Below are 115,343 nucleotides of genomic sequence, written 5' to 3' on the forward strand. Positions count from 1 at the left end.
TGCCATGTTCCGTTGATAGCCTCTGGCGGTGCAGGTACCCCAGAACACTTCCTTGAGGCTTTCCGTGACACAGATGTCGATGGTGCGCTGGCAGCCTCGGTGTTCCATAAACAAATCATTAATATCGGCGAATTGAAAAAGTATTTGTCTGAACAAGGCGTGGAGATAAGAGTGTGTTAAGCGAACAACAAATTGCCCAACTGGATTGGGATAAAGTCGACAATCTGATGCCAGCCATCGTTCAGCATGCCATTTCCGGTGAAGTTCTGATGATGGGGTATATGAATCAGGCAGCACTGACGGTGACACAGCAAACCGGCAAGGTAACCTTTTTCTCTCGCACCAAACAACGTTTGTGGACCAAGGGCGAAAGCTCCGGTAACGTGCTGAATGTAGTTAATATCTATCCCGACTGCGACAATGATACCCTGCTCATTCTGGCTAATCCTATTGGCCCAACCTGTCATTTAGGCAATAACAGTTGCTTCTCCCCGGCGGCCAGCGATTGGGGCTTCTTGTACCAGTTAGAACAGTTATTGGCCTCACGTAAATCAGCCGATCCAGCGAGTTCTTACACCGCCAAGCTATATGCCAGCGGCACTAAGCGTATCGCACAAAAAGTGGGGGAAGAAGGGGTAGAAACCGCCCTCGCCGCAACAGTGAATGACCGTGAAGAGTTGACCAACGAAGCATCGGATTTGATCTATCACCTACTGGTGTTGCTGCAAGACCAAGATTTGAATCTGAGTAAAGTGATTGGACGCCTGCGCGAACGCCACGAGAAGTAATTTTCGAGTTAGCTTTCTTATTGGCATAAAAACGCCCTCGACTTAGCATCGAGGGCGTTTTTATTAGGACAAACTTTTTAAATCAGCGAGCGGGTTACTCCAACCTACCCTACCTAAAGTCACCTCGGCGACTCACTTAATTTAATAACTTATCCACCTGAGGCGTCGCGAGCGAAAGGAGTTTGATTGCAGACAGCGCACAGTCACCGGAGCGTACACTCAGTACGTGAGGATGACGAGCACTGCCCAATATCAAAATACGAACGCGCAGTAGCCGTTAACTTAAAGCCACTCAGTGTGGAACACACCTTCTTTATCAATACGCTTATAGGTATGCGCACCGAAATAGTCGCGCTGTGCCTGAATCAAGTTGGCTGGCAGTACGGCTGAACGGTAGCTATCGTAATAATTAATCGCCGCAGAGAATGTTGGTGTTGGGATACCGTTTTGAACTGCATAAGACACTACATCACGCAGTGCTTGCTGGTATTCATCAGCGATCTGCTTGAAGTAAGGTGCCAACAGCAAATTAGCAATATCTGCATTTTCTGCATATGCATCAGTGATTTTTTGCAGGAACTGTGCACGGATAATACAACCCGCACGGAAAATCTTGGCGATCTCACCGTAATGCAAATCCCAGTTATTTTCGTCAGAAGCGGCTTTCAGTTGAGAGAAGCCCTGAGCATAAGAGACGATTTTACCCAGATACAACGCACGACGGATTTTCTCGATAAATTCAGCTTTATCACCGGCAAAAGGCTGCACTTTAGGGCCAGTCAGTACTTTAGAGGCAGCTACGCGCTGATCTTTCAGAGAAGACAAATAGCGGGCAAACACAGACTCAGTGATCAGTGTTAATGGCTCACCCAAATCCAGAGAACTTTGGCTGGTCCATTTACCGGTGCCTTTGTTCGCCGCTTCATCCAGAATCACATCGACCAGATATTTACCGGCTTCGTCTTTTTTGGTGAAGATATCTTTGGTGATATCAATCAGGTAGCTGTTCAGCTCTCCCTTGTTCCACTCAGCAAAGGTGCTAGCCAGCTCTTCATTGCTTAAACCTAAAGACTGTTTCAACAGGGAATAAGCTTCTGCGATCAATTGCATGTCACCGTATTCAATGCCGTTGTGAACCATTTTAACGTAATGGCCGGCACCATCGGCACCGATATACGCCACACAAGCATCACCGTCATCAGCACGGGCAGCAATCTTCTCAAGGATAGGCGCAACCAGTTCGTAGGCTTCTTTCTGGCCACCTGGCATGATAGATGGGCCTTTCAATGCGCCCTCTTCGCCACCGGAAACACCAGTACCGATAAAGTTGAAGCCTTGTGCAGAAAGTTCGCGGTTACGGCGGATGGTGTCTTTGTAATAAGTATTACCACCATCAATCAGAATGTCACCTTTATCCAGATGTGGAGTCAGTGAAGCGATAGTCTTATCAGTGGCTTCACCCGCTTTCACCATCAGCAGGATGCGACGCGGTTTTTCCAATGAATCAACAAACTCTTCCACGGTATAACTCGGCACCAGATTTTTACCTGGGTTCTCGGCAACCACTTCGTCGGTTTTGTCTGATGAACGGTTAAAGATAGAAACGGAATAGCCACGACTTTCGATGTTGAGCGCCAGGTTACGGCCCATCACCGCCATACCGACAACGCCAATCTGTTGTTTGGACATTAAAAAACTCCTGTCTGAAGGATGACACCTGTTACCGGCCTTGAGGCCAACAGGTTTTTGATGTGGGAAACATGTTAACTCAGGATTATGTCAGCTGGGTAGTGATTGGTGCGATAGATAGCACAACTGACCAGTTGCTGTTCGCAATGGTTAATCAGGTGAAACTATCAGATAATCAGAATGGATAGGTGTATTCAAAATTAGTTACCGCAGCAGGAAAAACTGGAATAAAACCGTTCTAGGATTGTACATCGAGTTATCAATTTTTCTAGATCTACACCTATTAGAACATCTAAAATTAGTTTTACTTTAACCTCAAATACATTAGGACTCTATTTAAAACATGAGAGATTTTATTAATTCAGACTAAATAGAGAATATATTTAGTCTGAGAGTAAAGTGAGAATACATACTATATTTTATGTATGTAATAAGGAATATTTAGTGTAGATGCTCATCTTTTAATAAACGTGTCAGTGCTATTTGGGGTTGATTTTCAACATCGGCTTGGATAAAAGACAGTAATAATTGAACACCTAACATTACTGGTAATGCTGCTAACATTACTGTACCACTAGTGGCTGGTTGACCTGTAGCCAAAGAACTATACCAAGAAACAAGACCATTAATTGCACCAAAAGAAAAAAACATCACACCAAAAAACAGCTCTAATGATGCAATAGAAAAACCTCTTAAAAAATAATTATAGAAAATTCTTTTAAGAAAGTTATTTATGTTACCTTTAAGGAAAGGAAACATTATTTTTTTTATATTTAAATTAGACACTTCATTCCCATAAACTGCATCCATAGGTATGTCAACAACCTTTGCTCTTATTACATTTAGTCTGAAAAGAATATCTGACTCGAAAAAATATCTCTTACTAATTTTATCTAATGGCAAACGTTTTAGTGCAGTTATCGAAATAGCTGTATATCCATTAGTGGGATCAAATAAATTATAATATCCGGATGAGAATTTAGTAAGAAATGAAAGAACTGCGTTCCCAAAAACTCTAACTTTCGGCATTGACTTCAAAGTATCAATATCATAAAAACGATTTCCTTTTGTGTAATCTGCGTCTCCTCTAGATATTGGAGCTATAAAGTATTTAATAAGATGCGGGTCCATTTGACCATCACCATCTACCTTTACAACAATATCTATGCCGTCTTTTATCGCGGCAGCATAACCAGAAAGTACAGCCCCTCCAACTCCCATATTCGCAGAATTATAAATAACTGACACCCGAATATCTTGTGAATTTTCTTCAACATATTGTCCAGACTTTTCTGGGCAACAATCATCAATAACATAGATTTTATCAACTAAATTATCAATTTTATCAAGTACAGAAAGGATATGCTGTTTTACTTTATAACAAGGAAGTACCACCGCCACTTTAGAAGTGTATATCATGTTCACTCCAATTTGAATAAATAGAAAAATAAAATTACCTAATTAAATTTAATCTAATTTCCACTGTTTTGTATTAGGATTATATGAGCATAGATTTTTTACGTTATGATTCTTAGCATATTCATGAATCCTTTCAGGATAGTTAGAAAACTCAGGACTAGCAAAATTCCAATCAGGCATATTAAATGATGCGATACCATTTACAGTAGGCAAATTAACTAATTCAGCAATCATCATTGCAGTAACATTATGTGAATACATGTTATTTACCCAGTCAGGAAATGTCTTGCTGATCTTATCAGGACTCCAGCCAAGGATATAAAAAGCTTGGCAGTCAGAAGGAGGTGCTGTTGCAACAGTAACTTTTTCAATTTCCTCTTGACGATTAAATACAAGATGCTGAGCACTTAATTCTGAGGCTATAGCTAGCATTGCAATTAAAAATAAATAAATGTTTTTAATTTTTAAAACCGATAAGAAATTCACGGCAATTACTACTATTGGGAAAGCTAAAAAAATCTGATAAGTTGATACAGCATTAAAAGCTTTAGCCCCAGGGACTATGGTATATACAAAGAACCAAAGACTGTGACCGAAAAAATTCATTACGGATAACCATGTAATACTTGTTGTTAAAAAAAGAATAAAAATTACTTTTCCAACAACAGATGTTTTTCTATTTTTAAATATATAGGCTGACGAAAATAAAAATAATAGGAATAGTATCGGGCTAACACCAGTATTATAATACTCACTAGATATAGTATATTGTGGATTAATAAACAACAATATTTTATTATAAACACTCCCAAACAAATAATTATTTATCCCAAGCTGCAGAGCATCATAAACTGGTATAGTATTGTTTAGAACCATATCATATGTTCGTAATTTTACTTCTTGAGATTTAGGATAAAAAACATATAAAAAAGGTATAATTGATAAAATAAACGTAACAAAAACAACAAAAATTGATATGAGTTTATTCCTATCAATTTTTATTTTTGATAAACCATAAATTACATCTTTGTAATTAAAAATTACAAAGAGAGATAAAAAAACCAAAACAAAATATGTCCAAAACCAAGCCATATAAAAACAGGTTAAACACCATGCTCCATACATAATCCCAAAAGAGATACCATACCATCTAAATAACTTATTATTATTTATCAATAAGTTATTTATTGTTTTATAAATAAGGTACGAGAGCAGTGGAGCTAAAGCTACAGTAGCTAATTGAAGCCGTGAATTATGACTTACCATAGCATTATTTATAGTAAATAAAATGGATCCAAGCAAAGCCCAGCCAACAGGAATATGAAATATTTTTCTAAGAAAGAAAAATATTGATATAAAACCAACAAACTTCAAAGTAACACTCGATAACTCTGAAGCAAGGAATGGCTCTATCCCAATGAACCTAAATACTGAATAAAAGATGGCCACGATAAAATAAGCATCAGTTTGCGCTATAGTATTTTTATAAGGATAATAGTAATTAGTCTCTGCCCAATGAGATAGCCCTTTAAATACATTATACCAATGTTCAAGTATAGATGAAGAAATCACATAATCATATGAATCTCCAGAAATAAATGTAAAACCATTAAGTATCTGCCCCCGATAAATAACCAACATAGTTGCCACACAACAACTAATAAAAAAAATAATTGAGTTTTTATTTTTTCCATGTATCATAAATCAACCTTTCCTTTCAAATTCAGATGCAATTTCGGATCACTACACATATATCCATCTCTTACTTGTGATATAACCAATGAAAGCGATTATAGGTAAGGAGATTATTTTTCCATATATAACATCACTAAAATAAAAAACTGAAATAAATATAATAAACACTGTTATCCAATAGTTAACGAAAACAACTACAAGGTATTTCAAAATCTTTGAAATAGCCATTGATGTCTTAAAAGTAAAAATGCTATGCAGTATATAGTTAACTATCAAGCCTGATATATAACCAATCAGCGTTGATTCCATTATACCGCTGTAATAATACATAGAAATTTTTAGCATTACTATATCAACCAAGGCCGAAATGACACCAATTGATATATAGATAAAAAATTGCTTGGTAAAAATCATATCGTAATTTTCTTATGTGTAAATTTAATATTTTAATTAAAATATTGCCATAAATAAAAATTTTAATCATCCATCACTACTTAGATAAATTTAACAATACGACTTCAATAGCCAAAATACTTCTTTTGCAGAATATAACTAAATAGATATTTTAACTGATTTATTTCTATATTTTCAACTTCTCAAAGTAACTCAAAGGCTATAAATAATGTCATAAACACCAACCAAATATAAATATTGATTAGTGTCGATAAAAAATATTTTGACTGCAGAAGGTAGCATACTCAAAGATGTTTAAACTAGACAGTTTCCAATGACTACTCGATTATCATTCAATGATACCGAACCTAGCTACCCATAAACTCTTTCAACCAGGTTTTAAATTCTGCACCTTGTTTGGGGTGGCGCAGACCGTAGGCGACATAAGCCTGCATATATCCGAGCTTCTCACCACAGTTATAGGATTGACCGGTTAAAGCGACCGCATCTACCGGTTTCTCGGCGGCTAATGCATCAATAGCATCAGTCAGTTGGATACGGCCCCAGGCACCAGGCTTGGTTTTTTCCAGCATTGGCCAAATATCCGCAGATAAGACATAACGCCCTACTGCCGACAGATTGGATTTGAGGTCAGCCGGACTTTGCGGTTTCTCAACCATCGCGTTAATTCTGCTACTTTCACCCGGTTCCAGATCCGCTTTTTCACAAGAAATGACCGAATAGTTCGATAACGCCTCAGGTTCGACCGAGTGAACCAACACTTGGCTCGAACCGGTCTCTTCGAAACGTCTAACCAACTGAGCCAGATTATCAAGGGTTAAATCCGATTTTGCGTCATCAATCAAGACATCTGGCAACAATACTGCAAAGGGTGAATCACCTACTAGCGGTTTGGCACACAACACCGCATGCCCCAAACCTTCAGGATGCCCTTGACGGATATGCATGATAGTCACACCCGGTGGACAGATAGATTGTACCTCATCCAATAGCTGACGTTTCACACGCGCTTCCAACATGGCTTCCAGCTCATAAGACGTATCGAAATGGTTTTCTACCGCATTTTTCGAAGAATGGGTTATCAGAATGATTTCTTTAATACCAGCAGCAACACATTCGTTCACCACATATTGGATCAATGGTTTATCGACAATTGGCAGCATTTCTTTTGGAATGGCTTTAGTCGCGGGAAGCATTCGCATACCTAAACCGGCAACTGGGATCACTGCTTTCAATTTGGTCATAATTAACCTACTGATTTCTTGAAGCGAATTTAAAATCTATTCCTACTCAGCCGCTAAGCTGAAGTTAGTCAATTTGCTGTTTCAGCCAGGCGGTAAAGCTCTCGCCCTCGGTGTTATGGCGCACGCCATAAGTGACGAAGGCTTTCATATAACCCAATTTGTCCCCGCAGTCGTGCGATTTACCGGTCATATGAAAAGCCTCTACATCCTCTTGCTCCATTAACATCGCAATGGCATCAGTAAGCTGAATTTCATCACCCGCCCCGCGTGGCGTTTTCTTCAACAGCGGCCAAATGTCTTTTGACAATACATAACGCCCAACCACGGCAAGATTAGAAGGCGCATCAGCAAGTGAGGGCTTCTCTACCACTGCCGTCATTAGGGTACTTTCACCCGGAGACAAAGCTACATGATCACAATCAGCAATACCGTACTTGGAAACATCAGCTTTAGGCACCGGCTCCACCATGATCTGGCTACGCCCGGTCTCTTCAAAGCGCTTAATCATACTAGCAAGATTTTCTTTAGATAAATCTGCTGTTGAATCATCAAGTAAAACGTCTGGTAGCAGCACAATAAATGGGTTATCACCCACCATCGGTTGGGCACACAATACCGCATGCCCCAAGCCCTTGGCATGGCCTTGGCGCACTTGCATGATAGTGACATCCGGCGGGCAGATATTTTTAATCTCTTGCAATAGCTGCCGCTTAACACGTGATTCCAGTGCAGCTTCCAGCTCAAATGATGTATCAAAATGGTTTTCTATCGCATTTTTAGAGGAATGGCTGACCAGCACTATCTCTTTTACTCCGGCGGCCACACATTCATTAACGATATATTGGATCAGAGGCTTATCCACCACCGGCAGCATTTCCTTTGGGATCGCTTTAGTCGCTGGCAGCATTCGGGTACCAAGCCCGGCAACAGGAATGACCGCTTTTAAACACTTCATTACTATGACCTCTTCAACTTTGGACAGCAAAACTTACAGGATTAACTCTATAATAATTAGTCAAATAATCTATGATTACTCATTATTCCTTTAACTTTGTACAAGCTTACATCAGAACGTCTTTGATTACATTCTTAAATGTAGCAATAATAATTTCAACAAGTTATAGATTAATATCTTAGCCAAATCAAAATAGTAATAATGTCTTAGACTTTCTAGCAATAATGCTTACTTATCGATAATTTCATTATATAAGTCTATATAACTCGAAACCATTTTCTCGGAGGTAAAATTTTCTAAATAGCGATTTCGGGCATTTCGGCCAAACTTTTCTGATAACTCAATATCATCCCATAACTGATCCATCGCAGTTCTCAACGCGACAGGATCCGATGGGGGAACAACTAATCCAGTCTGTTGATCAATATTTATAAATGTCGTACCTGTACCAATCTCACTCGAAATTAGAGGCTTACCATACATCGCGCCCTCTAATAAGGTGATGCCAAAAGCCTCAGAACGCAAATGTGATGGAAAGACTACGGCATAACAAAGTGATAGTAATGAAGCTTTATCTTCGTCAGATACGGCACCAAGAAAATAGATATTATGCATATCTAATTTTTCCGCCTGTTTTTTTAACTCTGATTCAATTGGGCCAGCTCCGACAATCACAATCGGATAAGATGAATTTTTAGCTGCTTCGATTAGAATGTGAAGACCTTTATAATAACGAAAGGCACCAATAAACAGAAAAAAACGTGTTCCGAATTTATTTTTCCAGAAATCAATGCGTTCAGAGAGTGGCGTTGGATATGAATCCTCATCTAAACCGTAAGGTATCACACTTACTTTTCGAGAGAATTTCTTTAAAGTTACACTTGTGGCAACATAATTTGGCGATGCAGCAACAATCCGGGAAACACTACCAAGAAATAGATTCATCAATGGTGTATATATCTTTAAAATATTTTTTTGCTTAACAATATCAGAATGATAACTAACAACCGTTGGTTTATTAATACCAGATATAAAGTGAACCATATCCATAAAAGGAAACGGAAAATGATAATGAATAATGTCAGCCTGCTGCGCCAATTTTTTGAAATCTTTAATCGCTTGAAAAGAAAAAGGAGTTGAGGCCGCTTCAAAATTTACAGGTGAACAATATACGGTATGTGTTCCTATTTTTTTATTTATAATACCACCTCGTTTACTTAAAGAAAGCACTGTAGAATCAATACCTTTACTCGCTCCACCTTCACATAATTGAAAAATAACCTGTTCAATACCGCCGAAAGAATCTGGGTAATATGTTTTATAAAAATGCAGTACTTTTAGCATTATATTATTATACCTGCTTATAGGCTTTAATTGTTTCCTGAGTGCACCGTTTCCAGGAGAATGTACTAGCTCTGGCGAGCCCTGCTGCTATCGCCTTATTTCGCCAACCTTCATCCTGCAGACTTTTAACGATAGCGGTAGTCAGCCCCTCAACATCCAAGGCATCGCACATTAGACCCGACTCACCTATGACCTCAGGCAATGATGCCGCATTTGAACAAACGACAGGGATACCTGATGCCATAGCCTCAAGAACGGGTAAGCCAAACCCCTCATATAATGAAGGAAATAGAAATGTCCTTGCACCAGAAAAAAGCAAAGGAAGATCATCCGAACTTAAATAACCAAGGTATAGTAACCAGCCTTGTTGTGTGGCTAATTCAAAACGGCGATGTAATGACTCACTGTTCCATCCAGAGAAGCCACATATTACCAAGGGATACCGAGAGCGAAGATCCAAAGGCATGCGTTCATAAACATCAAGTAAGGTTGCAATATTTTTTCTTGGTTCGATAGTACCGGTAAATAATGTGTATTGTCCTGCAACCAAGTTCAATCGGGTCATTAAATTTTGCAGAGACACATACTCTCGTGGATAAAATTCACCACTACTGGCTAACGGCGCTGAAACTATTTTTTCAATAGGGTAATCAAAATACTCGGCTAACTCTTTACGAGTAAATTCAGAGTCAGTAATTAAGACTTTCGCCCTTTTTATCGTGAGTAATAATTCTTTTTGCATATATCGTACACGATTTTCTGGATGGCACTGTGGCCATTTAAAAATCGAAAGATCATGAAAAGTTGAGACAGCATTATCAACTCGCGGGGGTAAATAAAAATTGGTGCTATGGTAAATAAAACCCTGGTAAGGTTTTAATGCCAAACTTTTTAGCCACGGGGCAGAAAGCCGATACAACTCACTCGCAATTGCACTATTTTTTACCGCAGTTTTTAACCCTGAAGTAGCACTCGACTCAGCCTTAACAGCAGGCAAATCCCGAGATATTTTTCTACCCTGTAAAAACAACAGATCTGAGATATCGTCATTGTTTTGCAGCTCTCGGGCTAACTCATATGTGTAGCGGCCAATACCCGTCAGTGGGTATTTAATAGAGTCAATAGAAAAAACCACTCTCATTATTTTCTTTCCAGCATCCAACGTAGTGTTTGCTCTAATGGCGGCGTATTCCATCCATCAACAATACTTTGTAATTTGCTCGCATCACCGCATAACGTTTTTACTTCATTAGCACGAATAAAAGCTGGATTAACGCGAATTGATAGACTGTGTGAGGTTATTTCTTCGCATATGCTAATTACTTCACGTAATGAATAGGTTCTACCAGAGCAGACGTTAACAATCTCGCCAATAGGTTTGGCTGTTAGTAGGCCTAAATATGCTTTTACTAATGCTCTAACATCCGTAAAGTCACGCCATACGTCTAAATTGCCTAACTCTATTTCGTCGGCTTTACGTTTGAAGTGAGAAACTATTTTAGGCAATAAGAAATTATTTGATTGCCCAACACCGGTATAGTTAAAGGGACGAACAATGATAATCGGTAATTTTTCAGACCATAATTTAGCCATATATTCCATGGCTAACTTGCTGACGGCATAATCATTAGCAGGATTCACCACAGCTGTTTCACTCAACATACCAGCTTGGGTGTTACCATAAACATTAGCACTGCTGGCAAGCAAAACTGCGTCTATAGTATCGGCAACACTACTCAATGCGGCCAATAAATTCCTGGTACCAACAACATTGACATCATAAAAAGCGCCAGGATCTCCGTGCCCGACAAATGCAATTGCAGCAAGGTGAATAACAAGATCCGGTCTCACCTGCTCAATAATAGAAGTAAGCCCGTTAGCATCAAGTAAATCCACTTGAAAATAATCAGGCTCATTTGAAGGCTGTGAACCTAAACCAAATACCCGGTAGCCGGCAGCGGATAACTCCGCTGCCATATAATGGCCCGTAAATCCCTGAATACCGGTGATCAGGGCACGTTTGCCATTCATTACCATCAGAATGAGAAACCTTGTTGATTACGACGGAGATCTTCTTCCACCATCATCTGGCAAAGTTCTTCTAATGTAGTTTTAGGCTCCCAACCAAGTATATCCTTGGCTTTTTGAGGGTTACCAATTAACAATTCAACTTCAGCAGGGCGGTAGAACTTCGGATTAACTTTAACTAAAGTGTTTCCTGTTTCAATGTCGATCCCAACTTCATTGTCATCTTTACCCTCAAATCGCAAATTGAAACCTGCAGCTTTAAATGCCATAGATACGAAATCACGTACAGTCTCGGTACGGTTGGTCGCCAGAACAAAAGTATCAGGAACATCTGCTTGCAGCATACGCCACATGCCTTCTACATATTCTTTTGCAAAACCCCAGTCACGTTTGGCATCCATATTCCCTAATTCAAGAATATCCAGTTTACCTAATTTAATTTTTGCGACTGAATCTGTAATTTTACGGGTAACAAACTCACGTCCACGCAGAGGAGACTCATGATTAAAGAGAATACCACTACAACCAAAAATACCGTAACTCTCGCGATAGTTGATTGTCATCCAGTGCGCGTATAACTTAGCTACACCATAAGGACTACGTGGATAGAATGGAGTCTCTTCGATTTGTGGTATAGCTTGAACTTTTCCGAACATTTCAGAAGTAGATGCCTGATAAAAACGAATTTTAGTATTAACAATACGAATGGCTTCTAATAAGTTCAGTGGACCAATACCTGTAATTTCCGCCGTTGTTACAGGTTGATCGAAAGAAACACCAACAAAACTTTGAGCAGCAAGGTTATAAACTTCCGTTGCTTGTGTTGATTGCAACAAACGGATGCTAGCAGAAAGATCAGTGAGGTCATATTCGACTAAATGGAGATTAGGATGTTTGTCGATACCTAATTCTTCAATACGCCAGAAGTTTACAGAACTGGTACGGCGATAAGTGCCATAAACTTTATAGCCTTTTTCAAGTAACAATTCAGCCAGATATGCACCATCTTGACCTGTAATACCGGTAATTACTGCAGTTTTCATTCTAACCTCTGTTTTATTTATTAATAGCTTTTACTTGTTCAAAAATAGTCTCGGCAGATAAACTCCAAGAGTTAACTTTATAATAATTCCTTATACTGTACTCTTTATCCACAAGTAATTCTTTGTTATAAATATACTTCTTAAGCGCTTCAGTCCAACCAACAACATCCCAAGGAGATATATACTCAATAAAGTCTCCTCCAGCTTCTGGTATAGAGGCTGCATTTGAAGCTAAGCAAAATTTTCCATATGCTAGACTTTCAGATACAGGTAGTCCCCAGCCTTCATACAACGACGGATATACACTGAAGAGGCTGTTTCTATACAAAAGTGAGAGCATGCTATCTTCAATATTATTGAAAATTTTAATTTTATCTTTTACTCTAGGGTCAAGAGCAATATCTTGAAGAAAATCATGAACTCCCCAACCGGGCATACCTACAAATACGAGTATAGGTAAATTCTCACACTTTTCCTCTATTAGATTGATATATGCCTTATATAAAACTTCATGATTTTTTCTTCTTTCAACTGTTGACACAAAAAGAATATATTCACTATGTTTAAGATCAGCTGGTAATTCCACTACTTCATTATTTTTCAAATTAGGGAAATCACATCCCAATTGTATAACATTTAATTCAGGAATTGGTGTACCCATTTCAACTAAAAGTTCACGGAGATCTTTTCTGGAACAGTCTGAGATACATAATATTTTATCAGCACACCACGCCACATTTGAAAAATAATGCCTAAAGGCAGCTGAAACATTACCGACACAAAGGTGAGGCAGTTTCACTGGAATTACGTCATAGCAAAATAATATAACGTTTAAAGAAAACTCTTTTTTAAGAGAATATAAATAGGTTAAGTCTTTCTGATCCCAATCCAGTCCTAAGGATAAATAAATATCATTCGCTGCAAAAGGAGAATCCCTTTCTAATTTATTGGCTTTAGCTTTTACATGAGAAGAATTTTTTTCATGTTTAGCGAAGAGTTCTTTTAGACCAGCCTTCAGGTGCCTTGCACTACCAAGAAAATATCCAAAAGCACTTTTTTTTCTGACAAGAAACGAATGTAAAGAAGATGAAATAGAACGAGGTAGTTTGGAGTTATACTTCAAAAACAAAGTCTTTAGCCTCTGTTCAAATCCTATTTTAGATGCATCGTCAATTAATATTGATTTTTTTTGATATTTAGAAAAATTAGCAAAATAGGAGTTTACAGTATCCCGACTAACTTCATAATACCCGACGAGAGGATCATATACACAGAATTTTATATCATCATCAGTTTGTCCAATAGCATATTTTGCACATTCAGCTTCGACTCTAATTATTCCAACAGCAGGACGATTCCATTTACTAATAGTAGTAACGTCCATCCAGATAGATGACATTTATTTTCCCTCAATTACTTTTTTTACAGTTTGTGGAATAATCTGAAGGCAATGTTCCCAAAGTAAATCATCTAGGTTATTCGGCTCTTCAGTTGTAGTGCATTGCGATTTATCGTTTAAGATAGACCTGATAGATGAAGTAAAATCCTGACTATTATGACAAATTTTTATTTTATCAAGATCTTTATAACGTTCATAGCCTCTTAATGCTGTTTCAGTGGCAATAACATATTTTTTCGAAAAAATTGCTTCTGCAGTTTTGATATTAGATCCACCACCATGTGGAATTGGCAAAAGAAAAGCCGTTGCAAGTTCCTTTACTGCAGCCAAATCTTCATCTGAGAGCATATAAAGTAACTGAAGCCTACTTTTATTTATACTATTGTAATCAGTATCAACTAATTGACCGTAAAGACTTTCGCACACACTGCCAACAACGACAAGTTTGGAGTCTGGAGGTATACAAGCTAAAGAATCACCGATACAGGCTTTAAAACCCGTAAAGTTAGGGGGGTGTCCGCTAGCCACATACAAAATCCAAGGGACCATTGGTAATTGACTTCGCCAATAATCTAGTCGATCCTTTGCCGCTGTCCATTTTGAAATTCCATTTCTGGCAAGAATTACATTCTGTGCACCATAAGTAGATAATACATCTGAATCACTTTCTGTTACAGCACATACAATATCAGCTTGTTGAGCTGCACTAATTTCTAATTCTTTTATTTTTTGGATAATAGATTCAGCTTCGATGATTGAATAACTTTCTAAAATATCTTTTTTAAGTATCCATTCAATATTTTGTGAACCATATATTAATATAGGCCTTCTAACAAAAAATTCACTAATTAATCGCTCAGTCAAAGGCCATAACCAAGGCTGCTCAACATGTATAACATCAATATCTTTAGGTATTATTTTTATCAGTTTATCAAAAAAATCCCTATCTTTAGATACATATTCGCCACATTGAAGGTCAGTAATAAGTGGAACTAATTTTCCATCAAATTTCCTATAAGGTGAATTAAAATCAAAAGGTAGATCATGAGAATCAACATCACTTTTAGGATAGTTTTCAGGCTCGTATAAAGCAAAATTTATTATGTCAAAACCATTACTTTCATATACCTTTTTAATATTAGCTAATCTTATTTGCCCCCCATGCCGTGGTTTGACTAACGGATATGTACTTAACAAAAGCACCTTACTTTTCATATTTACCTTCAAATAATAACTTATTTTAATGAGGATACTCATTTCAAAAAAAAAGAACCATCTTGTTATAGATATATGACTTCATTCCTTTGTTTTTTTACTTCTGACTGAATTAATAAAATATTTTATAGGCTTGACTATCAGTGATATCATATTCTTACAAAATTTTATTATATTAATTTCCTCTCGCGAGCCATCCCTTTTATAGCAATCTAATTCATCCTTAATTTCATTGACTTTATTATTTAGCTCACAAACTTCTTGGTTAAGTTCATTAAGCTTACTAGTGAACTCACTAATTTCCTTTCTAAGTTCATTAAAAAGCATTTTCCTCTCCATAAGTTTTTCTAAATAATAGTTAAGATGAAAATTGCGGATTTCCTTTTCACTAGGATTTGAGAGTCTCCAGTCATAATAATTTTTATCATATAGAAACTCTAATGGAATTAAATAATTTAGAACAGTAAAATCAAGAAATTTACCAGCATATTCTCTATCCGTACATTCACTTAATAACTTGAATGGGGAATCACCTAAGATTATTGTCTTTTTTCCATATAAAATAGCTTCGAGACCAACACTAGAATTTATAGTCACTATATTCCGACATTTATCTATAAAATCTTGGGGAGTTAACACCTCACTATTTGCAGTTATCTCAGAGTAATTTATATATCCAGAAGGATGTTTACGAATCAAAATATCATTTGATAAAGAGCGACAATAATTTATCAACTCAAAATTAGAGAATCCATTTGAAAATGCAATAATATTTGAATCATCTTCTACTTGTAATGGAACACCAATATCATATACTTCTTCAATCAATCTTTCTTTTTCTTGCCCTTCTATTTTAAGTAAATTTAATAAGTAATTTCTATCAAACTGAGTAATCTCAATAAAATCTTTTTCTTTGCTAAAAGAAGTAAACCTTTTACTAGCTTCTGTATTGCCATTCACGCCGCTGAAATCAAAATAGCAAGTTCCTACATAATTAGGTGCTCGCAGAGGCCCCATCTCATTGTGTATAACTTTTATTTTCATCTGCTCAGCAATATAAGCAACACTAGGAATATTACACCACAGCACAATGGCAGAAATTTCATACTTTGATACTAAATCATTAAAAATGTCATTTAGTAAAATCTCAAGAGGTAAATACCGCTCAGTTAATAACTTTCCCCAAACAATATTTTTTGATTTGTATTTTTTCTCCAATTCATCAAATATTTCAGGATTGATTAAAACTTTATCAATCGATGTTAATAAATCTTCTGTGGGGATGTTAGCATCATAAGATGCTAACCAATTATCAGGTATATCAGCAGATGGAGGTTCGAAAATTTTTTTTTGGCCTATATGAATAGCATTTTTGATTGGAAACCTATCTAGTGCTAAATATAAGCTAGTTAAAAAAGTTTTATGCGTATATTTCACATCATAAGGTAACCAAAAGAATATATATTTATTATCTTTTTTGGAATACATATATATTTACCTGGCCTTGAACCTTTTCAACAGGCAACATTGCATTTTCATTCAACAATTGATGTGTATTGATTCCATGCTCATCAAATTGATAAACATCTTGGCCATACCATGTTAGCAATTCTAAACCATCGCTGAATTTAGATAAAAAATCTAAATGAGTGTAATGTCTAAAATGAAATTTATGTGGATTCAGATCTAAACTGTGTTTCTCCTGATTGGGTACAGAAACTATAATCAATCCATCTTTTTTACATGATTTTTTGATTTCGTCAAAAAGTTGTTCATCTTTATCTACGTGCTCAAGTGACTCAAAGCAGGTTATTACATCAAATACATTGACGGGCAATGTGAATGGAAAAAGTTTATTCGCGAAAATATTATTTTCTTTAACGTAATTTTTATTAGCTTCTAAGATCGCTTCAGAAGAACCATCAAGGCCAATAAAATTGGCCTGTTCGAATTCAGAAGATAACATAAAAATACCATATCCATTCCCGCAAAAAATATCTGCCGCATTTATGATGATGTGTTTTTTCTGTCTTATGATCTCTATAGCCAACTCATATCTTGACGTATGATCACGCCGAATACCATCAATTGTATTAGAGGTCTGCCGTTCACCGCTATAAAGGGAATAATCTTTAGTTTCATCTAAGTATTCTTCAACAGATACATTGCTAACTTCACTAGTATTCTGAGAATAATCTACGTTAGTAGTATCTTTATTATTTTTGAAAAATTTCAACATCTGCTGGAACATAAAGTATCCCTCCAAAATTATTTTTTAAAAGATTACTAGGGGTATTCACGGTAAATACCTTTGCACAAAAAACTCTATCATAAAAGTTAGGGGAATACGGGTCCTCTTTTATACCTATATCTACTCTGTAATCTCCCATAAAAAATGGTATTTTAAATCGCCAAGTTATAATAGACACCATACCCTTATTCATTAATGGAAGTCTCTTATTATAGTAATTGGAATTCATGCTGAGTAAAGGGAAACCTGCCTTATCTCCGATTAATAATCCGATAACGGCTCCTTCTGGGGTAGCGTCATTGCAACGAATGACAGCTTTAAATACTACCTCATCCTGGGCATAGAAAGTATTACTTTCAATCTCATCTGAGTTTAGAATATCAAAACTAATAAATTCTAGGCTCTTGGTCCCTGTGTCTATAAGTAATGAATTAGCCCGTAGATTAGGATCGACTTTAATCTCGTTCGCTGCAACCTCAGTATAATTAACCTCAACATTTTTAGAATTTTTATTGCTAGATTTGTTTTCAACAAGATCATTTTGGTAAAAATCACAAACAGTCGCAGCATCACCAATAGATTTAATCTTTCCATCAGCAATATAGATTGCTCTATTACAAAATTGTCTGACTTGCGCTAATGAATGACTTACGAAAAGAATAGTCACTTTATCCGCTAATAAAGAATTCATTCGCTGCATACATTTAGCTTGAAATGCCAAATCCCCGACACTTAATGCCTCATCGACAATTAAAATATCAGGTTTTACGGCTGTAGCAACAGAGAATGCTACTCTTGCCTGCATCCCACTTGAATAAGTTCTTACTGGCTTATCAAAATAATCTCCCACGGCAGCAAAGCTTTCAATCTCCGGCATAATGCCACTGATCTCTTCTTGACTGAAGCCTAAAAGTTGCCCTGCCATATACGCATTCTGCCGTCCTGTGAAATCGGGATGAAAGCCCATACCTAGCTCGAGCAACGCAGCAACTCTTCCCTCAGTGTGTATTGAGCCAGTTGTAGGTGTCGTCGTCCCAGTGATCATCTTTAGTAACGTACTTTTCCCTGCACCATTTACGCCAATAATACCTATAGAATCCCCAGGATTAATAGTAAAGGTTATATCTCTTAATATCCATTTTTCAGTATGTCTTTTTTTAGCCGGAATAGAGATCCACTCGATAAACCTACTAAATTTATTCGGATATTGCTTATAAGCTTTTCCGACATTATTTACTATGATACTACTCATTATAGTTCATCCACCATGTCTGCCGAGTGTTTTTTAAATAGCTTAAATCCTAGATAACAAAAGACAATAGATAATACAATGACTAATTTTAGTGGTCCCACTTGTGGCCATTGACCATGAACAAAAATGTTCTGATAAGAATTAATCAGTCCAGCCATTGGATTCCATCTAATTAATTTTTGCGCCCATTCGGGTAGTGTTCCAACCATATATACTATTGGAGTAAACCAAAACCAAAATTGGAGTAAGATACTAATAAATTGCCCAACATCTCGGAAGAAAACATTGATCACACCTACGGTCATTCCTAGACCTATGGAAAAGACTATCTGTAGTATAAGAAGAGGGACCATTGCTAGAATAACGACTCCAGGAAAATTCCCACTTAGTATTAAAAATATAATAAAGATAGTGAATATTATAATGAAATTAAGTAGTGATGAAATGCTAATAATAATTGGTAAGCATATTCTAGGGAAGTTTAATTTTTTTAATAAATTTGCATTATCGGTAAATACATTTTGACTTCTAGATATAATCTCCGCAAAAAGCCCCCAGGTTAAGATGCCTGAACACAAATATATACTGTATGAAAAGGATCCAGATGTTTGTGGTAACCTAGCTTGCATTAATTGAGAAAAAATGACAGTGTAGACGATAATCATGGATAACGGTTGTAATACTAACCAAGAAATACCTAGCATACTCATCTGATAGCGCGATTGAAAATCACGCTTTACGCTGCCAAAAATAAACCCTCGATAGCGATATATTGCCAATAACATCTCTTTCACTGTTATTCCCTACCTAGTAATTCTAAAATTTCCTGAGTCTTATCATTCATTAGTTCAATATTAGCTAAAGACTCAACATTCAAGCGCACAACCGGCTCTGTATTCGACGTTCTTAAATTAAAGCGCCAGTCGCTGTATTCAATATTGACACCATCGGTTAAATCAATATTGGTCGCATCAGGTTCGTAAATAGCTCTAATTTGAGCAATACGTTTGTGAGCATCAGTGAGTTTACGGTTAATCTCACCAGAGGCCGGGAATGCTTTCATTCGCTCACCCACAAATTGGCTCAAAGACATATTTTTGACGCAAAGCAATTCAGAAACTAACAACCATGGAATCATACCACTATCACAGTATGCAAAATTTCGGAAATAGTGGTGGGCACTCATTTCTCCACCATATATTGCATCTTCTTTACGCATTCTTTCTTTGATAAAGGCATGTCCCGTTTTTGACATAATTGGAATGCCACCAGCTTTTTCTACTATATCTATAGTATTCCAAGTCAAACGCGGATCATGAATAATCTTGGCACCAGGTTCTTTTTTCAAAAAAGCTTCAGCTAATAAACCAACAATATAATAACCTTCAATAAATTGCCCACTCTCATCGAAGAAGAAACAGCGGTCGAAATCGCCATCAAATGCTATGCCCATATCTGCACCAGATTCGGTAACAGCTCTTGCAGTGTCCGCTCGACATTCAGGTAACAGCGGATTAGGGATTCCATTGGGGAAATTACCATCAGGCTGATGGTGAACTGTTACAAATTCTATAGGGAGATGAGCTGCAGTAAAACGTTTTTCAATTTCATCAATAACATGTCCGGCCGCACCATTACCGGAATTTACTACTAACTTCAAAGGCTTGGTAAAGTTTTTAAAGTCAATATAGCCCATCAAATGATCAATATATTCATTAAGGACCGATACCTTCTTATAACTCCCTCTTTTACTTTGAACTGGTACAGTAAAGTTATTTTCTTCAGCAAGTTTTTGGATATCGCATAACCCTGTATCACCGCTAATGGGTTTAGCATTTTCTCTAACTAACTTCATACCGTTATAATTCATCGGATTATGGCTAGCTGTTACTTCGACTCCACCATCAACACCTAAATAAAATGTGGCGAAATAGATTTCTTCTGTTCCACTTAAACCAATATCTAATACATCGCTACCAGCATCCATCAAACCTTCTGCCAATGCCATTTTCAATGATTCACTAGTTAAACGAACATCGCCACCGACAACGATAGTTTTTGGTTTTAGATATTCACCAAAAGCTCGACCAATACGGTAAGCAATATCTTCATTCAACTCTGGACCTAATTGACCACGGATATCATAAGCTTTAAAACAAGTTAAGGTATTCATTGTTTCCTCTAAATCAGCAACGGCCATAATGGTCTTTAACTCGAATAATATCGTCATCGCCTAGATAAGAACCTGACTGTACTTCAATAAGCTCAAGTGGGATCTTACCGGGGTTTTCCAACATATGAAGTGAACCAATAGGGATGAATGTCGATTGATTTTCAGTAATTAAAAATGTTTTGTCGCCAATCGTCACTTTTGCTGTTCCTGATAACACAATCCAGTGCTCTGCCCGATGATGATGCATCTGCATGGAAAACGCGCCACCAGGTTTAACTGTAATCCGGTTAACATTAAAACGCTGTTCATTAACCACAATATCGCAGCGCCCCCAAGGACGATAAGTTTCTCGGTGACGGCGATACTCGCTACGTTTCGTCTGCTTGAGATATTCAACGATCTTTTTAACGTCTTGTACTTTAGATTTATCTACCACTAGCACCGCATCTTTAGTGCTGACAATGACTAAATTATCCACACCAACTGCAGCAACTAATTTCTCATCAGTATTGATATAGCAATTCTGTGTATCATGCAGGAATGTATCACCTGTAGTGGCATTACCTGATTTATCTTTGTTACTCACATCCCAAAGTGCGGACCAAGAACCAACGTCACTCCACCCCGCATCCAGCGGCACCACTACGGCGTTATTTGTTTTCTCCATTACCGCATAATCGATTGACTCATCAGGGCAGGCACTGAACTGATCTTTATCTATAGTGATGAAATCTTTGTCTGAATCAGAATCCTTCATCGCAGCTTTACAAGCATCAAGAATGTCTGGTCTAAATTTCTCTAACTCTTGAATATAACGTTTGGCCCGAAACATAAACATGCCACTATTCCAATAATATTCACCAGAATTGATATATTGTTCAGCAGTTTCTAAATTAGGTTTCTCAACAAACCGCTTGACGCTAAAAGCTTCCAAAGCCTCTTTGACTGTCGATTCTCCACGCTGAATATAACCATAACCCGTTTCTGGGCCGGTCGGAACAATCCCGAATGTTACCAGGCAATCCTTTTTAGCAAAAGGAATCGCACCGATAATAGCCTGGTGGTATGCATTACAGTTATTGATGATATGGTCAGCAGCCAACACCAACATTATCGGGTCGTCGCCTTGAGAGATAGCATTTAATGCGGCTAAAGCAATTGCAGGGGCAGTGTTGCGGCCAACGGGTTCTAATATTATATTATGTGAAAGTTTATTAATTTGTCGCAACTGCTCTGCGACCAGGAAACGGTGTTCTTCGTTACAAATGACAACCGGTTCTCTGACAGAAATCCCTTCTAAACGATTTACAGTTTCCTGCAACATCGAATTCACCCCGTGCAAGCGTAAAAATTGCTTTGGATAGAGTTCTCTTGACATCGGCCACAGGCGGCTGCCCGTACCGCCAGCCATAATCACGGGAAGTAACATCATATATCCTTAATCACCATAAAGTTTGAACTAAAGAGGTACCGCCACAACAAGTGAGAATGAAAACCATTTCACTTTAAATAATATGCTATTAAATAATTAGTTTTTACAATGCTACCGCCCTTGGCTTTTCAGCTACCAATAGCTATTGGGTCACATTTACAGCATAGTTTACGCATATCTTGCATTGCAGAATGCATGATTTTAGCAAGGAAAACACACCCAATTAATCATTTTATTTTATGGTTATTATATAGCATTAACTTTGACTTTAACTAGGAAACATCTGTGATTTTTATATGTTCACCAGAATGCGCATACCATAATAATATATCCACTTCAACCATTTAGATGTAAGTTTACGGCAGTTCTCTAGCATACTTTTTATTTTCAATCTCATCCAATTTTTATATTTAGATTTGAAAATTCCCAAGTATAAGCCCATTATTCACTTTGGCGGCATAAGCCGTAGAAATCAAAGGTGAAATTGGATATATGGAATGGATCGCAGATCCTACTATTTGGGCAGGACTGGCAACGCTGGTAGTGCTCGAAATTGTATTAGGTATTGACAACCTGATATTTATCGCCATTTTGGCAGAAAAGCTTCCACGTCATCAACGAGATAAAGCCAGAGTTACCGGTTTACTGTGCGCACTGTTGATGCGTTTGGTGCTGTTAGCCAGTATTTCATGGCTGGCCACATTAACGGCTCCCTTGGTCACCTTATCTGGCCACCCGTTCAGCGCCCGTGACTTAATCATGCTGGTCGGTGGGGTATTCCTGCTCTTTAAAGCCACCATGGAGTTAAACGAGCGGCTTGAAGGCAAGGACCAGCATCAAGGTCAGCAGCGCAAAGGTGCACGGTTCTGGCCGGTCGTCGCACAAATTGTGGTACTGGATGCCATATTCTCGCTCGATTCGGTTATTACTGCCGTCGGTATGGTAGACCACCTCGCGGTCATGATGGCTGCGGTCTGTATTGCCATAGGTTTGATGCTGTTGGCCAGTAAGCCATTAACCCGTTTTGTCAACGCGCATCCAACCATTGTCATACTCTGTCTGAGCTTCTTACTGATGATCGGTTTCAGCTTAGTGGCTGAAGGCTTTGGTTACCATATTCCAAAAGGATATCTGTACGCTGCGATTGGTTTCTCCGTCATTATTGAATCGCTCAATCAATTCGCACAATTCAATCGCCGTCGCTTTTTGTCAACGGTTAGACCGTTACGTGAAAGAACCGCAGAAGCAGTGTTACGTATGCTAAGTGGCAAACACGAAGAGGCCGAGCTGGATAACCATACTGCTAACCTGATCGCTGATAATACCAGTGTCGGCCAAGAGGTGTTCAATGAGCAGGAACGCCGCATGATTGAACGGGTGTTGGGGCTGGCGCAACGTACCGTGAGCAGCATCATGACATCACGGCATGATGTTGAGTATCTGGATCTTAACGATCCGCCAGAGAAACTGACTCAGTTGCTGACAAAAAATTTGCATACCCGAATTGTGGTTACTGAAGATAGTTCGACAGATGAACCCTTGGGCGTTATTCACGTCATTGATTTATTAAGGCAACAGTTAGCAGATGAAAAGCTCGACTTACGCGCATTGATTCGCCAACCGTTGATTTTCCCCGAGCAGGTTTCGCTGTTGATGGCATTAGAGCAGTTCCGTCAGGCACAGACGCATTTTGCCTTTGTCGTGGATGAATTCGGTTCCATCGAAGGGGTGGTTACCCTGACCGATGTGATGGAAACCATTGCTGGTAATCTGCCCGTGGCCGGTGAAGAGTTGGATGCCCGTCATGATATTCAGCAAACCGAGGATGGTTGCTGGATTGCGAATGGCTATATGCCGCTGGAAGATTTGGTGCTCTATCTGCCGCTACCTATCGATGATAAACGTGAATATCACACCTTGGCCGGGTTAATCATGGAGTATACCCAGCGCATCCCACAGGTCGGTGAACAGATGAAAATTGGTGGCTATCTATTTGAGCCGTTGGAAGTCAGCAGCCATCGTATCTTGAAGGTAAAAATAACACCGCTGAAAGTGCCTGACCCAGATTATGAAGTGTAATAAACCATCGTGATTTGGCGTAAAAGCCGGGTAAACTCGCCCGGCTTTTTTATCGTGATAGATTGTGATTACAAGTGCACAGGCACCAGAATCTCAGTGGCAACAATCACCACCACCAACCCGACTAAAACCGGTACCGAGGTGCGTTTCACCACTTCAAATGGTGAAATTTTTGCCATACCAGCAACAGCAACCACCACGCCTGAAACCGGGGATAAAGTACGCCCCAAATTTGAAGCCTGTAGCATCGGAATAACCAGATAGGCTGGATTTATCCCCATCTGAGCTGCCAGTTTTGGAATCAATTCAACAAACGCATAGAACGGCGCATTGCCTGACCCGGTGGTCATGGCCGCCAGCATCGTAATCACCACCAGTACCAGCATCATAATAATGCCACCGGTACCAAAAGATTGAGCTAGCCCAATCAGACCACTGATAAAACCAACGGTACTCAACCCTTGTGCAAATACCCCGGCGGCAACCAAAAGCATTACTACAGTAGCAAACGCATCGGCCATGCCACGATAAGCCACCTCAAGGCCGGTAAATACCGTTTTAGCACTGAAGCTGCGTAAGAATTCAATGACGGCGGCAATCAGCATACAAATCACCAACACCGTAATAATATGCAGTTCCGGCCCCCATTTACCGTCAAATATCAACACGCCGATAATCGGGGTAAAGGGTAAAATGGCGTAGAAACCCGGCGCATTGGTGGTGATGTCATTAACATCCATCATCTCATGCTTTTCCTGACTTTTATTATCCAGATAGCGCTGCCAGAAGAAGTGAGCGATAGCCATGCAGACAATCGCGGCAATAGAGATAGGTAAGGTGGTTTTAAAAGCAAAATCGACTAATGGCATCTCAGAGGCTTTCGCTGCCAGTACCACATCGCCTGAGGTTGGCGCGAGAATAATTGCCGCCGGTGATGCACAGATTGCAGCTGCGGCACCCCGACTGATACCGACGTTAACCATCACTGGGAACAGGGTCGCCATCAGTAACACGCCCAACCCGGTTGCCGATGATACCGCCAACGACATCAAGCAGGCCACAAGATAAGCCGCAACCATCAGTAAGTATGGGGAATTGATCATTTGCAGTGGTTTAGAGGCAATCTTAACCACGACATCATTGGCACCGATATGGGTCATATAAGCCGCAAAGCCACATAGCATCATGATCATCATGCCAAGATCGCCACCACGGCTCATCAGCAAGATTTTGACATATTCAACAATGTCCGTCGCCCGCCAGCCGGTTGAGGTCGCACTGGCAGGTAATACATTCTTGCCCATTAAGGCACTGATAATTAATAGCAGTAAACCACCGACCATCAGCACACCTGTTGCTGAATAGCCTTTAATAATATAACGGCCTACACCTACGGCCACGACTATCCCAATCAAAAGATCTAACATATACCCTCTCTGAATCTTGCCTGTTGCTGTGTGTTGCTAAATATTGCTTCAGCATTATTATCGTTAAAATACTTAAATGGCTCTGCACTCTGCCCAAAGTCCATCGGCGAGTTTATGACATCTATCAATGATTCGCAGAGATTTTAGAAACAAATAGTAGTTTGTGAGCAAGAGAGAGGATTTTATGTTTTGAATGGCGAGATTGGCGAACAATTACACAACAAATAGATAACAGTATGCCGTCATTATCTCCGATAAACAGCCATGCCTATCGGAGATAATGGGTAATTAAAGCTTATCGATAAGCTTTTTAAGATCTTTGCTAGCACGGTTTTGTTGATTACGCTCAGCCCAGTCATTGAGTGCTTTTTTAGCTCGTTGCTGTAATTCATTACGCAACAACTGTTCGACATTCAATTGATAGCTAAGCTGAGTCCACGGACCATAAATGCGCAGAGGGATATCAGTACCTTGCAACATTTTTACCAGGCTATCTTGCCCGCTCCAGCCTTGCATAACCCGTACCGCCAGATTCATATCACATTGCTGTTCGGGTAAATTAAGTGACCCGTTACCTTTAATGGAAATCAACGCCGAATCGGCACTAAGATTACTGACTTTCATTGATCCTCGGTGCAAAGCCAGGCTCGCTTGTAGCTGTGTAACCTCAGTATAACGCTCATAACGATCCTGACCTTTGACATCACTGGAACTGCGAGTCACCGCCTGTTGAATAAGCTGTTGAATATTCAGCCCTTCCAGCCGCGCATTAGTCATGCCGAACTGCGCATCCCCCTGCCAACGGTGGTTGAATGCCTCAACATTAAGACCATCACCAGACAACTGCGCTTTCATGGAAAATTTGCCCGTCATCATCGGCGGCAAACCGGCGGCCAATAGAACCGGCCCCAATTCCATATGGTTTATCACTGGGTTAACGGTAGCCAGAACCCTCTTGCCCGTCACATCCAGTGAGCCTGGCAACGAAAAATCGCCCTCAACCGCACTACCGGTTAAGCGGCTAATCTCTACATTCCCGCGCTGATTAGAGGCTTGAAGATTGAGTTGACTGATTTTAATCGCCCGATAGACCAGGTTATTCGCCGTTAGCGATATTTGGGCGGTAAAGTCGCGTAATGCTTGCAAGTCCTGCCCGACATCATCCTCAGCCTGAATCGCAATCACCGGCGCTGTCACGGCAAGCTGTTTGGCCGTTTCTTTGCTGACAACCGTACTTTTAGACTCCCAACCAAAAATAGAGTCCAGATTAAGATTGTCGGCAGCCAAATTGATAACATAATCAGGTACCTTCCCCAAGGTGGCCTTGGCGGTCCCCGTCAACTGGTTGTTATTAGCTGAGAAGCTCAGTTGGTTCAGCAATAATTGTTGAATATCGTGTTGATAACTGGCTTGTAGTGTCCCTTCGCCGCTCACGCCGCCAACAGGAATATCCGCACCTTCCAATTTATAACTGAATTGGCTGATATTGGCGCTGTACTGCTGTGGATAATGGCGCATGTCTGCATCCGCGACCATTGAGAAAGTCACATCACGTTGGTTACGGTTAACACGGCTGGAGAGAGAGATATGTACTTGGCGTTGGGCATCTTGTTGAAGTTCAAGATTGATATCACGTACATTGACTTGATCATTGTCTGCCCGCTGCCAAATCAACAGGCTATCAGCGATTTGTACTTTATTAATGTCGAGCTTCCAGGCACGGTGCTCATTAACAGGCACATTACCGGATGGTGCAACAGGAGCGTCAGGCTGTTGTTGGGCTTCACTGTCGGGCGTCAAGCGGATAACCGCCCCTTTCAACATCACCTGTTTTACTTCAAGTTGATGTGATAATAGAGGCCAAAGTTTGACATCCAGGCGCATATTTTCAGCACTGACAACCGGTGCCGCCGCACCGGGGGCAGTCAGCGCGGTCCGGCCAGCAATAATGCTAAGCTGGGGCCAGACATGCCAGCGCAAATCCCCTTCCAGTTGCAACTGATAACCACTTTTTCTCTCTACCTGTTTGACCATGTAGGCGCGAAAGTCATTAGGATTAACCAGCAATACTAATGCGCTCATCCCTGCAACTAACACAACCAGCAGGATAATTAACGTCGTCAGTAATCGTCTCATGACATCCTCTTGTCTAATCAGGCTAAAAAGTCCAAACAGGCTAAACTTTCCGCAAGAAATGGCTAATCTTTATCGATACGACTGGCTACAGCGCCTTGTTGACCGCGATATTTTGCGTCCTGACGGCTATTATAAGGACGCGCTGCCGGGCCGGAGAGTGGTTCAAAACTCAGCGCGCCAATTAACATCCCTGGGCGTAGCGCTAATGGCAGCTTACCTGAATTATAGAACTCCAGCACAATCCTGCCTTGCCAACCCGGATCTATACGGTGTGCGGTAACATGCACCATTAATCCAAGGCGAGCTAATGAGGAACGACCATCAAGCCAGCCGACCAAGTCATCAGGGATTGTCACCGACTCCAGTGTCACTGCCAGCGCCAACTCCCCTGGATGCAGGAAGAATGCCTCCCCTTCCGGCAGATTGATTTCATCGCTCATGACGCGTTCCAGCGCTTCGCTGACTTCATCCTTCGGGCCGCTTAAGTCAATAAATGCCGCCGTGTGACCATTGAATACACGGAATTGGTTGCCTAAGCGAACATCGACTGTGGCACCATTGATACGTTCTACCGGTGGGCGAGGATCAATACCTAATTTACCGCTGTCCAGCCAGGCTTCTATGTCACGATCGCACAGTCTCATTGCTAAAATCTCCATCAAAATTCGCATGTTACAGCTTATCTACTACGCAAGCTGCCATATTAAGAAGCAAAGGTCCAGACGAACATTACTCAAAGAACTGACTGATTTTCGCTTTTAGAATATCGATCGCAATTCGGTTCTTACCACCGCGAGGAACGATAATGTCAGCATATTGTTTGGACGGTTCTATAAATTGCAGAAACATTGGACGCACAGTCTTCTGATATTGCGCCATCACAGAGTCCATCGAACGACCACGCTCATTAACATCACGCTTCATACGGCGCATCAGGCAGATATCCAGCGGGGTATCAACAAAGATCGAGAAATTCATCTCCTGACGCAGACGGATATCGGTCAACAACAAGATCCCTTCCAAAATAATCACTTTTTTGGGTTCTAAATGGACGGTCTCTTTTTTGCGGGTGTGCTCAGTGTAACTGTAAAGCGGCAGTTCAATCGACCGGCCTGCTTTCAACGATTGCAAATGCTCCAGCAATAAGTTGTGATCCATGGCACTGGGATGGTCATAGTTGGTTTTGACCCGCTCTTCCATTGACAGATGACTCTGGTCTTTGTAATAACCATCCTCAGGGATAACGCCGATATGTTGGTCACCTACCTGCTCGCGTAATTCGCGATACAGCGTGCTGGCGATAAGACTTTTTCCGGAGGCTGAGGCACCCGCTATCCCGATAATGACGCACTGGTGTGCTTTGTCAGTCATAAAATTAAAGACCTGATTACGAAGTGTGAGGGGAGACAAAGCACGCTAGGTGCTTCGAGCGCGGCAATTATAAGGAGTTAGCGGGTTTGATGCCAGCACTATACCCTGCGTCTTTGACGCCGCAGGGGTGTTAGCGGCTCTCACGCACCCGAATCACTGACTTATGTCAGCTCATCGGGATTTATTCGTTTGCTGCCTACCTGCAACGCCAATGACTTTGGGTATAATTTTGCGTCTTTGACGCCGCAGGGGGGTTAGCGGCTCTCACGCACCCGAATCACTGACTTATGTCAGCTCATCGGGATTTATTCGTTTGCTGCCTACCTGCAACGCCAATGACTTTGGGTATAATTTTGCGTCTTTGACGCCGCAGGGGTGTTAGCGGCTCTCACGCACCCGAATCACTGACTTATGTCAGCTCATCGGGATTTATTCGTTTGCTGCCTACCTGCAACGCCAATGACTTTGGGCATAATTTTGCGTCTTTGACGCCGCAGGGGTGTTAGCGGTTCTCACGCACCCGAATCACTGACTTATGTCAGCTCATCGGGATTTATTCGTTTGCTGCCTACCTGCAACGCCAATGACTTTGGGCATAATTTTGCGTCTTTGACGCCGCAAGGGTGTTAGCGGCTGTTACACCGCGCGGAATGAGATTTCCGTTGGGATAGCTTCCCCTTGCCAGTACATCTCTGCCGCCACATTTGATGCCAGTTGGCGATAGATATCAGCAAATTCACTGTCAGGGTGGCTAATAACCGTTGGTTCGCCGCGATCAAGATCTTCGCGCAAAGAAATATGCAATGGAATTTGGCCCAACAGTTTGCAATGGTACTTCTGCGCCAGTTTCTCCGCCCCGCCGGTGCCGAAAATAGGCTCCAAATGGCCGCAATTGCTGCAAATATGCATGCTCATATTTTCAATAATACCCAACACTGGCACATGCACTTTCTCAAACATCACAATGCCTTTCATGGCATCGATTAAGGCAATGTCTTGTGGCGTTGTCACCACCAATGCTCCCGTCACCGGAATATTTTGCGACAGCGTCAACTGGATATCACCGGTACCCGGTGGCATATCAATCACCAAATAATCCAAATCCGGCCATAAGGTGTCTTGCAGCATCTGCATCAATGCCTTACTGGCCATTGGGCCGCGCCACACCATAGCGTTCTCATCAGTGACCAGATAACCAATCGAGTTAGTCGCCAGACCGTGAGCCATGATCGGTGCCATATGCTTGCCGTCAGGGGACGTTGGTCGCTGATTTATGGTTCCAAGCATATTGGGAATGGAAGGGCCATAAATATCGGCATCCAGAATGCCGACTTTGGCCCCCTCTTCCGCCAATGCCAGTGCCAGATTAACGGCGGTACTGGATTTCCCCACACCACCTTTACCCGAGCTGACAGCCACAATATTACGCACGCCTTTGATACCCGGCTGATCATTGGCACGTTTGAGCGTGGTGATATTATGTGACAGCTTCCAATCAATAGCTTTAGCACCAGTCACTGCCAGCAATTCCCCGCTGACCGACTCTTTCAATGCATCAAAACCATATTGCCAGGCAAACGGCATCACCAGCTCGATATGCAACACATTGTCCAATAAGGCGCAATGGTGAATAGCACGCAGGGTATGGAGATCCTTTTGCAAGGTTGGGTGAGTAAAGGCCGTAAGAACCTTTGAAATTTGTGATTGCAGCAGGTCAGGGGTGGTCTGCTCGGGGGATTTTGGGCTCATCCCGGCTCCTTGAATTTATCGTTATTAACCAATGATAGTGTACCAGAACTCAGTTGCCCCTGTGTCACCAAAGTAAACCGATTATGACTTAAGGCAAAGTGCAGGTTGCCTTACCCTAGCGGCAAGCCAGCATATCGGTTAACATCAAAGACCCTTTAATCGACATAAAGAAAGCAATTTCCCACTATGGCTCAAGTCGCGAAAAAAATATTGGTGACGTCCGCGCTACCATACGCTAACGGTTCTATACATCTCGGCCACATGCTCGAGCACATCCAGGCAGATATCTGGGTCCGTTTCCAGCGAATGCGCGGCAACCAGGTTCATTTTATCTGTGCAGATGATGCCCACGGCACCCCGATCATGCTGAAAGCTCAGCAACTGGGTATCGAACCAGAGCAGATGATTGCCGAAATGAGCCAGGAACACCAACAGGATTTCGCCGGTTTCGCTATCAGTTATGATAACTATCACTCCACTCACAGTGATGAAAACCGTGAACTGTCGAGCCTGATATACAGCCGTCTGAAAGCAAACGGTTATATCAAGAATCGCACCATTTCTCAGCTCTATGACCCTGAGAAAGGCATGTTCCTGCCCGATCGTTTTGTCAAAGGCACCTGTCCGAAGTGTAAAGCGCCAGATCAATATGGCGATAACTGTGAAGTGTGTGGCGCAACCTACAGCCCGACTGAACTTATCGATCCAAAGTCGGCAGTTTCTGGTGCGACTCCGGTGATGCGCGAATCTGAACATTTCTTCTTCGACCTGCCGGCCTTCAGCGATATGTTGCAAGCCTGGACGCGTTCTGGCGCGCTGCAAGAGCAAGTTGCGAACAAAATGCAGGAATGGTTTGAGTCTGGCCTACAACAGTGGGATATCACCCGTGATGCGCCCTACTTCGGTTTTGAAGTACCGGACGCGCCAGGTAAATATTTCTATGTCTGGCTGGATGCCCCAATCGGCTATATGGGGTCGTTTAAGAATCTGTGCGACAAGCGCGGCGACCTGGACTTTGATGAGTTCTGGCGTGAGGGTTCTGAAACCGATCTTTATCACTTTATTGGTAAAGACATTGTTTACTTCCATAGCCTGTTTTGGCCTGCCATGTTGGAAGGCAGCAATTTCCGCAAACCGACCAATATCTTTGTTCATGGTTATGTCACGGTAAACGGCGCGAAAATGTCGAAATCACGCGGCACATTCATTAAAGCCAGCACCTACCTGCAACACTTTGATGCCGATTGCTTGCGTTATTACTACGCCGCGAAACTCTCTTCGCGCATTGATGATATTGATTTAAATCTGGAAGATTTTGTCCAGCGTGTTAATACCGATATCGTCAATAAAGTTGTGAATCTGGCTTCGCGTAATGCAGGTTTTATCAATAAACGCTTTGGCGGTAAATTAGCCGACCAGTTGGCAGATCCAGTGCTGTATAAAACCTTCACTGATGCGGCTATCAGCATTGCAGATGCCTATAATAGCCGCGAATCAGGCAAAGCTATCCGTGAAATTATGGCACTGGCTGATATTGCCAATCGTTATGTTGATGAACAAGCCCCGTGGGTGATAGCGAAAGAGGAAGGTCGCGATGCCGACCTACAAGCGGTTTGCTCCTTGGGTATCAATCTGTTCCGCGTACTGATGACTTACCTGAAACCGGTATTGCCATCGCTGACTGAACGTACTGAGGCTTTCCTCAATACCGAACTAACGTGGGATAGCATTCAACAACCGCTGTTAGGCCATCAGATCAATACCTTTAAAGCCCTGTTCAATCGTATCGAGTTAGATAAAGTTAACGAAATGGTTACTTCGTCTAAAGCGGATATGGCACCAACAGTGGTAGCCACCGGGCCATTAGCTGACTCTCCGATTCAGGAAACCATCAGTTTTGATGATTTTGCTAAAGTGGATATGCGTATTGCGCTGATTCAGCAGGCAGAATTTGTTGAAGGCTCTGATAAGTTATTGAAACTGACTTTGGATATCGGCGGCCAAACTCGCCAGGTCTTCTCTGGCATCCGTTCTGCATATCCTGACCCGAAAGTATTGGAAGGCCGATTGACCATGATGGTGGCTAACCTGGCACCACGCAAAATGCGCTTCGGTCTTTCAGAAGGTATGGTGATGGCGGCAGGCCCTGGCGGTAAAGATATCTTCCTGCTTAGCCCAGACAGTGGTGCCCAACCCGGCATGCAAGTGAAATGATTTGATGTATGACAGTGTTCTCTGACGAAAGTGGTTGTCAGGGAATAACTAAATTGTCAGGAAATAGCAAAAATGCCGGTCAGGGGAAACCTAACCGGCATTTTTTATCGCACAATGTTGGTAATGGTGGACAACCGCTCCCGTTGCCATGCCTCCAACCAAAACAGCATATTAATAAATAAGCTTAATGAGAAAATAAGAAACAGAATACTGTCCAGCAAAGAAACCTTAATTAGCGCATTAATAATAATATTCTTATGATGTTTCATCTCGACAAAACCTGATGCGAAAAACCAAAATACGCCGATGGCGCCTAATAAATTTAACATCACAACCGGCCAATGCCACCTTGCCAGTAAAAAGAAAATCCACGACAGTAACATCAGGGAAATAATGGCATCATCCAGTTCAAATAATAGAAAGAAACTTATATATAATGCACTAAAGCAAGCAATAGCGAGACCAAACGGATACTCTTCCGTTATAACAGCAGCAAATTGTTTTTTTCGCTCACAATCTGGCAGCTTCACATCATAAATATTTATAAATATCAGATACAGTAAAAATAAATCTGATAAGAATGAGGTAACTGTATTGTGTATAACCATTTCAATAATGGGGAAAAGATGAAAAACCAACCAATAAGGCGTCAGATTTTGGTAGGTTAACCGATTGAAGCAAGGCAGCAATAAGACTAATGAGTAGACTGCGGGGAAAACCTGAATCGATAAAGACAAGACTTCATCTGCTAAATCAGGAAATAGTATTATTATTAAAAAAATGAGTACCGTCAATGCTAATAAATAGCGAATAAATAGAAATAAAAACTCACTGCGTGACAGATAAAAATAGATATTCTTATAGGTAAAACAGCACAAACTCAGTTGTGTTCTATCAGCACTCTCCTGCCTGAATTTATATAGACTGCTAACTTTTTCCATAGTGACTTTAATCCTTTAAATATCATTAACTTTAAAATTGCAAAACCTATCTATATTATGGAATTGAACCTCTATTATTGATTACTACACATTTTCATTAGGGTATCAGTACTGAGCAAACAACGAAATAAAAAATTAATCCTAATAAAAATAAGGGAATACTCAACGCAAGAATAAACCATTGCAATAGAAAGGTTATTAAGCCTATTTCCTCGCAGCATAATAATCCATTAGCCCTATTTTGCTGCTTATTTAAGCCATCCAAACTAAAAGATATAACCCAATCCAAAAATTCATAACAAAGTTAATTCCTAATCAAAATAGTTATGGTTATGATGCTGTACAGCGGCGAATAGACGTCTAGACACAAAGATAGCCATAACAACGACAACACCACTCACTTTGCATAACTTATCGACACCATGACGGAGTTTTGGATGAAAAAAATTGCTTCCCCTTTACTGGCCCTGAGCCTACTGACAGCACTGCCGGTATTCGCAGCGGACACCGCCACGGTAGCCCCGATCCCAGATGCTATCGCCAAACATCCAGGGCAGATTAAAATTGCCGTGATCCGTAACCTGGGATCTGATGACAACACCACTCAATTTTTGTCCGGTGTATTAAAAGAAGGTAAAAAGCTCGGTTTCAAAGTCGATACCTTCTTGAGCAACGGTGACGACGCCCGTTTTCAAGACTTTGTGAATCAGGCCATCAGCCAAAAATATGACGGCATCATTCTCTCTCAGGGGCGTGACCCGTACTCAACCGAACTGGTTAAACGGATTGCAGCCAGCGGCATTGCGGTATCGGTGTTCGATACCGCTATTCAGGGCGAGATTCCCGGCCTGACCGTCACTCAGCAGGATGATGCATCCCTGACCAATGAATCCTTTGGCCAATTGGTCAAAGACTTCAACGGTAAAGCCAATATCATCAAGCTTTGGGTTGCCGGTTTCCCACCGATGGAACGTCGCCAGGCCGCTTATCAGGCACTGCTAAAACAGAATCCGGGTATTCATGAACTGGAGTCTATCGGAGCCGTGTCTTCTGATGTGCAGGGTGATACCGCCAATAAAGTCGGTGCCGTATTGGCAAAATATCCGAAAGGCAAAATCGACGCAATCTGGGGAACTTGGGATGCCTTTACTCAAGGCGCTTATAAAGCCTTACAGGAAAATGGCCGTACCGAGATCAAACTCTACAGCATTGATATATCGAATCAGGATTTACAACTGATGCGTGAAGCCAATAGCCCATGGAAAGTCAGTGTTGCCGTCGATCCTAAACTGATTGGAGCCGTTAACTTACGTTTGGTCGCCAAGAAGATTGCTGGGGAAGAGACGCCTGCCAGTTATGAGTTCCGTGCTGCATCCATTCCACAAGCCTTGCTGGCCAGTCAACCCGGCGCGGTTAACGTGGCAGGCTTGAGTAAAATCATTCCGGGCTGGGGCCAATCCGATGATTTCAACTCACCCTGGTTCGCCACCCTTGCCGCCAAAAACGGCCAGTAAATCTAACCGACTGGGAGTGAAATAGATGGCAACGCAAGCTTCCTTGCCACAACCCGAATACAGCCGCAATATGCGGCTGATTGGCCATAGCAATCAGGGCGGAAAACCCGACGGTGTACAGGTAATGGTGCACCGTGGCTATGCCTATGTCGGCCATATGGTATCGCAAGGGGTATCAATTATTGATGTGCGGGATGCGAAAAATCCGCGCCCGGCAGGTTTTATCGCCGCTCCCCCCAATACTTGGAACGTACACTTACAAGTCCATGATGACCTGCTGCTGGTGATTAACGCACGCGACCTGTTTGCCGACGCCAGTTTTGCGCAAGAGAAAGTCTATTACACCCGCTCCGTGGCACAAACCGTCAGTACCCGGCAGGAAGGTCGCAGTTGGAGTGCCGGTTTACGTATTTTTGATATTTCGATACCGGATAGACCGCGTGAAATTAGCTTCCTGCCGCTTGATGGTATTGGTATTCATCGCATCTGGTATGTTGGCGGCCGCTGGGCTTATGTTTCTGCATTGCTGGATGGCTACAGTGATTATATTTTCCTGGCCATTGATCTGGCTGACCCGCAAAAACCACAGGTGGCGGGGCGTTATGCTTTACCCGGCATGCATACTGCGGCGGGTGAGCAACCAAGCTGGCCAGAAGGCAAACGTTACGCATTGCATCATGCCATTATCAGCGGTGATACAGCCTATGGCAGTTGGCGCGATGGTGGACTGACCCTGCTGGATGTCTCTGACCGGCATGAGCCGAAACTGATCAGCCATCGCAACTGGAGCCCCCCCTTTGGTGGCGGCACCCATACTGCACTTCCATTGCCAGACCGCGACCTATTAGTGGTGCTGGATGAGGCGGTGCTGGATAATCAGGAAGATGGTGAAAAGCATATTTGGCTGTTCGATATTCGTGAGCCAAGCAATCCGGTGAGTATCTCAACTTTTCCGGTACCTGATGAGCGGGATTACGTCACAAAAGGGGCGCATTTCGGCCCGCACAACCTGCATGAGAACCGCCCAGGCAGCTTTATCAGTTCGTCACTGATTTTTGCTACCTATCAAAATGCCGGAGTGCGCGCTTACGACATCAGTAACCCATACCAACCGAAGGAAACCGGTGCATTAGTGCCTGCAGCCCCGGAAAAAATGGTGGATAAACGCCCTGGTCGGCCACAAGTTATTCAGTCATGTGATGTGTTTGTTGATGCACAAGGGATTATCTACAGCACCGATTATAACGCTGGGCTGTCAATCATCGAATATTTAGGTTAATTATCCTCTTCGTCCTTGACGTTACTGCTATGTTAGCGGTAACGCCCATGACCTTGGCGATATCAATTACTGGCAGATCGATTCAGGCCGATCTGCTGCTTACAAAAATTTTTCCTCCCTCCCCCCTCTCTTTATCGCCGCAATAGTCTAATGTAGTTGGTTGAGCCACTGTCGTAGCGCTGTGCGAGTCATTCTTTTTATTAGAAATAATCCGCATAGATATATCTTATTATCCAAATAATTAAAAAAGAAAATGCCATGAAAGGATTTCCATCACGTGTCACCAATTTATTGATTGCTTCGCTGGTCCTGACTATTGGGCGAGCTATCACCCTGCCCTTTATAACTATCTATTTGGCTGAGCATTTTCAGTTGGCTCCCGATAAAGTCGGGCTGGTGTTAGGGGCAAGTTTGACGTTAGGTATTTTCACTAGCCTATATGGTGGCTATCTGGTGGACAAATTCAATAAAAAGCTATTGATTTTGCTCGCAATAAGTCTGTTTTCTGCCACATTTTTTACTTTGCCATGGATTGAGCATCCGGCCTGGATCATTCTGATTTTGGCGCTGCTGCATTCGGCCTACTCGGTTTACAGTATCGCACTCAAAGCCTGTTTTGCTGATTGGCTGCCAGTAAATGAACGTATTAAAGCCTTTTCAGCTAACTACACACTGGTCAATGTCGGCTGGGCGGTGGGGCCGGCGATGGGGGTTTTGGTGGTTGGTTTTGGCTCACAATTGCCTTTTATCATTTCGGGTGTATTGGCGTTGCTGGTCGCGGTGGCGTTGAAATTCAGAATAAGCAGTACCGATATGTTAGCAACAGAACATTCAGCCAGCGAATCAGTACCGGATTTCCGCCAAACATTTACTATCTTACGTTGTGATAAACGGCTGATTTACTTCACCCTGGGCAGTATGCTCAGTGCCATTGTCTTTGGCCAATTCTCGGGTTATTTATCTCAATATCTGATTACGGTGTCAGATGCTAAATTTGCCTATCAGGTGATCGGTGCAGTAATGACCGTTAATGCAACTATTGTGATTACCCTGCAATACTTATTAAGTCGCCGTATGAATCAGCAGAACTTAATGCGCTGGCTGATGTTTGGCACCCTGTTCTTTATCATTGGCCTACTCGGATTTATGGCGGCTCAAGATTCAATTCCACTATGGATGCTGGCAATGGCGATTTTCTCATTGGGCGAAATTATTGTTATCCCAGTCGAATACTTGTTTATCGATTTTATTGCTCCAGCGAATCTCAAAGGCAGTTACTATGGGGTACAAAATCTCGGTCAGTTAGGCGGAGCGATTAATCCGGTACTTTGTGGCTTCTTGCTAGCCTGGGCCGCACCGCAGATGATGTTCTATATGCTGATTATCGCGGCTATTTTGGGGCTGGCATTTTTCTATCGTGGCTATCGATTGGCTAAGACGCAGTCGGCTCAACCCCATCAGGTATCAGAACATACCCAATAGGCGCCCAGATGCAGCAAGGCGGGCTGCGAATAAGTTATGTGTAGTAGCAAATCAACACGCTCACAGTTTGATACATGATGAGTCTATTATTCATAGTGTGACAGCTAGCACATAATCAAACTTAATTGTATGATGAATGCACTCCGTAACTCAGGACCTTTTCTATGCGCAATGTGACTTCACTTTGCTGGCAGTACCTGCGGGCTTTCGCCATTATTTATCTGTGCTTATGGGCGGGTAAAGCACTGGCTTTGCTGCTGCCTATCACCATCCCTGGCAGTATCATTGGGATGCTGATTTTATTTGCTCTGCTGGCATCCCAGATATTGCCTTCAATCTGGGTGAAACCCGGTTGCCACCTACTGATCCGTTATATGGCGCTGTTGTTTGTGCCGATTGGTGTCGGTGTGATGCAGTACTACGACCAACTGACTAAACAGTTTGGTCCCATCGTAGTTTCCTGCTTTGTCAGCACCCTAATTGTCATGTTGGTGGTGGCTTACAGTTCTCATTATGTTCACCGCGAACGCAAAGTCATTGGTTCTCCTACCCATACCGAGGACGACAAATGATCAGCAATTTATGGTGGTCACTGCCACTCACCTTAATCGTATTCTTTGGTGCGCGTCGCTTAGCCCGCTGGCTGAAAATGCCACTGCTTAACCCATTATTGATATCGATGGTTGTTATCATTCCATTGCTGCTGGTCACGCATATGCCCTATGCCAACTATTTTGCTGGCAGCAAAGTATTGAATGATTTACTGCAACCCGCCGTGGTGGCGCTAGCTTTCCCGCTATATGAACAATTGCATCAAATTCGCGCCCGCTGGAAATCCATTATCAGTATCTGTTTTATTGGCAGTATTACCGCCATGGTTAGTGGTACGGCGGTCGCCCTGTGGATGGGAGCAACCCCGGAGATTGCGGCTTCGGTATTGCCTAAATCTGTCACCACACCTATTGCCATGGCCGTCGCTGAGTCTATCCATGGCTTACCCGCCATCAGCGCAGTATGCGTCATTTTTGTCGGTATTTTGGGTGCGGTATTTGGCCATAGCTTGCTAAATTTATTAAAGATAACCACTAAGGCCTCGCGAGGTTTAGCCATGGGTACCGCCTCCCATGCACTGGGCACCGCCCGTTGTGCTGAAATGGACTTTCAGGAAGGTGCATTTAGCTCACTGGCACTGGTAATCTGCGGGATTATCACTTCACTGTTGGCTCCTTTCCTATTCCCGGTGTTACTCCATTTGTTCGGCTAATGGCGTGAGACCCTGACGCGCAAACGCATATCAGGGTCTACAGTAACAAGGTGAAATAGCGCCTGTTTTCAGGTTTAAATTTGAGATACATCTCTCATTTGAGATTTTACTTGCATCGATTTCATTGGTAATGAGATCTTAATCACATCAAGAAGCCCCTAAGCTGCCTAAAATAGTTTCCCGTTACTCTTGGAGAGACTCCCTATGCAAGCACGTTTTCATGCCCCTTGGGCTAAGCTACCCGCTTCACTGCAATCAGCACTTGAACCTATTCTGAGCGCAAACGATTTCCCTGCCATGTTGACAGCGAAGCAAGTGGAAACGGTAAAAAGCATCAGTGGGTTGGATGACAATGCGCTGGCATTCGCGTTGTTGCCGCTGGCTGCCGCGTGTGCGCTGGCGCCAATCTCTCATTTTATGGTTGGTGCTATCGCTCAGGGGAGCAGCGGCAACCTCTATTTTGGCGCCAATATGGAGTTTAGCGGTGTACCGCTACAACAAACCATTCATGCCGAGCAGTGTGCGGTTACTCATGCCTGGTTACGCGGCGAAGCCAGCCTGGTCGCAATTACTGTTAATTACACTCCCTGTGGTCATTGCCGCCAGTTTATGAATGAGCTGAATAGCGGAACCGACCTGCATATCCATTTGCCGGGCCGCCCTGCCGCAACCCTGGGTCACTATTTGCCTGACTCTTTCGGCCCGAAAGATTTGGATATCACCACGCTGCTGATGGATCCGGTGTTTCATGGCTACACCGTAGCTGAAACCGATGCACTGACTCAGGCAGCCCTCGAAGGTGCGAACCACAGTCATGCTCCTTATAGCAATGCTCATAGCGGTGTTGCATTGGAAGCGGCTGATGGTGCTATCTATGTGGGCCGTTATGCAGAAAATGCCGCCTTCAACCCCAGCCTACCACCGCTGCAAGCTGCATTGATCCTGACCAACATTACCGGTGGGGATTGCGCGGCCATTCGCCGTGCGGTGCTGATTGAGGGCAGTAATCCGACACTGACTCAGTGGGATGCCACACTGGCAACACTGGCAGCCTTAGGTTGCGATGATGTAAAACACGTGACATTTTTGCCTAAATAACCCCCAACTAATTGGGGGTTACATGGCTAACCCCCAGTTATCACGCTAATCCTACCGATTCCCCTAAATAGCAGTGAAACTCATTCCCCCGTGTACGGCCTGATAAGTCATCTGGTATTCCAAGCCATAAGCTGGCCTGAGCGATGCCGATCATAGCACCGAGACCTCGCAACGAATGACGCCTGGTTCCAATAAACTGCTCAGCTAAATCTGCAAGTTAACTCGCACTTTTACCGATTACAGACATATTTAACTAACAAAAGCTGTACATATTCTTCTTATCTTTTAGGATCAGGGCAACAATTGCTATCAATACCCATAGTCATATAAGAGTAAAACTCATGGAACTTGAATACGAAAGTAAGCGCACCCTCTATATCCCCTACGCTGGTCCGATCCTGTTAGAATTCCCTCTCCTTAACAAAGGCAGCGCCTTTACTAATGATGAGCGCAACCACTTTAACTTACACGGATTGTTGCCTGAAGCGGTTGAAACTATTGAAGAACAAGCTGAGCGCGCTTACCGCCAGTATCAAGATTTTAAAAATGACGACGACAAGCATATCTATCTGCGCAACATTCAAGACACCAATGAGACTCTGTTTTACCGCCTGCTGGACGCCCATCTCAGCGAGATGATGCCAATTATCTACACGCCTACCGTTGGCGAGGCTTGTGAACACTTCTCTGATATCTATCGTCGTGCGCGTGGGTTATTTATCTCTTACCCAAACCGTGAACACATTGACGATATGTTACAAAACGCCACTAAACAGAACGTGAAAGTTATCGTGGTAACCGACGGTGAGCGAATTCTCGGCCTTGGCGATCAGGGTATTGGCGGCATGGGGATCCCCATTGGTAAATTGTCGCTGTATACCGCGTGCGGTGGTATCAGTCCAGCCTATACATTGCCGGTAGTGTTAGATGTCGGGACCAACAACCCGCAACGCCTGAATGACCCGCTGTATATGGGATGGCGTCATCCGCGTATTTCCGGTGATGAATATTATGCTTTTGTTGACGAATTCATTCAGGCGGTCAAACGCCGCTGGCCAAATGTGTTGTTGCAGTTTGAAGATTTTGCGCAGAACAATGCCACCCCGCTGCTGAACCGCTACCGTGACGAGCTATGTTGTTTCAATGATGATATTCAGGGCACCGCGGCGGTCACGCTGGGTAGCCTGATTGCTGCCAGCCATGCCGCAGGCAGCCAGTTACGCGACCAAACCGTCACCTTCCTCGGCGCCGGATCAGCAGGTTGCGGTATTGCTGAACAGATCATTGCACAGATGATTTCAGAAGGTTTGAGTGAAGATCAGGCACGGGCGAGAGTCTTTATGGTTGACCGTTTTGGTCTGTTGACTGACAAACTACCTAACTTATTGGATTTCCAAAGTAAACTGGTGCAAAAGAGTGATTCGCTACAAAGCTGGAATCTGGCCAGTGACTCAATTTCACTGCTGGATGTGGTGCGCAATGCTAAACCGACCGTGCTGATTGGTGTCTCAGGCCAGCCGGGGTTGTTTACTGAAGAGCTGATCCGCGAGATGCACCAGCACTGTCCACGGCCGATTGTAATGCCATTGTCTAACCCGACATCACGGGTTGAAGCGCGGCCAGAGGACATTATTAACTGGACCGATGGTGCCGCACTGGTTGCCACGGGCAGCCCATTCTCACCGGTTAGTTATAAGGAGAAGCTGTATCCGATTGCACAATGCAATAACTCTTATATCTTCCCAGGGATTGGTTTGGGTGTGCTGGCATCGGGCGCCCGGCGGGTGACCGACGGTATGTTGATGGCAGCCAGTCGTGCATTGGCTGACTGTTCACCACTAGCATCGAACGGTGAAGGGGCATTGCTGCCGCGTATCGACGATATTCAGGCTGTGTCAAAAAGCATTGCAATGCAGGTGGGCAAAGCGGCGCAGTTGCAAGGTGTCGCCATTGTTACCTCAGAAGAAGCGCTGGCAAAAGCCATTGAGCATAACTATTGGCAGCCGCAGTACCGCACTTATAAGCGCACATCGTTCTAGTTATTATTCGGCCTGTACTTCGGTATGGGCCGAATAACGAATTCCCCTGTAGCTTCAAGGTCGAAGATAATACCCAAAGGCATTGGAGTTACAGCTAGCCGACAAGCCAACAACGCTGTAGCTTCAAGGACGAAGGGTATAAGGCTTGCGCCGCATGCGCAGGTAAAGTAGCCTTGCAAATATGACCAGTAGATTGAATGCATCAAAGGCCTGAGAATGTGGAAACGCCTGATTATTAGCTTGATTACCATCGTAGGGTTGCTGATGGTGACTGCTATTGCGCTCGATCGCTGGATTAGCTGGAAAACAGCCCCCTTTATCTATGATGAGCTACAAGACTTGCCCCACCGGCAGGTCGGTGTGGTCTTGGGTACAGCTAAATATTATCGCACTGGTGGTATTAATCAGTTTTATCAATATCGGATCCAAGGGGCGATAAACGCCTATAACAGTGGCAAAGTCAGTTATTTACTGCTTAGCGGCGATAATGCGCTGCAAAGTTATAATGAGCCGATGACCATGCGCCGCGACCTGATCGCCGCCGGTGTCGCCCCCGCTGATATCGTGCTGGATTACGCGGGCTTCCGTACATTGGACTCCATCGTGCGCACCCGTAAGGTATTCGACACCAACGATTTTATTATCATTACCCAGCGCTTCCACTGCGAACGGGCACTGTTTATCGCCCTCCATATGGGGATTCAGGCGCAGTGTTTTGCCGTCCCGTCCCCCAAAGATATGCTCAATGTGCGAGTGCGTGAGATTTTTGCCCGTCTCGGCGCATTGTCGGATCTCTATATTCTGAAACGCGAACCACGTTTTCTTGGGCCATTAATCCCTATCCCTGCGATACATGTGATCCCCGATGACGCACAAGGTTATCCGGCCGTCTCACCGGAACAATTGGTTGAACTGGAACACCGGCTGGCAGAAGAAAAGCAGAAAAATCCTGCACCAGCACCATGATTTTGAATTAGCTTTTGCTATTGGATTGGGTTTATCAAAGGTCAAATGAGCTATGAGGCACTAACAACCGAAATCTAATCCGATCCTGTTTTTAATAATACACCCGTCCGGTTAACCCCTTTGCCCCAAGAATGCCCCTACATCACTCTCAACCTCCCCCATCTGCTGTAACAACTGCAAGGTTTCCAGTGCTTCCTCTTCATCCAGCCTGCTCATGGCAAACCCGACATGCACCAACACCCAATGGCCGATTAATGCCAGACTGGCCTGCGAGTCGGCAGCCACCAGCATAATATTCACCGAACGCCGCACACCGCACACATCCACCCAGGCAGTACCGGGCTGAGTTTCATCCAGTGCGACAATTTGACCGGGGATGCCTATACACATAGCCTAGCCTCTGCGTTATTCAATCGCCCAATTTCAGTTAAAAAAAGTAAACTCATTCCACCTCCAGTCGCTTAAGTATGACGCCATCATCAGATGCGCCGATGCGTAAATGGCTCCCGGCACACAATGGGCAACGTATCACTTTGCTACTCAGCAAATTAACCTGCTGCTGGCAATCAAAGCACCACACCTGTGACGGCTGCTGGCTAAGATGCAGCACACAACCTTCCGCCAGCGTGCCTCGGCATACCAACTCAAAACAGAACTCTAACGCCTGCGGTTCGACGCAGGAAAATGCGCCGGTTTCTAACCACACCCCCGTAATTCGCTGCGCGCCATGTAAGCGAGCCTGCTGTTCCATCATGGCAATAGCATGTTGGCACAAGGTTATTTCATGCATGACCGTGCTGCTCCTGTGGCGTATCCCTGACAATAGTGATGCAAAGAAGATGCCAGCCACGCGCTGATTTTCACTTGTTCGAAAAATCATCTAAACAACTAATAAATAACACTATTATTTAGATATGGCCGCGACCAGATGATTAAGGTGAGCAATCACTGTCGAAGTGTCATTGATGAGCGGCGGTTTCGTCACTAATGTCGACACTTAACCACCGTAATTACGCCATTTTCACTGCCGTTTAAATCTCCGCTATTTACTCCCCCCGCCCCAATGCACAGCAGGCGTGCCTTCACCGCTCTTTTACAGCAGCAGCAGGCGTGCTGGCACAGAATATGCTTTGCAGCTTAGAAATGATTGCTATCAGCCTGACTGTCACCAGATTTTTGTCCCGGAGGGTATGGCTATGAACCGCTTTGTCATTGCGGAGTCGAGGCTTTGTATTGGATGCAATACCTGCATGGCTGCTTGCAGCCAGGTGCATAAAGCCAAGGGTTTACAAGAGCACCCCAGATTGACCGTGATGCGAAATGCCACGGTCACAGCACCGATTCTCTGTCGCCACTGCGAGGATGCATGGTGCGCGCGAGTTTGTCCGGTCAATGCCATCACGTTGACCAATAACGCCGTTGAGTTGGATGAAACCACCTGCATCGGCTGCAAGCTCTGTGGTATCGCCTGCCCGTTTGGCGCAATTACGCCCGCTGGCAGTAAGCCATTAGCCGTGCCGGAGAGCTTTCCTGAATATATTCCGATGACCGAGCTGTCTGATGTGCCATTCAGCCCGGCCAACATGAACCCGTTCCTGGCATGGACGGCCGGTGTTCGTGCCATTGCTGTGAAATGTGACCTATGCAGCTTCCAACCACAGGGACCGGAATGTGTACGGGTCTGCCCCACTAACGCACTGATGTTGGTGGATGAACACAGCATCGAGCAAGCCAATCAGGCTAAACGGCTCGCTGCGGCCCGTGGGTTTGCCAACGACCTGCCCTTTATCACCGGGGACAGCTCGCCCACCCTCTCTCACGAGGAGCAGAAAAGATGATGAACTCTCTGGAGCTACTGTGGCTCTCCTTACTGCTCTATCTGGCCGGTGCACTACTTTCGCTACTCTTGGCTCGCCGGGAAACGCTGGCGATTTATGCCGCAGGGCTGGCCTCATTGCTGGGCGGGGTTGCGGGCCTGCTGGCTGCCGCGCCAACCTTACTGGGGGGCGGTATCATTACCTTTATCACCGCCGGACCCTTCCCCTTCGCGGCCTTCAGTCTGCGCCTTGATCCATTGGCGGCCTTTATGCTGATGGTCATCTCACTGCTAGTGGTCGTCACTTCGCTGTATTCACTGGCTTATGTGCAGGAATACAAAGGGCGTGGGGCATGGGGAATGGGGGTATTTATGAACCTGTTCATCGCCTCGATGGTGGCACTGGTGGTAGTGGATAACGCCTTCTACTTTATTATTTTCTTTGAAATGATGTCATTGGCTTCCTACTTCTTGGTAATTTCCGATCAAGACGACGATGCTATCAGCGCCGGCCTACTCTACTTTCTGATTGCCCACGCCGGTTCCGTGTTAATCATGATTGCCTTCTTCTTATTGTACCGCCAGAGCGGCAGCCTGGAATTTTCCGCCTTCCGGCAGGTGCATCCAGAGCCGGTGATGGCTTCCGTTATCTTCCTGCTGGCTTTCTTCGGTTTTGGTGCCAAAGCTGGGATGCTGCCATTACATGGCTGGCTCCCACGCGCCCATCCCGCAGCCCCATCTCATGCCTCGGCCTTGATGTCCGGCGTGATGGTAAAAATTGGTATCTTCGGCATCATCAAGGTTGGTATCGATTTACTCGGTGCCAGCCAAATATGGTGGGGAGTGGTGGTGCTGGCCTTTGGTGCAGTGTCGTCGGTACTGGGAGTGCTGTATGCATTAGCCGAACACGATATCAAACGGCTGCTGGCTTATCACACAGTTGAAAACATCGGCATTATTCTGATGGGCGTTGGGGTTGGCATGATAGGTATCGCGGGCCACCAGCCTATATTGGCCGCCCTTGGCCTACTGGGTGCACTCTACCATCTGCTTAACCATGCAGTATTCAAAGGGTTATTGTTCCTTGGCGCTGGCGCCGTTATCTACCGGGTGCACACCAAAGATATGGAAAAGATGGGTGGGCTGGCAAGGATGATGCCGTATACCGCACTGGCGTTTCTGGTGGGATGTATGGCAATTTCAGCGCTGCCGCCCTTCAATGGTTTTGTCAGTGAATGGTTCACCTATCAATCGTTATTTACTATGACCAAAGATGGTGGATTTATTATTCGTCTGGCCGGACCGATTGCCATCGTCATGCTGGCAATTACCGGCGCGCTGGCGGCCATGTGCTTCGTTAAAGTCTACGGCATTAGCTTCTGCGGCCTACCGCGCACGGAAAAAGCCGCACAGGCGCGGGAAGTGCCGTGGCCAATGACGGCAGCCATGCTGTTGCTGGCCCTGCTGTGCCTAGCATTGGGGATTGGTGCCACCGAGGTAGCACCGGTGATTGCCCGCATTGCCAGTAGCCTGATAGCGGCCCCTGCGGCACAGACTTTACAGGTTGCACAAGGGCCGCTGTTGTTCCCACAACACAGTTCTCAAGCGATGCTGTCTACCCTCTACATCTTCTTCGGCTTATTAATCCTGCCACTGGTGATTTTACTGATAGCCAGTCTCTACAAAGGCAGCCGTCTGGCATTTCGCCATGGCGGTGACCCATGGGCCTGTGGTTATGCCTACGAACAAGCAATGACCGTCTCCGCCGGTGGTTTTACTCAACCCTTGCGGATGATGTTTGCCCCACTCTATCGAATGCGTAAAACCCTCTCCCCCGCACCGATGATGCAACGTGCTCTTGAGCACTCGATCAGTGGTGCCGGGCGGGTAGAGCCGCTATGGGACGACAAAATTGTGGCCCCGCTTATTCGCCTGATCCAATGGCTCAGCCAGCGTATTCAATGGCTACAACAGGGTGATTTCCGCCTCTACTGTCTGTATGTGGTCGCCGCACTGGTTACCCTGCTGATAATCGCGGCTATTTAAGGAGACGAGCAATGCCAACTACTGATATGCCTGCGGTCTCTATGATTGCCTTCGCCATTGGGCAGGCGCTTTTCATGCTGGCGCTGGCACCATTGATGTCGGGTATTTCGCGCATGGTAAAAGCCCGCATGCACTCACGCCGCGGGCCGGGCGTGCTACAAGACTATCGTGATTTAGCCAAACTGTTAAAACGTCAGGATGTAGCACCGGCGAATGCAGGCATCATCTTCCGTCTGATGCCTTATGTGTTATTAGGCAGCATGTTGCTGATTGCGATGGCGCTGCCCATTTTCACGCTAGCATCGCCATTTGGCGTGGCAGGAGACCTGATAGCCCTGCTTTATCTGTTCGCGCTGTTCCGCTTCTTCTTCTCACTGGCCGGTCTGGATAGCGGCAGCATCTTTGCCGGTATCGGTGCCAGCCGTGAGTTAACCCTTGGTGTGCTGGTGGAACCGACACTGATTCTGTCGCTACTGGTAGTGGGGTTAATCGCCGGTTCGACCAATATCGGCACCATCAGTACTGCACTCTCGACCGGCCACTGGCAATCGCCGACCGCAACCGCGCTGGCGTTACTGGCCTGTGGTTTCGCCGTGTTTATCGAGATGGGCAAAATCCCGTTTGATGTCGCCGAAGCTGAGCAAGAGTTACAAGAAGGGCCGCTAACCGAATACTCAGGTGCCGCGCTGGGTCTGGTCAAATGGGGCATCAGCCTGAAACAAGTGGTGGTGGCACAACTGTTCCTCGCCGTGTTTATCCCGTTCGGCAAGCTGGCAGTACTCACTGGATTTGGCCTGTTGTGGGCGCTACTGGCCTGCATTATCAAGCTGGTGGTGGTGTTTGTACTGGCCTCCATCGTGGAAAACAGTATCGCCCGTGGGCGCTTCCTGTTGACCTCCCGTGTTACCTGGCTGGGGTTTGGTGTTGCTGCCTTGTCCCTGGTTTTCTATCTCACAGGTCTTTAAGGAGCTAATAAACCCATCATGGAGAACATGGCTCTTATGAATATCGCCCTAATGAACATCGCCCTTGCGACCATTCTGGTCCCATTTGCCGGTGCCATCCTCACGGCCTGCTTGCCACAGCAATGGGCAAAATGGTCCTGTACTTTCTTTTCACTACTGGCAACTCTCGGAACCCTGTTGCTGGCCTATATCTACTTAAGTGGCGGGAAGATTGATGTCACGGTTGATCTAATTCACTACGGCGATATGGCGCTGTTTGGCCTGACTATCGACCGCATCAGTACCTTGATTGCTTTCGCCGTCGTCTTTCTTGGGCTGCTGGTCAGTATCTATTCTACCGGTTATCTGACCCTGGGTAATCGCGAGCATCCGCACGAAGGCACTAACCGCTACTACGCCCTGTTGCTGGTATTTATCGGTGCAATGGCCGGGTTGGTATTGTCATCCACTCTGCTGGGTCAGTTGTTCTTCTTTGAAATCACCGGCGGTTGTTCGTGGGGATTAATTGGTTACTACCAGAGTCAGAAGTCACTGCGCTCGGCACTCAAAGCGCTGCTGGTAACCCATGTTGCGGCTATCGGCCTGTATCTGGCGGCCGCGGTGTTACTGGTTAATACCGGCACCTTTGCCCTAACGGCACTGGCGCAATTAGACAACAGCACCAAAATCATAGTGTTCGGCGGCATCCTGTTTGCCGCTTGGGGGAAATCCGCCCAGTTGCCACTGCATATCTGGTTACCGGATGCGATGGAAGCCCCGACGCCGGTCAGTTCATACCTGCACGCCGCCTCGATGGTCAAAGTGGGGGTTTATATCTTTGCCCGCGCTATTTATTCCGCTGGCGATGTACCCCAAATAATTGGCACCTTGGGCATGGTGATGGCAGTGATTACGCTGATCTATGGCTTCTTTATGTATCTGCCACAAAAAGATATGAAGCGGCTGCTGGCCTACTCCACCATTACCCAGTTGTCTTACATCTTCTTCGCTCTGTCGTTGGCTATCTATGGCTCAAAAATGGCCTTTGATGGCGGCATTGCCTACATCTTTAACCATGCGTTTGCCAAGAGTCTGTTCTTCTTAGTGGCAGGTGCGCTGAGCTATAGCTGCGGTACTCGTATGTTACCCAAACTCAAAGGCATCATGGGCAAAATGCCACTACTGGGCGTGGGGTTCTGTGTCGCTGCACTGGCAATCACTGGGGTGCCACCTTTTAATGGCTTCTTCAGCAAATTCCCTATTTTTGCCGCTGGCTTCTCGCTCTCTCACGAACATTGGCTACTGATACCTCTGCTGGTGCTGGCACTACTTGAATCGGTAGCGAGCTTTGGCTGGTTCCTCTACTGGTTCGGGCAAACCGTACCCGGTAAACCATCACCAGAGGTCGCCTGCGCCAAACCGCTGCCACTGGCGATGCAGGGGGTATTGGTGATTCTGGTGATTATGTCGGTGTGCTCAAGCTTTATTGCTGTCGCCTGGCTCGGATAAGGGAGTAGAAAATGACCGGAACACTTCTTGTCAATAATTTGGTCGTAAATAACCTCGCAGGGCTGCTGATCATTACCTCACTACTGGTAATCATCGCCAAGAAACCCGCCACTTCGGCGCTGCTTTATGCCTTGCAGTCACTGGTACTGGTGCTGATTTTTCTGGTACTGGCTGAAACCTTGGGTGCCCACGAGCTGTACCTGTGGTCGCTGAGTGCCTTTGTCACCAAAGTGGTGCTGGTGCCGTGGATTATGTATCGCGCTTTTCGCCAAATGGACGATCCCAAAGCCAATGGCGGCATCATTGGTACCGCCAGCCTGATTTTTATCGCCGCCATCATTATCTTGCTGAGCTACTTCGTGGTTGAACCGGTGCAACTGCCCATGGTCAGCGCACTGAAACCGGCGCTGGCCGTCTCATTGGGGCATTTCCTGATTGGCCTGCTGTGTATCGTCACCCAACGCAATATTCTGAAAAATATCTTTGGCTATTGCCTGATGGAGAACGGGGCTCATCTGATGCTGGCGCTGCTGGCCTTCCGCGCACCGGAATTGGTCGAGATTGGCGTTGCCACCGATGCCATCTTCGCGGTGATTGTGATGACGCTCATGGCGCGCAAGATTTACCGCACGCTGCACACGCTGGATGTTAAACAACTGACGGCGCTAAAGGGGTAATGAAATGAGTAATACTGACCTGCTGTTGCTGCTGCTGGCGATACCTCTAATAGCCTCATTGCTCGCGTTCGCTTGCCGGGCGTTAGGCAGTGCCGCACGGATGGCAACCACTTGGGTGCATTTTACCGGCATCACTGTGTTGCTAGTGGTGGCGCTGACGGTAGTGTGTCGGGTTGCGCTGGGCGGGGAGATTCTGGCGGCGCATAATTGGCTGCATATCGATAGTCTCAGCGCGCTGTTCCTCGCTATTCTGGGCATTATCGGCTTTATCACCGGTCTCTATTCCCTTGGCTATATGCGCCATGAAGTGAATAATGGCGAAATCACAGTTGGCACGCTGTGCAACTACTACGGTTTCTTCCATCTGTTCCTGTTCACCATGCTGTTGGTGGTCACCAGTAATAACCTGATCCTGATGTGGGTTGGTATTGAAGCCACTACCCTCAGCTCAGCCTTTTTGGTGGGATTATACGGGCAGCGCTCCTCACTGGAGGCGGCGTGGAAGTACATTATTATCTGTACCGTCGGTGTGGCATTCGGGTTGTACGGCACAGTGCTGGTATATGCCAATGCCGCGAATGTGCTGGCAGATCCGGGCAGTGCTATCTTCTGGACCGTGGTTTCTGAACACGCTAAAGAGTTGGACCCCAGCCTGATGCATCTGGCGTTTGTCTTTATCCTGATTGGCTTCGGTACCAAAACCGGGCTGTTCCCAATGCATTCGTGGCTACCGGATGCCCACAGTGAAGCTCCTAGCCCCACCAGCGCCCTGTTATCCGCCGTACTGCTTAACTGCGCCCTGCTGGTTATCATCCGTTACTACATCATTATCAGCGCCGCCATCGGGCCACATTTCCCACAAATGCTGCTGTTGGTGTTCGGCATGATGTCGGTTGCGGTATCCGCCTTCTTTATTCTGGCTCAGCGCGATATGAAGCGTTTACTGGCCTATTCCAGCGTCGAGAATATGGGGTTAATTGCGGTTGCGCTGGGCATTGGCGGCCCGCTAGGTGTGCTGGCAGCACTGTTCCACACCTTGAATCACAGCCTGGCTAAGACCTTGCTGTTCTGTGGTTCCGGCAATGTGTTATTGAAATACGGCACGCGGGATATGGGCGCGATTAAAGGCATTATCCGCGTCGCACCGCTGACTGCGGTGTTACTGGCTGGTGGCGCATTAGCGCTGGCCGGGATGCCGCCGTTTAACGTATTTATCAGTGAGTTTATGGTGGTGGCTGCCGCGATTGACGCCGGCCATATTTGGCTGGTTATCGCCCTGCTCTTGCTACTAACACTGGTACTGGCCGGATTGGTACGCATGATAGCCAACACCGTGTTGGGAACACCACCGGCAGCGGTCAGCAAAGGCGAACTGGGTATTCTGACCACCGCGCCGATGGCGATACTGTTGTTGTTGATGCTGTTGCTTGGCGTGCATATTCCGGCTCCAGTGACCCGTTTATTGACCGATGCGGCCCAGATTGTTCTCAATAACGATGGCAGTGAGCCAACCCAGCAACAATTTATGCTGCCGTGGCAGCACCTCTCTCCACCGCAACCCGTAACTCAGCCCATTCCATCCGTTGCACAGAGCCATAGTGCGGTGCAACTAACCCCGAATCGTCAGGAGATGTAACGTGACTCGCGAAACCCCTATTTCAGCTATTCCGGTTTCAGGTCAGCCGGTTTCAGGTCAACCGGTTTCAAGCCATCCACACAGCGGTGAAAAGCTGGGTGCAGCCTATGTAGCCCGCCTGCGTGAACAATTTCCTGCGGCGATTTTAGATGAAGAGTGGCAAACCCCTGATCAACTGACCATTACCATCAAACTAAATAGCCTGCCCGATGTGGTAGAGCACCTTTATTATCAACAAGGTGGCTGGTTGTCGGTGCTGTTTGGTAATGATGAGCGCAGCCTGAATGGCTATTTTGCCATTTACTATGTGCTGTCGATGGAAGGCCGTGAACAATATGGCGAAGAGACCGGTAAGCAGTATGGCGATAAGTGCTGGGTGATTGTCAAAGCACTTATCAGCCCCGAACGACCGGAGTTCCCGTCAGTCACACCTCGGGTACCTGCCGCCGTCTGGGGCGAGCGAGAAGTACGCGATATGTATGGTCTGCAACCGGTTGGTCTGCCTGATGAGCGCCGTTTAGTGCTGCCCGATGATTGGCCAGATGACCTCTATCCGTTGCGTAAAGACACCATGGACTATCGCCAGCGCCCCACGCCCACCAGCGATACAGAAACCTATCAGTTTGAAAACGAAGCAGGCAGCAGTAGCCGGGTGGTGCCTATTGGCCCAATGCATATTACCTCTGACGAACCGGGTCACTTCCGGCTGTTTGTCGACGGCGAAGATATTATTGATGCCGATTACCGCCTATTTTATGTCCATCGTGGCATGGAGAAACTGGCCGAAACTCGCATGGGTTACAACGACGTCACCTTCCTGTCAGATCGCATCTGCGGCATCTGTGGCTTCACCCACAGCGTGGCCTACACCTCTTCCATTGAAAATGCTTTGGGCATTATCGTGCCGCCACGGGCACAGATGATCCGCACCATTTTGCTTGAAGTAGAGCGGCTGCACAGCCATCTGCTCAATATCGGTTTGTCTTGTCACTTTGTTGGTTTCGATACCGGTTTTATGCAGTTCTTCCGCGTGCGTGAAAAAGCGATGACGATTGCTGAGATGCTCACTGGCGCACGTAAAACCTATGGTCTGAATCTGATTGGTGGCGTCCGCCGCGATATCCTGAAAGCGGATCGCATCAAAACGCTGCAATTGGTCTCGGAGATGCGTGCCGATATCGGCCAGTTAGTGGATATGTTGATGAGCACCGCCAATATCGAACAACGTACCGTGGGGGTGGGCCTGCTGGATCGCAAAATCGCCCGCGATTTCAGTCCGGTCGGCCCAATGATCCGCGCCAGTGGCTATGCGCGTGATATGCGCCATGACCACAGCTACGCCAACTATGCCAATGTGCCCAAAGAGTTGTTTACCCTTGATGGCTGCGATGTCCACTCCCGCCTGCTGGTGCGGGTGCGCGAGTTCTTTGACTCTCTGGTGATGATTGAATATGGCCTGAACCATATGCCCGGCGGGCCGCTGCTGGAAGAAAAAGTCAATTACCAACCTTACAAGTTCGCCCTCGGGTTCTCGGAAGCACCACGTGGCGAAGATGTGCATTGGAGCATGACCGGCGACAACCAGAAGCTATTCCGCTGGCGCTGCCGTGCGGCAACTTACGCCAATTGGCCGGTGCTGCGTTATATGTTGCGCGGCAATACCGTCTCTGATGCGCCACTGATTATCGGCAGCCTCGATCCCTGCTACTCCTGTACTGACCGGGTCACGCTGGTGGATGTGCGCAAGCAAAAATCCGTCACTGTGCCGTACAAAGAGATCGAGCGTTATGGCATTGAGCGCACCCATTCGCCGCTCAAATAGAGGGATGAAGAATGTTAAAACTGTTTAAAACCATCCTGAAAGTGGGCGACACCACGGTGAAATACCCGTTTAAGCCGCTTGAGGTCAGCCACGGTTTTCGCGGCAAACCGCAATATGATGCCGAGCAATGCATCGCCTGTGGTGCTTGTACCATGGCCTGCCCTGCCAATGCGCTAACCATGGAAACCGATCTTGCTAGCGGCACTCGTCAGTGGCAGTTATTTCTCGGGCGTTGCATTTTTTGTGGCCGCTGTGAGGAGGTCTGCCCGACCCGCGCCATTGTGTTATCACAAGAGTTTGAACTGGCCGTCTTCAACAAAGCGGATTTGTATCAGCGCGCCAGTTTTACCCTTGCCCATTGCCAGCAATGCCAGCAACCCTTTGCACCGAAAAAAGAAGTGGATTATGTCATGGCACTGCTGATTCATTCCGGGATGGCGGCCGGGGATGTCGAGCAGCAGCGGCCACATTTTGAAACTTGCCCTGAGTGTAAGCGCAAACAGAATATCGTTATTAATAACAACGTCATGCTGGATCAGCATAGCGAAGGGAGGGGCAAGCTATGAGCCAACCACATTCATTAAAACCGGGCTGGGGGCACCATGTTAGCCAGCCGATCGCACTTGATCCCTCGGTTGCCCAGTTAAAAAGTAAATTATTGAAAGATATCAAGCGCTCCGCCTATGTCTATCGGGTGGATTGTGGTGGCTGCAACGGCTGTGAGATTGAGATTTTCTCCTCAATCACCCCACTGTTCGACACCGAGCGCTTTGGTATCAAAGTAGTCGCCTCCCCCCGCCACGCGGATATTTTGCTGTTTACCGGTGCGGTTACTCGCGCCATGCGCACACCGGCACTGCGCGCTTATGAATCGGCACCGGACCCAAAAATCTGCGTCTCTTACGGCGCGTGTGGTTGTGGTGGTGGCATCTTCCATGACCTGTACTGTGTCTGGGGTGGCAGCGATACCATCGTACCGATTGATGTGTACATTCCCGGTTGCCCGCCGACCCCAGCCGCAACCATCTATGGTTTTGCCGTGGCATTGGGTCTGCTGGAGCAAAAACTGAAAGGCGAAGAGCATCAGGAGAGTGCCGATGAACGCGTCGCGCTGATTCACCCCGATGCACCGCTCAATCTGCGAGTGCTGTTGGAGCGTGAAGCGCGCCGTATGGCCGGCTATCGCCAGGGGCGGGAAATCACCGACAGTTTCTTGTCGCTGCTGGTCAATCAGCCATTACCGGAATTTGAACAGCGCTGCCAGAACTACCTGCGCCAACAAGATGATCCGCGTCTGAGCGAGATATTCGCCAACCTGCAACACATTGCCCTGATACAATTGGCGGGAGGCAAAGCTGATGTCCGCTAAGGTTATTTTCTATGCACTGAATCAGAAGTTCCTCGACAGTGATGACGATATGCCCGAGCAAGCACAACAAGTGATGTATTACTCACTGGCTATCGGCCACCATGTGGGGGTGATTGATTGCTTAAAAGCCATCATGGAATGCCCGCTGGCAGAATATGAACAATGGTTTGCTCAGTTGCCCGCCGGCGAGGCTCACCGCAAGATGGCCGGTTTACTGAAGTTTGGTGAAATCACCATCGACAGTACCCATACCCAGTTATTGGCAAAAGCCTTCGCACCACTGGCTGAAAACTCCGCCTCACTCCACCAGCCATGGAGCCAACAACTGCTGCAAACCCTGTACGATATCGAGCAGGAACCTGCCATCTATTTAATGGTGAAACGCCGCCCATGAACATGCCACATCCCCCCGCCACTCACACCACCGCCCTCAATCTGGTGTTAACCGTTGGCAACAGCATGATGGGCGATGACGGCGCAGGCCCACTACTGGCTGAACGCATGACACAACAACCACTGATTGACTGGCAGGTGATTGACGGTGGTTCGGCACCGGAAAATGTGGTGCATCGTATTCGCGCATTGCAACCGACGCGATTAGTTATTGTCGATGCTGCCGATATGGAGCTGCCGCCGGGTGAGATTCGCATCATTGACCCTGAGCGAATTGCCGAAATGTTTATCATGAGCACCCATAATTTACCGCTCAACTTTCTAATTGATCAGTTAAAGGAAGATATTAGCGAAGTCATTTTTGTAGGGATTCAACCCACCTTAGTAGCGTTTTACTTCCCAATGACCGAGCCAGTAAAACAGGCGGTAGAAACGGTGTATCAACAACTGCCACACTGGCAAGGTGACGGTGGTTTCGCGCATTTATAGCGAAATGACGGCATGCCGTCGTCAAATTTGCCGACGTCATGCCAGCCGACAGTTTCCTGTTAACCTCCCCGCCCACATCAGCATCCACTAATCCTTTATAAAACAATCACATTTATTCACTTTTACCTGACCACTTCAAGTTGGCATAAACCATGCAGTATGTAAGGTAATGAGCCAGATTAGCTGTTCTAAACGTGAATCTGCCAGATCTATCAATTTATCCCCAATAGATTTCAAGGTGCAGGAAGGCGGCAAGCGAGTGAGTCCCGATGAGCTTACTCAAGTAAGTGATTCGGGTAAGCAAGTGCAGCCAACACATCTGCAACTTGAAAGATGAAGGGGAAGGAGAGAACACAATGAACCGGTTCATAATCGCAGACCCCAAAAAGTGTATTGGCTGCCGCACCTGTGAGGTGGCCTGCGTGCTGGCACACAACGGTGGCAAGCTGGACACGCTAACTAAAGCCAATTTCGCGCCTCGGCTGAAGGTGGTTAAAGGGCTAAATGTCAGTACCGCCATTATGTGTCGGCACTGTGAAGATGCCCCTTGTGCCAATGTTTGCCCGAACGGCGCAATTGTTCGGGCAGCGGACAGTATTCAAGTGTTGCAGGAAAAATGCATTGGCTGCAAAACCTGTGTCGTTGCCTGCCCGTATGGTGCGATGAGCGTCGTGACCAAACAGGTCGAAGTGATGTTTAACGGCCTCTCACAAGGATTCTGCCTGAAAGCCGAAGCACAGAAATGTGACTTGTGCGAAGGGCAAGCCGCCGGCCCGGCGTGTATCTCCGTTTGCCCAACGCAGGCGCTGCACATGATTGGCCGCGACACCATGCAGGCCATGCTGCGCAAAAAACAGATGCGTGCTGCTTTAGATGAAGCCAACGAAATGAGCTTTTAGTCAATAAGGCTGCGGCTCCAAGAACGAAGGGTAATTATTATGAAAAAAGCATTAACGGTCTGCCCGTACTGTGGCTCCGGCTGCAAAATCAATTTGCTGGTTGAGAATGGCAAAGTGGTTGGCGCTGAAGGCGCAAATGGCGTCACCAATCAGGGTGAGTTGTGTCTGAAAGGCTACTATGGTTGGGACTTTCTCAATGACACCAAATTGCTAACTCCGCGCCTTAAACAGCCGATGATCCGTCGCCAAAAAGGCGGCAAGCTGGAGGCGGTATCCTGGGATGAAGCGATTGAGTTTGCTAGCAGTAAACTGCGGGCAATCAAAGAAAAATATGGCCCGGAAGCCATTATGCATACCGGTTCATCCCGTGGCCCAGGCAATGAAACCAACTATGTGATGCAGAAATTTGCCCGTGCGGTTACCGGCAGCAACAATATTGACTGCTGCGCCCGTGTTTGCCACGGCCCGTCGGTCGCCGGGCTGCAAGTGACATTGGGTAATGGCGCGATGAGTAATTCAATCTGCGAGATTGAAGATACCAAATGTATTTTAGTGTTTGGCTACAACGCCGCTGACTCCCATCCGATCGTGGCCCGCCGTATTCTGAAAGCCAAAGAAAAAGGCGCGAAAGTGATTGTCTGCGATCCACGCCATATCGAAACGGCGCGTATTGCAGATCTCTGGTTACCCCTGAAAAACGGCTCCAATATGGCACTGGTGAATGCCTTTGCCAATGTGTTGATCACTGAAGAGCTGTACGATAAAGATTATGTCTCCCGCTATACCGAGGGCTTCGACGAGTACCGTGAAATCGTCGCCAAATACACCCCGGAATATGTCGAAAGCATTACTGGCCTACCGGCGAAATCAATTCGTGAAGCCATGCGTATCTATGCCGCCGCCCCTTCAGCCACCATCTTGTGGGGGATGGGTGTCACTCAGTGGGGCCAGGGCGTAGATGTCGTGAAAGGGTTGTCAGGACTGGCACTGTTAACCGGTAATCTGGGGCGCCCGAATGTCGGTGTTGGTCCGGTACGCGGGCAAAACAACGTGCAGGGTGCCTGCGATATGGGCGCATTGCCAAATATGTATCCGGGTTATCAATCTGTGGCCGATCCCGCCACACTGGAAAAATTTGCCAAAGCCTGGGGGGTACCATCCCTGTCCGATAAAGTCGGTTACTCGCTGACCGATGTTCCACATAAAGTGAAAGAGGGGAAAATTAAAGCCAACTACGTGATGGGCGAAGATCCACTCCAGACCGAACCGGATTTGTCCATGATGCGTGAAGCCTTCAGCGAATTAGAACTGCTGATTGTGCAAGATATCTTTATGACTAAAACCGCAGCCGAGGCGGATGTTATCTTCCCCGCCACCTCGTGGGGTGAACATGAAGGGGTCTATTCTGCGGCAGACCGTGGTTTCCAGCGGTTTGAAAAAGCGGTTGAACCACAAGGTGATGTAAAACCAGATTGGGAAATTATTAGTCTGATGGCGACCGCACTCGGCTATCCGATGAAATATAACAATACCAAAGAGATTTGGGATGAACTGCGTGAGTTATGCCCGCTGTACTATGGCGCAACCTACGAAAAAATGGCTGGTTTGGGCTATATCCCGTGGCCATGTACCACTGAAGATAGCCCCGGTACACCCTGGTTATATGCCGGTAATAAGTTTGACCGCCCTGGCGGCAAAGGGTTGTTATTTGCCAGTGAATGGCGTGCGCCAATGGAACTGGTGGATGAGCAATATCCGTTGGTGTTGTGTACCGTGCGTGAGGTCGGCCACTACTCCTGCCGTTCGATGACTGGCAACTGTTCCGCACTACAAACGCTGGCCGATGAACCGGGTTATGTACAAATCAGCCCGCAGGATGCAGATAAAATGCGCTTGCAGGATCAACAACTGGTATGGGTTGAATCGCGTCGTGGTAAAGTTATCACGCGGGTCTCAGTCAGTGAACGTATTAATGTCGGCGCGGTATATATGACCTACCAGTGGTGGATTGGCGCCTGTAATGAGCTGACGCTGGACCATCTGGATCCGATTTCCAAAACACCGGAATATAAATATTGCGCGGTGAAGCTGGAAGCCATCCCAGATCAGACGTGGGCAGAAAACTATGTGCAACAGGAATACAGTCAGTTGAAGGCGCGGTTACGTAGAGAAGCCGAAGTGGGGTGATCGGTTAACGGCTACTGCGCTTTGCCATTCTGGGTTTACGCAGTGCTCGCCACCGTCATGTACTTATATGTACACTCCGGTGGCTGTGCGCTGAGCGCGCCCAGACTGGCTTTGCTCGCGACGCCGCGTTCAGGTAGAAGGGTTTGGCACTGCTTGGTTCAACACGGTATTCGGTAAATAGATATTAGTTTTATTCGAAGCAAATAAATGAGTTAATCCATCCCATCTTCATCTTCGATACTTTTTACTGATATTCCTAACCGCTGCATCCGTGATAACAAGGTGGTGCGTTTTAGCCCTAACTTAATGGCAGCCCCTTTTGGCCCAGCAACCACGCCGTTGGTTTCGCGTAATACTCGAATAATTCGCGCGCGCTCAGACTCTGAAGATTCAGGCTCTTCACTTTCGGGTAATAAGGTTTTATGCACAACCCTCTCTGCCACGGGTTTAGTAACCTCTAGCGGCGACAAATGATATTCCAGCTCTTGTAACTGCAAATTCAGCGTAGTGCCACGGCTAAGGATGACCGCCCGCTCAATAACATTTTCCAATTCACGAATATTGCCCGGCCACGGTAAACGGCTGAGCAAACGTAATGTTTCACCAGGAATTGTGTCGATAGTGCGATTCATCCGTTTGGCTATTTTTTGAGTAAAGAATTTTACCAGCAACGGAATATCTTCCGGCCGCTCACGCAGCGGAGGGATCACAATCGGAAAAACATTAAGCCGATAATAGAGGTCACTGCGATATTCGCGATTCACCATCATCAATTTTAAATCACGATTGGTCGCAGCAATTAGGCGAACATCCACCGGAATAATTTTACTGCCGCCAAGGCGTTCTATTTCCCGCTCTTGCAATACACGTAATAATTTAGGCTGTAGTTCCAGAGGAATATCGCCCACTTCATCAAGAAATAGTGTACCGCCGTCAGCCATTTCAAACCGGCCAATACGCTGTGATGATGCACCGGTATAAGCCCCCTTCTCATGACCGAACAGATCACTTTCCATCAAACCCGATGGAATGGCTGCACAGTTCATTTTCACCATGCGTTTATTCTTGCGGGTACTCAAATTATGAATAGCCCGGGCAATCAGCTCTTTGCCGGTGCCGGTTTCCCCCAGGATCAATACGGTACAATCACTGGAAGCCACCATCTCAACTTGTTCCAGTACTGCTTTAATCCCTGCACTATTACCGATTATCTCGCCAAACTCTTCATTATGAATAATCTGGTCCGTTAGATAGAGATTTTCATTTACCAACGAATCTTTTAGGCGGGTAATTTCGTTGTAGGCCAGCGCGTTATCAACCGCAATGGCAATACGCGCTGCAATTTGGCGCAACAGTTTTACATTGCTATCAGTGAAAATATCACTCTGACATTGTGCCAGTTTCAAAACACCTAACATTTTGTGACCGAAAAAAAGCGGCAACAGGCAAACAACTTGTAACCCTTCATCCAGCATATTTGCCAGTTGCTTATCGTCCGGTGCCAAAAGAGATATATCAGCCAAATTAACCAGCAATAACGTTTTACTCTGTAAAACCTGCCCAGCCAAAGTGCCGGTAATATCCACCCATGCCTGCTGATACTGTACAGCCTTGCCACTCTGGTAGCGGGTAGAAAATACATTTAACTTATTTTTATCCTTATGGGTACCACAGAGCGCTAAGCTAATGTAATCAATATTAAAAAATCGATGTATCTCTTTTGATACTTCTGCCGCTAATACATCCAACTCCAGCTTAGAAATAACCGTATTGGTCACATCCACTAAAATCCGATAGTGGTCGCGCTCAAAGCGCAGTTTTTCACGCTCGGAAAATGCCCGATTGATTTCAGCAATATTATCAACGGCGATTGCCACTACATCTGCCAGTAATCCCAGAAAAGTAACTGCTTGTTCATCAAACTCACTGTCATCAGTTTTAATAAATTCGATACAGCCAGACCAGTGATTGTCATGACCCAAGGGGAAATGGCAGCCAGAGTGCAATGCCTGATAGGGAATCAAATCACAAACAGCAGAAAACTCCCTTTGCATACGGCGATGGTCAGTCTGCAAAGGCGTCTGCTGCTGCCAGGCTAAGCCACCGGGGCCTTCGGCAAACAAGATATTTTGCGATCCCTGCACCCTGTTGGTCGCATCGTCATGGGTATAAAGGGTATTTTGGTTATAAAGAGGGTTAAGCAATAATAAATTGACCCGCTGAAAACGCACCACAGAAAAAGAGAGCTTTCTGAGTTCATTCACTAAATCGGTTATATCCCGTAGCAATAATAACTTTTTTGATACCGTGAACAGTGTATCTTGCCAAACTTGAGCCAATGTGGGACGGGGTAGTTTTTTTGCTCTATCCATAAACGTCGTTATTAAGCCCAGAAAAATGATCACTACTTTAAGGTATTAAACTGAACAAATATATATCAACAGACGATAAGCTTGATCTGGGTTAACAAACTATTTCTCCGTAATTTTTCCGTCTTACCAATCAGTTGAAATCACGTCTCATTTACATCGTAAGATAAATAAAAACATTAGGTTACATGTAATACTCACCCTACATGGAACATCAAATTACAACTAGCGCTATATAAATAAATATATATCGAAAACAAAAATAAGTATTAATATCTGACCCAGAAAAAACCAATTCTAGGGAAGATACAAAATGCAACAGTAAAATCGCTCAATGAATCTCTGGTATGAAAAATGCATTACATTTAGGTCAGAAAAATAATTTATTAATATTAGTTTTCATTCCCCTACACCGATAAAATAATAAGTAAGGAGTTATCAATGAGCATTGAAAATCCCTTTGATCTGCGACTTCCGGTTGATATGGCAAAACAGGCAGAGCAAGTCGGTATATATAAAGCCACTAAGAATCCGGCCACCACCTTTTATTTAGCCATGACTGCCGGTGTATTCATCTCTATCGCTTTTGTCTTCTACATTACAGCAACAACCGGCACTGCTGGCGTGGTGGCATTTGGGTTAGCAAAGTTGGTAGGCGGCCTGTGTTTCTCTCTTGGCCTGATTTTAGTGATTATCTGTGGGGCTGATTTATTCACATCCACAGTACTCATTGTGGTGGCTAAAGCCAGTGGCAAAATCAGTTGGCGGCAATTAATCTGTAATTGGGTGAATGTCTATTTCGGTAATCTTATTGGTGCACTGTTCTTTGTGGCATTGATTTGGTTTGCCGGTCAGCATACGGCGGCAAATGGTTTATGGGGCTTGAATGTATTGCAAACTGCCGAACACAAATTGCATCATACGTTTGTAGAAGCGGTGTGTTTGGGGATTCTGGCTAATCTAATGGTGTGTCTGGCAGTATGGATGAGCTATTCCGGCCATACTTTGACGGATAAAATTGTGGTGATGTTACTGCCTATCGGCATGTTTGTCGCCAGCGGTTTTGAACACAGCATTGCCAATATGTTTTTGATCCCATTAGCTATTGTCATCCGCGATTATGCATCACCGGGGTTCTGGCTATCAATTAATGCTACCCCGGATCAATTTTCTGCGCTGACCCTAAATAACTTTATTATCGATAATCTAATCCCGGTGACTATCGGCAATATTATTGGTGGTGGGTTATTGGTTGGCCTGACCTATTGGATTATTTATCTGCGCAATCCAGCTCATTGAGTCAATAGCGCCATTGATATCGACAAATTTGACGAAATGACGTGAATAAAAGTGACACCCATAACGTAACAGCCAGTCGGGTTTACCCCTGACTGGCTGTTACGTTAATTCACAATAACCGATTATTTCTTCTTAGCGTATTTCAGTGAGTCTAATGCGACGGCAAAGATAATGATCGCACCTTTAATAATATACTGCCAATAAGGGTTCACACCGATATAAGTTAATCCGTAGTTAATAACGGTAAAGATAATTACCCCTGTCACTACGCCGATAACGGTACCAACACCACCACTAAAGGACACACCGCCCACCACACAGGCGGCAATCGCATCCAACTCGTACATAAAGCCAAGGTTGTTAGTCGCACTACCGATACGGCCTGCTTCCAACATACCGCCGAAAGCATAGAACACACCGGACAAGGCATAGATCATGATCAAGTTTAGTGGCACATTCACACCAGAAACTTTTGCCGCTTCCGGGTTACCGCCGATGGCAAAAATATTCTTACCAAAGCGAGTTTTATTCCACAGCACCCAGACAAAGCCGATAGCAATCAAAGCATAGAAGGTAATATAAGACAGTTTGAAATCACCAAATCGTAAGAACCCTTGAGCAAAGGTTGAGAATGCCGGATCAAAACCTGCAATCGGTGATGCGCCAACGAAATCGTAATACAGGGAGTTAATCCCGTAGACGATAATCATCGTACCTAATGTGGTAATAAATGGAGTCACATTCAGGTAAGCAATGATAATACCGTTGACCAAACCAATAATCGCACCAATCAGACAGACGGTTAAAATAACAATCGGAATCGGCACTGTGTGTAAATCAGGGAAAACTTTATTAACGTTATCCATTGCTTGCAACATGGTCGCCGCAACTACCGCCGCCAAACCTACCTGACGCCCGGCTGACAGGTCGGTCCCTTGGGTAACAATCAGCCCTGCCACACCCAGTGCGATAATAATACGCACCGATGATTGGGTTAGAATGTTACTTAAGTTCATCAGACTTAAAAACGTCGGATCCTTAACAATAATAATTGCCAGTAATACGAACAACACCACATAAATCCCGCTCTCTTTAAGGTAAGTGAGCATACTTTTCTTATTTAACGCATTCATAATAAGAACCTTCGACTAGATTAGAGATGCAAGGATGCAAGACGTAATATTTCATTTTGCGTGGTTTGCTTAGTATCAACAATTCCCGCAACCTGACCATTACTCATTACTAAAATTCTGTCAGTGATCCCTAGTAGCTCAGGCATTTCAGAGGAGATAATAATAATCCCTTTGTCTTTCTTCGCTAATTCAGTCATTAACTGATAGATTTCAAACTTAGCACCGACATCAATACCTCGAGTCGGCTCATCCAACATTAATATTTCTGGTTGAGTCAGTAGCCAACGGCCAATAATTACTTTCTGCTGGTTACCACCGGATAAAGAGCCAATACTGGTACGGTGACCGGGCGTTTTTACACGCATCGCATCGATAACCCATTGGGTATCGCTCTTCATGCGCGTATTATCCAGCAGCCCAAATTTATTTTTATAGTTACGGATATTAGAGATCAGGGAATTAAAACCCACATCGAGATAAGCGTAAATCCCGGTTGAGCGGCGCTCTTCAGTTACCAGTGCAAACCCATGATTAATGGCTTCATTGGCACTATGGTTATTAATACTTTTGCCATGTAACTTAATGGTCCCGGCCACTTTTTCGCGGATACCAAATAAGGTTTCAACAATATCGGTGCGCTTGGCCCCAACCAAGCCAGCAATCCCCAAAATCTCGCCTTTATGCAAATCAAAGGAGACATCACGGATCGAGGGTTGGCGCAGCGAGGTCAGATTTTTCACTTCCAGAATGACTTCACCCGGCGTGTTCAGGCGATCAGGGAAACGCTGACTCAGTGAGCGCCCCACCATCATTGAGATTATCTGATCCATGGTCAGCCCTTCCAGCGGCTGGGTAGTAATCCACTGACCATCACGCAAAATAGTGATTTCATCACACAGTTGGAATATTTCTTCCATCTTGTGAGAGATATAAACAATGCCGCAGCCACGCTCTTTCAATTTACGAATAATCGTAAATAGATGATTAACCTCTTTCTCAGTTAATGAAGAGGTCGGTTCATCCATAATGACGATTTTGGCGTTATAAGAGAATGCTTTGGCAATCTCGATCATTTGCATTTGAGATACTGATAATGTTGCGACTTTATCGCGGGGATCAATATCAATATCCAATTCATCAAAGATAGCTTTGGTATCTTTGTACATTTTATCTTGATCGACAAAAAAACCTTTGGTTGGGTAACGACCCAGCCACATGTTGTCCATCACTGTACGTTGTAACACCAGGTTTAATTCCTGATGAACCATAGAGACACCGTGCTCTAATGCTTCTTTAGAGCTTTTAAATTCTATTTCTTGCCCCTGAAAGAGAATACTCCCGGAGTCTTTTTTATAGATACCAAACAGACATTTTAATAGCGTTGACTTACCTGCACCATTTTCTCCCATTAATGCATGGATCGAACTTGGCCGCACTTTAAGATTTACGTTATCTAACGCCTTTACACCCGGAAATGATTTATTGATATTACTCATTTCCAGCAACCACTCACGGGGTTGTGCTGTATTAATATCGGCCATAGTTATACCTGGCTAAGAATTGCCACTCACCTGCGAAATAAATACCTTATTCGCCGATAAGTGCATATTCAAAATAAGGATCAATGCAAAAAAACCTTCGGCCCCGGTGCTGGTTACCCAATATCGGGGCCAGAAGGTTAATAATTACTGCTTTACCCTTAGCACTGACACGGCTTTGGGCACCACCTATCACGACAGGCTGTTATTTAGTAAATTCAGCCAGGTTATCTTTATCAACACCTACATACGGAATACGTACGATTTTGTTTTCGATTTTCCAGTTAGTCCCTTCAGCAGCAGGTTTACCGGCAGCCAGATTTTTAACTAAATCGAAAGTTGCTTTAGCTTGATTGTTGGCATCGTTCAATACGGTACCGGCCATTTGGCCTGATTTCACCAGCGCTAACGCTTCTGGCAAGGCATCAACACCAAATACTGGAATACTGGTTTTGTTATGGGCTTTCAAGGCTTCTACTGCACCCATCGCCATCGCATCGTTGTTAGCAATAACCACTTCGATCTTGTTGGCGTTAGGGCCAGATAACCAGGCATCCATTTTATCTTTAGCTTGCGCGGTATCCCACATTGCAGTATCTAACTGCAATTGTTGAGTCGGCAGACCTTTTTCATTCAACGTTTTAATGACATAAGTTGTACGTGCTTCAGCGTCTGGGTGACCCGGCTCGCCTTTCAACAGCACAAATTGGATTTTGCCATCTTTATTCAGATCCCATGCTGGGTTGGCTTTCCAGTGTTTCGCAATCAGCTCACCCTGAATAACACCAGACTCTTTAGAGTCAGTCCCTACATAGTAAGCTTTATCGTAACTATCCAATGCCTTACGTGAAGGTTCTTTGTTATAGAACACGATCGGCACATCGTTGCCGCGTGCTTTATCAATAACAACCGGTGCTGCTGCTGGGTCGACCAGGTTAATGGCTAGCCCTTTCACACCTTTAGCCAGCAATACATCAATCTGATCGTTTTGCTTGGACTGGTCATTTTGGGAGTCATTCATCAGTAAGGTAACGTCAGGAGATGCTTTAGCATCTTTCTCGATAGCTTTACGGACCACGGACATAAAGTTGTCATCATATTTATAAATAGTGACACCAATACGGGTATCAGCTTGAGCAGCCGCGCCAAACATCATGCTGGCAACCAGGGTCGCTAATGTGAAAACCTTCTTATTCATTTGTATCTCCGGGTTTATGTAGGGTAGTACAGGGTGATAACACCGTCGCCTTAACGTGAGAAAGACCCATCGTTCAAAGCTGCTGACACTGAATATCTATCGTCCTTGAGCGCACTCCACTCCGAGAAAGCCGCCTGAGTCGTCAAAAACCATGCCACTTACAAACTCAACATCTGCGGAACGCGTGTTTGTAAATTACTATTCTAAAACCCGCTACCGTGTGTTTTTTTATCCGGTAACCGATGACATATTGATACATTCAGGTAGAAAACAACTAGAGCATAGACGGGCCGTTGTTAAGAATCTGTGAATTTTCTCACAGATTGAAAACGGTTACACAAGAATAAATACGTAACTAGTGAGCGACCCCACAAATTGCGACAGAATGACGCGGTACCAATGTGGGTTTAAAACAATAAGCCGCGTGCGGGTCTGGCGGATGACTGGCCCCTTCAAGTGCCAGCTCGGTGGCTAAAGTTGCCATAGAAACAATAGGATAACGCACTGTGGTCAATTTGGGGCTGGTATAGCGGGCAATAGGGATATCATCAAAGCCCACCAGCGAAAACTGCTCAGGGACACTGATACCGTTTTCTTTCAACACCGCCAGCGCACCAGCAGCCATTGAGTCGTTATAGGCAAACACCGCACTGAGCTGTAAATTGCGCCCCAGCAAGTCAATCATGGCACGCTCCCCCCCAGCCAGATCAGGAGTACCAAATGCTCGCCAACTGTCAGGAGCAGTGATACCGGCGGTCTCAAGCGCATTTAGGTAACCCGTTTGACGCTGGATAACATCATCAATGGGGTGGTTGGAACCGAGAAAACCGATACGTTGGTGCCCTTGTTTAAGCAGTAAACGGCATGCCATTTGCGCACCGCTAACATTGTCTAATCCTACACAACGGTGCTCAAACCCAGGAATAATCCTATTAATCAGAACCATACCTGGAACCTGGTCTAAAAAAGCGATTAACTCACCGTCACTCAATGCCTTAGCGTGAACAACCAATGAATTACAGCGTTGACGCAGTAGCACTTCAATGGCATGACGCTCTTTATCGGCCTGGTGGTAGCTATTACCAATCAACAGATATTTTTGATGTCGTTGGGCTACGGTGTCTACCGCTTTCACCAAGGCACCAAAAAAGGGATCAGAGACATCCATCACCACCACACCGACAGTATCGCTACTTTGTGTTGCCAGTTTTTGTGCATTAGCATTTGGGCGGTAGCCCAGTTCTGACACCGCTTTCAGCACTGCGGCGCGCGTTTCTGGCCGAATAGCAGCGCTGTTATTGAGGACACGGGATACCGTAGCCAGCGAAACGCCAGCCCGCGAGGCCACATCACGAATGGTGATACTATTTCCAGATGAATGCAGAGCAGCCATGACCTTATCCTGTGAATAAGTAACCATGCGCGTGTTGATGTGAACTGGGCATGGCAGGTGGCTTATCCTACCCAGTTTGTTGAATTTGCCACGTGAAATGCGTCACAAGAAAGAAAACGTTTACATACAAATTTGCAACCCGCTCGATCATTTTTACTTTACAGACGCATTCAGGGCTTAGTGTTGCGTGGTTGTAACGATTGACCGCAAGCATAGGCGGTCAATTTTCGCCATAACCACTCGAGTGGCCCTTGGGCAAAGTAATGCAGCCATAGCAGGGAGAATAGGATATTACACAGCCAGACCAGTGGAACAATCGCGAGGAGTTGTAGGCGGTCAAGCTGTTGATATAAGCCGAAGTGATAGAAAATCAACGTACATATCAATGTTTGCAGTAAATAATTACTCAGAGCCATGCGCCCTACCTGTGCCAACCAATGATTGACACGCCAACCGGATATTGTGGGACCGAAGCCATACAGCAGAGCCAGATAGCCCACAGCCTGTAATGGAGCCCCTAACTCACGGGGAACTTGCAACAAAAAACCGCTCCAACGGTAATCCCAGCCCACTGCCCATTGCAGTGCCACCCCCGGTATTTGGATAACTAATGAAAGCGGTATCAAACATGCCGCAAGCAAACGGTAGTGGCGCAAGCTAAAATCACCGCGTAGCCAGCCAGAACGCATTAACCCAGCACCAAATAACATCGAGCCAGCCAGCTCCCAGCCATATTGGGCGCCGATAGCAATCAAATTGGATGACAACAGATCTAACCGATTCTTCCAGGCTTCCATGCCCCGCTGCAACTTCCAAAATTGCTCATATTGCAGATCCGCAGGCCCCGGCTGCCAAAATCGCCCCGGTTCGCCATTAGTGATAAACCCCAGTAACAGCAATACCGCGACACCCACTAAATAAAGCACCGCACCGGTACGCAACAAACTGGCGGCATCTTTGGCATCACGAATCATTCGCCAACACACCAGACCGATCAAACCATAAGCAAATAGAATGTCTCCATCCCAGAAAAAGATACCGTGAATTAATCCCAGTAATAGCAATAAGGAAAGTCGCGCCCGAATCCAGCTCTTGCCGCGTTTAAGTAATAGCTCAAGGCCCGCACCAAACAGAATGGCGAAAATAGATAAGAACTTGGCCTGTGCCACAATATCGAGAATGGCCCAAGTCCAGGCATCGGATAGCGAAGGAAGGCCCAGATAGGCCGGATTAAGATAAGCAGCCTTTGACAGACCGAAGGCGCTGATATTAAGCAGCAGAATGCCAAGGATGGCCAGCCCTCGCGCACTGTCTAACGTTGCGATGCGTTGACGCATACCCGACATCCTGTGTACGGGCACCCACTGGTACCCTCTCTGGAAAAGGCTAATTAGCCGTTGTGACGTTAGCTATTATGACGAACAGCACGCAGGAATTCCTGGCGCGTATTCTGGCTAGATTTGAATAACCCGCCTAATGATGTCGTGGTGGTCGCACTGGTAGCATCACGAATACCGCGCGCTTTAACGCAATAATGCACCGCATCGATAGAAACTGCGACATTATTAGTGCCTAACAGTGTCTGTAGTGCCAACAGGATTTGCTGTGTCAGCCGCTCTTGCACTTGCGGGCGCTGAGCAAAGAACTGCACGATACGGTTGATTTTAGATAAACCAATCACACTGTCTTTGGGAATATAAGCGACAGTGGCTTTACCATCAATAGTGACGAAATGATGTTCGCAGGTACTGGTCAGGGTGATATCTCGTACCGTGACCATTTCATCGACCTTCATTTTATTCTGAATCAGGGTGATTTTGGGGAAATTTTCGTAATCCAGTCCAGAGAAAATCTCATCAACATACATTTTGGCAATACGTCTTGGCGTATCCGCCAGACTATCGTCAGACAAATCAAGATTCAGCAATTGCATGACTTCAGTCATATGCGCTTGAATCTTGGTTTTACGCGTTTGGGCATCTAACTCTTGTTTGCGCAGCGGGGTTTCAAGACCACGGGCCAGCAATGCCTCATGAACCAACTCAGCTTCTTTACTTAGCGATGACATTCTTTTCTCCAGCAGGCGTACACATCCGAACAGTATAAACATGATGTAGATCACGTTCGGATTTTGCTCCCCACTTTAGTTGAGAGCAAAATGATTATCCAGTGATTGTTATTCATATCGAATCGTTATTTACATCATGATGAAATAGTTGCATTTGGTGCATCCACTGTAGCGTAAATCAACCGGTAACTGTTTCCTGAGCGCGACGTGGCGTTTTGATAACCAACCCTCCAGCAATGAACAGTGCCACCACTGCCACGTACAGCGCAGGCTCTAACCGGTGAGTCAAGGTTGTTGAGATAGCGGATAATATTGGGCCAACCAGTTGTCCGATAGCATAACCGGTGGTCAGTAAACCAGCCATATAGCGGGTGTGTTGCGGTGCCAGCTCCCGGCCATGCTGCAATGAAAGTTGCACCACACTCAGGAAACCGCCACCGGTCAGTAATGCCCCTAATGCCAACCCACTAACTCCCGGCACTAGCTCCGCGCACAATAGCCCCAATGCCTGTACCCAGAGTGTTAATGCCAAGCGGGTTTGCGAACTCAGGCAATGGCGGGTCAAAATACCGATAGTGATCCCTATCACCGCCGCGCCACCAAACACCGGCCAGACAAACTGGGCAAACAGGCTCTCTGGGAAGCGCGCTGCTGCCATTTGCGATAAAAATGTTGCGGGCAGAATATAACCGAATCCCGCCAGACTGTAGCTCCACACCAGGCGCTTGAGTGCTGGCGTTAAGGTCAGTGGAATCGCAGCGATATGCGGGCGATGTAGTTCCCCACTTCGCGGCAGATTAATACTGATCATGGCAATAATAACTAACGCCAATACACCATAGACCAGCCAGGCTTCTGCGGCCGATAAGCCATAGCTATGAATAACCACTGCCAACATACCGCTGATGAATATGCCCGCGCCTGGTCCGGCAAATACTGCGGCACTGAGTGCCGGACGGCCAAAGTGGGCCAGACGTTCATTGGTCCAGGCGGCGATAAGTACCATCGACCAACCACTGGCCCAGCCAATGGCAAAACGTACCACGCCATGCCACCACGGCCCATCAACTACTGCGGATAGCAGCGTAAGCGTTACCGCTCCCCACAATCCGAGCCATAAACGGCGCTCCACATGGCGGCTGGCACGCATAGCATCAAAAGCGCCAAACAGGTATCCCAGATAATTAAAGGCTGCCACCAGCCCGGCACCGGTTAGGGTGAACTGATGCTCTGCGATCATTAGCGGTACTTGCGGCGTAAAAGCAAAACGGCCAATTCCCATCGCCACCACTAACGCGAGAAAACCACTTAATGCAATTCTTAATGCCATCTGCCCTGCCCATTGTTTGCTGACAGATAATTCCTGCCAGACGGTTAAAAGAAAGTTGCCAATATCATGCCTGAGCATTAGAATCACAAAAAATGAATAATACTAACTAAGTTCATCACAAAAAGAGAACACCTATGGACCTGACCCAGCTACGCATGTTTTGCTGTGTAGCAGAAACCGGTTCCGTTGCCCGGGCAGCGGAGCAGATGCACCGCGTCCCGTCAAATTTGACGACCCGCCTGCGCCAACTTGAAGTTGAGCTGGGTGCCGACCTGTTTATCCGTGAAAAACAGCGCCTGCGGCTCTCCCCTATGGGCCATAACTTCCTCTGTTATGCCAACCGGATCCTGGCGCTAAGCGAAGAGGCAATGCGCATTACGCATGCTGGCGAACCGGCGGGTAATTTCCCGTTAGGCTCGATGGAAAGCACTGCTGCCACCCGTCTGCCTAATTTGCTGGCGGCCTATCATCAGCGCTACCCACAGGTCTCCTTATCGCTGATCACCGGGACATCGGGTGAAATCATTGAACAGGTACGGGCCGGAACACTGGCGGCAGCACTCGTTGATGGGCCAGTTCAACATGATGAACTGCACGGTTGTCGCTCTTTCGACGAACAACTGGTGATCATTTCTTGTTTGGACCACCCTCCGATTATGCAAGCCCGCGATGCGGTGGATGAGACACTGTTTGCCTTTCGCCCCAGCTGCTCTTACCGCTTGCGCCTGGAGAGTTGGTTCCGTCAGGCCGGTGTCTTACCGGGCCATATTATGGAAATCCAGTCTTACCATGCCATGCTGGCCTGTGTTGCCAGTGGTGCCGGGCTGGCATTGATACCCCATTCCGTATTGGCGCTACTGCCGGGCCATGAACGGGTACAAGTTCATGCCTTACCGGCTGATATTGCCGATACCGCAACTTGGCTTATCTGGCGTAAAGATGCCTTTAGCCCCAATGTCCGCACCTTAAAAGAACTGATTATCGAGCAGATTGAAATTCAGTGACTTATCTGACGGCTTGCCGCTTATCGGCCATAATTTATACAAACCATGTTGACTTACGTCCAGACAGCCAGATGCAACATATTAGACACATAAACAATTAATTTATATAACAGTCACCACACAGAAGCTATAGGAGCAACACCATGCAGATGATTAAAACTCGCGCCGCAGTCGCATGGGGGCCAAACCAGCCGCTATCGGTTGAAGAAGTTGATTTGATGCCACCGCAGAAAGGCGAAGTGCTGGTACGGATTGTCGCCAGTGGCGTATGCCACACCGATGCCTACACCTTGTCAGGCAAAGATCCCGAAGGGATATTCCCAGTGATCCTCGGCCATGAAGGTGGTGGGATTGTAGAAGCAATCGGCGAAGGTGTTACCAGCGTTGCAGTGGGTGATCACGTCATTCCGCTGTACACTCCAGAATGCGGTGAATGTAAATTCTGCCGCTCCGGTAAAACCAATTTGTGTCAGGCGATCCGCAGCACTCAGGGCAAGGGTTTGATGCCTGATGGCACCACTCGTTTCTCTAAAAATGGCCAACCGATCTTCCATTACATGGGGACTTCAACCTTCTCTGAACTGACAGTGGTACCGGAAATATCACTGGCAAAAATCAATAAAGAAGCGCCATTAGAAGAAGTTTGTCTGCTCGGTTGTGGCGTCACCACCGGCATGGGGGCTGTGATGAACACAGCAAAAGTCAAACCGGGCGACACTGTCGCCATCTTCGGCTTGGGTGGCATTGGTTTATCGGCAGTGATTGGGGCGAAAATGGCTGGCGCTAGCCGCATCATTGGTATTGATCTCAATACCAGTAAATTCGAGCTGGCCCGCAAACTGGGCGCAACAGACCTGATTAACCCGAAAGATTATGATAAACCTATTCAGGATGTGATCGTCGAGCTGACCGATGGCGGCGTAGATTTCTCCTTTGAATGTATTGGTAACGTCAATGTTATGCGCTCAGCGCTTGAGTGCTGTCATAAAGGCTGGGGCGAATCAGTCATCATTGGTGTTGCTGGTGCCGGTGAAGAGATTTCGACTCGTCCATTCCAATTGGTCACAGGCCGCGTATGGCGTGGCTCAGCATTTGGTGGCGTTAAAGGACGCTCCGAGTTACCGGGCATCGTGCAGCAATATCTGGACGGTAAATTCGCTCTGAATGATTTTATTACCCATACCATGGGGTTAGATCAAATCAACGAAGCCTTCGATTTGATGCATGAAGGTAAATCTATCCGTACCGTGATCCATTTTAATCATTCTTCACAAAACAAATAAGCCAAGGAGGCAGGCAACGCATGAATACGTCACTTGAACTTCTCGAAGAGCACCGGATGTTTGGCGGGTGGCAGCAACGCTATCGCCACACCGCCAGCAGCCTGAATTGCAATATGACCTTCAGCATCTATCTGCCCCCCTTACGGGATGACAACCCGCCACCAGTGCTTTACTGGCTGTCGGGTCTGACCTGTAATGATGAAAACTTTACATTGAAAGCCGGTGCTCAGCGGGTGGCCGCTGAGTTGGGTCTGGTACTGGTTATGCCGGATACCAGCCCACGTGGCGATGATGTGCCGAATGACGAAGGTTATGATTTAGGACAAGGCGCGGGGTTCTACCTCAACGCAACACAAGCCCCTTGGTCTAAACATTTTCAGATGTATGATTATATCAGCCAAGAGTTACCGGCTTTGATCGCCCAACATTTCAGAGTGAGTGACCGTCAGTCTATCTGTGGCCATTCAATGGGGGGGCACGGGGCATTGATGCTAGCACTGCGTAACCCGCAGCAATACCAATCAGCTTCGGCCTTTGCGCCGATAGTCAATCCGTGTCAGGTGCCTTGGGGGCGCAAAGCCTTGACTGCGTATTTGGGTACCGATGAGAGTCAGTGGTTGCAATATGATAGTTGCCACTTACTTACACATGCGCACACCCAACTGCCGATGCTGGTAGATCAAGGTGATGGTGATCAGTTTCTGGCTGACCAGTTACAACCGGCAAAATTAGCTGAATTGGCGCGGCAGCGCGATTGGCCACTGACACTTCGTATTCAGCCTGGTTATGACCATAGCTATTTCACCATAGCCACATTTATTGAAGATCACTTACGCTTCCATGCGGAATTCTTACATCCGTAATCGATGTAATTAACGTGACTATCAATTATAACTATTTTAAGCCCTACGGGGCTTTTTTTTTATTTTAACGGAGAAATGCATAGTTATTCCCGTTACAATTATAGCTAATTAACAATTAAAAAAACATGATAGCTAATCACATTCCATACAAAAATATCTATAAATAAAAATATTGATAAATTCCAAAAATAGAATTACAAATAAACAGTAAGAATCTTTTTGGTACTTAATTACATTCAAAGATAATTATTTAAATGGAGTGTTATATGAATATTTCAAAGCAATCAGATGATAAAGAAATAAAATACAGCCACTTAATAGCACTAAAAGGTAAGTTGCAATCATTAGAAGAATCATTTAAGAGTAATGCATTTTATATAAATGACAATGAAATAGAAAAAATAAAAAACAATACCCTGCGAAGCAAAATAACAGCATGGAACTGGTCAAGAAGCTTTGCTGAAGAATAGAAAAATATGAACCATTCAGAAATTATTGGTTAGGCCATAAATCATTAATGGCCTAACCTTGCTCCACATAGCAGTAACAATGAAAGCAATTCAATACACCTTATAGGTTTCAATATGTAGGAAGGAAGGCAGAAATAAACGCATCCAACACATTTACGTTTTGAAATCATGGGGATAAATAAATTGAGATATTCTTGTATGTTTACAAGTGAATTCATTAATGATGTAAAGCTTAGCCCGATGGCAAGTATATTAGCGATAATAATAACGGCTTTAGGTATGCTCTCATCATTTTTAGTATTACTGCTTTATTTAACGGATAGAAGTATTGAAAATTACCACAATGACCACGCACAAATATATCGCATAGAAACTCAGTTTAACTTGCCAAACGGTGACGATGTAAAATCAGCACAAGTACCTTTTCCATTAATTCCAGCATTGCAGAATGCAAAGAACATTAAAGAGGTTATCTATGCACTACGTCTATTTACAGACTTACAAGTGAATGACCAAACTCACAGCAAAGTAGAGATTTATACCGTTAGTCCGAATTTCTTCAATGTCATTAATCCCTATAAACTGAGTAATGATCAACCTAATCTATATGAACCAAATATTTCTCAATACCGCCCTCATCTGACCCAGAATGAAATTATTATTACGCCAGAATTTAATCGTCAATATCTTCATCTGGATAATCCGGTCGGGCACGTTATCACCTTAGGGAACAAAGGCCAATTCGTCATTAAAGATATGATTAGTTTGCATAAGGATAGCCGTTTTAAAACCAACGCCGTGATTGCATTTTCTCCCGAACTCATAGATGGCTATCATGATAAAAGGCATGATTGGTACGATATGCACGCTTATGCCTTTATTACAATGGACGCAGGAGAAAAACCCGATTCTGAACAATTGGGTACACTCGTTACCCGTTACGCCCCCCAACTCCCTGGAGCACCATTCAGCCCCGAAGAGTTCATTCAATTATCTGCACGTAATATTACCGATATCCATTACGATAATGGGTTACCTGATGAGATCAGCACAGTTATTGCAAAATCCTATTTATACAGCTTATATGCAGCCGGTATTTTTATATTTCTAACAACCACCATGAACTTTTTTAATGTTAACAATGTAATAAATACCAATAAAAAAAACAGTTTCCAGATAAAGAAATCGCTCGGAGCCTCTCGTTATCAACTATTGACTGAAGCACTTTCCATCGCACTGCTTCAAGCCTTTTTTGTACTCCTGTTAGCAATCCTCTTTCTGATTGTTTTAATACAGCTATCTACAGGCGTTAAAGAGTTAATTCTCATTCAAGAAACTAAAACATTACTAGCCTCCTTCTTTTTTACATTGATTTCAATTTATACAGCAATTCTCATTTCTCATTTCTCATATAACATATCTATATGTTACCGTTTTTCCCAATCAATCTGGCCATTATAATATTTATAATCAACAGCCAATATCACGCTACGTCCATCAAGGATCACTGTGCATACAAATAACAATCGCAGGCATAATAGTTTACTTATGGGCAGGAATATTGACACAGAATGATTTTATGCAGCATCATAATTTTGGTTATGAAAAAGACAATATAGTGACATTTACTTTAAGTGATGAGTTAATTGATCAAGCAGCAATAAATAGTTTACAAAATGAATTGAAGAATACTGTAAATATAGAGTCTATCGCACTTAGTAGCTGGCAACCCTTTGACATGTCGAGGACAAACACGTCAATATTTCATCTTAATCAGCAAGAGAAAGATAAGTTAGTAACAGTAAATACACTTAATGCCAATAAACACTTCCTTGATACCTGGGGAGTTAAGGTATTAGCAGGGTATGATAATGTACTAATACCGAGTGATGATAATAATGTTGTCCATGCGATAGCGACTCAATCCTTTATGACTTTAATGGGGCAACATTCCTATGATGAAACATTGAATAGCATATTTTACATTAATGATAATGACTCTGAACATAAAATAAGAATCCTTAGAATAATAAATGATTTTTATCTTGCAGATGTCAATAAAAACACCACACCACTATTGATATTTATTGAAAACAAGTCCCAACGATATGGCGCATTAAAATTGCAATATATACAGGATCTTGGGGAAGTTAAAAAAACACTTGAGCGATATCGGGTTAACCCCACGCAAATACAAACAGTGGAACATTTACATCAAGCATATTTCAATACGAATAGACTTATGCAAAAAACAGCTAATTTTGTTGCCATACTTTCAATTTTATTAATATTAATAAGCACAGTAATCATCAGTATATCCGAAACCAAACGAATCGGTAAGACATTAAGAATAATGGAGTCTATTGGTGGTTCTATTTATACCCATATCGTTTTCTTTATACAGCAAAATATCGCCCCCATTATTTTTGCTGCTATAATAGCATTCTCGATGGGTTTCTTTTTATTGCATCGATGGTTGGTTCAATACCATGCTGTGGATAATCTTTCATACGTCAATGCCACTGCTACACTTTTTATTTTCATAATTAGCATAGTTGTCATTATGACTATTACGCTGATCTTTAATAATGACAACATAAATACCAAAAAGAAACAATAAATACATGGATATAAAAATTGAAAAAAATGCACATACAAACTTACGCATAACGTTAATTATTATAGGTGTATCACTTATACTGATTGCCTGTTTTTTTTACATTTACTCTTTATTCACAAGCCAAAATACGTTATTAGTTGCGCGGGAAAACACTATTTTCATTACGGTTAAGCCTGAGGAATTTCAGGACGTATTAATTACACGTGCCATTACGGTACCGAAGGAAAGCACGATTATATCAAGTGAACGTGGGGGGAAAGTCATTGAAATTGCCAAAAAAGCTTTTGAAGCGGTTAACAAAGGTGATGTTATCGTTCGTTTATCCAATTATGATTTCATGTTAGAAACAACCTCCAGAATGGCAGATATCGCCGAACAAATAAATAATCTGCGTAATATGAAAATGCGATTGGAACAAGATAATCGAGATACCAAACTCAGCCTACAAGAAGCTCAACACCAGATCGAGGTTGTTAGCAAAAACCTTGTCAGGCATCAAGTCCTCGATACAAAATCGATGATTGCAAAATCAGAGTTAGAAAACCAAAAAGATATACTGAAAAATTGGAAAACTAAGAGTGAGATATTACTAGAACATAATAACAAAAACCAAAAATCACTTCCTAAGCAATTAAATAATATTAATGACTCTATTTTATTACTTGAACGAATGATGGGAATGATTGAAACGGGCATCGATCAATTAGTAATAACTGCACCTATTGACGGCTCTTTATCTGTTTTGGACATTGAGTTAGGCCAGCAAATAAAGCCTGGTGAAAAAATAGCAGTCGTAGATAATTTCAATTCATATTATTTCAATGTTTTTTTGAGTGAATATTACTTGGATAAGATAAAACCACAAACTCGTGTTATTGCAAAAATAAATGGCCAGGATATTGTACTGCTTATTGAATCGGTCTCCACAGTTATTGATAATGGCAAGTTTAAGGCAAAGCTGACACCGACTCAATTAAACAAAGTCCCGCTAAAAAGAGGCCAATCTATTGAAATAGAAATCTCATTGCAAGATGAGAAAGAGAAGATATTATTAGTACCCAATGAAAGTATTACTTCAGATAAACATGGGGGTAACTACCTCTATATCTACCAACAAAAACATGATCATGCGATTAAAACTAAAGTAGAAATTAAGCGCCGCAACGCAGAAAAAACAGAAATAACAGCAGGACTAAATTCAGGTCAACGTATTATCATCCCTTCATATTCAAACAGTAACCAATATAATATAATTGAGTTTAAATAATATGCTAAACATACAAAATGCAGAAAAGTGTTTCATAACAAAAACGATTAAAACCCGGGTATTTCATCACCTGAACCTCGCTGTGGAACAAGGTGAATTCGTATCAATTATGGGTCCATCAGGATCGGGGAAATCGACTCTGCTCAACATTATAGGCATGTTTGACTCACTTGATAGTGGCTCACTTACCTTAGCAGGAAAGGATGTCGTATCCCTAAGTTACTCACAACGAATTATATTAAGGCGTGAGTTGATAGGCTATATTGTTCAATCATTTAATCTTATTCCACATTTATCAATATTCGATAATATTGAGTTACCACTGAAGTATCGCCATGTTGCAAAAAAAGAACGTATTGAACGCGTTAATCGGATTTTAAACCTTTTTGCTATCGAGAATCGTAGAGATCATAAACCAATGCAATTATCGGGTGGTCAGCAACAACGAGTCGCCATTGCTCGTGCCATGGTATCCAATCCAGCATTATTGTTAGCTGATGAGCCAACCGGTAACTTGGACAGTAAAAACACCCGAAATGTACTTGAACAATTAAGCAGAATAAATCAGACCGGAACAACCATAATAATGGTTACACACTCAGATGAAGCCGCCAAATATGGTAATAGAATAATAACCATGAGAGATGGAAAATTAACTTAAAAACAGGAGCGTAACATGCGTGATATAATACCCATCGTAAACATAGATAGCGTTAATATTAGAAACATAAATATTAGAAAACTGGAGGAATTAACCTCGCATGAATATAAAGCATTATCGGCCTATCTCATCGGGAAGATCCCTGCTAGCCAATTATTGGATGGTGATGAGTTAACTCTATTTAATAAAGAGTTAACTCATCATATGGAGGTAAAAGCAATTAATGTAGGTTTCGCACTATAACTCAACCTCTTGCCCTTTGCGGTGCAGGCGCAATGAAACCAAGAAGGTAACGAAGCACATTGCCGAAACGTACCAAAAGAAGCTGTTTTCCATATCAAAAGACTTAAGAGACAGCGCCACATATTCAGCACTACCACCAAACATGGCATTTGCAACTGCATAAGACAGGCCGACACCCAGTGCCCTCACTTCCGGTGGGAACATCTCTGCTTTTAGTAATCCGCCAATAGAGGTATAAAAACTGAGAATAATCAGGGCGGTAATAATCAGCATAAACGCAATATATGGACTGGTTACCCCTTTAAGGGCGTGCAGAATAGGTACTGTTAATAACATTGATAATAGGCCAAACGTTAACATAGATGTACGCCGGCTGATACGATCGGATAATGCACCAAATAAGGGCTGCACTAGCATAAAAATAAATAATGCCGCCGTCATTACCAAACTGGCGGTTTTTACATCCATTCCGGCGGTATTGACTAAATACTTTTGCATATAAGTGGTGTAGGTATAAAAAGAAAGAGAGCCACCCGCGGTGAAGCCTAGTACCATAATAAATGCGCGACGGTTCTTCCATAGCCCTTTCAAACTACCCGCATCTTTCTTATTACGGTTCTTCTCATCCGAGGTTTCATTCAGTGAACGGCGTAAGTAAAGAGCAACCACTGCCAACAGTGCGCCCAGAACAAAAGGAATACGCCAGCCCCAACTGTGCAATACCTCTGATGAAAGTGTTTGCTGTAATAGAACCAGCACCAATAATGCCAGCAATTGGCCGCCAATTAATGTGACATATTGGAACGAAGCATAAAACCCTTTGTGCCCTTTCACTGCGACTTCACTCATATAGGTGGCACTGGTACCATATTCGCCCCCAACAGATAACCCCTGGAATAAACGGGCGACTAACAGTAAGACCGGTGCCAGGCTACCAATTGACGCATAGGTTGGCAGGCAAGCAATCATCAACGAACCGGCACACATCATATAGACCGAAATCAACATGGATAACTTGCGGCCATGTTTGTCAGCAATATAACCAAATAACCAGCCGCCAATCGGCCGCATCAAAAAACCAGCAGCAAAAACACCGGCAGTCTGCACTAATTGGGTGGTTGGATTATCACTGGGGAAAAAAAGCGGGGCAAAATAGAGCGCGCAAAAAGAGTAAATATAGAAATCAAACCATTCAACCAAATTCCCAGAAGAGGCCCCAACAATGGCTCGTATCCGTTGCCGGGTATCTGCTTTATCTGTCAGACGTGCTGATGTTCCCTGACCTTCTACCACAGTAGTGTCTAATGAAGTTGTTTCAACCATAATGATGCGTCTGCCACATTGTTAAACGTCCATGCCATATAAGCTCAGAACCGAGAAATCACAGACACTGAACTCTCATTTTTATATTGTTAGATTGTTATATATTGGTAACATTATCGTTTCAATGAGAGTTATAGCGCAGAAAGTAGTTTAGGAAAAACCTCAATTTTCTTTGTGATGTCAATTACATAAATATGTTAAGTCGACTGTTTGGTGAAGGTTTTTTTGTGAGCGGCACGATAGAAAAAAACGGGAACAGTACGTAGTCAAAGTGACGATAAGTGGCCAGCACCAGGATTTCGCTGACCATGTGTTCGCCTCCCCTTGTCGTCTAGAAAGCAGATCCTGGCTGTAAAAGAAAAGCCTGTTCCTCTGCACTTGAGACTCGCCCAAGGATATGATTGCGGTGTGGGTAACGGCCAAAGCGATCAATAATCGCTTTATGGCGTAACTCATAATCAAGCTGATTGTCATTACCCAATTCGGTAAAGAGTTCTAATGCCTGTTTATGAATAAGCGCCGATTCGGAATGCATAAAAGGAAGATAAAGAAAGCCGCGTTGAATATCAGATAATTGTTTCGTCTGACCACTGCTGATTGCTTCCTGCGCTAGCACCAGCGCCATCCCGTCACAAGAAAATGATGCAGGTAAATCACGGAACAGGTTTCTGCTGAATTGATCCAGTATCAATATTTCCGCCAAACGCCCTTCAATTTTAAACCGCCAGTGGGCCAATTCCCCCTTTGATGCCGCTTGCCAAACCGGGCCAAACCGCTTGCGTAGCAGAGCATCAAAATCCTCATCCTTTTTGAACCACAACGCCGGGTCCATCTCGTTAAACCAAAAGTCCAGAATCGATTGATACTCCATGTCACACCCCTGTGTTGCCTGCCGAAGGTTTATACCCATGAAAATAATAGCACTGATCAAGGCAGTATCAATCTATCGTCTCTTTGCGCCGCCATCCATTCACCCACCTGACAATCTCTGCCATAATGGTTTCATTATTTGATGGTAGCTCAGCACCCATAATTACCTCTAGCTAACGGTGCACACTGACCACGGAGTCCAGCATGGATCACAGTAATACCTCGGATTTACTCTCTCTCGAACAAGCTCTGACTAAAATGCTGTCGCAGGTTACGCCATTGCAGGCAACAGAAATCATCGCATTGACCGAAGCGGCGGGACGTATCACCGCCAGTGCAATTACATCACCGATTGCTGTGCCCCCCTTCGCCAATTCAGCCATGGACGGATATGCCGTGCGTTGTAATGAGCTTAGCAGCACATTACCGCTGCCGGTGGCCGGCAAGGCTTTTGCCGGTGCACCGTTTAAAGGTGAGTGGCCAGCCAATACTTGCGTGCGAATCATGACCGGTGCCCCTATTCCTGAGGGAGCCGATGCCGTCATCATGCAAGAACAGGCCGTGGCTGGCGAACAAGGTGTCATATTCAATAGCCAGGTGCAGGTTGGGCAAAATATCCGCTTGCCGGGTGAAGATATCCAACAGGGTGCTGCCGTTTTCCCCGCGGGGGTAAAATTAGGCGCGGCGCAATTACCGCTACTCGCCTCATTAGGCATTGCAGAGATTGCCGTGTTTCGCACACTGAAAGTGGCTATTTTCTCTACCGGCGATGAATTGCAACCAGTCGGGCAGCCCTTAGGCGAAGGACAGATTTACGATACTAACCGCTTCGCGGTACGGTTGATGCTGCAACAGTTAGGCTGCCAAATAGTTGACCTTGGCGTGATCCGTGACGATCAACTCGCATTGCGCAAAGCATTTGAACAAGCCGATGCCGCCGCTGACCTTGTTATCAGCAGTGGTGGTGTCTCGGTGGGTGAAGCGGATTACACCAAACAGATGCTGGAAGAGTTAGGCGATATCGGTTTCTGGAAGTTGGCGATAAAACCCGGCAAACCGTTTGCTTTCGGCAAATTGGATAACGCCTGGTTCTGCGGCTTACCGGGTAATCCGGTCTCGGCGGCGCTAACATTCTATCAGTTGGTACAACCCCTTATTGCTAAACTCTCCGGCCATGCGGGGTGGCGTCCACCACTGCGCCTCAACGCGGTCGCGGCGACAAAATTGAAGAAATCCCCCGGCCGTTTAGATTTTCAACGCGGTATTTTCTCCACCAATGCTAACGGTGAATTGGAAGTACGCACCACAGGTCATCAGGGGTCTCACGTATTCAGTTCATTCAGCCAAGGTAACTGCTTTATTGTGCTGGAACGAGAACGCGGTTCTGTCTCGGTCGGTGAAACAGTTGAAATCGAACTGTTTAACGGGCTATTGGGGCAATAAATTGTACATGGTGGAGAGGCTGAGATGCTGCCAGAACTGACCGATGCCCAAGCCCTGCGTTATAACCGGCAAATCGTGCTGCGCGGTTTTGATTTTGACGGTCAGGAAAAACTGAATGCTGCCAAGGTGTTAATCGTTGGATTAGGGGGGCTAGGATGCGCAGCCGCACAATATCTGGCAGCAGCAGGCGTGGGCCACCTTACCCTGCTGGATTTTGATACGGTTTCGCTTTCCAACCTGCAGCGGCAGGTTTTGCATCGCGATAATCGTATCGGAATGTCAAAAGTGGCCTCTGCGGCACTGACGCTGTCTGAAATGAACCCTCATTTGGCACTGAAATCCATTGATGGTCAGTTAGATGACCAACAACTCGCGGCAACCATTGCTGAACATCAGTTGGTGTTGGATTGTACCGATAATGTCACCAGCCGCGAGCAACTCAATCGACTGTGTCATGCACAACGTAAACCATTGGTTTCAGGTGCAGCAATTCGCATGGAGGGGCAAATTAGTGTTTTCACTTATCAGCCAAACCAACCCTGCTATCGCTGCCTCAGTCGGTTATTCGGTGACAATGCACTGACCTGTGTTGAAGCCGGGGTAATGTCGCCCTTGGTGGGGATTATTGGTAATTTACAAGCGATGGAAACCATAAAGCTGTTAGCTGATTATGGTCAGGTGATATCTGGGCGCATATTGATGTATGACGCCGCAACGGCAGAGTTTCGGACCATGAAGCTAGCCAAAGATGCCCACTGTGAAGTCTGTGGCAAAGATTAGCCGCCTATTTAGCGCAAAAAAAAAGCTGATGCAATGCATCAGCTCTCTTATCAACACACCATCAACTAATCAGGACTGAATACCCTGGCTACGCAGATAGTCTTCGTAGTTACCGGTAAAGTCGATCAGCTTGCCTGGTGTCATTTCAATCACTCGGGTCGCCAAAGAACTAACGAACTCACGGTCATGGGAAACGAAGATTAGCGTGCCTTCGTACATTTCTAATGCCATGTTCAGCGCTTCAATCGATTCCATATCCAAATGGTTGGTTGGCTCATCCATTACCATGATGTTAGGGCGCTGCATCATCAGCTTACCAAACAACATCCGCCCTTTCTCACCACCAGACAAGACCTGTACTTTCTTCTTAATATCGTCCTGGCTAAACAGTAAACGGCCCAGCACACTGCGCACAGCCTGCTCGTCGTCTTTTTCCTGTTTCCACTGACTCATCCAGTCAAATACCGTCAGATCGATTTCAAAATCGCTGGCATGATCCTGTGCATAGTAACCAATCTTACTGTTTTCAGACCATTTTACGGTGCCAGAATCCGGCTCATAATCCCCTACCAAGGTTTTCAGCAAAGTCGATTTACCGATACCGTTTGGCCCGAGGATAGCCACTTTTTCACCCACTTCCAGGCGCAAATCCAGTTTTTTAAACAGCGGGCCGTCATCAAAACCTTTGGTCAACAGTTCAACTTCCAGCGCATTACGGAACAGTTTTTTATCCTGATCAAAGCGGATAAACGGGTTCTGGCGGCTAGATGCTTTCACTTCATCAAGCTGAATTTTATCAATCTGACGGGCGCGAGACGTCGCCTGTTTGGATTTAGAGGCGTTGGCACTAAAGCGGCTAACGAAAGATTGCAGCTCAGAGATCTGGGCCTTTTTCTTGGCGTTATCTGACAACAGACGATCACGAGCTTGCGTCGCCGCCGTCATGTATTCGTCATAGTTACCCGGATAAACACGCAGTTCGCCATAATCCAGATCCGCCATGTGGGTACACACCATGTTCAGGAAGTGACGGTCATGGGAAATAATAATCATGGTGCTGCTACGTTCGTTCAGTACTTGTTCCAACCAGCGGATAGTATCAATATCCAGGTTGTTGGTCGGTTCGTCGAGGAGCAAAATTTCCGGGTCTGAGAACAGGGCTTGCGCCAGCAATACACGCAATTTAAAGCCAGGAGCGATTTCGCTCATCAAGCCATAATGTTGTTCAACCGGAATACCTACACCAAGCAATAATTCACCGGCACGGGCTTCTGCGCTGTAACCATCCATTTCACCATAGGCAACTTCCAGATCAGCCACTTTATAGCCGTCTGCTTCGCTCATTTCAGCCATAGCGTAGATGCGGTCGCGCTCTTCTTTTACTTCCCACAGCTCGCCGTGACCCATAATAACGGTGTCCAGCACTGTGTTGTTTTCAAAGGCGAATTGGTCCTGACGTAACTTACCCAGACGCTCATTCGGGTCAAGGAATACGTTACCGCCGCTAGGAACTAAATCACCGCCAAGGATTTTCATGAAGGTGGATTTACCACAGCCATTAGCGCCGATCAGACCATAGCGATTACCGCCACCGAATTTTACTGAAATGTTTTCAAACAGCGGCTTGCTGCCGAATTGCATGGTGATATTGTTAGTACTTAGCACAGAGCTCGCTCTCGATTGGATTACTGAATAGGGATATTCAAGAATTATAGAAAATGTGATTCGGCGCGCATTATGCCACAAGATGGCAAGAGTATCGCCTCCAGTTTTGCACGAAATCTCAGCAAGCGCTTAAATCTGACGCTAAGTGGCTGCGGCAATAAAAGCTTGATGCCACTAAAAGGGGCTATTAGCCCCTTAAATAAATACCCTAAACCCTAGGTTATTCGTGCTGTTACTCATCAATACATTGCAATGCGCTGTATTTATCCAGCAGGAATGGCCGCAGATAGCCAACTGTGTTAGACATCGGTAGCACCTCTTCGCTGAGATGGATATTCAGGATATCGCTGAGATAACTACGCCGTTTTTGTATTCTTTGCCAAACATCAGGGTACTGTGTAGCGAGCGCATTACGTAAATGCTGATCAGCCAGTGCAATACACTCCTCAGCACTCACTCCGGCATAACCTTTTACCGAAGGAATGATATCGATTTGGAATATCATCCCACTGCGAATTATCTCTTCAGAATCGCTATAAATGGGAGAGCACAACCACTCTTCATCAGCAACTAAATGGCCGGGATTTAGCGACCAATGGTATTGTGATTTAGGGAAAACCGTTTCCACTAATGCGTACATCTCTTTCCCTGGCATACCAATACGAATATTTTCCAGCCAAGCGACGACTGTTGTGTAATAAGGTAGCGCAACCTTATCAAGATAATCTCTTTCCGCGTGCGGTAGTTCATCTGCATGATGAACCGCATAGCCGGTTCTACTGCTCAAACCGCCTTTAAACCCAGTGGTCAACGATATTTTATCGCCGAGTTGTACCGCTTTATCACTGGGATATAAATTTGCCTGTTCAAATCTGGCGCCAGTCGCAGCAATTATCACAACAGTGTTTGGTTGGCCTTCATCTGCCAGATAACTGCCCAGTTGCTTTTCTGTTATGCCGATATCAACCGCCGCCAATGCATTAAGAATACAATTCGACGCCAAATTAGCGCCATATTCATAGTGCGCCAATTCATTAGCATTATTGGTCACTCTAGCTGCAATATCACTGCCAATAAATAGACTGGTAGCGTTAATAATCGTTGCTACCGGTGAAGCAGACTTTTTAATCGCATCCAAAATAAAATGCGGAATATCAAATAGCTGACTGTTATCGTCCAGCTTACTGGTAAACAGTTTCCATCCTGCAACCCCAATCTTTTTAGCCTGCTGAATCCCGGTTGCTGCCAATAATTCAGTAAGCGTTTTACTGTTGTCCATTGGTTGATTTGGCAATGAAAAATAGGGGACATGAATCACGGTATTTCTGACTCGGGCATGGTGAGATAGCTTTAAATTCTCGTTACCTAATAATAAATAGACCTCACCTGACACATGCAACACCATAGCCGCTTCTTCAAAACGGGGAATAAACCCCGCCAGATATTCAAAGTTACCCCCATGCTCTTTGTCCGCATACACCAATAAATAATCGATAGCGGCACGGCGCATATTACTAATAACTTTAGCTTTGCGATATTCGATGGTTTCATCATTAATGGCTACCTTAGTAACAGCATCAAACCTTGGCGGCGTATCAATAGCGTTAAGTTTTATCTGACGCTTAATAATCATCTTGTTCATAAGAATCATTACCTTGGTTAATTTATTTACACGCCGCCATACCCGCTATTGATGTTGATGCTATAACCACTTTGCATCGCGGGTAAAGGAGATCGTTAGCCACCGATGAGGGCCGGACTCGCCAATTTCTTTGGCTATTTCATCGCGTAATTTGTCAAAATAACTGACACCATTCGTCTCCATCTCTGGTGGAATAACCACATGAATCTCGATAAACAACCCCCGCCCCATGCGGGTGGCATAGTGGGAGTAATCAATAAATTTATATTTTGCCATTAACTTATCCATTAAGCTCTCAATGGCATTATCCAGATTGTCTGGCGTCATTTGTAATACTTCACGAACTGCCGAAATGACTGTTTTTATTGGCACAGGTATTAAGACCAAGGTTAACAAGGCCAATACAGCGGGGTCGGTATAAACAATCAAATGCGCATAGCGGGTACCTTCCATACACCATGAAAGCAAGAAGGCTACTAATAACGCAGAACTGATGCAGGCCGACATTAACCAGCTTTTGGTATCCAATGCAATTAGCTCGGATTTGACTCGTTTATTTAAACGACGTTGTTTTAAAAAGAGGGTGAAACAGAAAATACTGACCACTAATGCATAAACAATCGCCCACCCCAACTCCAATTCCCTGCCGCCGTCGAAAATCCCCTTAATGGCATTGACGAATGCGTAAAGACAAAGAAAGGCCAGCAAGCTGCCATTGAAAGCCAGAACCAGTGGTTCAACATGCCAGAAACCGTATTGAAAACGCCGACTGTGCGGCTGACCGAGTAATCGGGAAACCAATAGCGATAAACTGCACATTCCAGCATCTAAAGCAGAGAACATACCATCGAAAATAATCGACATCGAACCGCATACGATACCAAAAACAATCCCCATAATGGCGATAAACAAAGTGCAAAAAATTGAACGTCTTAAAATCTGCTGTTCAAGCTTGGTGTCATGTAACAGAGGTGGAGCCTGTTCACTGAGTGTCGTCATGATTTAAACCCATTTTTTATTACAACCTATTGTTTTATTACAACCTATCGTTTATTACAACCAACTGTTTTATGACCATCAATTTTTTTATTTAGCTTAATGCGTGAATCACGATAAGAGCCTGAAGGTTAATCCGCACTAATAGTAGTGTGTCATATTATCTCATTTTTACCAGTAAATTACGTAGTAACACCCAAACAGAGAACCTTGTTAATCTCTTGTTTTTATTAATTTAAAATATAGCGAATCCTATTCGCAGGAATTTTATATCGCCAATTGATATCCAAATGGATTATTCGGTACTTCATTTTCATCCTTATCCTAAAGCCATCAGCGCTCAGCGCTTTATACTTTAAACCTAATAACAGATTTGTTTAATTTTAATAACATCTGGCTATAAACAAGATTTTTCATTAATGCAGGTAAATGAGTAGAAGTTGTTATTCGTCAAGAATGCTATTTCTGCATAACGATATTATGCACCGCTTGGACTAATACCCGTTCAGGAGGAAATATGGCGACAAAACTTAATATTGTATTGGTCCATGGCGCATGGGCTGATGGCTCACAGTGGCGCTATATTATCCCAGCCCTGCACACCATGGGGCACCGGGTCATTGCAATACAAAATCCGCTGACATCATTAGCAGATGACGTGGAGCGGACCATTAAGCTAACTACCGCCTTATATGGCCCTACCCTATTAGTGGGCCACTCTTATGGTGGCATGGTCATTACACAAGTCGGGCATCTGCAAAATGTGGTCGGTATGGTCTATCTCGCCGCTTTTGCCCCCGATGCGGGAGAGAGCTTATCCAGTACTTTTGCACTGCGTGAACCGCCTGTTGGCGCCGCTTATATTCGCCCGGATGATAATGGATTTCTATGGATTGACACTGACCAGTTCCACGAAAATATGTGTCAGGACATTGATGAGAATGAAGCACTGGTGATGTCTATGGTGCAAAAACCCTTAGCAACTCGCGCTTTTACTGATAAGTCTGCTCAGCCTGCCTGGCGGGTCAAACCTTGCTGGTATCAGGTTTCAACGGAAGACAGAATGCTGCCGGTCGAAACACAACGCGGTTTTGCTGCTCGAATTCAGGCCCAAAAGGTGATTGAGTTACCCTCCAGCCACGCCTCGATACTCTCTCATCCACAGCAGATAATCGCGCTGATTGTCAATGCCGTAAATGCGGTTAAATAGTTATCACACGCCAGCCTCACATCGGCATCATATGACAGGCGAAAAAAATCCGCCCGAAAGCGGATTTTTATCAGACACAGCATAACACCGTGAAAGATGAGTGCTAACTATTCTAAGCGGTCGCTTAGAAAGTGTAACCTACGCCAGCAACCCAAGTACCGACATCAACGTTGCGGATGCGGCTCTGTTCGTAAGAAACGTCCAGGGCAACATTTTGCATTGGGTTGAACTGCATACCTGCGCCGTAAGTAAAGCCGTAATCGCTGGTGCTGCTTTTATCGCTAGCAGAAGTTGGGTAGTTCTGGCTGAAACGACCGTAACCCACACCTACCAGGCCATAAACGCTAGCCCAATCGTTGATACGGTAAGCTGGACCACCGGTGATAGCATTGTATTGTGCTTTGTTGTATACCGACGAGCTGTCACCGAAGCTGCTTTTTTCAGTGTGAGTGAAAGAGGTGATGTAACCCAGTTGAGAATCACTCCACTCGTAACGGTATTTCAGGTTGAAACCTGAAGATTTGTTAGCAACACCTTGATAATCGCTCTGGGCATAACCACCAGAAACGGTGCTTTGACCGGCAAAGGCTGAACCTGCGGTCACTGCTAATACACAAGCTGCTACTGCTGAAAGACATGCAATTTTATTCATAACCACCTCGAAAGACGCAAATTTTTAGATGAAACAAAAACACCATGAAATTATAACAATAAATAGTAGGAAACTCTGCCTACATATGATTGTCTAATCATTTATTTGGTGTAACAAAGGGTTTCAAGAATCTTCCATCTTACTAATACGCTTACGAATTTCCGCCATTCTACACCTTTTTGTGACTCCCATCACCAAAAGCCATTCCAGACTATTCTTAGTTTTAGCGCTTAAATAACCAGCAGAAATAGCGTTAAAAAACCGCAATGCTGAAAATTTATTATTTCTTTCACTGCTTTCCGTTTCTTTTTTCGCTCCTTTGGTGATTTTCAAACACTTGGCTGACATTTCATTTACACTGGCAAAAATAGCTACCTAATAATTTTCTTTGAGGCTTAACAGGATGTCTTTGTCTCCTTCATCCAAACATTCACTTCCCTTAGTCCCTATTCTGTTACTGGTGATTGCCATGATCTCCATCCAGAGTGGTGCATCGTTGGCGAAAAGTTTGTTCCCACTGGTTGGCGCGCAAGGAATAACCTCGCTGCGGCTCGGTATCGGCACACTTATTTTGTTTGTCATCTTTAAACCTTGGCGAATGCGATTCACCTCAGGCAGCCGCTTACCGCTGCTTATTTATGGTGTGACATTAGGTGGAATGAACTTTTTGTTTTACCTGTCACTAAAAACGGTGCCATTGGGTATTGCCGTCGCATTGGAGTTCACCGGCCCGTTGGCGGTTGCCATGTTCTCTTCTCGCCGCCCGGTGGACTTTATCTGGGTAGGGTTGGCCGTTCTGGGGCTATGGTTCTTATTACCGCTGGGACATAACATTGGTACCATTGATTTATTTGGCGCGGCTTGTGCCTTGGGTGCTGGAGCCTGTTGGGCGCTGTATATTATTTCAGGGCAGAAAGCCGGCGGTGATCACGGTCCTGGGACTGTCGCGGTAGGTTCTCTGATCGCAGCACTGGTATTTTGCCCAATTGGCGTAGCATATAACGGCCTTGCCCTGTTCGATCCCGCCATTCTCCCCGTTGCTCTGGCTGTCGCTATTTTGTCGACGGCATTACCCTACTCACTAGAAATGGTCGCACTGACCCGGCTCCCTACGCGCACATTTGGCACGTTAATGAGTCTGGAGCCAGCACTGGCGGCCATTTCAGGGTTGGTATTCTTAAATGAACATCTGACATGGGTTCAATGGTTGGCTCTGGCATCAATTATCAGTGCCTCTATCGGGGCCACACTGACTATCAAACCCAAGCCACAACTGGATCAAATTGCCTGAAGGGTGCTGCGCGCATCAGGGCTAGTTCAGCCCTCTCACCTTCTATCCTATTGTTATTTATCAAACGCCAGCCCAGCACTGCACGGGTTGGCGTTTTTTATTAATTATTTTCCTTTTTTTTGCATCCAAAACACCAGGCTGATTCGTATAGGTAGATGTGAGGCAAGACTTCACCTCAACCGTCCTAAAAGGAATACATTATGAAAACGCTTCTTCGTTCTGCTATCTGTGCTTCCTTACTGTTCAGTACTGTCTCTATGGCCGCCATGATGTCCGAAACTGTTATGGTAGGTGGTGCTTCGATGTTGCCGAGTAAAAATATTATCGAGAATGCGGTTAACTCAAAAGATCACACGACCTTAGTCGCTGCGGTTAAAGCTGCGGGGTTGGTTGATACCCTGCAAGGCCCTGGGCCATTTACCCTGTTCGCGCCCACCAATGCCGCGTTTGCAAAATTGCCCGCCGGTACAGTTGAAAGTCTGGTCAAACCAGAAAATAAAGCCATGCTCACCCAAATCTTGACCTATCACGTGGTGGCCGGGAACTACGATATGAAACAGTTAGAAAGTAAAATTAAAGCCGGAGGGGGTACTGCCGAGCTGAAAACTGTCAATGGCCAATCACTATGGATTATGAACAACGGGCCACATAACATTCAGCTTAAAGATGGAAAAGGGAACATCGCCAATATCAGCACCTATGATGTACAACAGAAAAATGGCGTGATCGATGTGATTGATACTGTTCTGATGCCTAAATAAAACCCGTCTATACTGGGTGCAGTGTCTCACTGCACCTGACGGCTTTTTTAGGGATTGGCGCATGAATGAATACTCACTGGAACAACAAATCGGGCTGATCGATGCCATTGCTCAAGGTGATCAGTCCGCGTTTGAAAAACTATACCGGCTCACTTCCCCCAGACTATTCGCGGTCGCCTTAAGAATGCTGCGCAACCCTGCTCGGGCAGAGGAGGTTTTGCACGACTGTTTCCTCACCGTCTGGCATCGGGCCGATAATTACAATGCGCAACTCAGTGCCCCATTAACCTGGTTGACCCATATTGTGCGTAATCGGGCCATCGATTTGATGCGCGGCAGTGATAATCGTCTGCAAACGTTGAACGATGACCAAACCGATTATTTGACCGATGACACACTGACGCCTCTGGCTCAATTGCAGCAAGACAGTGAAGCTAAACAATTGGCAGACTGTTTGGCACATCTGCCGGTTGAGCAACGACAAAGTATTATGTTGGCTTATTATCAGGGGCTTTCTCATGGGGAGATCTCTACTCATCTACAACAACCACTTGGTACGATAAAAAGCTGGATACGTCGTGCACTCGATCACTTGAAGGGCTGCGTAGGCTTATGAAAAACAGACGCGAATATGACTCAGCATTGGCCGCTGAATATGCGCTGGGAACCCTGCGCGGACTTGCCCGGCTGCATTTTGAACGCCGATTCCGTCGTGACCCACAGTTGGCGGCAGATGTTGCCAGTTGGCAGCGTCTGTTTACCCAACTGGATAATCAATTGGCCCCGCTGGAGCCTCCTGAACGCGTATGGAAGCGGCTGGAGTTAGAGTTACCACCAATCAACCTGCGCCATATCAAACGTAATCGTTGGTCTTATTTGGGGTGGGCTGTCGCCGCCGCACTGGCCGCAGTCCTGGTGATCCCACGTTTATTGGTAGAGCCACCAACATCCGTCCCGGTGGCCGTGCTCTCCAATAGTCAGCAAAGTGGTCAATGGGTGGTCAGTCTGGAGAAATCGACTCGTAGCCTGACATTAACTCCCCTTAACCCCGTGGTAGTCAGTGAGCGTAATAGCCTTGAATTATGGAGTATTCCGGCGGGTGAAAAACCACACTCACTGGGGTTACTCAATACCCATGGGCCAACACAACTGACTCTGACTGAAAACCAGTTAATGGCGAATTCGTTATTAGCAATCAGTCTGGAGCCTCACGGCGGCTCGCCCACTGGCCAGCCAACCGGTGCGGTGCTGTTTAGCGGGCCATTGCAGAATCTATAATAGATAAATATGCACGCGTCAGCGGCTATCACTTATCCGCATTACTGATCTTTTTCTACCGGAGGTTATCCATGCAAGACTGGGATCCTGATTTATACCGCCAATTTGAAGCAGAACGTACCCGCCCTGCCGGTGATTTGCTCGCACATATCAGCACTACCCAGCCACAGCGCATCAGCGATTTAGGTTGTGGGCCAGGCAACTCTACCCAATTGCTGCACCAGCGTTTTCCGCAGGCGCAGCTGGTTGGGATTGATAACTCGGTGGCGATGTTGGCCAGTGCGCAACAGCGCCTGCCGGCATGTGCATTTCTTGAAGCGGATATTCGCCAGTGGCAACCCGCTGAGCCACAAGATCTTATTTATGCTAACGCATCGTTACAATGGCTAACCGATCATCAGCAACTCTTTCCCTATTTGTTCTCCAAGTTGGCTACCCACGGCATACTTGCGGTCCAGATGCCAGATAATCTGGAGGAGCCCAGCCATCGAGCTATGCGTGAAGTTGCAGAAAACGGTCCATGGCAGCAAACACTACAAGAGGCGGGGGCAACACGGGCGAAGGTTCTGTCAGCCAATCAGTATTATGACTTACTGGCCCCCAATGCAGAGCGGGTAGATATTTGGCGCACTACCTATTACCACCCGATGCCTTCAGCGCAAGCCATCGTCGATTGGCTGCGAGCCACAGGTTTACGGCCTTTTCTTGAACCGCTCTCTGAAGCAATGCGATTGGATTTTTTGCAAGACTATCTGGCAATCATTGATGTGGCCTATCCGCAACAGGCCGATGGTCGCCGTTTGTTGGCATTCCCCCGCTTGTTTATTGTTGCCCACGCTCAGTAGTCATACCGGGTATGCTGGTTGAATTTATTGACTGGCATACCTGCTGATTCGTTCCGGTATGGAACTATTCATCGCATTATATATATTACTCATGTTCGCCAAGCTATTAATTAATAACACCTTCGCCTCATCTGTGGCATTAAATATTATTGAAAGCATCCAAATGGATATTGGCCTCATAAAAACCATACAAATCACAGCAATAGTTATTTTCAATTAGCCATAAACACCGCGATGATAATATTATTAAAAAGAAACAATAAATTACATTTACAAATAAACACCACTATCAACTATTTAATTGATAGGCCGAATCTACCCTACAAACTTAAATATCTTTGTTATACTTATTGCGGTGAAGAAATTGGTAATCAACTCAATAAAGGGATACCTATTATGAGTACAGCAAAACTGGTAAAAACAAAATCTTCCGAACTGCTCTACACTCGCAACGATGTTGAAGAACATGTCAAAGTTGACACAGTGAAAGTATTAAACCGTATGGTTATTCAGTTTATTGATCTGTCGCTGATGACCAAACAGGCTCACTGGAATATGCGCGGTGCCAACTTTATCGCGGTGCATGAAATGCTGGATGGCTTCCGCACAGCCCTCACTGATCACCTAGATACCTTCGCAGAACGAGCGGTACAACTCGGTGGTGTCGCGCTCGGAACCACACAAGTCATTAATGATAAAACACCGCTGAAAAGTTACCCAACCAATATCCATAGCGTGCAAGAACATCTTAAAGCGCTGGCAGATCGCTACGCCGTGGTTGCTAATGATATTCGTAAGGCAATTTCAGAAGTAGAAGATGAAAACAGTGCTGATATGTTTACTGCCGCATCACGTGATCTGGATAAATTCCTGTGGTTTATCGAGTCAAATATTGAGTAATCCTCAGTATGATACCCAATAGATCGTAAAATGGCAGGAAGATAGACCGGGTAATGAGAATAGCCAATACACCTGCAATTTTAACGAAGATGGGTACAGGGCCGGTTATCCGGCCCTACGCACGGAGGTCATATGGCAAGTGGATGGGCCGGCGACGGCGCAGTACAAGATCAAATTGACTCCACCGTTGAAGATGCGGTACAACGCGCAAGACAGGCGCTTGGCAGTGGTGAAAGTGAGCTATATTGCCTTGAATGTGGTCAAGCCATTCCAGAAGCACGGCGTAAAGTTCTGGCGGGGGTAAAATATTGCCTGAACTGCCAGAATCAATTAGACAAGCATCAGGCCAGCCATGCCGGATATAACCGCCGTGGCAGTAAAGATAGCCAACTCAGATAGCAATCCCTCCCCTTCATCCCCCTTATTGCACCATTATCGAACAAAAATCGGAGATAGTTAACAATATTGTTACATTGATGTTGATTATCGATTGTACATTATTAACGAACTAGTTAATAATAAGTAAATAATGGATTAGTTGCACCAAAATGATATTAACGCACTATTTTGGTGAGTCATGATGGTGCAAACAATGTCAGCTAAGTAATTGCATGCTAATCACTTAGAATAATTTCGTTATTTTTAAATAACTTGCATTTCTGGCACGATCTTTTCATATTGCTATCTGAAATATAAAAAACGGATCTCCATCCACAAAAGTACAAAGGAACTCCCACTTATGAAGTCACTTGTCAAAGTTTCATTGGTCGCACTTACGCTGGCCTTTGCTGTTAGTTCTCACGCCGCAGAAAAAGAATTGATCGTTGCTACCGACACCGCGTTCGTCCCTTTTGAATTCAAACAAGGGGATAAATATGTCGGTTTTGATATCGACTTGTGGGATGCCATCGCGAAGAAACTGGATTTGAAATACACCCTGAAACCAATGGATTTCAGCGGTATCATTCCAGCACTGCAAACCAAGAACGTGGATCTGGCACTAGCCGGTATCACTATTACCGACGAACGTAAAAAAGCCGTTGATTTCTCTGATGGCTACTACAACAGCGGCCTGCTGGTGATGGTAAAAGCTGACAACAATGACATCAAAGGCGAAGCTGATCTGAAAGGTAAAGTGTTGGCAGTAAAAAGCGGCACCGGTTCTGTCGATTATGCTAAAGCCAACATCAAAACCAAAGACCTGCGCCAATTCCCGAATATCGATAACGCCTATTTGGAGTTAGGTACTGGCCGCGCTGATGCCGTTTTGCATGACACGCCAAACATCCTTTACTTCATCAAAACTGCCGGCAATGGCCAGTTCAAAGCGGTGGGTGAATCTATCAAAGCTCAGCAATATGGTGTTGCATTCCCACAAGGCAGTGACCTGCGTGACAAAGTTAACGTTGCTCTGAAATCTCTGAAAGAAGACGGCACTTACGCTGCAATCTATAAAAAATGGTTCGGCGTAGAACCTAAGTAATTCATTTTTGCCGTTTTTAGACCAGGAGAATATCCATGCAGTTTGAATGGAGCGCTATTTGGCCCGCCATCCCAATCCTGCTTGAAGGCGCCAAGTTAACCCTATGGATCTCGGTCCTGGGGTTGCTTGGCGGCCTGATTATTGGGGTTATAGCAGGGTTTGCCCGCGCTTATGGCGGTTGGCTGAGCAGAAATATCGCATTAGTCTTTATTGAACTGATCCGTGGCACGCCGATTGTGGTGCAGGTGATGTTTATCTACTTTGCGTTGCCGATGATGATGCCGGTGCGCATCGATCCTTTCTCAGCAGCCGTTGTGACCATTATTATTAACTCAGGGGCTTACATCGCAGAAATTACCCGTGGTGCGGTGCTGTCAATCCACAATGGATTTCGCGAGGCCGGTCTGGCTCTCGGCTTATCCAAACGCGATACCTTGCGTTACGTAATAGCCCCTTTGGCTCTGCGCCGTATGCTGCCACCACTCGGTAACCAGTGGATCGTCAGTATTAAAGACACCTCACTGTTTATCGTGATTGGCGTAGCAGAACTGACTCGTCAGGGTCAGGAAATTATTGCCGGCAACTTCCGCGCCATGGAGATATGGAGTGCGGTGGCGGTGATCTACCTGATTATCACCTTGGCTCTGAGCTTCGTTCTGCGCCGGTTAGAAAGAAAGCTGAAAATAATATGATTGAATTCAAAAACGTCTCTAAACACTTTGGTAAAACCCAAGTGCTTCACGACATCAATTTGAATATCACCAAGGGTGAAGTGGTGGTTATTATTGGCCCTTCCGGCTCGGGTAAGTCCACCCTGCTGCGTTGTATCAATAAGCTGGAAGTTATCACCAGTGGTGAGTTGATTGTCGATGGTCTGAATGTCAATGACCCCAAAGTCGATGAGCGCCTGATCCGTCAGGAAGCTGGCATGGTGTTCCAACAGTTTTATCTGTTCCCCCACCTGACGGCCTTGGAAAACGTCGCCTTTGGTCCGATTCGCGTTCGTGGTGCTTCTAAAGAAGCAGCCAACAAACTCGCTATGGAGTTGTTAACCAAAGTTGGATTGGCAGAACGCGCACATCATTTTCCCGCAGAGCTATCGGGTGGCCAACAGCAGCGTGTCGCTATCGCTCGTGCGCTGGCGGTAAAACCCAAGTTGATGTTGTTTGATGAGCCGACCTCGGCACTGGATCCAGAATTACGTCACGAAGTATTGACGGTAATGAAGGACTTGGCCGAAGAAGGCATGACCATGGTCATCGTCACCCATGAAGTGGGTTTTGCCCAGAAAGTGGCATCGCGTCTTATCTTCATTGATAAAGGTCGGGTCGCTGAGGATGGCAACCCGGATAGCCTTATCTCAAATCCGCCAAGTGAACGTTTACGGGAATTCCTCCAACACGTTTCCTGATGCGCAGGCTGACATTACCCTAAAATACCTCTGGCGGGCATCTTGATGATCCCCGCCAGATTTTTTTATGCTGATAGGCCAATCATACCGGCGCTTGTTGATTCTTGACCTGAGCAAATGCGGTCATGAGTTTCACCACATCCTGCATCCCAATATTGACCTGATTAATAACCTCACCGGCATCTTGGGTCAGCGTCACCCCGCCCCCCGCTTGTTCGACACAAGTCCCCATACCCTTGATAGCCGCCATCACTCCATTTTGTATGCTCTTTGTCATCTGCTCGATTTCAGTCGCTGCCTTGCGTGACTGGTCCGCCAATAAACGGACCTCACTTGCCACCACCGAGAAACCCTTGCCATGCTCACCGGCATGAGCCGCTTCAATCGAGGCATTGATCGCTAATAGATTGGTTTGAGACGATATTTTACGAATCGCTTCCACCATGGTACCAATCTCTTGTGAGCAGCGGCCCAAATCACTGACCACATCAGAGGTTTCGCGTGCAATAGACTCAACCTCTTGCATACCACGAACAGCCTGTTGAACAATCTCAGCCCCTTGTGACGCTGAACGGTCGGTGGTTAATGATAAATAGTGCACATCGCGGATCAGGTTCTCCTCATGCTCCTGCTGCAACATCAATTGTGTAATATCCTGAGCAATCTTCACCACTTTAATCACTTGTCCCTCGTTATCCATAATCGGGTTATAACTGGCCTCCAGCCATACCCGTTTACCATGTCTATTAAGACGCTCAAAACGGCCAATAATAAACTCACCATGGGCTAACCGCTGCCAGTGCTGGTAGTATTCATCGCTATGTGCAAATTCTGGTGTGCAGAGTATCTGATGAGATTTATGTTGAATATCTGCCAGTGAATAACCAATAACCTTCAGCAGATTCTCGTTGGCATCCAAAATAATGCCTTGTGGTGTGAAAGTGATCATCCCCATTGAACGGTTAAGTGCTTTTAGCAAACTCTGGTGCTCCTGAGATTGCAAAATACGCTCGGTCACATCACTGGCGAGCTTAATAATTTCAATCACATTTCCACTACTATCGAGTACCGGTGTATAGGTTCCCTGCAACCAAACAATGCTGCCATCCTTGCGGATACGCTTAATATTATCGGTAATCGGTCGCCCTTCATTGAGCAGTTGCCAGTGGCGGCGGTAGGCATCAGTGAGTACATATTGTGGGTCACAGAACAGTTTATGATGTTTGCCGACCACCTCATCCTGTTGGTATCCCATTACTTGTAAAAATAATGTATTAGCGTGTTTTACCGTACCATCTGGCTTGAAAATAATCATCGGGACAGCACTATCAATCGATGTCAGTTCGGCACGAGGGGATGCCTGAGATGAGCTGAAATTGAACAACATAAATTGAGTCCTTATGGCGAATGATTAAGCAGCAAATAAGTCATGTGGCTATCAACCTATTTGCACAATAAAACCCCTGCCCCGTGAAAGAGGGCAGGTGTAAGTTTTATTCTTCACCCTGGACGATGAGGTAGCTGAGTTAATAAAATCAAAAAGAAAAAATCATCACAATATAAGCAAGATTTGTCAGCTATAGCGCCTGACTAAGATTTATCTTAATTAGCATAGACGAAAATATGGGGGTTTGCTGTTAGTGCAATGAGAGGGAAATAAAACCGTGGGAAATAGAGCAATATCCCTATAATAGAATATTGCCCATAGATATTACAGACTCAAGTCAGTGATTGGGGTAAGTGCGCGCAGCCAACACCCGTGCGGCGTCAAGGACGAAGAAGGACATACCCAAAGTCATTGACGTTGCAGGTAGGCGGCCAGTAAACGCACCCCGATGAGCTGACTCAAGTCAGTGATTCGGGTAAGTGCGCGCAGCCAACACCCCTGCGGCGTCAAGGACGAAGAAGGACATACCCAAAGTCATTGACGTTGCAGGTAGGCGGCCAGTAAACGCACCCCGATGAGCTGACTCAAGTCAGTGATTCGGGTAAGTGCGCGCAGCCAACACCCCTGCGGCGTCAAGGACGAAGGGTATTACCAACGTTCAACTCTCCACGCCGCCTGCTGCTCCGGCGTCAGGAACGTCCATGCCACAAACCGGCTGACTTTTTGCCCTTGTGCCATATCAATGGTGCGGACCTCAACGGCGTTGGCATAGCGCAGGGCATGATAGATTGCCGGTAAGGTGGTCTTCTTCGAGATCAATGAAGTGAACCAAAAACAGTTTTGCGCCTTAGTTGCGCTCTCTGCCACCATGCGACTAACGAACCCTTCTTCTCCACCTTCACACCACAATTCGCTATTTTTCCCGCCAAAGTTTTGTACCGGTTTAGCGGCAACTTCACTTTTACCCAGTTTGTGCAACTTGCGACGCGTGGTTGCTGCGGCCTCTTCTGCGGAGGCATGGAACGGCGGATTACATAGTGTGGCATCGTAACGTTCATTCACCGCCAGAATACCGTCGAAAATAGCTTGTGAGTCTTTTTGCTGTTTAAGTCGCAAGGTGTTTTTCAGCGTCGGGTTCATTGACACCACCATTTTTGCCGCACTGAGTGCTTGCGGATCAATGTCAGTCCCGGTAAAACGCCAGCCGTATTCCCGCTGACCAATAATCGGATAAATACAGTTGGCACCGACGCCAATATCCAGCAGCGCAATATTTCTACCCTGCGGGATAACCCCGTCATTACAACTGGCCAATAAATCGGCCAGATGGTGCACATAGTCAGCACGACCTGGGATCGGTGGGCATAAAAAATCAGCTGGAATATCCCAATATTCAATACCGTAGAAATGCTTCAGCAATGCCCGGTTGAGCATTTTGACCGCCAGAGGATCGGCAAAATCGATAGAAATATCACCATAGGCGGTAGCTGCCAGAAAAGGAACTAACTCCGGGCAACTTACTGAAAGAGCATCAAAATCATAGCGTGAGCGATGACGATTTCGGGGATGCAATCCGCTTTTTTCTTTGGGGAATATTTTTTTGTTTTCCATCGTCTGGCTCTCTGATCGGCATTTTCTGGCGCGTAAGATAGCATAAATTGCCGCAGAACGGGTGGTGGGTATTGCCATCAAAATAAAAGCGAATCCTATCGGTAGGCGACTTCATTTGATGTCATCACCACGATTTACTCAGAATAAATGGGCTTAGTTCAGTGCCACTCTCTGATACCACTTTACCCCGTTGCTCGCGCAAAAACTCACATAGTCTCAATCTGTTGCAGCGCATGCTCGAGGGTATCAGCCCGCCCGACTGCCACCAGACAACATGCTAACTGTTTTTGGATAGCATCAGGAATAGGCCATTCACCAGCCAAACAACCTTCAATCCAGCGGGCCGTTATGGCGGCATCTTTCGACGAGGGTAACACCAGTTCGCCCTGCTCTAACTGGCGATCCAGTAAAATTTGCTGTTCCCCCCCATTGATGTAATGAATTGGTGGGCAACGCGATGGGTTAGCATAAACCTCCCCTTCGGTCCCTTGCTGTAGCAGTGCCGGTGCGCCGATCGCCTGAAAGAAGCCGCCGACTTTTTGCATATATTCTGGGTGCGAAACACTGGCAAGACGCAATGCATTATCGTGAATAAACGGTGTTGCCAGTTTCGCCAATGTGTGACTGCTATTTCTAACCCCCATCCGCCAGCGTAACTGTAATTGTTGGTCTAATTGAGTCGATAATGCTGATACAGGGATAAATACCGGCAACCCGCTATCAAGCCGTTGTTGGGCTTCAGCGGCATCAAGTGACCACGGAATATTCAGTTGCTGGAAAATCTCGGCACTGGTTACCCGGCTGCTGTCCTCAGTCACGCCGTGTACCACCACCGGTAACCCTAGGCGTGAAAGTAATAATGCCAATAACGGGGTCAGATTAGCCTGTTTGCGTGCACCATTATAACTTGGGATCACCACGGGGAGTGGATAATCCATTGGCGCGCGTAGTGGCATCACCTGTTCTTGCATCGCCTGATAAAAGCCCAGAATCTCCTGTTCGGATTCACCTTTAATACGAAAGGCTATCAGGATCCCCCCTAGCTCCAACTCAGGGACCTGCCCTGCCAACATGACTTTATACAGTTCATAAGCGGTAAGCTTTTCCAGATCACGCGCATGATTCTTACCGCGCCCAATCTCTTTAATAATTTTACTGTAATCCATGGTGCGGCATTTCCCCTGTCCGTCGCGGTTACACATAAATCAGGTAACTTATTGCTGAAACTTTATCACTAATAGTGATATCGATACCCGAAATAATTAGAACTGCGCGGCTAGGCTAATAGAGATGAGTCGTACTGATGGTAGGCTAGCGGGTGAAACCCGCCACTGCCAGAACAACTTGCGGCAGTGACAGGCAAACTACAGTGGTTTGTTTAACTCTTCCGGTGGGCTAAACAATACCCGATAAATAGCGCCACCTAAGGCTCCTCCTACCAACGGGGCCAGCCAGAATACCCATAACTGCTGCAATGCTATTCCACCGGCAAAAATAGCCACAGCGGTACTACGTGCAGGATTTACCGAAGTATTATCCACTGGAATACTGATCAAATGGATCAGTGTAAGACATAGCCCAATAGCCAACGGCGCTGCAATTGCATGAGAAGGTTTATCGGTCGCCCCCATGATAACCATCACAAACCCCATGGTAAGAACCACTTCAGCCACCAGTACCGCTTGTAAGTTATATCCCCCCGGCGAGCGAACACCAAAACCATTACTGGCGAACCCGGCACTAACATCAAACCCGGCTTTGCCACTGGCGATTAAATACAAAATGGCGGCCCCGGCCAGCCCCCCCAGCACTTGCGCTACAATATAAGGCACTAATTGTGCGCCAGAGAAACGCCCACCCACCCATAAACCGAGTGACACTGCCGGGTTAAAATGCGCACCTGAGACATGCCCCAGTGCATACGCCATCGTGACGACAGTCAGCCCGAACGCCAATGCCACCCCCAAAAATCCAATACCCGCCACCGGGAACATTGCAGCCAATACTGCGCTACCACACCCGCCTAACACCAGCCAGAAAGTGCCAATAAACTCTGCCATTAGCTGTTTCATTCTGCTTTACCCCTGCCTGCTAAACATGTCGATAACAGTTAACGTTGCCGCTAACCAATAACCAGCAATTTACACCGGAGGTACTGCCAGGCATGACTTGTTAGAGTCAGCTCACCAGCGGCTTATATAATCTTAGTCATTGGATTTATACGCATAGAAAAAGATTTCAGATGAAAACAGTTTTCACTGTATTTATATGCATTTTCACAACAAATTCAGAACACAATAAAAACAAAATTAAAATAGCATTCCATATAAAATGGAATTATGTTTTAAATGTGTGATGCGCAGCTCGAATAACTTTTAGCATTAAAGGGATACTTTATTTGTGACAACATCATTTGTCATAAAAATGTTAATAAAAACATATTTTACGATATGCATATCTTCGGGGTGAGGTGGTAAGTTGGATATATTGCTTAGTTTAGTAAAAACGCCAGCAGTAATAATTGCCATTGTGGCATTTTTAGGTTTACTCTTTCAAAAAGCATCTGTTTCTCGTTTAATTACCGGTACTTTCCTCTCTTTTATCGGGTTTACGATGATAAAAGTCGGTGGCAGTATTTTAATGAAGGTACTTACGGCATTCAGCACACTATTTTCCAGTGCATTTAATATTGTCGGTGTCGTACCCAGTAATGAAGCTATCATGGCGGCAACAATTGATAAAATTGGTGCAACAGCAGCACTTATTCTGCTATTTTCTATGATACTCAACATTCTGTTGGCAAGATTTACCCGGTTCAAATTTATCTATTTATCATTACACCTTGTTTTATTTATGGCTTTTGCATTGACTGCCGTGCTTATGCAACTGGGCTACAGCCATTATCCAATAGTTATTATCGCCACAATTATTATTGGTTTTTATATGGCCGTATCACCCTATATTCTTAGCCGATTCAGTCGTGAAATCATTGGTTCAAATGAGTATGCTATTTCCCATGCCGCAATTTCCTCTTACGTAATAGGATCTTACATGGGGAAATGGTTCGGTAATAAAAACTCTGATACTGAAAACATTAAAATCAGTAATAAGTTTGATTTCCTGCGCGAACCCAATATTGCCACACTATTAACCATGTTAATTTTGTTATTGATATCTTGTATTTTTGCGACACAACCGCAGATTACAGATGCAATGAAATTGGTTTATGGGGCCGGTGCTGCTGATAAAAATGTGATTATCTTCATCTTGGAGCAGTCGGCTATTTTTACATGCGGACTCTATTTAGCTAAGGCTGGAGTTAATTTATTTACCGCTGAAATAGTCCCTGCCTTTAAAGGCTTCGCGCGAGTATTTGCACCAGGCTCTGTACCTGCCGTTGATGTTATGGTGCTATTTACCAAAGCACCTAATGCGACACTAATCGGATTTTTGATGAGTTTTTCCGTCGAGCTGGTTTGTATCCTTATCTTCCCATTTATTGGATTGCCCATTATCGTACCAGGCATTATGGCCAGTTTTATTACCGGCGGTGCAGCCGCTATTTTTGGCAATGCGACGGGGGGGTTCCGTGGAGCACTTATCGCCAGTGGTATTAACGGGCTGCTTTTATGCGTGCTACCAGCACTAACATTGCCTTTGTTCTCTCATTTGGGCGCTCAGGGGGTTACTTTCGCCGATCCAGACTTTACATTGTCTTCGTTAATTCTAGATCACGTACTCCGACTGTTTAACTAAAGGTTAAGGCCGGTGATGCCGGCCTTTTATCTCAACAGAATACCGAGTGTTTTGGTCTTCGCGAAAACATATCGTTTTAATGAATAAAGAAAACATACTTATAAAACAGTCCGTTTCCGCCGCCCTCTTTTTACCGCCGCCTTCGCCGGAGCTTTTATTACCGCAGCCGGCATAATCACCTCCGCCGGCATCTCCGGTTGTTCAATTGGGAAGACCGGTAGTGCCGCCAACAATCGTGAACCATAACCCTTAGTCAATAAACGCCGATCGTAAATAACGATCTCACCGTGGCATTGATTACTACGAATCAAACGACCAACCTGTTGGATCAGATTAAACGAGGCACTTGGCAAACTTTGCACTTCAAACGGATAACGTTTTAACGACTTCAGCCACTCCCCTTCAGTGAGAATCACCGGGCTATCAATCGGTGGGAACGAAATTTTGTGAATATGAACCTGGGTCAACAATTCACCTTTCAAATCCAACCCTTCAGCAAATGATTGCAGACCAATCAATACACTGGCAGTACCGTTATTGACCCGCTTACGGTGCTCTTCCACCAGTCGGTAACGGGGTTGGTCCCCCTGCACCAGCAGCATCAAACGCAGATCGGTCACATGGCTGAGAAAGGTTTGCATCGCCCGATGACTACTGAACAAAATCAACATTCCTTTATGCCGCCCACTGGCCTGCTGCGCACGGAAAAATTGCGCCATTTCAGCCAGATGTTCAGCTTCATGGGCCATAGTTGGCTCGAAGCGCATTTTGGGAATAATCAACTTCCCCTGTTCAATATGGTTAAACGGGGATGACAGTGTTTCAAATCGGTCGCCGGCCTTCTCACTCAGGCCACTGAGCTCCTGCAAGCGGGCAAAGCTGTTGAGTGAACGTAATGTCGCTGAAGTCACAATCACATGGGGGACTTTGCGCCATAACATTTTATCTAGCTGGTCACTGACACGGATGCCAACACAGTGGAAATAGAGGTGCGTTTGATTCTCGCGATAATCACGGGTTACCCATTTGGATATCGGCGCATTCGAGGCTTTTTCCATTGCCGCAAGCCGCCAAAGTTTGCTCATGGCCTCCAGATAACCCAGTGTACGGCTCATTTGCAGGATGGCGCGATGCAGACGCACAATATCGTGCTTACCGGTTTGCTCACTCAAATCGTTCAGTACAAATTCGACCAAACCGCGCAAAGCATCGGTCAGTTTGAATAATTTGGCGCAATCTTCTGTCAAACTCCCCGGTAACTCACCCATTTCAAAACGGTACACCGCCGGATTGGCATCGGCAGGAAGCAGCTGACTGACTTGTTGTTCCACACTCAACATCAGCTCGCGCAACTGCTCGCAATGGTCTTTCAAGCGCTCTGGATTCGCTAAACCAGGCGGATTTTTAGGCCGGTATTGCACCATGCATTGATCCACCAGCCGCACAATCATATCCAACTGCATATTGGCAAAGAACGCGGTGATCTCACCTTCAATTTCTAGCGCATCGCGCGCTACATCAGGCAAATGGTGGCCTTCATCCAATACCAACAGTAATTCTTTCGGATTGGGTAGCACCGATTCAGTTTCCAATGCAGCCATCACTAATGCATGGTTGGCGACCACAACATCGGCACTTTCGATTTCTTTGCGCGCAATAAAGAACGGACACTCACGATAATAATGGCAGTTACGCCCAAGGCAATTCGCCTTATCGGTACTCAATTTAGTCCACAGGCTATCACTAAGCGCCAACTGATGATGGTCACGCAGCCCGTCCCAGACATGGCTGCTCAGTAGCTTAGACAGCGTCAGACAAGTTGCTTGTTCCTCACCATTGGCGGGGGCCAATTCATCGCCGAGAAACAGCGATAAATCCCCTTGGCCAGAAACATCCGTACACATAGCCGCCAGATTACGTGGACACACATATCGCCCACGCCCGAAAGCACCGGTAAATTTAAGGTCGGGAATAATTTTCTTCAATAGCGGCAAGTCTTTACTGTAAATCTGATCCTGTAACGCCACATTAGCGGTGCTCACCACCAATGGTTTGCTTTCTGCTCGGCTGACTGCAATGCCAGGGATCAGATAAGACAGCGTTTTGCCAACACCGGTCGGCGCCTCAATAGCCAAATGACGGCCAGCATCACCGGCCAGCGTTTTCGCCACTTCGGCGATCATCTGGCGCTGCGGTGCCCGGGAGATAAAATCCGGGATCTGCTGCTGGAGAGCCTTATACCACTGACTGATTTGTTCTTTTACTGCCGGGGACAACGCCATGCATATCTTATCTAAACTGAGTGTTGCCCTATTGTCCCACACCACAACGCTGGCGTCAGCCCGAAAGCACCGCCGTAGTAGCTGAAATCCTCTGACCTGGCAAATCACCGCGTGATGAAATTTACGCAATGTCGCAGTTATTTATGATTTGTCATAAATATATCACACAGATGCGGTAAAAATTCTGCGCTGGCCGAATTCAGATAGATATTGAATACAGCAAAAAATCTTCTACTCGCGTCTTTTTAAATAAGAGAAACAGGGCAAAAATATGAAACGTAATCTTCTGGCAATCCTGGTACCGGCTTTATTAGTTGCCACTACGTCACATGCAGCAGAAATTTATAACAAAGACGGTAATAAACTTGATTTATATGGAAAAGTCAAAGCACTGCATTACTTTTCTGATAATAATAAAAGTGACGGCGATAAATCTTACGTGCGTTTTGGTTTTAAAGGTGCCACCCAAATTACTGACCAACTGTCCGGTTATGGCCAGTGGGAATATAACATTGCCGCTAACTACGCAGAAAGCCAGGAAACAAAAGACAATAAGACACGTTTAGCTTTTGCTGGTTTACGTTACGGCAAATTAGGTTCAATCGATTATGGCCGTAACTACGGTGTGTTATATGACGTGGCAGCCTGGACCGATATGTTGCCTGAGTTCGGTAACGACAGCTACACCAGAACCGATAACTTCATGACCGGTCGTACTACCGGTGTGGCTACTTATCGCAACACTGATTTCTTCGGTCTGGTTGATGGGCTGAAATTCTCGCTACAATACCAAGGCAAAAACGGCAGCGAAGCCGATAGCAATAACGGCCGCGCAGATGCCACCAAACAAAATGGCGACGGTTTCGGTTTGTCTTCCAGTTATGAAATTGGTGCTGGCGTGAGCGTGGCTGCTGCATATGCTTCTTCTAACCGAACTACGGCGCAGAAGAACGGCAACTTTGGTAAAGGCGATAAAGCTGATGCTTGGACAACGGGTCTGAAATATGATGACAACGGTGTTTATTTGGCCGCAACCTATGCTGAAACCCGTAATATGACCCCTATCTCAGGTACGGCAACCATTAATAATGTGTCAACTGGTGTAAGTGGTTTTGCTAATAAAACTCAAAACGTAGAATTAGTGGCACAATATTTATTTGATTTCGGTTTGAAACCATCGCTGGCGTATGTTCAATCTAAAGGGAAAGATATCGAAGGGATCGGTGATACTGATCTGGTTAAATATGTTGATATCGGTGCGTCTTATTACTTCAATAAAAACATGTCCACCTATGTTGATTATAAAATTAACCAGTTGAGTGATGATAATAAACTGAAACTTAATACTGACAACGTTGTTGCGGTTGGTTTGGTTTATCAGTTCTAAATTTTTCGCCTTAGTATGACCCTCATTAATTTACTGTTTGAATGCTTCATTGTGAATTTATTACCTGTTATTACGCCGGGATAACTCCCGGCTTTTTTTGTTATTTATACTCTAATTAACTATTCACTTTGCTGAGTAGTCACGGCCAATAACCAGATATCTCGCCGCGCTTCAGTTACCGCCCCTTTGCGCTTCGCCCCTTCCTTGCTCGGCATAACAGTAAAGTCGGCTTGTTTGATCCACCGCTGATAGCGATTCTCGCCTAGCGCTTTATCTGCCTGAACCATCAGTGGTACCAACCGCACTCCCATGTGATCAAGACTGCGATAGGGCCACTTTGTCTGTTCATCAGAATAGGGAGCCATAAAATCAAGCGCTTTAATCAAACTACTGCCATTCGGTGTTTGATAACGCCACAAGTCGATTTGCACTTTATCCGCCAACTGCGCCATCAGCGTCGCCGCCTGCAAACTGAAATAACTGTAATGAAAAGAACGGGTCCGCGCCAATTCCAGGGGTTGCGAGCCTTCCGCAGCGAGTTGAGTATCCAGTTTGGTTTTCAATAATTCAGCCATCTCGGTAACCCGTTGTGGTTGTTGCAAATACCAGGCAATTCCAGCCACCTGGACTGTGTACCAGTTACCGTGATTATTCTGCGCCGCCGCCTCTTTTTTACCTGCCGGGCTGTGCTGTAGCCAGTGTAAGTATCCCGTCATCCACTGTTGCATCTGCTTTTCATCTTGCGCCGTCCAACGTTTATTCTGCCGCAACATAATCAGTGAATCGACAATACGAGTGGCAAAGTAGCGTCCATCCAAAATACCAGTGCTACGTCCCGCAGCAATACCCGGCACGCCCTGAGCATAATCGAGGTTCGGGTTCATGCGCGTTTGCGGGTTGATAAACCAGGTTCGAATCATGCTAATCGCTTTATCAGCATATTTCTGCTGGCCAGAAAAATACCAGGCCAGCGTCAACGCCTGTACCTGAGCGGTAAAATCAGCCAGACGCACCCCGTCGCTATCCGCATTTTTACTGGCCGGATTTATCTGCCCATCTTTGCGCATCCAAGGTAACCCATCACTTTTTTGGCTATCAGGCCACCAGTAGGCACTAAGACTGAGATAATCATGTTTCGAACCACTGGGCGGCATAATACTCTTGTCTGTGACACTTTGATCGGGCCGTTGCAGCGCTTTATCCGCCTGCTGTAATAACTGCTGGTAAGCCCGTATGGTCTCCTTTGGCGCCTGGTTTTGCGCAATACTCTGCTGGTTATGCTGCAATTCACTGGCAGACAAAAAAGCATAGTCACTGTTTAGCGAATTACTCTGCGCTGCATCGGCAAACGGGATTGCGAGCAAAATAAATAGCACCATCAACCCGGCGTATCTCCGCACCGGATTTAGTGTTCGAAAATCAAACCGGCGAGTGATTGGCAAAGCTGTTGATGTCATAAGTAATTCACCTTATCTGATAATTAACAATATAAGCATCGGATTTTATGCATCATGCCTGAAGCAACCTTAGCTTGCATGGGAAGCACTGAAACTATCAGTTGTTTATTAACTCATCAGTTATTATATTCAAGAATAACTCACTGTTTTTGCGTAAATTTCAGACGAAAAATTAAAACGTAAAAAAATGATAAAAACCTTTGCTAATGGCAGCTATTCTCATGTTTACTGATACCTCGATGTTTCACCGCTCCCTTTTTTATTGAATAATTATGCTTAAGCAAAATAGCCGTAATCTGTGGTTGCTGGTTGGTTCACTTTTCACTTTATACTTCGTTTGGGGTTCGACTTACCTGGTCATACGTATCGGGGTAGAGAGCTGGCCCCCATTGATGATGGCTGGCTTACGTTACCTGATTGCGGGTGTATTGCTGTTCAGCTTTTTAGCCATTCGTGGTCACGCCCTGCCCACATTCCGCCAATGGCTGGGCGCCAGTGCGATAGGTATCTTATTATTGGCTATCGGTAATGGGCTGGTTACCATCGCCGAACATCAACATGTTCCCTCAGGGATTGCCGCCGTCATGGTGGCGACTGTTCCACTATTCACTTTGTGTTTCAGTATGTTATGGGGGATGCGTAACACAAAACTGGAATGGTCTGGGATTGCTCTCGGGTTGGTAGGTATCATCTTGCTCAATACTGGTAGCAACTTATTAGGTAATCCGGTGGGGGCAATGTTGATATTATTGGCCTCAGCCAGTTGGGCATTTGGCTCGGTCTGGGCTTCACGGCTGGCGCTCCCCAGTGGTGCCATGTCCGGTGCCGCACAGATGCTGGTTGCAGGTGTGGTGTTGTTACTTGCCAGTACGCTAAGTGGTGAACAACTGGAACAAATGCCGACCATGGGTGGCATTATCTCGTTACTTTACCTGATTGTTTTCGGCTCAATGCTCGCCATTAGCGCTTATATGTTCTTGCTAAAAAATGTGCGCCCGGCGGTCGCCACCAGTTATGCCTATGTGAACCCGGTTGTTGCGGTGTTGCTCGGTATTGGCTTTGCCGGTGAAAGTTTATCAACTACTGAATGGTGTGCATTAGCGGTGATTGTTTCTGCGGTAATATTGGTCACATTGGGGAAATTTCTGTTTAAGCCTCGTTAAGCTGCAACGGCCGACGTGTTTATTTTATCCAGAATATAGATGCATCAACCATGTAACATGGTTGTTTCATTCAGTGAACAGATTATAATTCCCTCTGTTTCGATAAAAAGTGAAAAAATTATGCTAAGAAAAGCACTCATTATCCTGATTGCGATAATGGCACTGAGTTCATTAGGTGGCGTTTTTCTCGCCGGGTTGAACATCTATACTCGTTCAACCACCCCACATGAAACTGAAACGACCGAATCCTCCCCACTGTCTGATATTGGCCCTGCGGGCTTATCCAACAATGGTCAGGAATCACCGTAAGCGCCCATCCAATCGCGGCATCGTTGTTGCAAAAAAGTCTGTAAACCCCTGACCCGCTCTGACACCTGCGAGCGGTGGGGGCACAATAGATTTAAGGGTAAGACTTCGCCCTGCCAGCTTGGCAATACCTGAACCAAACGCCCTGACCGGATATCATCGACTACATCAATAGCAGCCTTATTGGCAATACCCAACCCCGCCAGTGCCCAACGTCGCGCTATCTCACCATCATCACTGACGTATTCACCGGACATCGTTACCTCTTGTTCTTCCCCCTGTCGCATTAACCGCCATTGGTTATAAAGTCGACCATTGCGCTGATATAACACCGAATGATGGTCGGCCAATTGAGCTGGTGTCTGCGGCACGCCGTAACGGGCAAGATAGGCAGGGCTGGCACATAACATACGCCGATGTTGAGTTAGAACGGGCAATGCCACCAAGCTGGAATCGGTAGGCACCCCGAAACGCAAAGCAATATCTACCGGTTCGCGGAAAAGATCAGCGTGGCGGTCGTTGAGTAACAAATGCAATTGAATATGCGGATGTTGTTGTTTGAAATCATTCAACCAATCGACTAATAAATTACGGCCAAAGTCTGAAGGGGCTGAAAGTTGTAATACTCCAGATAAGCCCGTCATTTTTTTCTGAATTGCCTGTTCTCCCTCAACTAATGCCCCTAACGCAATACGTGCACTATCAAGATAGCTGGCCCCTGCTTCTGTTAGGCGCAAACTGCGAGTTGAGCGGACCAACAAACGCACACCCAGTTGAGACTCCAGGCGTTTTACCGCAATACTGGCTGCTGCGGGTGTGATATCGAGCCGACGAGCAGCTTCAGACAAACTACCGCAGTCAACCGTTCGAACAAAAACATCCAGATCACTAAATGAGATCATTAGTAAATTTCCTTTACAGGTGATTGTCTTTTTAGTCGATTGTTAGACAACTTTCAATAGATGACTATAGATGAAGAGTGAAACCCTTATTTAAATACAGGACTCATTATGGACATCACAACGTTATCTCAGCATCAATTCAGTTCTCCACTCAATCAACAAAAACTGGTTATTCTTGGGGGCAACAGGGGTATTGGCGCAGCCGTGGCTTATGCCGCCATCAGTCGAGGTGCCAAAGTCGTCTTGGTTTCGCGCCGTTCGGCAGGCTCACAATCTATCGATCACGATAGTGCTATGTGCCGCTTATCTGCTGATATGACTGATGCAGAATCACTCAAGCGTCTGTTTGCACAGATCGGAGCCTTTGATCACTTGGTTATTACCGCCGGGCCTGCGGTGCAAGCACACGCTTTGGCGGACACCTCTTTAAGCGAAGCTCAGGAAAATTTTGATGTAAAACTGTGGGGAGCACTGCGGGCGATACAATCAGCTTTACCTTATCTGCACCAACAGGGTTCGATAACCCTGACGTCAGGTTTGTTGTCACGTAAGTTTGTCAGCGGCCAGTTCATCAAAACAGCTATTAATGCTGCATTGGAAGCAGTCGGTAAGCAGTTAGCCAAAGAACTGGCCCCACGACGGGTCAATGTAGTCAGCCCAGGCGTAACCGCCACTGAAGCTTATAATAGTATGAGTAATGAGCAGCGACAGGCTATGTTTACAAAAATGGCAGCCTCACTACCTGTCGGTCGAGTCGGCCAACCGGTTGATATTGCGGGTGCCTTTGTGTTATTGCTGGAAAACAGTTTTATGACCGGTAGCGTGATTGATGTTGAAGGTGGCGGCTTGTTGTAATTGATATCACTTAGTTTTTCTATTGAGCCATACACGGGGCAATGACTGCCTCGTGTACTGAACAGTAAAGTGCTTATCTCAGCGATTGCTTCAGCAGGAGCTTGGCTTGTTTACTCACACTAATAACACGTCTTATCAAAGTGTTATTACTCCTGCAGAGAACGCTTTTTCTTGCATCCTTCTAATTACGTCATAAGCCGAAATTGGTAAAACACTAAATGATTTTATTAATAACCTATCTTTGGCAGACGTGGCTTCAGGAGAATTAACGGTAGCCGTAATAGCCTGGCGGATCTGGGTAAGCTGTTGTGCTGAAGTTGACAATGAAGTGATAAGTGGCAGACCAGGAGCCGCGTCGGTTTGCGCTATTATTTTTAATCCGGCAACGGCTGAGGGATTGGCCCGCTGTAATAGTGCAAAACTGACACAATCTATTGCGGCAATATCGGCCTGTCGCTGTTGGATCATCGAGATCGAATGATAATGCCCGCCAGAGGCCAAACTGTGAGAAAAAAAATGCCCATTGATCGCCAATGGTGCAATTAAAGCACGTAGTGCATTGTATCCAGACTGAGAATCCATACTGTTATAGGCAACTATTCTATGGCGAAAATCTGCCAGTTGTTGGCCTTTTTCATCAGCACGGACCACAACCAAACTACGGTAATATTCCCCCGAACAGTAAGGTGATTGATAGCTAAATACCCCAATCAATTGCACCTGCTGTTGCAATAACGTCACTAGAGGAAAACCGCAGGTTTGGCTCAACAGCAAATTAGGATCACGCCAATGTTGCAGTAAATCAGTAGGCCAGATGAGTTGATCACTTATCCCTGGAGCACCATCTACCCCTATAACCCCATGACGGTGCAGTTGTTGCGATAATAACCGCCAAAAAGGCAAAACATCCTGCGGCTCGACACCATACATAGGAAGTGAAATTAGCATAGGCACCTGTTACTAATCAGAGCGCAAAACAGCCAAAACATTAATCGTGCCGGTCTATCGGAAGAGATTGTAATTCCCGCCAACGTGACAGCCGCCTGGCCCAACGAGCAAAAATCATATCCGTAATAATAGCCAATAGTGCGACCACAACCGCCCCCTGGATAACGTAAGCCGTATTAAAACCGCTAAGTCCGATAATGATCGGAGAACCCAAGGTTTTCGTCCCAACAGTTGATGCTATTGCGGCAGTACCTATATTGATAATGACCGAGGTTCGGATACCTGCAACGATAATAGGTGCTGCCAGTGGCAA

103 protein-coding genes (2 of these 103 running past the window's edge) are annotated in these 115,343 nt (G+C 45.3%); 53 read left to right on the top strand and 50 right to left on the bottom strand.

Annotation, left to right across the window (positions count from 1 at the left end):
- Both hisF and hisIE read left to right on the top strand, forming a co-directional pair.
- On the top strand, window positions 1-180 hold the 3' end of the coding sequence (gene hisF / locus V1953_RS13785; protein WP_083159333.1) for an imidazole glycerol phosphate synthase subunit HisF. 597 nt of this gene lie to the left of the window's left edge; only the last 180 of its 777 coding nucleotides appear in the window; its start codon lies beyond the left edge, outside the window; the stop codon is at window positions 178-180.
- Complete coding sequence (gene hisIE / locus V1953_RS13790) at window positions 174-788, top strand: bifunctional phosphoribosyl-AMP cyclohydrolase/phosphoribosyl-ATP diphosphatase HisIE (RefSeq protein WP_372568915.1); 615 nt, start codon at window positions 174-176, stop codon at window positions 786-788. The genes hisF and hisIE overlap by 7 nt, the downstream gene beginning before the upstream one ends.
- Before the next feature lie 282 nt (window positions 789-1,070).
- On the opposite strand, the gene gndA is transcribed toward hisIE, so the two are convergent.
- The 18 genes from gndA to V1953_RS13880 all read right to left on the bottom strand — a co-directional run bounded on the left by gndA (window position 1,071) and on the right by V1953_RS13880 (window position 22,338).
- Entirely contained in the window at window positions 1,071-2,477 is a 1,407-nt protein-coding gene (gndA, locus tag V1953_RS13795) for an NADP-dependent phosphogluconate dehydrogenase (protein WP_372568914.1), read from the bottom strand.
- 441 nt (window positions 2,478-2,918) lie between these two features.
- Window positions 2,919-3,896 carry a glycosyltransferase family 2 protein gene (locus V1953_RS13800; RefSeq protein WP_083159336.1) on the bottom strand — a complete coding sequence of 326 codons (978 nt, stop codon included), beginning with the start codon at window positions 3,894-3,896 and terminating at the stop codon, window positions 2,919-2,921.
- Window positions 3,897-3,944: 48 nt separating this feature from the next.
- Window positions 3,945-5,597: a hypothetical protein gene (locus V1953_RS13805; RefSeq protein ID WP_083159337.1), complete on the bottom strand. Its 1,653-nt coding sequence runs from the start codon at window positions 5,595-5,597 to the stop codon at window positions 3,945-3,947.
- Between the two features lie 42 nt (window positions 5,598-5,639).
- Complete coding sequence (locus V1953_RS13810; protein ID WP_083159338.1) at window positions 5,640-6,005, bottom strand: GtrA family protein; 366 nt, start codon at window positions 6,003-6,005, stop codon at window positions 5,640-5,642.
- Between the two features lie 347 nt (window positions 6,006-6,352).
- Window positions 6,353-7,249: a UTP--glucose-1-phosphate uridylyltransferase GalU gene (gene galU, locus V1953_RS13815; protein ID WP_442851053.1), complete on the bottom strand. Its 897-nt coding sequence runs from the start codon at window positions 7,247-7,249 to the stop codon at window positions 6,353-6,355.
- Window positions 7,250-7,313: 64 nt separating this feature from the next.
- Window positions 7,314-8,204 (bottom strand): UTP--glucose-1-phosphate uridylyltransferase GalU, encoded by an 891-nt coding sequence (gene galU / locus V1953_RS13820; protein WP_083159340.1) that lies wholly within the window; start codon window positions 8,202-8,204, stop codon window positions 7,314-7,316.
- Window positions 8,205-8,432: 228 nt separating this feature from the next.
- Complete coding sequence (locus tag V1953_RS13825) at window positions 8,433-9,548, bottom strand: glycosyltransferase family 4 protein (protein ID WP_442851054.1); 1,116 nt, start codon at window positions 9,546-9,548, stop codon at window positions 8,433-8,435.
- Between the two features lie 7 nt (window positions 9,549-9,555).
- Window positions 9,556-10,689, bottom strand: coding sequence for a glycosyltransferase family 4 protein (locus tag V1953_RS13830; RefSeq protein WP_083159342.1), 1,134 nt, complete (start codon window positions 10,687-10,689; stop codon window positions 9,556-9,558).
- On the bottom strand, window positions 10,689-11,579 hold the full coding sequence (locus V1953_RS13835) for a GDP-mannose 4,6-dehydratase (protein ID WP_442848348.1): 891 nt from the start codon (window positions 11,577-11,579) through the stop codon (window positions 10,689-10,691). The genes V1953_RS13830 and V1953_RS13835 overlap by 1 nt, the downstream gene beginning before the upstream one ends.
- Window positions 11,580-11,584: 5 nt before the next feature.
- Window positions 11,585-12,619 (bottom strand): GDP-mannose 4,6-dehydratase, encoded by a 1,035-nt coding sequence (gene gmd / locus V1953_RS13840; protein ID WP_083159344.1) that lies wholly within the window; start codon window positions 12,617-12,619, stop codon window positions 11,585-11,587.
- Between the two features lie 13 nt (window positions 12,620-12,632).
- Window positions 12,633-14,018: a glycosyltransferase family 4 protein gene (locus V1953_RS13845; RefSeq protein ID WP_083159345.1), complete on the bottom strand. Its 1,386-nt coding sequence runs from the start codon at window positions 14,016-14,018 to the stop codon at window positions 12,633-12,635.
- Window positions 14,019-15,233 (bottom strand): glycosyltransferase family 1 protein, encoded by a 1,215-nt coding sequence (locus V1953_RS13850; RefSeq protein WP_083159346.1) that lies wholly within the window; start codon window positions 15,231-15,233, stop codon window positions 14,019-14,021. It lies immediately after the preceding gene.
- A gap of 81 nt (window positions 15,234-15,314) precedes the next feature.
- The gene (locus tag V1953_RS13855; protein WP_442847966.1) at window positions 15,315-16,721 is read right to left on the bottom strand and encodes a GT99 family glycosyltransferase N-terminal domain-containing protein; all 1,407 of its coding nucleotides are present in this window, start codon (window positions 16,719-16,721) and stop codon (window positions 15,315-15,317) included.
- Complete coding sequence (locus V1953_RS13860) at window positions 16,702-17,484, bottom strand: class I SAM-dependent methyltransferase (protein ID WP_083159348.1); 783 nt, start codon at window positions 17,482-17,484, stop codon at window positions 16,702-16,704. Before V1953_RS13860 ends, V1953_RS13855 begins: the two co-directional genes overlap by 20 nt.
- Window positions 17,450-18,736 carry an ABC transporter ATP-binding protein gene (locus V1953_RS13865; protein WP_442847967.1) on the bottom strand — a complete coding sequence of 429 codons (1,287 nt, stop codon included), beginning with the start codon at window positions 18,734-18,736 and terminating at the stop codon, window positions 17,450-17,452. Before V1953_RS13865 ends, V1953_RS13860 begins: the two co-directional genes overlap by 35 nt.
- Complete coding sequence (locus V1953_RS13870) at window positions 18,736-19,521, bottom strand: ABC transporter permease (RefSeq protein WP_083163770.1); 786 nt, start codon at window positions 19,519-19,521, stop codon at window positions 18,736-18,738. The genes V1953_RS13865 and V1953_RS13870 overlap by 1 nt, the downstream gene beginning before the upstream one ends.
- An 11-nt stretch (window positions 19,522-19,532) precedes the next feature.
- The gene (gene cpsG, locus V1953_RS13875) at window positions 19,533-20,909 is read right to left on the bottom strand and encodes a phosphomannomutase CpsG (protein WP_083163773.1); all 1,377 of its coding nucleotides are present in this window, start codon (window positions 20,907-20,909) and stop codon (window positions 19,533-19,535) included.
- A gap of 13 nt (window positions 20,910-20,922) precedes the next feature.
- Window positions 20,923-22,338 carry a mannose-1-phosphate guanylyltransferase/mannose-6-phosphate isomerase gene (locus V1953_RS13880; RefSeq protein ID WP_083159350.1) on the bottom strand — a complete coding sequence of 472 codons (1,416 nt, stop codon included), beginning with the start codon at window positions 22,336-22,338 and terminating at the stop codon, window positions 20,923-20,925.
- Between the two features lie 495 nt (window positions 22,339-22,833).
- Here V1953_RS13880 and V1953_RS13885 point away from each other — a divergent pair, with 495 nt between their 5' ends.
- Window positions 22,834-24,420, top strand: coding sequence for a TerC family protein (locus V1953_RS13885; protein WP_442851055.1), 1,587 nt, complete (start codon window positions 22,834-22,836; stop codon window positions 24,418-24,420).
- A gap of 68 nt (window positions 24,421-24,488) precedes the next feature.
- Here the strand turns inward: V1953_RS13885 and dcuC are convergent, their stop codons facing one another.
- The 5 genes from dcuC to apbC all read right to left on the bottom strand — a co-directional run bounded on the left by dcuC (window position 24,489) and on the right by apbC (window position 31,103).
- On the bottom strand, window positions 24,489-25,847 hold the full coding sequence (gene dcuC, locus V1953_RS13890) for an anaerobic C4-dicarboxylate transporter DcuC (RefSeq protein WP_005187706.1): 1,359 nt from the start codon (window positions 25,845-25,847) through the stop codon (window positions 24,489-24,491).
- 288 nt (window positions 25,848-26,135) lie between these two features.
- Window positions 26,136-27,983 (bottom strand): outer membrane assembly protein AsmA, encoded by a 1,848-nt coding sequence (gene asmA, locus V1953_RS13895; RefSeq protein WP_083159352.1) that lies wholly within the window; start codon window positions 27,981-27,983, stop codon window positions 26,136-26,138.
- 62 nt (window positions 27,984-28,045) lie between these two features.
- A complete protein-coding gene (gene dcd / locus V1953_RS13900) occupies window positions 28,046-28,627 on the bottom strand; it encodes a dCTP deaminase (RefSeq protein ID WP_032906849.1) in 582 nt (193 codons plus the stop codon).
- 85 nt (window positions 28,628-28,712) lie between these two features.
- A complete protein-coding gene (gene udk / locus V1953_RS13905) occupies window positions 28,713-29,354 on the bottom strand; it encodes a uridine kinase (protein ID WP_083159353.1) in 642 nt (213 codons plus the stop codon).
- Between the two features lie 636 nt (window positions 29,355-29,990).
- A complete protein-coding gene (gene apbC, locus V1953_RS13910; protein WP_442851056.1) occupies window positions 29,991-31,103 on the bottom strand; it encodes an iron-sulfur cluster carrier protein ApbC in 1,113 nt (370 codons plus the stop codon).
- 186 nt (window positions 31,104-31,289) lie between these two features.
- Between apbC and metG the strand changes: the two genes are divergently transcribed.
- Entirely contained in the window at window positions 31,290-33,317 is a 2,028-nt protein-coding gene (gene metG / locus V1953_RS13915) for a methionine--tRNA ligase (protein WP_083159355.1), read from the top strand.
- 104 nt (window positions 33,318-33,421) lie between these two features.
- Here the strand turns inward: metG and V1953_RS13920 are convergent, their stop codons facing one another.
- A complete protein-coding gene (locus V1953_RS13920; RefSeq protein WP_083159356.1) occupies window positions 33,422-34,258 on the bottom strand; it encodes a hypothetical protein in 837 nt (278 codons plus the stop codon).
- A 437-nt stretch (window positions 34,259-34,695) separates the two neighbouring features.
- On the opposite strand from V1953_RS13920, the gene V1953_RS13925 reads away from it, so the two are divergent.
- The 8 genes from V1953_RS13925 (at window position 34,696) to sanA (ending at window position 43,900) form a co-directional block, all read left to right on the top strand.
- Entirely contained in the window at window positions 34,696-35,772 is a 1,077-nt protein-coding gene (locus V1953_RS13925; protein ID WP_193784687.1) for a sugar ABC transporter substrate-binding protein, read from the top strand.
- 25 nt (window positions 35,773-35,797) lie between these two features.
- Window positions 35,798-37,051 carry an LVIVD repeat-containing protein gene (locus V1953_RS13930; RefSeq protein WP_083159358.1) on the top strand — a complete coding sequence of 418 codons (1,254 nt, stop codon included), beginning with the start codon at window positions 35,798-35,800 and terminating at the stop codon, window positions 37,049-37,051.
- A 258-nt stretch (window positions 37,052-37,309) separates the two neighbouring features.
- A complete protein-coding gene (locus tag V1953_RS13935) occupies window positions 37,310-38,533 on the top strand; it encodes an MFS transporter (protein ID WP_083159359.1) in 1,224 nt (407 codons plus the stop codon).
- Between the two features lie 164 nt (window positions 38,534-38,697).
- On the top strand, window positions 38,698-39,105 hold the full coding sequence (locus V1953_RS13940; protein WP_083159360.1) for a CidA/LrgA family protein: 408 nt from the start codon (window positions 38,698-38,700) through the stop codon (window positions 39,103-39,105).
- Window positions 39,102-39,797 carry a CidB/LrgB family autolysis modulator gene (locus V1953_RS13945; protein WP_032906846.1) on the top strand — a complete coding sequence of 232 codons (696 nt, stop codon included), beginning with the start codon at window positions 39,102-39,104 and terminating at the stop codon, window positions 39,795-39,797. Before V1953_RS13940 ends, V1953_RS13945 begins: the two co-directional genes overlap by 4 nt.
- Window positions 39,798-40,001: 204 nt before the next feature.
- Window positions 40,002-40,895 carry a cytidine deaminase gene (cdd, locus tag V1953_RS13950; protein ID WP_372558455.1) on the top strand — a complete coding sequence of 298 codons (894 nt, stop codon included), beginning with the start codon at window positions 40,002-40,004 and terminating at the stop codon, window positions 40,893-40,895.
- 341 nt (window positions 40,896-41,236) lie between these two features.
- Window positions 41,237-42,934, top strand: coding sequence for an NAD-dependent malic enzyme (locus V1953_RS13955; protein ID WP_083159362.1), 1,698 nt, complete (start codon window positions 41,237-41,239; stop codon window positions 42,932-42,934).
- A 216-nt stretch (window positions 42,935-43,150) separates the two neighbouring features.
- On the top strand, window positions 43,151-43,900 hold the full coding sequence (gene sanA, locus V1953_RS13960; protein WP_083159363.1) for an outer membrane permeability protein SanA: 750 nt from the start codon (window positions 43,151-43,153) through the stop codon (window positions 43,898-43,900).
- A gap of 111 nt (window positions 43,901-44,011) precedes the next feature.
- Here the strand turns inward: sanA and V1953_RS13965 are convergent, their stop codons facing one another.
- Both V1953_RS13965 and hypA read right to left on the bottom strand, forming a co-directional pair.
- Window positions 44,012-44,290: a HypC/HybG/HupF family hydrogenase formation chaperone gene (locus V1953_RS13965; RefSeq protein WP_083159364.1), complete on the bottom strand. Its 279-nt coding sequence runs from the start codon at window positions 44,288-44,290 to the stop codon at window positions 44,012-44,014.
- Between the two features lie 52 nt (window positions 44,291-44,342).
- Complete coding sequence (gene hypA, locus V1953_RS13970; protein ID WP_083159365.1) at window positions 44,343-44,690, bottom strand: hydrogenase maturation nickel metallochaperone HypA; 348 nt, start codon at window positions 44,688-44,690, stop codon at window positions 44,343-44,345.
- Window positions 44,691-45,096: 406 nt separating this feature from the next.
- Here hypA and V1953_RS13975 point away from each other — a divergent pair, with 406 nt between their 5' ends.
- The 13 genes from V1953_RS13975 to fdhF all read left to right on the top strand — a co-directional run bounded on the left by V1953_RS13975 (window position 45,097) and on the right by fdhF (window position 59,687).
- Window positions 45,097-45,738 carry a 4Fe-4S dicluster domain-containing protein gene (locus V1953_RS13975; RefSeq protein ID WP_032906844.1) on the top strand — a complete coding sequence of 214 codons (642 nt, stop codon included), beginning with the start codon at window positions 45,097-45,099 and terminating at the stop codon, window positions 45,736-45,738.
- Complete coding sequence (gene hyfB, locus V1953_RS13980) at window positions 45,735-47,762, top strand: hydrogenase 4 subunit B (RefSeq protein ID WP_442851057.1); 2,028 nt, start codon at window positions 45,735-45,737, stop codon at window positions 47,760-47,762. The genes V1953_RS13975 and hyfB overlap by 4 nt, the downstream gene beginning before the upstream one ends.
- 11 nt (window positions 47,763-47,773) lie before the next feature.
- A complete protein-coding gene (locus V1953_RS13985) occupies window positions 47,774-48,727 on the top strand; it encodes a respiratory chain complex I subunit 1 family protein (protein ID WP_083159367.1) in 954 nt (317 codons plus the stop codon).
- 36 nt (window positions 48,728-48,763) lie between these two features.
- Window positions 48,764-50,215, top strand: a complete 1,452-nt coding sequence (locus V1953_RS13990) for a hydrogenase 4 subunit D (protein WP_442851328.1) — start codon at window positions 48,764-48,766, stop codon at window positions 50,213-50,215.
- An 11-nt stretch (window positions 50,216-50,226) separates the two neighbouring features.
- Window positions 50,227-50,892: a hydrogenase 4 membrane subunit gene (gene hyfE / locus V1953_RS13995; protein ID WP_083159369.1), complete on the top strand. Its 666-nt coding sequence runs from the start codon at window positions 50,227-50,229 to the stop codon at window positions 50,890-50,892.
- A gap of 4 nt (window positions 50,893-50,896) precedes the next feature.
- Window positions 50,897-52,528, top strand: a complete 1,632-nt coding sequence (locus V1953_RS14000) for a hydrogenase 4 subunit F (RefSeq protein ID WP_083159370.1) — start codon at window positions 50,897-50,899, stop codon at window positions 52,526-52,528.
- A 1-nt stretch (window position 52,529) separates the two neighbouring features.
- Window positions 52,530-54,350 (top strand): hydrogenase large subunit, encoded by a 1,821-nt coding sequence (locus V1953_RS14005; RefSeq protein ID WP_072088653.1) that lies wholly within the window; start codon window positions 52,530-52,532, stop codon window positions 54,348-54,350.
- A gap of 11 nt (window positions 54,351-54,361) precedes the next feature.
- Window positions 54,362-54,916: a hydrogenase 4 subunit H gene (gene hyfH, locus V1953_RS14010; RefSeq protein ID WP_442851058.1), complete on the top strand. Its 555-nt coding sequence runs from the start codon at window positions 54,362-54,364 to the stop codon at window positions 54,914-54,916.
- Window positions 54,913-55,719 carry an NADH-quinone oxidoreductase subunit B family protein gene (locus V1953_RS14015; RefSeq protein WP_372568905.1) on the top strand — a complete coding sequence of 269 codons (807 nt, stop codon included), beginning with the start codon at window positions 54,913-54,915 and terminating at the stop codon, window positions 55,717-55,719. The genes hyfH and V1953_RS14015 overlap by 4 nt, the downstream gene beginning before the upstream one ends.
- Complete coding sequence (locus tag V1953_RS14020) at window positions 55,709-56,113, top strand: formate hydrogenlyase maturation HycH family protein (RefSeq protein ID WP_442821084.1); 405 nt, start codon at window positions 55,709-55,711, stop codon at window positions 56,111-56,113. The genes V1953_RS14015 and V1953_RS14020 overlap by 11 nt, the downstream gene beginning before the upstream one ends.
- Before the next feature lie 2 nt (window positions 56,114-56,115).
- Entirely contained in the window at window positions 56,116-56,601 is a 486-nt protein-coding gene (hycI, locus tag V1953_RS14025; RefSeq protein ID WP_083163776.1) for a hydrogenase maturation peptidase HycI, read from the top strand.
- Between the two features lie 356 nt (window positions 56,602-56,957).
- On the top strand, window positions 56,958-57,500 hold the full coding sequence (locus V1953_RS14030) for a 4Fe-4S binding protein (protein ID WP_032906839.1): 543 nt from the start codon (window positions 56,958-56,960) through the stop codon (window positions 57,498-57,500).
- A 39-nt stretch (window positions 57,501-57,539) separates the two neighbouring features.
- Window positions 57,540-59,687 (top strand): formate dehydrogenase subunit alpha, encoded by a 2,148-nt coding sequence (gene fdhF / locus V1953_RS14035; RefSeq protein WP_442851059.1) that lies wholly within the window; start codon window positions 57,540-57,542, stop codon window positions 59,685-59,687.
- 212 nt (window positions 59,688-59,899) lie between these two features.
- Here fdhF and flhA read toward each other — a convergent pair whose 3' ends face one another.
- A complete protein-coding gene (flhA, locus tag V1953_RS14040) occupies window positions 59,900-62,059 on the bottom strand; it encodes a formate hydrogenlyase transcriptional activator FlhA (RefSeq protein ID WP_442851060.1) in 2,160 nt (719 codons plus the stop codon).
- 438 nt (window positions 62,060-62,497) lie between these two features.
- On the opposite strand from flhA, the gene focA reads away from it, so the two are divergent.
- Window positions 62,498-63,355, top strand: coding sequence for a formate transporter FocA (gene focA / locus V1953_RS14045; RefSeq protein WP_442851061.1), 858 nt, complete (start codon window positions 62,498-62,500; stop codon window positions 63,353-63,355).
- Window positions 63,356-63,477: 122 nt separating this feature from the next.
- Here the strand turns inward: focA and mglC are convergent, their stop codons facing one another.
- From mglC to V1953_RS14080, 7 genes are all read right to left on the bottom strand, one after another.
- Window positions 63,478-64,488 carry a galactose/methyl galactoside ABC transporter permease MglC gene (gene mglC, locus V1953_RS14050; RefSeq protein WP_005187595.1) on the bottom strand — a complete coding sequence of 337 codons (1,011 nt, stop codon included), beginning with the start codon at window positions 64,486-64,488 and terminating at the stop codon, window positions 63,478-63,480.
- A gap of 20 nt (window positions 64,489-64,508) precedes the next feature.
- Entirely contained in the window at window positions 64,509-66,029 is a 1,521-nt protein-coding gene (mglA, locus tag V1953_RS14055; protein WP_372568901.1) for a galactose/methyl galactoside ABC transporter ATP-binding protein MglA, read from the bottom strand.
- A gap of 202 nt (window positions 66,030-66,231) precedes the next feature.
- On the bottom strand, window positions 66,232-67,224 hold the full coding sequence (gene mglB, locus V1953_RS14060; RefSeq protein WP_372558441.1) for a galactose/glucose ABC transporter substrate-binding protein MglB: 993 nt from the start codon (window positions 67,222-67,224) through the stop codon (window positions 66,232-66,234).
- Window positions 67,225-67,579: 355 nt separating this feature from the next.
- Entirely contained in the window at window positions 67,580-68,617 is a 1,038-nt protein-coding gene (galS, locus tag V1953_RS14065; protein WP_420071964.1) for an HTH-type transcriptional regulator GalS, read from the bottom strand.
- Window positions 68,618-68,787: 170 nt separating this feature from the next.
- The gene (gene yeiB, locus V1953_RS14070; RefSeq protein ID WP_442851062.1) at window positions 68,788-69,954 is read right to left on the bottom strand and encodes a DUF418 domain-containing protein YeiB; all 1,167 of its coding nucleotides are present in this window, start codon (window positions 69,952-69,954) and stop codon (window positions 68,788-68,790) included.
- Window positions 69,955-70,022: 68 nt separating this feature from the next.
- Window positions 70,023-70,685, bottom strand: coding sequence for a GTP cyclohydrolase I FolE (gene folE / locus V1953_RS14075; protein WP_042569448.1), 663 nt, complete (start codon window positions 70,683-70,685; stop codon window positions 70,023-70,025).
- 178 nt (window positions 70,686-70,863) lie between these two features.
- Window positions 70,864-72,015, bottom strand: a complete 1,152-nt coding sequence (locus V1953_RS14080; RefSeq protein WP_442851063.1) for a YbfB/YjiJ family MFS transporter — start codon at window positions 72,013-72,015, stop codon at window positions 70,864-70,866.
- A gap of 134 nt (window positions 72,016-72,149) precedes the next feature.
- Between V1953_RS14080 and ptrR the strand changes: the two genes are divergently transcribed.
- The 9 genes from ptrR to V1953_RS14125 all read left to right on the top strand — a co-directional run bounded on the left by ptrR (window position 72,150) and on the right by V1953_RS14125 (window position 80,426).
- Window positions 72,150-73,019, top strand: coding sequence for a putrescine utilization regulator PtrR (gene ptrR / locus V1953_RS14085; RefSeq protein WP_083159403.1), 870 nt, complete (start codon window positions 72,150-72,152; stop codon window positions 73,017-73,019).
- Between the two features lie 143 nt (window positions 73,020-73,162).
- On the top strand, window positions 73,163-74,302 hold the full coding sequence (locus V1953_RS14090) for an S-(hydroxymethyl)glutathione dehydrogenase/class III alcohol dehydrogenase (RefSeq protein WP_050311956.1): 1,140 nt from the start codon (window positions 73,163-73,165) through the stop codon (window positions 74,300-74,302).
- Between the two features lie 20 nt (window positions 74,303-74,322).
- A complete protein-coding gene (gene fghA / locus V1953_RS14095; RefSeq protein WP_083159405.1) occupies window positions 74,323-75,165 on the top strand; it encodes an S-formylglutathione hydrolase in 843 nt (280 codons plus the stop codon).
- Window positions 75,166-75,431: 266 nt separating this feature from the next.
- Window positions 75,432-75,635, top strand: a complete 204-nt coding sequence (gene darA, locus V1953_RS14100; protein WP_083159407.1) for a darobactin family peptide antibiotic — start codon at window positions 75,432-75,434, stop codon at window positions 75,633-75,635.
- Window positions 75,636-75,833: 198 nt separating this feature from the next.
- The gene (locus V1953_RS14105; protein ID WP_442851064.1) at window positions 75,834-77,096 is read left to right on the top strand and encodes a hypothetical protein; all 1,263 of its coding nucleotides are present in this window, start codon (window positions 75,834-75,836) and stop codon (window positions 77,094-77,096) included.
- Between the two features lie 118 nt (window positions 77,097-77,214).
- Window positions 77,215-78,255: a hypothetical protein gene (locus V1953_RS14110; RefSeq protein WP_442851065.1), complete on the top strand. Its 1,041-nt coding sequence runs from the start codon at window positions 77,215-77,217 to the stop codon at window positions 78,253-78,255.
- Between the two features lie 4 nt (window positions 78,256-78,259).
- Window positions 78,260-79,522 (top strand): darobactin export ABC transporter periplasmic adaptor subunit, encoded by a 1,263-nt coding sequence (gene darC / locus V1953_RS14115; protein WP_372568898.1) that lies wholly within the window; start codon window positions 78,260-78,262, stop codon window positions 79,520-79,522.
- 1 nt (window position 79,523) lies between these two features.
- Entirely contained in the window at window positions 79,524-80,183 is a 660-nt protein-coding gene (gene darD, locus V1953_RS14120; protein ID WP_442821090.1) for a darobactin export ABC transporter ATP-binding protein, read from the top strand.
- A gap of 15 nt (window positions 80,184-80,198) precedes the next feature.
- Window positions 80,199-80,426, top strand: coding sequence for a hypothetical protein (locus tag V1953_RS14125; protein WP_442851066.1), 228 nt, complete (start codon window positions 80,199-80,201; stop codon window positions 80,424-80,426).
- Here the strand turns inward: V1953_RS14125 and V1953_RS14130 are convergent.
- Window positions 80,421-81,749 (bottom strand): MFS family transporter, encoded by a 1,329-nt coding sequence (locus V1953_RS14130; protein WP_083159411.1) that lies wholly within the window; start codon window positions 81,747-81,749, stop codon window positions 80,421-80,423. The genes V1953_RS14125 and V1953_RS14130 overlap by 6 nt on opposite strands.
- A gap of 331 nt (window positions 81,750-82,080) precedes the next feature.
- The gene (locus V1953_RS14135) at window positions 82,081-82,620 is read right to left on the bottom strand and encodes a DUF924 family protein (protein ID WP_372568895.1); all 540 of its coding nucleotides are present in this window, start codon (window positions 82,618-82,620) and stop codon (window positions 82,081-82,083) included.
- Window positions 82,621-82,823: 203 nt separating this feature from the next.
- On the opposite strand from V1953_RS14135, the gene moeA reads away from it, so the two are divergent.
- Together moeA and moeB are read left to right on the top strand one after the other, a co-directional pair.
- A complete protein-coding gene (gene moeA / locus V1953_RS14140) occupies window positions 82,824-84,062 on the top strand; it encodes a molybdopterin molybdotransferase MoeA (RefSeq protein WP_083159415.1) in 1,239 nt (412 codons plus the stop codon).
- A gap of 24 nt (window positions 84,063-84,086) precedes the next feature.
- Window positions 84,087-84,842 (top strand): molybdopterin-synthase adenylyltransferase MoeB, encoded by a 756-nt coding sequence (moeB, locus tag V1953_RS14145; protein WP_193784691.1) that lies wholly within the window; start codon window positions 84,087-84,089, stop codon window positions 84,840-84,842.
- A 69-nt stretch (window positions 84,843-84,911) separates the two neighbouring features.
- On the opposite strand, the gene V1953_RS14150 is transcribed toward moeB, so the two are convergent.
- The 3 genes from V1953_RS14150 to V1953_RS14160 all read right to left on the bottom strand — a co-directional run bounded on the left by V1953_RS14150 (window position 84,912) and on the right by V1953_RS14160 (window position 89,148).
- Complete coding sequence (locus V1953_RS14150) at window positions 84,912-86,507, bottom strand: ABC-F family ATPase (protein ID WP_071843536.1); 1,596 nt, start codon at window positions 86,505-86,507, stop codon at window positions 84,912-84,914.
- A gap of 232 nt (window positions 86,508-86,739) precedes the next feature.
- Complete coding sequence (locus V1953_RS14155) at window positions 86,740-88,149, bottom strand: M24 family metallopeptidase (protein WP_442851067.1); 1,410 nt, start codon at window positions 88,147-88,149, stop codon at window positions 86,740-86,742.
- A gap of 60 nt (window positions 88,150-88,209) precedes the next feature.
- Complete coding sequence (locus V1953_RS14160; RefSeq protein WP_372568892.1) at window positions 88,210-89,148, bottom strand: cation diffusion facilitator family transporter; 939 nt, start codon at window positions 89,146-89,148, stop codon at window positions 88,210-88,212.
- Between the two features lie 514 nt (window positions 89,149-89,662).
- Between V1953_RS14160 and V1953_RS14165 the strand changes: the two genes are divergently transcribed.
- Window positions 89,663-90,355 carry an alpha/beta fold hydrolase gene (locus V1953_RS14165; protein WP_083159421.1) on the top strand — a complete coding sequence of 231 codons (693 nt, stop codon included), beginning with the start codon at window positions 89,663-89,665 and terminating at the stop codon, window positions 90,353-90,355.
- A gap of 124 nt (window positions 90,356-90,479) precedes the next feature.
- Here V1953_RS14165 and ompX read toward each other — a convergent pair whose 3' ends face one another.
- The gene (gene ompX / locus V1953_RS14170; RefSeq protein ID WP_083159423.1) at window positions 90,480-91,007 is read right to left on the bottom strand and encodes an outer membrane protein OmpX; all 528 of its coding nucleotides are present in this window, start codon (window positions 91,005-91,007) and stop codon (window positions 90,480-90,482) included.
- Between the two features lie 123 nt (window positions 91,008-91,130).
- Window positions 91,131-91,340, bottom strand: a complete 210-nt coding sequence (locus V1953_RS14175) for a hypothetical protein (RefSeq protein WP_227746547.1) — start codon at window positions 91,338-91,340, stop codon at window positions 91,131-91,133.
- A gap of 70 nt (window positions 91,341-91,410) precedes the next feature.
- On the opposite strand from V1953_RS14175, the gene rhtA reads away from it, so the two are divergent.
- The 10 genes from rhtA to glnQ all read left to right on the top strand — a co-directional run bounded on the left by rhtA (window position 91,411) and on the right by glnQ (window position 98,976).
- On the top strand, window positions 91,411-92,298 hold the full coding sequence (gene rhtA, locus V1953_RS14180; protein WP_083159428.1) for a threonine/homoserine exporter RhtA: 888 nt from the start codon (window positions 91,411-91,413) through the stop codon (window positions 92,296-92,298).
- Window positions 92,299-92,498: 200 nt separating this feature from the next.
- Window positions 92,499-93,059: a fasciclin domain-containing protein gene (locus tag V1953_RS14185; RefSeq protein WP_083159430.1), complete on the top strand. Its 561-nt coding sequence runs from the start codon at window positions 92,499-92,501 to the stop codon at window positions 93,057-93,059.
- A 61-nt stretch (window positions 93,060-93,120) separates the two neighbouring features.
- A complete protein-coding gene (locus tag V1953_RS14190) occupies window positions 93,121-93,675 on the top strand; it encodes a sigma-70 family RNA polymerase sigma factor (protein ID WP_083159432.1) in 555 nt (184 codons plus the stop codon).
- Entirely contained in the window at window positions 93,672-94,337 is a 666-nt protein-coding gene (locus V1953_RS14195; protein ID WP_083159434.1) for an anti-sigma factor, read from the top strand. Before V1953_RS14190 ends, V1953_RS14195 begins: the two co-directional genes overlap by 4 nt.
- 71 nt (window positions 94,338-94,408) lie before the next feature.
- Window positions 94,409-95,182, top strand: coding sequence for a trans-aconitate 2-methyltransferase (gene tam, locus V1953_RS14200; protein ID WP_442851068.1), 774 nt, complete (start codon window positions 94,409-94,411; stop codon window positions 95,180-95,182).
- Window positions 95,183-95,578: 396 nt separating this feature from the next.
- Window positions 95,579-96,082, top strand: a complete 504-nt coding sequence (gene dps, locus V1953_RS14205; protein WP_442851069.1) for a DNA starvation/stationary phase protection protein Dps — start codon at window positions 95,579-95,581, stop codon at window positions 96,080-96,082.
- 132 nt (window positions 96,083-96,214) lie between these two features.
- Window positions 96,215-96,481 (top strand): DksA/TraR family C4-type zinc finger protein, encoded by a 267-nt coding sequence (locus tag V1953_RS14210; RefSeq protein ID WP_083159440.1) that lies wholly within the window; start codon window positions 96,215-96,217, stop codon window positions 96,479-96,481.
- Window positions 96,482-96,821: 340 nt separating this feature from the next.
- Entirely contained in the window at window positions 96,822-97,565 is a 744-nt protein-coding gene (gene glnH, locus V1953_RS14215) for a glutamine ABC transporter substrate-binding protein GlnH (RefSeq protein ID WP_083159442.1), read from the top strand.
- A 35-nt stretch (window positions 97,566-97,600) separates the two neighbouring features.
- On the top strand, window positions 97,601-98,257 hold the full coding sequence (glnP, locus tag V1953_RS14220) for a glutamine ABC transporter permease GlnP (RefSeq protein WP_004709093.1): 657 nt from the start codon (window positions 97,601-97,603) through the stop codon (window positions 98,255-98,257).
- On the top strand, window positions 98,254-98,976 hold the full coding sequence (gene glnQ, locus V1953_RS14225) for a glutamine ABC transporter ATP-binding protein GlnQ (RefSeq protein ID WP_083159444.1): 723 nt from the start codon (window positions 98,254-98,256) through the stop codon (window positions 98,974-98,976). The genes glnP and glnQ overlap by 4 nt, the downstream gene beginning before the upstream one ends.
- Before the next feature lie 82 nt (window positions 98,977-99,058).
- On the opposite strand, the gene V1953_RS14230 is transcribed toward glnQ, so the two are convergent.
- The 4 genes from V1953_RS14230 to aqpZ form a co-directional block, all read right to left on the bottom strand.
- Window positions 99,059-100,363, bottom strand: a complete 1,305-nt coding sequence (locus tag V1953_RS14230; RefSeq protein ID WP_372568889.1) for a methyl-accepting chemotaxis protein — start codon at window positions 100,361-100,363, stop codon at window positions 99,059-99,061.
- Between the two features lie 648 nt (window positions 100,364-101,011).
- Window positions 101,012-101,974: a 23S rRNA (adenine(1618)-N(6))-methyltransferase RlmF gene (gene rlmF / locus V1953_RS14235; RefSeq protein ID WP_442851329.1), complete on the bottom strand. Its 963-nt coding sequence runs from the start codon at window positions 101,972-101,974 to the stop codon at window positions 101,012-101,014.
- A gap of 206 nt (window positions 101,975-102,180) precedes the next feature.
- Complete coding sequence (gene ybiB, locus V1953_RS14240; protein WP_083159446.1) at window positions 102,181-103,140, bottom strand: DNA-binding protein YbiB; 960 nt, start codon at window positions 103,138-103,140, stop codon at window positions 102,181-102,183.
- Between the two features lie 198 nt (window positions 103,141-103,338).
- Window positions 103,339-104,046, bottom strand: a complete 708-nt coding sequence (gene aqpZ / locus V1953_RS14245) for an aquaporin Z (protein ID WP_083159448.1) — start codon at window positions 104,044-104,046, stop codon at window positions 103,339-103,341.
- Between the two features lie 406 nt (window positions 104,047-104,452).
- Between aqpZ and V1953_RS14250 the strand changes: the two genes are divergently transcribed.
- A complete protein-coding gene (locus V1953_RS14250; protein ID WP_083159450.1) occupies window positions 104,453-105,730 on the top strand; it encodes a PTS ascorbate transporter subunit IIC in 1,278 nt (425 codons plus the stop codon).
- A gap of 98 nt (window positions 105,731-105,828) precedes the next feature.
- Here V1953_RS14250 and dinG read toward each other — a convergent pair whose 3' ends face one another.
- Window positions 105,829-108,012, bottom strand: coding sequence for an ATP-dependent DNA helicase DinG (gene dinG / locus V1953_RS14255; protein WP_083159452.1), 2,184 nt, complete (start codon window positions 108,010-108,012; stop codon window positions 105,829-105,831).
- Between the two features lie 271 nt (window positions 108,013-108,283).
- On the opposite strand from dinG, the gene ompF2 reads away from it, so the two are divergent.
- Complete coding sequence (gene ompF2, locus V1953_RS14260) at window positions 108,284-109,399, top strand: porin OmpF2 (protein WP_372558412.1); 1,116 nt, start codon at window positions 108,284-108,286, stop codon at window positions 109,397-109,399.
- A 119-nt stretch (window positions 109,400-109,518) separates the two neighbouring features.
- On the opposite strand, the gene V1953_RS14265 is transcribed toward ompF2, so the two are convergent.
- A complete protein-coding gene (locus V1953_RS14265; protein WP_442851070.1) occupies window positions 109,519-110,856 on the bottom strand; it encodes an alginate lyase family protein in 1,338 nt (445 codons plus the stop codon).
- A 272-nt stretch (window positions 110,857-111,128) separates the two neighbouring features.
- Between V1953_RS14265 and yedA the strand changes: the two genes are divergently transcribed.
- Both yedA and V1953_RS14275 read left to right on the top strand, forming a co-directional pair.
- Window positions 111,129-112,019, top strand: coding sequence for a drug/metabolite exporter YedA (gene yedA / locus V1953_RS14270; protein ID WP_442851071.1), 891 nt, complete (start codon window positions 111,129-111,131; stop codon window positions 112,017-112,019).
- Between the two features lie 120 nt (window positions 112,020-112,139).
- Window positions 112,140-112,328, top strand: a complete 189-nt coding sequence (locus tag V1953_RS14275; protein ID WP_032815427.1) for a hypothetical protein — start codon at window positions 112,140-112,142, stop codon at window positions 112,326-112,328.
- Here V1953_RS14275 and V1953_RS14280 read toward each other — a convergent pair.
- A complete protein-coding gene (locus tag V1953_RS14280; RefSeq protein WP_372568887.1) occupies window positions 112,313-113,227 on the bottom strand; it encodes a LysR family transcriptional regulator in 915 nt (304 codons plus the stop codon). The genes V1953_RS14275 and V1953_RS14280 overlap by 16 nt on opposite strands.
- A 108-nt stretch (window positions 113,228-113,335) precedes the next feature.
- Between V1953_RS14280 and V1953_RS14285 the strand changes: the two genes are divergently transcribed.
- On the top strand, window positions 113,336-114,082 hold the full coding sequence (locus V1953_RS14285; RefSeq protein ID WP_083159462.1) for an SDR family oxidoreductase: 747 nt from the start codon (window positions 113,336-113,338) through the stop codon (window positions 114,080-114,082).
- 135 nt (window positions 114,083-114,217) lie between these two features.
- On the opposite strand, the gene V1953_RS14290 is transcribed toward V1953_RS14285, so the two are convergent.
- Both V1953_RS14290 and V1953_RS14295 read right to left on the bottom strand, forming a co-directional pair.
- Window positions 114,218-115,012: a phosphate/phosphite/phosphonate ABC transporter substrate-binding protein gene (locus V1953_RS14290; protein ID WP_193784829.1), complete on the bottom strand. Its 795-nt coding sequence runs from the start codon at window positions 115,010-115,012 to the stop codon at window positions 114,218-114,220.
- 58 nt (window positions 115,013-115,070) lie between these two features.
- On the bottom strand, window positions 115,071-115,343 hold the 3' portion of the coding sequence (locus tag V1953_RS14295) for an ABC transporter permease (protein WP_442851330.1). It continues 426 nt past the right edge of the window; only the last 273 of its 699 coding nucleotides appear in the window; its start codon lies off the right edge, out of view; the stop codon is at window positions 115,071-115,073.

The organism is Yersinia sp. 2541 StPb PI (assembly GCF_052217145.1).
In the GTDB taxonomy this organism is placed as follows: domain Bacteria; phylum Pseudomonadota; class Gammaproteobacteria; order Enterobacterales; family Enterobacteriaceae; genus Yersinia; species Yersinia enterocolitica_E.

What these genes read in the sequence shown, in the direction of transcription:
- yeiB (WP_442851062.1), bottom strand. Translation starts at nt 69,954, where the DNA reads ATGCGTCAACGCATCGCAACGTTAGACAGTGCGCGAGGGCTGGCCATC.
- V1953_RS13880 (WP_083159350.1), bottom strand. Translation starts at nt 22,338, where the DNA reads ATGTTACTTCCCGTGATTATGGCTGGCGGTACGGGCAGCCGCCTGTGG.
- cdd (WP_372558455.1), top strand. Translation starts at nt 40,002, where the DNA reads ATGCAAGCACGTTTTCATGCCCCTTGGGCTAAGCTACCCGCTTCACTG.
- gndA (WP_372568914.1), bottom strand. Translation starts at nt 2,477, where the DNA reads ATGTCCAAACAACAGATTGGCGTTGTCGGTATGGCGGTGATGGGCCGT.
- V1953_RS13845 (WP_083159345.1), bottom strand. Translation starts at nt 14,018, where the DNA reads ATGTCATCTATCTGGATGGACGTTACTACTATTAGTAAATGGAATCGT.
- V1953_RS13860 (WP_083159348.1), bottom strand. Translation starts at nt 17,484, where the DNA reads ATGTTCCAGCAGATGTTGAAATTTTTCAAAAATAATAAAGATACTACT.
- V1953_RS14195 (WP_083159434.1), top strand. Translation starts at nt 93,672, where the DNA reads ATGAAAAACAGACGCGAATATGACTCAGCATTGGCCGCTGAATATGCG.
- metG (WP_083159355.1), top strand. Translation starts at nt 31,290, where the DNA reads ATGGCTCAAGTCGCGAAAAAAATATTGGTGACGTCCGCGCTACCATAC.
- V1953_RS14190 (WP_083159432.1), top strand. Translation starts at nt 93,121, where the DNA reads ATGAATGAATACTCACTGGAACAACAAATCGGGCTGATCGATGCCATT.
- galS (WP_420071964.1), bottom strand. Translation starts at nt 68,617, where the DNA reads ATGGCTGCTCTGCATTCATCTGGAAATAGTATCACCATTCGTGATGTG.
- tam (WP_442851068.1), top strand. Translation starts at nt 94,409, where the DNA reads ATGCAAGACTGGGATCCTGATTTATACCGCCAATTTGAAGCAGAACGT.
- V1953_RS13825 (WP_442851054.1), bottom strand. Translation starts at nt 9,548, where the DNA reads ATGCTAAAAGTACTGCATTTTTATAAAACATATTACCCAGATTCTTTC.
- mglB (WP_372558441.1), bottom strand. Translation starts at nt 67,224, where the DNA reads ATGAATAAGAAGGTTTTCACATTAGCGACCCTGGTTGCCAGCATGATG.
- rhtA (WP_083159428.1), top strand. Translation starts at nt 91,411, where the DNA reads ATGTCTTTGTCTCCTTCATCCAAACATTCACTTCCCTTAGTCCCTATT.
- darD (WP_442821090.1), top strand. Translation starts at nt 79,524, where the DNA reads ATGCTAAACATACAAAATGCAGAAAAGTGTTTCATAACAAAAACGATT.
- V1953_RS14210 (WP_083159440.1), top strand. Translation starts at nt 96,215, where the DNA reads ATGGCAAGTGGATGGGCCGGCGACGGCGCAGTACAAGATCAAATTGAC.
- V1953_RS13955 (WP_083159362.1), top strand. Translation starts at nt 41,237, where the DNA reads ATGGAACTTGAATACGAAAGTAAGCGCACCCTCTATATCCCCTACGCT.
- V1953_RS13830 (WP_083159342.1), bottom strand. Translation starts at nt 10,689, where the DNA reads ATGAGAGTGGTTTTTTCTATTGACTCTATTAAATACCCACTGACGGGT.
- galU (WP_442851053.1), bottom strand. Translation starts at nt 7,249, where the DNA reads ATGACCAAATTGAAAGCAGTGATCCCAGTTGCCGGTTTAGGTATGCGA.
- ompX (WP_083159423.1), bottom strand. Translation starts at nt 91,007, where the DNA reads ATGAATAAAATTGCATGTCTTTCAGCAGTAGCAGCTTGTGTATTAGCA.
- ybiB (WP_083159446.1), bottom strand. Translation starts at nt 103,140, where the DNA reads ATGGATTACAGTAAAATTATTAAAGAGATTGGGCGCGGTAAGAATCAT.
- galU (WP_083159340.1), bottom strand. Translation starts at nt 8,204, where the DNA reads ATGAAGTGTTTAAAAGCGGTCATTCCTGTTGCCGGGCTTGGTACCCGA.
- V1953_RS14275 (WP_032815427.1), top strand. Translation starts at nt 112,140, where the DNA reads ATGCTAAGAAAAGCACTCATTATCCTGATTGCGATAATGGCACTGAGT.
- V1953_RS14105 (WP_442851064.1), top strand. Translation starts at nt 75,834, where the DNA reads ATGTTTACAAGTGAATTCATTAATGATGTAAAGCTTAGCCCGATGGCA.
- dinG (WP_083159452.1), bottom strand. Translation starts at nt 108,012, where the DNA reads ATGGCGTTGTCCCCGGCAGTAAAAGAACAAATCAGTCAGTGGTATAAG.
- moeA (WP_083159415.1), top strand. Translation starts at nt 82,824, where the DNA reads ATGGATCACAGTAATACCTCGGATTTACTCTCTCTCGAACAAGCTCTG.
- fghA (WP_083159405.1), top strand. Translation starts at nt 74,323, where the DNA reads ATGAATACGTCACTTGAACTTCTCGAAGAGCACCGGATGTTTGGCGGG.
- V1953_RS13850 (WP_083159346.1), bottom strand. Translation starts at nt 15,233, where the DNA reads ATGAAAAGTAAGGTGCTTTTGTTAAGTACATATCCGTTAGTCAAACCA.
- V1953_RS13805 (WP_083159337.1), bottom strand. Translation starts at nt 5,597, where the DNA reads ATGATACATGGAAAAAATAAAAACTCAATTATTTTTTTTATTAGTTGT.
- folE (WP_042569448.1), bottom strand. Translation starts at nt 70,685, where the DNA reads ATGTCATCGCTAAGTAAAGAAGCTGAGTTGGTTCATGAGGCATTGCTG.
- V1953_RS14125 (WP_442851066.1), top strand. Translation starts at nt 80,199, where the DNA reads ATGCGTGATATAATACCCATCGTAAACATAGATAGCGTTAATATTAGA.
- V1953_RS14000 (WP_083159370.1), top strand. Translation starts at nt 50,897, where the DNA reads ATGAGTAATACTGACCTGCTGTTGCTGCTGCTGGCGATACCTCTAATA.
- V1953_RS14135 (WP_372568895.1), bottom strand. Translation starts at nt 82,620, where the DNA reads ATGGAGTATCAATCGATTCTGGACTTTTGGTTTAACGAGATGGACCCG.
- glnH (WP_083159442.1), top strand. Translation starts at nt 96,822, where the DNA reads ATGAAGTCACTTGTCAAAGTTTCATTGGTCGCACTTACGCTGGCCTTT.
- yedA (WP_442851071.1), top strand. Translation starts at nt 111,129, where the DNA reads ATGCTTAAGCAAAATAGCCGTAATCTGTGGTTGCTGGTTGGTTCACTT.
- V1953_RS14080 (WP_442851063.1), bottom strand. Translation starts at nt 72,015, where the DNA reads ATGGCATTAAGAATTGCATTAAGTGGTTTTCTCGCGTTAGTGGTGGCG.
- hyfE (WP_083159369.1), top strand. Translation starts at nt 50,227, where the DNA reads ATGACCGGAACACTTCTTGTCAATAATTTGGTCGTAAATAACCTCGCA.
- asmA (WP_083159352.1), bottom strand. Translation starts at nt 27,983, where the DNA reads ATGAGACGATTACTGACGACGTTAATTATCCTGCTGGTTGTGTTAGTT.
- darC (WP_372568898.1), top strand. Translation starts at nt 78,260, where the DNA reads ATGGATATAAAAATTGAAAAAAATGCACATACAAACTTACGCATAACG.
- V1953_RS13870 (WP_083163770.1), bottom strand. Translation starts at nt 19,521, where the DNA reads ATGTTATTGGCAATATATCGCTATCGAGGGTTTATTTTTGGCAGCGTA.
- sanA (WP_083159363.1), top strand. Translation starts at nt 43,151, where the DNA reads ATGTGGAAACGCCTGATTATTAGCTTGATTACCATCGTAGGGTTGCTG.
- V1953_RS14230 (WP_372568889.1), bottom strand. Translation starts at nt 100,363, where the DNA reads ATGTTGTTCAATTTCAGCTCATCTCAGGCATCCCCTCGTGCCGAACTG.
- V1953_RS14090 (WP_050311956.1), top strand. Translation starts at nt 73,163, where the DNA reads ATGCAGATGATTAAAACTCGCGCCGCAGTCGCATGGGGGCCAAACCAG.
- V1953_RS13945 (WP_032906846.1), top strand. Translation starts at nt 39,102, where the DNA reads ATGATCAGCAATTTATGGTGGTCACTGCCACTCACCTTAATCGTATTC.
- hyfH (WP_442851058.1), top strand. Translation starts at nt 54,362, where the DNA reads ATGTTAAAACTGTTTAAAACCATCCTGAAAGTGGGCGACACCACGGTG.
- udk (WP_083159353.1), bottom strand. Translation starts at nt 29,354, where the DNA reads ATGACTGACAAAGCACACCAGTGCGTCATTATCGGGATAGCGGGTGCC.
- V1953_RS14155 (WP_442851067.1), bottom strand. Translation starts at nt 88,149, where the DNA reads ATGAACAAGATGATTATTAAGCGTCAGATAAAACTTAACGCTATTGAT.
- flhA (WP_442851060.1), bottom strand. Translation starts at nt 62,059, where the DNA reads ATGGATAGAGCAAAAAAACTACCCCGTCCCACATTGGCTCAAGTTTGG.
- V1953_RS14185 (WP_083159430.1), top strand. Translation starts at nt 92,499, where the DNA reads ATGAAAACGCTTCTTCGTTCTGCTATCTGTGCTTCCTTACTGTTCAGT.
- V1953_RS13925 (WP_193784687.1), top strand. Translation starts at nt 34,696, where the DNA reads ATGAAAAAAATTGCTTCCCCTTTACTGGCCCTGAGCCTACTGACAGCA.
- V1953_RS13975 (WP_032906844.1), top strand. Translation starts at nt 45,097, where the DNA reads ATGAACCGCTTTGTCATTGCGGAGTCGAGGCTTTGTATTGGATGCAAT.
- V1953_RS13855 (WP_442847966.1), bottom strand. Translation starts at nt 16,721, where the DNA reads ATGTATTCCAAAAAAGATAATAAATATATATTCTTTTGGTTACCTTAT.
- fdhF (WP_442851059.1), top strand. Translation starts at nt 57,540, where the DNA reads ATGAAAAAAGCATTAACGGTCTGCCCGTACTGTGGCTCCGGCTGCAAA.
- V1953_RS13990 (WP_442851328.1), top strand. Translation starts at nt 48,764, where the DNA reads ATGAATATCGCCCTAATGAACATCGCCCTTGCGACCATTCTGGTCCCA.
- gmd (WP_083159344.1), bottom strand. Translation starts at nt 12,619, where the DNA reads ATGAAAACTGCAGTAATTACCGGTATTACAGGTCAAGATGGTGCATAT.
- V1953_RS14110 (WP_442851065.1), top strand. Translation starts at nt 77,215, where the DNA reads ATGCAGCATCATAATTTTGGTTATGAAAAAGACAATATAGTGACATTT.
- V1953_RS13865 (WP_442847967.1), bottom strand. Translation starts at nt 18,736, where the DNA reads ATGAGTAGTATCATAGTAAATAATGTCGGAAAAGCTTATAAGCAATAT.
- mglA (WP_372568901.1), bottom strand. Translation starts at nt 66,029, where the DNA reads ATGGCCGATATTAATACAGCACAACCCCGTGAGTGGTTGCTGGAAATG.
- V1953_RS14160 (WP_372568892.1), bottom strand. Translation starts at nt 89,148, where the DNA reads ATGACGACACTCAGTGAACAGGCTCCACCTCTGTTACATGACACCAAG.
- V1953_RS14265 (WP_442851070.1), bottom strand. Translation starts at nt 110,856, where the DNA reads ATGACATCAACAGCTTTGCCAATCACTCGCCGGTTTGATTTTCGAACA.
- glnQ (WP_083159444.1), top strand. Translation starts at nt 98,254, where the DNA reads ATGATTGAATTCAAAAACGTCTCTAAACACTTTGGTAAAACCCAAGTG.
- V1953_RS14290 (WP_193784829.1), bottom strand. Translation starts at nt 115,012, where the DNA reads ATGTATGGTGTCGAGCCGCAGGATGTTTTGCCTTTTTGGCGGTTATTA.
- ptrR (WP_083159403.1), top strand. Translation starts at nt 72,150, where the DNA reads ATGGACCTGACCCAGCTACGCATGTTTTGCTGTGTAGCAGAAACCGGT.
- V1953_RS13930 (WP_083159358.1), top strand. Translation starts at nt 35,798, where the DNA reads ATGGCAACGCAAGCTTCCTTGCCACAACCCGAATACAGCCGCAATATG.
- V1953_RS14285 (WP_083159462.1), top strand. Translation starts at nt 113,336, where the DNA reads ATGGACATCACAACGTTATCTCAGCATCAATTCAGTTCTCCACTCAAT.
- V1953_RS14280 (WP_372568887.1), bottom strand. Translation starts at nt 113,227, where the DNA reads ATGATCTCATTTAGTGATCTGGATGTTTTTGTTCGAACGGTTGACTGC.
- darA (WP_083159407.1), top strand. Translation starts at nt 75,432, where the DNA reads ATGAATATTTCAAAGCAATCAGATGATAAAGAAATAAAATACAGCCAC.
- rlmF (WP_442851329.1), bottom strand. Translation starts at nt 101,974, where the DNA reads ATGGAAAACAAAAAAATATTCCCCAAAGAAAAAAGCGGATTGCATCCC.
- focA (WP_442851061.1), top strand. Translation starts at nt 62,498, where the DNA reads ATGAGCATTGAAAATCCCTTTGATCTGCGACTTCCGGTTGATATGGCA.
- dcd (WP_032906849.1), bottom strand. Translation starts at nt 28,627, where the DNA reads ATGAGACTGTGCGATCGTGACATAGAAGCCTGGCTGGACAGCGGTAAA.
- dcuC (WP_005187706.1), bottom strand. Translation starts at nt 25,847, where the DNA reads ATGTTAGATCTTTTGATTGGGATAGTCGTGGCCGTAGGTGTAGGCCGT.
- hycI (WP_083163776.1), top strand. Translation starts at nt 56,116, where the DNA reads ATGCCACATCCCCCCGCCACTCACACCACCGCCCTCAATCTGGTGTTA.
- V1953_RS13920 (WP_083159356.1), bottom strand. Translation starts at nt 34,258, where the DNA reads ATGGAAAAAGTTAGCAGTCTATATAAATTCAGGCAGGAGAGTGCTGAT.
- V1953_RS13810 (WP_083159338.1), bottom strand. Translation starts at nt 6,005, where the DNA reads ATGATTTTTACCAAGCAATTTTTTATCTATATATCAATTGGTGTCATT.
- apbC (WP_442851056.1), bottom strand. Translation starts at nt 31,103, where the DNA reads ATGAGCCCAAAATCCCCCGAGCAGACCACCCCTGACCTGCTGCAATCA.
- V1953_RS13940 (WP_083159360.1), top strand. Translation starts at nt 38,698, where the DNA reads ATGCGCAATGTGACTTCACTTTGCTGGCAGTACCTGCGGGCTTTCGCC.
- V1953_RS13835 (WP_442848348.1), bottom strand. Translation starts at nt 11,579, where the DNA reads ATGAATGGCAAACGTGCCCTGATCACCGGTATTCAGGGATTTACGGGC.
- V1953_RS13935 (WP_083159359.1), top strand. Translation starts at nt 37,310, where the DNA reads ATGAAAGGATTTCCATCACGTGTCACCAATTTATTGATTGCTTCGCTG.
- V1953_RS14165 (WP_083159421.1), top strand. Translation starts at nt 89,663, where the DNA reads ATGGCGACAAAACTTAATATTGTATTGGTCCATGGCGCATGGGCTGAT.
- V1953_RS13965 (WP_083159364.1), bottom strand. Translation starts at nt 44,290, where the DNA reads ATGTGTATAGGCATCCCCGGTCAAATTGTCGCACTGGATGAAACTCAG.
- mglC (WP_005187595.1), bottom strand. Translation starts at nt 64,488, where the DNA reads ATGAATGCGTTAAATAAGAAAAGTATGCTCACTTACCTTAAAGAGAGC.
- V1953_RS14130 (WP_083159411.1), bottom strand. Translation starts at nt 81,749, where the DNA reads ATGGTTGAAACAACTTCATTAGACACTACTGTGGTAGAAGGTCAGGGA.
- moeB (WP_193784691.1), top strand. Translation starts at nt 84,087, where the DNA reads ATGCTGCCAGAACTGACCGATGCCCAAGCCCTGCGTTATAACCGGCAA.
- V1953_RS14020 (WP_442821084.1), top strand. Translation starts at nt 55,709, where the DNA reads ATGTCCGCTAAGGTTATTTTCTATGCACTGAATCAGAAGTTCCTCGAC.
- glnP (WP_004709093.1), top strand. Translation starts at nt 97,601, where the DNA reads ATGCAGTTTGAATGGAGCGCTATTTGGCCCGCCATCCCAATCCTGCTT.
- ompF2 (WP_372558412.1), top strand. Translation starts at nt 108,284, where the DNA reads ATGAAACGTAATCTTCTGGCAATCCTGGTACCGGCTTTATTAGTTGCC.
- V1953_RS14030 (WP_032906839.1), top strand. Translation starts at nt 56,958, where the DNA reads ATGAACCGGTTCATAATCGCAGACCCCAAAAAGTGTATTGGCTGCCGC.
- hyfB (WP_442851057.1), top strand. Translation starts at nt 45,735, where the DNA reads ATGATGAACTCTCTGGAGCTACTGTGGCTCTCCTTACTGCTCTATCTG.
- dps (WP_442851069.1), top strand. Translation starts at nt 95,579, where the DNA reads ATGAGTACAGCAAAACTGGTAAAAACAAAATCTTCCGAACTGCTCTAC.
- aqpZ (WP_083159448.1), bottom strand. Translation starts at nt 104,046, where the DNA reads ATGAAACAGCTAATGGCAGAGTTTATTGGCACTTTCTGGCTGGTGTTA.
- hypA (WP_083159365.1), bottom strand. Translation starts at nt 44,690, where the DNA reads ATGCATGAAATAACCTTGTGCCAACATGCTATTGCCATGATGGAACAG.
- cpsG (WP_083163773.1), bottom strand. Translation starts at nt 20,909, where the DNA reads ATGAATACCTTAACTTGTTTTAAAGCTTATGATATCCGTGGTCAATTA.
- V1953_RS13800 (WP_083159336.1), bottom strand. Translation starts at nt 3,896, where the DNA reads ATGATATACACTTCTAAAGTGGCGGTGGTACTTCCTTGTTATAAAGTA.
- V1953_RS13985 (WP_083159367.1), top strand. Translation starts at nt 47,774, where the DNA reads ATGCCAACTACTGATATGCCTGCGGTCTCTATGATTGCCTTCGCCATT.
- V1953_RS14015 (WP_372568905.1), top strand. Translation starts at nt 54,913, where the DNA reads ATGAGCCAACCACATTCATTAAAACCGGGCTGGGGGCACCATGTTAGC.
- V1953_RS13885 (WP_442851055.1), top strand. Translation starts at nt 22,834, where the DNA reads ATGGAATGGATCGCAGATCCTACTATTTGGGCAGGACTGGCAACGCTG.